General features: G+C 71.9%; 87 protein-coding genes, 2 tRNA genes and 5 pseudogenes. 30 read left to right on the top strand and 64 right to left on the bottom strand.

Annotation, left to right across the window (positions count from 1 at the left end; all coding sequences use genetic code 11):
• The 3 genes and pseudogenes from VIG79_RS10135 to VIG79_RS10130 form a co-directional block, all read right to left on the bottom strand.
• Positions 1 to 588, bottom strand: a pseudogene (locus VIG79_RS10135) (serine hydrolase domain-containing protein); the annotation flags it as partial.
• Positions 589 to 613: 25 nt separating this feature from the next.
• Positions 614 to 808, bottom strand: a pseudogene (locus VIG79_RS19810) (serine hydrolase); the annotation flags it as partial.
• 343 nt (positions 809 to 1,151) lie between these two features.
• A complete protein-coding gene (locus VIG79_RS10130) occupies positions 1,152 to 1,283 on the bottom strand; it encodes a hypothetical protein (protein WP_331885166.1) in 132 nt (43 codons plus the stop codon).
• A gap of 198 nt (positions 1,284 to 1,481) precedes the next feature.
• Here VIG79_RS10130 and VIG79_RS10125 point away from each other — a divergent pair, with 198 nt between their 5' ends.
• A complete protein-coding gene (locus tag VIG79_RS10125; RefSeq protein ID WP_331885164.1) occupies positions 1,482 to 2,315 on the top strand; it encodes a hypothetical protein in 834 nt (277 codons plus the stop codon).
• 18 nt (positions 2,316 to 2,333) lie between these two features.
• Here VIG79_RS10125 and VIG79_RS10120 read toward each other — a convergent pair whose 3' ends face one another.
• Positions 2,334 to 3,674, bottom strand: coding sequence for a LuxR C-terminal-related transcriptional regulator (locus VIG79_RS10120; RefSeq protein ID WP_331885162.1), 1,341 nt, complete (start codon positions 3,672 to 3,674; stop codon positions 2,334 to 2,336).
• 301 nt (positions 3,675 to 3,975) lie between these two features.
• On the opposite strand from VIG79_RS10120, the gene VIG79_RS10115 reads away from it, so the two are divergent.
• Positions 3,976 to 4,503 carry a hypothetical protein gene (locus tag VIG79_RS10115; RefSeq protein ID WP_331885160.1) on the top strand — a complete coding sequence of 176 codons (528 nt, stop codon included), beginning with the start codon at positions 3,976 to 3,978 and terminating at the stop codon, positions 4,501 to 4,503.
• Between the two features lie 40 nt (positions 4,504 to 4,543).
• Here VIG79_RS10115 and VIG79_RS19805 read toward each other — a convergent pair.
• The 6 genes and pseudogenes from VIG79_RS19805 to rpsB all read right to left on the bottom strand — a co-directional run.
• A pseudogene (locus VIG79_RS19805) lies at positions 4,544 to 4,744 on the bottom strand (ATP-binding protein); the annotation flags it as partial.
• 258 nt (positions 4,745 to 5,002) lie between these two features.
• Positions 5,003 to 5,368, bottom strand: coding sequence for a hypothetical protein (locus tag VIG79_RS10110; RefSeq protein ID WP_331885158.1), 366 nt, complete (start codon positions 5,366 to 5,368; stop codon positions 5,003 to 5,005).
• Between the two features lie 284 nt (positions 5,369 to 5,652).
• Complete coding sequence (locus VIG79_RS10105; protein ID WP_331885156.1) at positions 5,653 to 5,937, bottom strand: PadR family transcriptional regulator; 285 nt, start codon at positions 5,935 to 5,937, stop codon at positions 5,653 to 5,655.
• Between the two features lie 115 nt (positions 5,938 to 6,052).
• Positions 6,053 to 6,343: a hypothetical protein gene (locus tag VIG79_RS10100; protein ID WP_331885154.1), complete on the bottom strand. Its 291-nt coding sequence runs from the start codon at positions 6,341 to 6,343 to the stop codon at positions 6,053 to 6,055.
• Between the two features lie 280 nt (positions 6,344 to 6,623).
• The gene (gene tsf, locus VIG79_RS10095) at positions 6,624 to 7,454 is read right to left on the bottom strand and encodes a translation elongation factor Ts (protein WP_331885172.1); all 831 of its coding nucleotides are present in this window, start codon (positions 7,452 to 7,454) and stop codon (positions 6,624 to 6,626) included.
• A gap of 68 nt (positions 7,455 to 7,522) precedes the next feature.
• The gene (rpsB, locus tag VIG79_RS10090; protein ID WP_331885152.1) at positions 7,523 to 8,479 is read right to left on the bottom strand and encodes a 30S ribosomal protein S2; all 957 of its coding nucleotides are present in this window, start codon (positions 8,477 to 8,479) and stop codon (positions 7,523 to 7,525) included.
• 280 nt (positions 8,480 to 8,759) lie between these two features.
• Here rpsB and VIG79_RS10085 point away from each other — a divergent pair, with 280 nt between their 5' ends.
• The 3 genes from VIG79_RS10085 (at position 8,760) to VIG79_RS10075 (ending at position 12,775) form a co-directional block, all read left to right on the top strand.
• Positions 8,760 to 10,769, top strand: a complete 2,010-nt coding sequence (locus VIG79_RS10085) for a DUF6541 family protein (RefSeq protein WP_331885150.1) — start codon at positions 8,760 to 8,762, stop codon at positions 10,767 to 10,769.
• A gap of 35 nt (positions 10,770 to 10,804) precedes the next feature.
• Complete coding sequence (locus VIG79_RS10080; RefSeq protein WP_331885148.1) at positions 10,805 to 12,001, top strand: pyridoxal phosphate-dependent aminotransferase; 1,197 nt, start codon at positions 10,805 to 10,807, stop codon at positions 11,999 to 12,001.
• 111 nt (positions 12,002 to 12,112) lie between these two features.
• On the top strand, positions 12,113 to 12,775 hold the full coding sequence (locus VIG79_RS10075; RefSeq protein ID WP_331885146.1) for a M23 family metallopeptidase: 663 nt from the start codon (positions 12,113 to 12,115) through the stop codon (positions 12,773 to 12,775).
• A 74-nt stretch (positions 12,776 to 12,849) separates the two neighbouring features.
• Here the strand turns inward: VIG79_RS10075 and VIG79_RS10070 are convergent, their stop codons facing one another.
• From VIG79_RS10070 to VIG79_RS09990, 17 genes and pseudogenes are all read right to left on the bottom strand, one after another.
• Positions 12,850 to 13,815 carry a DUF3152 domain-containing protein gene (locus VIG79_RS10070; protein WP_331885144.1) on the bottom strand — a complete coding sequence of 322 codons (966 nt, stop codon included), beginning with the start codon at positions 13,813 to 13,815 and terminating at the stop codon, positions 12,850 to 12,852.
• Positions 13,816 to 14,063: 248 nt separating this feature from the next.
• Positions 14,064 to 15,038 carry a tyrosine recombinase XerC gene (locus VIG79_RS10065; RefSeq protein ID WP_414672614.1) on the bottom strand — a complete coding sequence of 325 codons (975 nt, stop codon included), beginning with the start codon at positions 15,036 to 15,038 and terminating at the stop codon, positions 14,064 to 14,066.
• Positions 15,039 to 15,342: 304 nt separating this feature from the next.
• Positions 15,343 to 16,488 carry a DNA-processing protein DprA gene (dprA, locus tag VIG79_RS10060; RefSeq protein ID WP_331885140.1) on the bottom strand — a complete coding sequence of 382 codons (1,146 nt, stop codon included), beginning with the start codon at positions 16,486 to 16,488 and terminating at the stop codon, positions 15,343 to 15,345.
• Positions 16,485 to 18,026 (bottom strand): YifB family Mg chelatase-like AAA ATPase, encoded by a 1,542-nt coding sequence (locus tag VIG79_RS10055; protein WP_331885138.1) that lies wholly within the window; start codon positions 18,024 to 18,026, stop codon positions 16,485 to 16,487. The genes dprA and VIG79_RS10055 overlap by 4 nt, the downstream gene beginning before the upstream one ends.
• Positions 18,023 to 18,436: a YraN family protein gene (locus tag VIG79_RS10050; RefSeq protein ID WP_331885136.1), complete on the bottom strand. Its 414-nt coding sequence runs from the start codon at positions 18,434 to 18,436 to the stop codon at positions 18,023 to 18,025. Before VIG79_RS10050 ends, VIG79_RS10055 begins: the two co-directional genes overlap by 4 nt.
• Before the next feature lie 271 nt (positions 18,437 to 18,707).
• Positions 18,708 to 19,013 carry a DUF2469 domain-containing protein gene (locus VIG79_RS10045; protein ID WP_331885134.1) on the bottom strand — a complete coding sequence of 102 codons (306 nt, stop codon included), beginning with the start codon at positions 19,011 to 19,013 and terminating at the stop codon, positions 18,708 to 18,710.
• Positions 19,010 to 19,780 carry a ribonuclease HII gene (locus VIG79_RS10040; protein ID WP_331885132.1) on the bottom strand — a complete coding sequence of 257 codons (771 nt, stop codon included), beginning with the start codon at positions 19,778 to 19,780 and terminating at the stop codon, positions 19,010 to 19,012. The genes VIG79_RS10045 and VIG79_RS10040 overlap by 4 nt, the downstream gene beginning before the upstream one ends.
• Complete coding sequence (gene lepB, locus VIG79_RS10035; protein WP_331885130.1) at positions 19,781 to 20,692, bottom strand: signal peptidase I; 912 nt, start codon at positions 20,690 to 20,692, stop codon at positions 19,781 to 19,783.
• 61 nt (positions 20,693 to 20,753) lie between these two features.
• On the bottom strand, positions 20,754 to 21,500 hold the full coding sequence (gene lepB, locus VIG79_RS10030) for a signal peptidase I (protein WP_331885128.1): 747 nt from the start codon (positions 21,498 to 21,500) through the stop codon (positions 20,754 to 20,756).
• 83 nt (positions 21,501 to 21,583) lie between these two features.
• Positions 21,584 to 21,928 (bottom strand): annotated as a pseudogene (gene rplS / locus VIG79_RS10025) (50S ribosomal protein L19); the annotation flags it as partial.
• A gap of 186 nt (positions 21,929 to 22,114) precedes the next feature.
• On the bottom strand, positions 22,115 to 23,305 hold the full coding sequence (gene trmD, locus VIG79_RS10020) for a tRNA (guanosine(37)-N1)-methyltransferase TrmD (protein WP_331885170.1): 1,191 nt from the start codon (positions 23,303 to 23,305) through the stop codon (positions 22,115 to 22,117).
• Between the two features lie 5 nt (positions 23,306 to 23,310).
• Positions 23,311 to 23,856: a ribosome maturation factor RimM gene (gene rimM / locus VIG79_RS10015; RefSeq protein WP_331885126.1), complete on the bottom strand. Its 546-nt coding sequence runs from the start codon at positions 23,854 to 23,856 to the stop codon at positions 23,311 to 23,313.
• 108 nt (positions 23,857 to 23,964) lie between these two features.
• Positions 23,965 to 24,207 carry an RNA-binding protein gene (locus VIG79_RS10010; protein WP_331885124.1) on the bottom strand — a complete coding sequence of 81 codons (243 nt, stop codon included), beginning with the start codon at positions 24,205 to 24,207 and terminating at the stop codon, positions 23,965 to 23,967.
• Between the two features lie 203 nt (positions 24,208 to 24,410).
• Positions 24,411 to 24,902: pseudogene (gene rpsP, locus VIG79_RS10005) on the bottom strand (30S ribosomal protein S16); the annotation flags it as partial.
• A 166-nt stretch (positions 24,903 to 25,068) separates the two neighbouring features.
• Positions 25,069 to 25,557, bottom strand: a complete 489-nt coding sequence (locus tag VIG79_RS10000; RefSeq protein ID WP_331885122.1) for an Rrf2 family transcriptional regulator — start codon at positions 25,555 to 25,557, stop codon at positions 25,069 to 25,071.
• Positions 25,558 to 25,631: 74 nt separating this feature from the next.
• Positions 25,632 to 26,783: a GNAT family N-acetyltransferase gene (locus tag VIG79_RS09995; RefSeq protein WP_331885120.1), complete on the bottom strand. Its 1,152-nt coding sequence runs from the start codon at positions 26,781 to 26,783 to the stop codon at positions 25,632 to 25,634.
• The gene (locus VIG79_RS09990; RefSeq protein WP_331885118.1) at positions 26,780 to 27,856 is read right to left on the bottom strand and encodes an amidohydrolase family protein; all 1,077 of its coding nucleotides are present in this window, start codon (positions 27,854 to 27,856) and stop codon (positions 26,780 to 26,782) included. Before VIG79_RS09990 ends, VIG79_RS09995 begins: the two co-directional genes overlap by 4 nt.
• A 51-nt stretch (positions 27,857 to 27,907) precedes the next feature.
• Here VIG79_RS09990 and VIG79_RS09985 point away from each other — a divergent pair, with 51 nt between their 5' ends.
• Both VIG79_RS09985 and crcB read left to right on the top strand, forming a co-directional pair.
• Positions 27,908 to 28,363, top strand: coding sequence for a CrcB family protein (locus VIG79_RS09985; RefSeq protein WP_331885116.1), 456 nt, complete (start codon positions 27,908 to 27,910; stop codon positions 28,361 to 28,363).
• Positions 28,360 to 28,725 carry a fluoride efflux transporter CrcB gene (gene crcB / locus VIG79_RS09980; RefSeq protein WP_331885114.1) on the top strand — a complete coding sequence of 122 codons (366 nt, stop codon included), beginning with the start codon at positions 28,360 to 28,362 and terminating at the stop codon, positions 28,723 to 28,725. Before VIG79_RS09985 ends, crcB begins: the two co-directional genes overlap by 4 nt.
• Here the strand turns inward: crcB and VIG79_RS09975 are convergent.
• The 6 genes from VIG79_RS09975 to VIG79_RS09955 all read right to left on the bottom strand — a co-directional run bounded on the left by VIG79_RS09975 (position 28,652) and on the right by VIG79_RS09955 (position 36,263).
• A complete protein-coding gene (locus VIG79_RS09975; RefSeq protein WP_331885112.1) occupies positions 28,652 to 29,599 on the bottom strand; it encodes a hypothetical protein in 948 nt (315 codons plus the stop codon). The genes crcB and VIG79_RS09975 overlap by 74 nt on opposite strands.
• The gene (locus tag VIG79_RS19800) at positions 29,523 to 29,969 is read right to left on the bottom strand and encodes a type IV toxin-antitoxin system AbiEi family antitoxin domain-containing protein (RefSeq protein WP_414672613.1); all 447 of its coding nucleotides are present in this window, start codon (positions 29,967 to 29,969) and stop codon (positions 29,523 to 29,525) included. The genes VIG79_RS09975 and VIG79_RS19800 overlap by 77 nt, the downstream gene beginning before the upstream one ends.
• Before the next feature lie 324 nt (positions 29,970 to 30,293).
• Complete coding sequence (gene ffh / locus VIG79_RS09970) at positions 30,294 to 31,925, bottom strand: signal recognition particle protein (RefSeq protein ID WP_331885110.1); 1,632 nt, start codon at positions 31,923 to 31,925, stop codon at positions 30,294 to 30,296.
• Positions 31,926 to 31,985: 60 nt separating this feature from the next.
• The gene (locus VIG79_RS09965; protein ID WP_331885108.1) at positions 31,986 to 34,355 is read right to left on the bottom strand and encodes a [protein-PII] uridylyltransferase; all 2,370 of its coding nucleotides are present in this window, start codon (positions 34,353 to 34,355) and stop codon (positions 31,986 to 31,988) included.
• Between the two features lie 106 nt (positions 34,356 to 34,461).
• Entirely contained in the window at positions 34,462 to 34,800 is a 339-nt protein-coding gene (locus tag VIG79_RS09960; RefSeq protein ID WP_331885106.1) for a P-II family nitrogen regulator, read from the bottom strand.
• Positions 34,797 to 36,263, bottom strand: a complete 1,467-nt coding sequence (locus VIG79_RS09955) for an ammonium transporter (RefSeq protein ID WP_331885104.1) — start codon at positions 36,261 to 36,263, stop codon at positions 34,797 to 34,799. The genes VIG79_RS09960 and VIG79_RS09955 overlap by 4 nt, the downstream gene beginning before the upstream one ends.
• Before the next feature lie 158 nt (positions 36,264 to 36,421).
• On the opposite strand from VIG79_RS09955, the gene VIG79_RS09950 reads away from it, so the two are divergent.
• Positions 36,422 to 37,318, top strand: a complete 897-nt coding sequence (locus tag VIG79_RS09950; RefSeq protein WP_331885102.1) for an oxygenase MpaB family protein — start codon at positions 36,422 to 36,424, stop codon at positions 37,316 to 37,318.
• A 6-nt stretch (positions 37,319 to 37,324) separates the two neighbouring features.
• On the opposite strand, the gene ftsY is transcribed toward VIG79_RS09950, so the two are convergent.
• The 5 genes from ftsY to VIG79_RS09925 all read right to left on the bottom strand — a co-directional run bounded on the left by ftsY (position 37,325) and on the right by VIG79_RS09925 (position 43,293).
• A complete protein-coding gene (ftsY, locus tag VIG79_RS09945) occupies positions 37,325 to 38,554 on the bottom strand; it encodes a signal recognition particle-docking protein FtsY (RefSeq protein WP_331885100.1) in 1,230 nt (409 codons plus the stop codon).
• A gap of 136 nt (positions 38,555 to 38,690) precedes the next feature.
• Complete coding sequence (locus VIG79_RS09940; protein ID WP_331885098.1) at positions 38,691 to 38,840, bottom strand: hypothetical protein; 150 nt, start codon at positions 38,838 to 38,840, stop codon at positions 38,691 to 38,693.
• Between the two features lie 138 nt (positions 38,841 to 38,978).
• Positions 38,979 to 42,563, bottom strand: a complete 3,585-nt coding sequence (smc, locus tag VIG79_RS09935; RefSeq protein ID WP_331885096.1) for a chromosome segregation protein SMC — start codon at positions 42,561 to 42,563, stop codon at positions 38,979 to 38,981.
• Between the two features lie 123 nt (positions 42,564 to 42,686).
• Complete coding sequence (locus tag VIG79_RS09930; RefSeq protein WP_331885094.1) at positions 42,687 to 42,983, bottom strand: chorismate mutase; 297 nt, start codon at positions 42,981 to 42,983, stop codon at positions 42,687 to 42,689.
• Between the two features lie 16 nt (positions 42,984 to 42,999).
• Positions 43,000 to 43,293: an acylphosphatase gene (locus VIG79_RS09925; RefSeq protein WP_331885092.1), complete on the bottom strand. Its 294-nt coding sequence runs from the start codon at positions 43,291 to 43,293 to the stop codon at positions 43,000 to 43,002.
• Between the two features lie 114 nt (positions 43,294 to 43,407).
• Here VIG79_RS09925 and VIG79_RS09920 point away from each other — a divergent pair, with 114 nt between their 5' ends.
• Together VIG79_RS09920 and VIG79_RS09915 are read left to right on the top strand one after the other, a co-directional pair.
• Complete coding sequence (locus VIG79_RS09920) at positions 43,408 to 45,384, top strand: acyltransferase family protein (protein WP_331885090.1); 1,977 nt, start codon at positions 43,408 to 43,410, stop codon at positions 45,382 to 45,384.
• Positions 45,385 to 45,430: 46 nt separating this feature from the next.
• Positions 45,431 to 45,604, top strand: a complete 174-nt coding sequence (locus tag VIG79_RS09915) for a hypothetical protein (RefSeq protein WP_331885088.1) — start codon at positions 45,431 to 45,433, stop codon at positions 45,602 to 45,604.
• Positions 45,605 to 45,623: 19 nt separating this feature from the next.
• Here the strand turns inward: VIG79_RS09915 and VIG79_RS09910 are convergent, their stop codons facing one another.
• Positions 45,624 to 47,549, bottom strand: a complete 1,926-nt coding sequence (locus VIG79_RS09910) for a M3 family metallopeptidase (protein WP_331885086.1) — start codon at positions 47,547 to 47,549, stop codon at positions 45,624 to 45,626.
• A gap of 59 nt (positions 47,550 to 47,608) precedes the next feature.
• On the opposite strand from VIG79_RS09910, the gene VIG79_RS09905 reads away from it, so the two are divergent.
• Both VIG79_RS09905 and VIG79_RS09900 read left to right on the top strand, forming a co-directional pair.
• Positions 47,609 to 48,205, top strand: coding sequence for a dihydrofolate reductase family protein (locus VIG79_RS09905; protein ID WP_331885084.1), 597 nt, complete (start codon positions 47,609 to 47,611; stop codon positions 48,203 to 48,205).
• A complete protein-coding gene (locus VIG79_RS09900) occupies positions 48,205 to 48,582 on the top strand; it encodes a cupin domain-containing protein (protein WP_331885082.1) in 378 nt (125 codons plus the stop codon). The genes VIG79_RS09905 and VIG79_RS09900 overlap by 1 nt, the downstream gene beginning before the upstream one ends.
• A 64-nt stretch (positions 48,583 to 48,646) precedes the next feature.
• Here VIG79_RS09900 and mutM read toward each other — a convergent pair whose 3' ends face one another.
• The 8 genes from mutM to VIG79_RS09860 all read right to left on the bottom strand — a co-directional run bounded on the left by mutM (position 48,647) and on the right by VIG79_RS09860 (position 56,446).
• Positions 48,647 to 49,525, bottom strand: coding sequence for a bifunctional DNA-formamidopyrimidine glycosylase/DNA-(apurinic or apyrimidinic site) lyase (mutM, locus tag VIG79_RS09895; RefSeq protein WP_331885080.1), 879 nt, complete (start codon positions 49,523 to 49,525; stop codon positions 48,647 to 48,649).
• Between the two features lie 42 nt (positions 49,526 to 49,567).
• Positions 49,568 to 50,326, bottom strand: coding sequence for a ribonuclease III (rnc, locus tag VIG79_RS09890; protein WP_331885078.1), 759 nt, complete (start codon positions 50,324 to 50,326; stop codon positions 49,568 to 49,570).
• Positions 50,327 to 50,348: 22 nt separating this feature from the next.
• Positions 50,349 to 50,543, bottom strand: a complete 195-nt coding sequence (gene rpmF, locus VIG79_RS09885) for a 50S ribosomal protein L32 (protein ID WP_331885076.1) — start codon at positions 50,541 to 50,543, stop codon at positions 50,349 to 50,351.
• A 1-nt stretch (position 50,544) separates the two neighbouring features.
• Positions 50,545 to 51,150: a DUF177 domain-containing protein gene (locus VIG79_RS09880; RefSeq protein ID WP_331885074.1), complete on the bottom strand. Its 606-nt coding sequence runs from the start codon at positions 51,148 to 51,150 to the stop codon at positions 50,545 to 50,547.
• 82 nt (positions 51,151 to 51,232) lie between these two features.
• Entirely contained in the window at positions 51,233 to 51,724 is a 492-nt protein-coding gene (coaD, locus tag VIG79_RS09875; protein WP_331885072.1) for a pantetheine-phosphate adenylyltransferase, read from the bottom strand.
• Between the two features lie 160 nt (positions 51,725 to 51,884).
• Positions 51,885 to 52,466 (bottom strand): 16S rRNA (guanine(966)-N(2))-methyltransferase RsmD, encoded by a 582-nt coding sequence (rsmD, locus tag VIG79_RS09870; RefSeq protein ID WP_331885070.1) that lies wholly within the window; start codon positions 52,464 to 52,466, stop codon positions 51,885 to 51,887.
• Between the two features lie 16 nt (positions 52,467 to 52,482).
• The gene (locus tag VIG79_RS09865) at positions 52,483 to 54,747 is read right to left on the bottom strand and encodes an ATP-dependent DNA helicase RecG (protein WP_331885068.1); all 2,265 of its coding nucleotides are present in this window, start codon (positions 54,745 to 54,747) and stop codon (positions 52,483 to 52,485) included.
• Positions 54,748 to 54,754: 7 nt separating this feature from the next.
• Positions 54,755 to 56,446, bottom strand: coding sequence for a DAK2 domain-containing protein (locus VIG79_RS09860; protein WP_331885066.1), 1,692 nt, complete (start codon positions 56,444 to 56,446; stop codon positions 54,755 to 54,757).
• Positions 56,447 to 56,679: 233 nt separating this feature from the next.
• On the opposite strand from VIG79_RS09860, the gene rpmB reads away from it, so the two are divergent.
• A complete protein-coding gene (rpmB, locus tag VIG79_RS09855; protein WP_331885064.1) occupies positions 56,680 to 56,874 on the top strand; it encodes a 50S ribosomal protein L28 in 195 nt (64 codons plus the stop codon).
• A 126-nt stretch (positions 56,875 to 57,000) separates the two neighbouring features.
• Here the strand turns inward: rpmB and thiL are convergent, their stop codons facing one another.
• Entirely contained in the window at positions 57,001 to 57,978 is a 978-nt protein-coding gene (gene thiL, locus VIG79_RS09850; protein ID WP_331885062.1) for a thiamine-phosphate kinase, read from the bottom strand.
• Between the two features lie 71 nt (positions 57,979 to 58,049).
• Between thiL and VIG79_RS09845 the strand changes: the two genes are divergently transcribed.
• Together VIG79_RS09845 and VIG79_RS09840 are read left to right on the top strand one after the other, a co-directional pair.
• A complete protein-coding gene (locus tag VIG79_RS09845) occupies positions 58,050 to 58,283 on the top strand; it encodes an Lrp/AsnC ligand binding domain-containing protein (RefSeq protein ID WP_331885060.1) in 234 nt (77 codons plus the stop codon).
• A gap of 68 nt (positions 58,284 to 58,351) precedes the next feature.
• Positions 58,352 to 58,717: a DUF3515 family protein gene (locus VIG79_RS09840; protein WP_331885058.1), complete on the top strand. Its 366-nt coding sequence runs from the start codon at positions 58,352 to 58,354 to the stop codon at positions 58,715 to 58,717.
• A gap of 82 nt (positions 58,718 to 58,799) precedes the next feature.
• Here the strand turns inward: VIG79_RS09840 and VIG79_RS09835 are convergent, their stop codons facing one another.
• Positions 58,800 to 59,927, bottom strand: a complete 1,128-nt coding sequence (locus tag VIG79_RS09835; protein ID WP_331885056.1) for a D-alanine--D-alanine ligase family protein — start codon at positions 59,925 to 59,927, stop codon at positions 58,800 to 58,802.
• 35 nt (positions 59,928 to 59,962) lie between these two features.
• Here VIG79_RS09835 and VIG79_RS09830 point away from each other — a divergent pair, with 35 nt between their 5' ends.
• On the top strand, positions 59,963 to 61,081 hold the full coding sequence (locus tag VIG79_RS09830; protein WP_331885054.1) for a trans-sulfuration enzyme family protein: 1,119 nt from the start codon (positions 59,963 to 59,965) through the stop codon (positions 61,079 to 61,081).
• 6 nt (positions 61,082 to 61,087) lie between these two features.
• On the opposite strand, the gene VIG79_RS09825 is transcribed toward VIG79_RS09830, so the two are convergent.
• Together VIG79_RS09825 and VIG79_RS09820 are read right to left on the bottom strand one after the other, a co-directional pair.
• Complete coding sequence (locus VIG79_RS09825; protein ID WP_331885052.1) at positions 61,088 to 62,089, bottom strand: NAD(P)H-dependent glycerol-3-phosphate dehydrogenase; 1,002 nt, start codon at positions 62,087 to 62,089, stop codon at positions 61,088 to 61,090.
• Positions 62,086 to 62,841 (bottom strand): lysophospholipid acyltransferase family protein, encoded by a 756-nt coding sequence (locus tag VIG79_RS09820; protein ID WP_331885050.1) that lies wholly within the window; start codon positions 62,839 to 62,841, stop codon positions 62,086 to 62,088. The genes VIG79_RS09825 and VIG79_RS09820 overlap by 4 nt, the downstream gene beginning before the upstream one ends.
• A gap of 122 nt (positions 62,842 to 62,963) precedes the next feature.
• Here VIG79_RS09820 and cofC point away from each other — a divergent pair, with 122 nt between their 5' ends.
• Both cofC and VIG79_RS09810 read left to right on the top strand, forming a co-directional pair.
• Positions 62,964 to 63,632, top strand: coding sequence for a 2-phospho-L-lactate guanylyltransferase (gene cofC / locus VIG79_RS09815; protein ID WP_331885048.1), 669 nt, complete (start codon positions 62,964 to 62,966; stop codon positions 63,630 to 63,632).
• 218 nt (positions 63,633 to 63,850) lie between these two features.
• Entirely contained in the window at positions 63,851 to 64,063 is a 213-nt protein-coding gene (locus VIG79_RS09810; protein WP_331885046.1) for a hypothetical protein, read from the top strand.
• Positions 64,064 to 64,150: 87 nt separating this feature from the next.
• Here the strand turns inward: VIG79_RS09810 and VIG79_RS09805 are convergent, their stop codons facing one another.
• The 3 genes from VIG79_RS09805 to leuC form a co-directional block, all read right to left on the bottom strand.
• Positions 64,151 to 64,786, bottom strand: a complete 636-nt coding sequence (locus VIG79_RS09805; RefSeq protein ID WP_331885044.1) for an HU family DNA-binding protein — start codon at positions 64,784 to 64,786, stop codon at positions 64,151 to 64,153.
• A 357-nt stretch (positions 64,787 to 65,143) separates the two neighbouring features.
• Positions 65,144 to 65,785 (bottom strand): 3-isopropylmalate dehydratase small subunit, encoded by a 642-nt coding sequence (leuD, locus tag VIG79_RS09800; protein ID WP_331885042.1) that lies wholly within the window; start codon positions 65,783 to 65,785, stop codon positions 65,144 to 65,146.
• 1 nt (position 65,786) lies between these two features.
• Positions 65,787 to 67,187: a 3-isopropylmalate dehydratase large subunit gene (gene leuC / locus VIG79_RS09795; RefSeq protein ID WP_331885040.1), complete on the bottom strand. Its 1,401-nt coding sequence runs from the start codon at positions 67,185 to 67,187 to the stop codon at positions 65,787 to 65,789.
• Between the two features lie 96 nt (positions 67,188 to 67,283).
• Here leuC and VIG79_RS09790 point away from each other — a divergent pair, with 96 nt between their 5' ends.
• Together VIG79_RS09790 and VIG79_RS09785 are read left to right on the top strand one after the other, a co-directional pair.
• A complete protein-coding gene (locus VIG79_RS09790) occupies positions 67,284 to 68,015 on the top strand; it encodes an IclR family transcriptional regulator (protein WP_331885037.1) in 732 nt (243 codons plus the stop codon).
• A gap of 229 nt (positions 68,016 to 68,244) precedes the next feature.
• Complete coding sequence (locus VIG79_RS09785; protein ID WP_331885035.1) at positions 68,245 to 69,393, top strand: L,D-transpeptidase family protein; 1,149 nt, start codon at positions 68,245 to 68,247, stop codon at positions 69,391 to 69,393.
• Here VIG79_RS09785 and VIG79_RS09780 read toward each other — a convergent pair.
• Entirely contained in the window at positions 69,387 to 69,911 is a 525-nt protein-coding gene (locus VIG79_RS09780) for a DUF4188 domain-containing protein (protein ID WP_331885033.1), read from the bottom strand. The two genes, VIG79_RS09785 and VIG79_RS09780, sit on opposite strands and share 7 nt — an antisense overlap.
• Before the next feature lie 68 nt (positions 69,912 to 69,979).
• Between VIG79_RS09780 and VIG79_RS09775 the strand changes: the two genes are divergently transcribed.
• Entirely contained in the window at positions 69,980 to 70,597 is a 618-nt protein-coding gene (locus VIG79_RS09775) for a MerR family transcriptional regulator (RefSeq protein WP_331885031.1), read from the top strand.
• A gap of 87 nt (positions 70,598 to 70,684) precedes the next feature.
• Here the strand turns inward: VIG79_RS09775 and VIG79_RS09770 are convergent, their stop codons facing one another.
• Entirely contained in the window at positions 70,685 to 71,917 is a 1,233-nt protein-coding gene (locus VIG79_RS09770; protein WP_331885029.1) for an aspartate aminotransferase family protein, read from the bottom strand.
• 71 nt (positions 71,918 to 71,988) lie between these two features.
• Here VIG79_RS09770 and fgd point away from each other — a divergent pair, with 71 nt between their 5' ends.
• On the top strand, positions 71,989 to 73,014 hold the full coding sequence (gene fgd, locus VIG79_RS09765) for a glucose-6-phosphate dehydrogenase (coenzyme-F420) (protein ID WP_331885027.1): 1,026 nt from the start codon (positions 71,989 to 71,991) through the stop codon (positions 73,012 to 73,014).
• On the opposite strand, the gene VIG79_RS09760 is transcribed toward fgd, so the two are convergent.
• Positions 72,965 to 74,203 (bottom strand): MFS transporter, encoded by a 1,239-nt coding sequence (locus VIG79_RS09760; protein ID WP_331885025.1) that lies wholly within the window; start codon positions 74,201 to 74,203, stop codon positions 72,965 to 72,967. The genes fgd and VIG79_RS09760 overlap by 50 nt on opposite strands.
• Positions 74,204 to 74,240: 37 nt before the next feature.
• Here VIG79_RS09760 and VIG79_RS09755 point away from each other — a divergent pair, with 37 nt between their 5' ends.
• A complete protein-coding gene (locus VIG79_RS09755; protein ID WP_331885023.1) occupies positions 74,241 to 74,789 on the top strand; it encodes a CGNR zinc finger domain-containing protein in 549 nt (182 codons plus the stop codon).
• Positions 74,790 to 74,802: 13 nt separating this feature from the next.
• Here the strand turns inward: VIG79_RS09755 and VIG79_RS09750 are convergent, their stop codons facing one another.
• Positions 74,803 to 76,047 carry an aminoglycoside phosphotransferase family protein gene (locus tag VIG79_RS09750; protein ID WP_331885021.1) on the bottom strand — a complete coding sequence of 415 codons (1,245 nt, stop codon included), beginning with the start codon at positions 76,045 to 76,047 and terminating at the stop codon, positions 74,803 to 74,805.
• A 56-nt stretch (positions 76,048 to 76,103) separates the two neighbouring features.
• Between VIG79_RS09750 and VIG79_RS09745 the strand changes: the two genes are divergently transcribed.
• Positions 76,104 to 76,778 (top strand): helix-turn-helix domain-containing protein, encoded by a 675-nt coding sequence (locus tag VIG79_RS09745; protein WP_331885019.1) that lies wholly within the window; start codon positions 76,104 to 76,106, stop codon positions 76,776 to 76,778.
• On the top strand, positions 76,775 to 77,134 hold the full coding sequence (locus VIG79_RS09740) for a VOC family protein (protein WP_331885017.1): 360 nt from the start codon (positions 76,775 to 76,777) through the stop codon (positions 77,132 to 77,134). The genes VIG79_RS09745 and VIG79_RS09740 overlap by 4 nt, the downstream gene beginning before the upstream one ends.
• A gap of 134 nt (positions 77,135 to 77,268) precedes the next feature.
• Here VIG79_RS09740 and VIG79_RS09735 read toward each other — a convergent pair.
• The 3 genes from VIG79_RS09735 to gltX all read right to left on the bottom strand — a co-directional run bounded on the left by VIG79_RS09735 (position 77,269) and on the right by gltX (position 79,124).
• Positions 77,269 to 77,341, bottom strand: a tRNA-Glu gene (locus tag VIG79_RS09735).
• 78 nt (positions 77,342 to 77,419) lie between these two features.
• Positions 77,420 to 77,491 (bottom strand) — tRNA-Gln (locus VIG79_RS09730).
• Positions 77,492 to 77,579: 88 nt separating this feature from the next.
• Complete coding sequence (gene gltX / locus VIG79_RS09725; protein WP_331885015.1) at positions 77,580 to 79,124, bottom strand: glutamate--tRNA ligase; 1,545 nt, start codon at positions 79,122 to 79,124, stop codon at positions 77,580 to 77,582.
• Between the two features lie 83 nt (positions 79,125 to 79,207).
• Between gltX and VIG79_RS09720 the strand changes: the two genes are divergently transcribed.
• The gene (locus VIG79_RS09720; protein ID WP_331885014.1) at positions 79,208 to 81,547 is read left to right on the top strand and encodes a DUF2156 domain-containing protein; all 2,340 of its coding nucleotides are present in this window, start codon (positions 79,208 to 79,210) and stop codon (positions 81,545 to 81,547) included.
• Positions 81,548 to 81,551: 4 nt separating this feature from the next.
• Positions 81,552 to 81,713, top strand: a complete 162-nt coding sequence (locus VIG79_RS09715; RefSeq protein ID WP_331885013.1) for a hypothetical protein — start codon at positions 81,552 to 81,554, stop codon at positions 81,711 to 81,713.
• Between the two features lie 9 nt (positions 81,714 to 81,722).
• Here VIG79_RS09715 and VIG79_RS09710 read toward each other — a convergent pair whose 3' ends face one another.
• Together VIG79_RS09710 and VIG79_RS09705 are read right to left on the bottom strand one after the other, a co-directional pair.
• Positions 81,723 to 82,499, bottom strand: a complete 777-nt coding sequence (locus tag VIG79_RS09710) for a fumarylacetoacetate hydrolase family protein (protein ID WP_331885012.1) — start codon at positions 82,497 to 82,499, stop codon at positions 81,723 to 81,725.
• A gap of 130 nt (positions 82,500 to 82,629) precedes the next feature.
• Positions 82,630 to 83,517, bottom strand: coding sequence for an SGNH/GDSL hydrolase family protein (locus VIG79_RS09705; RefSeq protein WP_331885011.1), 888 nt, complete (start codon positions 83,515 to 83,517; stop codon positions 82,630 to 82,632).
• A 36-nt stretch (positions 83,518 to 83,553) separates the two neighbouring features.
• On the opposite strand from VIG79_RS09705, the gene VIG79_RS09700 reads away from it, so the two are divergent.
• Positions 83,554 to 84,429, top strand: coding sequence for a 3-methyladenine DNA glycosylase (locus tag VIG79_RS09700; RefSeq protein ID WP_331885010.1), 876 nt, complete (start codon positions 83,554 to 83,556; stop codon positions 84,427 to 84,429).
• On the opposite strand, the gene VIG79_RS09695 is transcribed toward VIG79_RS09700, so the two are convergent.
• Positions 84,418 to 87,159, bottom strand: coding sequence for a helix-turn-helix transcriptional regulator (locus tag VIG79_RS09695; protein ID WP_331885009.1), 2,742 nt, complete (start codon positions 87,157 to 87,159; stop codon positions 84,418 to 84,420). The two genes, VIG79_RS09700 and VIG79_RS09695, sit on opposite strands and share 12 nt — an antisense overlap.
• A gap of 289 nt (positions 87,160 to 87,448) precedes the next feature.
• Here VIG79_RS09695 and VIG79_RS09690 point away from each other — a divergent pair, with 289 nt between their 5' ends.
• Both VIG79_RS09690 and VIG79_RS09685 read left to right on the top strand, forming a co-directional pair.
• The gene (locus tag VIG79_RS09690) at positions 87,449 to 88,528 is read left to right on the top strand and encodes a class I SAM-dependent methyltransferase (protein WP_331885008.1); all 1,080 of its coding nucleotides are present in this window, start codon (positions 87,449 to 87,451) and stop codon (positions 88,526 to 88,528) included.
• Between the two features lie 37 nt (positions 88,529 to 88,565).
• A partial coding sequence (locus tag VIG79_RS09685; protein WP_331885007.1) for an alpha/beta hydrolase occupies positions 88,566 to 89,924 on the top strand: 1,359 nt, incomplete at its 3' end.

Genomic DNA, 89,924 nt, shown 5'->3' with positions numbered 1-89,924 from the left:
GAGGTTGACCGGGGCCCCGTTGAACCGCCGGGCCTTGAGCCGCTCCGCCTGGGTCGCGGGCTGCAGCAGGCGGCCCTCGGCGATCTCCCGGCCCCAGACCTTGAGGTCGTCGAGGGACGAGATGATCGACCCCGCGCCGGCGGCGAGCGCCGGGTTGACGGCATTGACGACCTTCGGCGGAGGCGCTGCGTTGTGGAACGCCTGGTTCGGCTTCGCGGGGTCAAGTCCTTGCGGGACATATCCTTGCGGGACATAGCCGTTCGGGTGCGGGGCAGGGGTCGCGCTGTCGGCGGCCCAGAGAGTATGCGTGAGGCCGAGCTTCGCGGCGATCGAGTCGACGATGACGGCTCGGGCCGGCTTGCCGGTGACCATCTGGAGGATCTCGCCGAGGATCGAGTAGTTCGAGTCGCAGTAGGCGATGTTCGTCCCGGGCGAGAACAACGGCGCGTTGGCCTTGATGATCGCCAGCGTGTCGGCGAAGGACCAGGGCATGTCCGGGTCGGCGTCGAACGTGGCGTTGAACGCGGCGTTGGAGGTGACGTCGTAGTTCCCCGACGTCATGCCGAGCAAGTTGCGCATCGTGATGGTCGGGCCCGTTGGCGGTCCCCGGTACGAAGTTCTCGAGGACGTCGTCGAGCTTCGCCGCTCGGGCGTCGACGAGCTGCAGGACCGCGGTGGCCACGAACGACGTGGTGACGCTGGCGATCCGCACGTTTGTCCGCCGGGTCGTAGGGAGTTTTCTGCTCGAGGTTCGCGTACCCGCCCGCCCGCTTCCACAGCTTGTCGCCCATCCACACCGCTCCGGCATGCCGGCGATGCCGGTGGCCGTCATCACCTGGTCGAACAGCGCGTCGAGCTTCGGCGTGGTCGTGGCGTCGAGGGCGAACGGTGTCGCCGGGACCCCACCCGTGCCGGTCGGGCCCGAGGTCGCAGAGCAAGCGGACGGCGGAGCCGGGGAGGCGCAGGCCGCCAGGAGGCCGCCGACGCCGCCCAGCGCGCCCGCGCCGAGCACGGTGCGCCGGGTGGGCGCCCACCCGGACAGTGGACGATCAGCGGGCGTCCCCTGAGCCGGACTCATCCCCCGACGGTAGCGCCGGGCCGGCGGCGGCCCGGTCACGACTGCGCCACCTCGTGACCGTTCGCCTAGACGATCAGGAGAGCGCAGCGCAGATGTCGACCGACCGTCCGGCCACCGACCTGAGGGTGAAGACGCCGTTCGGATCGACGTCCACGACGACCCGACCGACCTGCAGCGTCGTGGACTTCCAATCCTGCCGTCCCACAGGGGCATTCGCATGTCACGACCCGCCCTGCAGCCTCACCAATCGGTGAATTCAGGGCGAGTTGGCCATTTGAACGAATGGTCGCCAGCGCTATGGCGGCTCCAGTAGTTTCACGGAAGGCGCGCGTTGGAGGACGATCGTGACTCCGACGCTGCGTCTTGGCCCAGGCGGTTTGGGCCATGATCGCGTCGAAATCCGGTGGCGATCGGCGACCTTCGGGGCAGGTCCCGCAATCATCACAATCGCCGCGAACGAAGGGGCGATCGCCACTACCATGTGCGCGTGTGGTGGTGGGGGCGTGCGTGCTCGACGATCGCCGCAGCCTCAGTGCTGATCCTCGCGGCCTGCGGGTCAGGCGGCGAGGATGGCGCCGTCGAGTCCGTGGGCGTTTCGTCCCTCGACGTCGCCGGTGGACGGCTGAACGCCCTGCCAAGCGGGCCGTTGTTCATGAGGATCAACCACTTCACCCAAGCCGCGGCTGCCCAGATTGGTTCTAAGAAGCACCAGCCCGGGTTCGTGTACCAGATCGCCGGTAGTCAGATGATGATCATCGGTGCCGACAGTGCCACGGTGAGCGCCGGCGAGGGGTACTTCGTTCCGGGCATCGAGCACACGCATACCAACTCCGGCTCAACGTCCAACGACTGGCTGTTCGTGGCGCTGTGGCCGACGGACATCCGTACCCAGCCAAATGTCAGTACAGCTCAGGTGGTGTTCGAGAGTGAGGACATCGCGCCGTCGACGCTGCAGGCAGGCGCGTACGCCGAGACGCTGCAGGTGGTGACTATCCAGCCCGGCGGCCATACCAACGTTCGGACACGGTCGGGACTTCAGGTGCTGTTCGTCCTTGATGGTTCGCTGCGTGCCCGAACGGACAACGCCACAACCGTGCTCGGGTCCAACTCCGGCACCTACCTCGCGCCGAATACGCGTTACCAGGAAATTGCTGCCGACCAGAAGCCCGTGAAACTGCTGGACTTCATCGTCACTCCTGTCGGTCAACCGTTCGAACAGGTCGCTCCGGCGTTCTGAGAGCCACCTCGGAGATGATCAGCGGAGGATCCGGACGAGGTTGTTCACCGTGTCCGCGATGTAGACGCGGCCCGAGGCGTCGATCGCCACCCCCAACGGCAGGTTGAGCTCCGATGCCAGCGCCGACGTCCCGCTCCCGGCGTACCCCACGGCACCGGTGCCCGCAACCGTTGAGATCACACCGGACAGGTCGACGACCCGGATTCGATTGTTCAGCCCGTCGACGAGGTAGAGGCGGCCGGCGTCATCGACGGCGATCGCCCCGCCGGTACCCGGGCCGGCCGCCAGGTTCAGGCTGGCGAGGCGAGCGGTCGCCCCGTCTCCCCGGAAGTCACGGTGTCCGTCTCCGGCGATCGTGGTGATGGTCCCGGACGGGTCGACCTGCCGGATCCGGTCGTTGATCGAGTCGGCGATGAACAGGTTGCCCTCGTGGTCGAACGCCAACCCCTGGGGCCCGTTGAGCAGGGCCGCTGTTGCCTTGCTGCCATCGCCGGCGTAGGCCGGATCGCCCACGCCGGCGATCGTCCGGAGGGTGCCATCGGTGTTGAGATAGCGCACGCGGTTGTTGCCGCTGTCGGCGACATAGAGGGTGCGCCCGAAGCCGATCGCGAGTCCGGCAGGCGCGTTGAGGCTCGCGGCCACTGCTGGCCCGTCTTCGCCGGAGAACGCGACGGTTCCGTTCCCGGCTACGGTCGAGATGGTCCCGTCGGGGGTCACCCGACGAACGCGGTTGTTGCCGGTGTCGGCGATGTAGACGTTCCCGAGGTCGTCGACGGCGAGCGCTTGGGGGCCGTTGAGGTGTGCCCGTGTCGCCGCCGCGCCGTCGCCGGCGTAGCCCGCCGTTGCCCCGCCCGCGAACGCGGTGATGGCTCCTGATGGGTCAATGGAGACGACTTGGTTGTGCTCCGCAACGTACACAATGCCACCCGGCCCGATCGCCACCGCGACCGGTCGGTCGAGCGCTCCGCCGGCTGTGGTCAGGTCCGTGATGGTGCGACCGCTTTCACCGCCGCCGCGCAGAATGAGGACCAGCACGGCCACCACTAGGACCGCGGCGACGCCGACGGCGGACGGGATCAGCCACCGCCCACTCCGACCGGCGACACTCTGGGTGCTGGCCGAGGGCTCCTGCTCGGCCGTCAGCGCCCTTGGCCTCTCGTGAAGCGCGACCCACCGCGAGATTTGCACCCGGTTGCTCAGCCCGAGCTTGGTGCGGATCTGTTCGAGGTGGCCCTCGACCGTCCGCTCAGACAGAAACAGGCGGTTGGCGATGTCCTTGTTCGTCAAGCCCTCGCCGACGAGGGCCGCGACCTGAAGCTGCCGGGGAGTCAATCGCTCGGCGGACCCACCGCCCTTCACGTGCCCAGCGTAGCGCCGCGAGAACCCCTGAAATGGGGCCTTCAGGTATTTCTACGTGCCTCGAACTGGCTCGAAAGGGGTACTTTCCTCGTTCTCCCGCTGTCCCGTGGATTACTAGCGTCGGTGTCGGAACAACCAAGGACCGGGTGCCCCACCTGGCGAATCCACAAGGGACTGGAGAACCAATGAACAAGAAGACTGTCCTCGGGCTCATCGCCGTGACCATCGCCGGTCCGGCGCCGCGCGCGGACTTGGACCCGACCCGGTTTGTGCAGGCTGTCACGTCCGGAGAGGCCAACTGATGCGAACGCGAACCGTGCTCCTCGGTGTCGCCCTGGTCGGGATTCTCGGTGCCTCCGTGTACGGCGGATCTGCCGGCGCCACACCGGCGAGCGGCCAGACAACCACGCCAATCGCGACGAAGATCTCCTTCGAGCCCATGGACGTGAAGACGCACGCGAAACCGGCGTCGCTCTGGGGGGTCCAGCTGAAGACCCGTGGGTCGACCGACGCCTTCGTCGTCGACAACAAGTTCGCCGCCATCAACCACGCCACCGGTGCGGTGGCGTCGACGGGATGGCACTACCACCCGGGACCCAGCTTCATCATGGTGATCGCCGGCACGGTCACCGACTACGAAGCCGATGACCCCACCTGCACGGGCCACCCCTACCACGCGGGTCAGGGATTTATAGACTCGGGCGAAGGCGCGCACATCCTGCGTAACGAAGGGGATGTCGCGGCGGAGACGGTCGCCATGCAGCTGGTACCAGAGAACGCTGCCCGCCGGATCGATCTGCCGGAGGCGCCCGGCAACTGCCCCTTCTGAGCTCAGACTCAGTACCCGCCGGGCCCAGCACCACAGCCCCATCTGCCAGTGCACACACGTCCTGCAACAGCACGGACTTCCCTACCCCAGCGGGACCGACCAAGACCACCGCCCCGCTCCGCCCCCCGTTGGCCCCCGCAACCAGCGTTCGCAATGCAGCCCGCTCCTGTTCCCGTCCCCAGAGCACCCGCCGAGCGTACGTCCAGGCACCCCCGCTCGCACTAATCGCACCACCGGCCATCAACGACCGAGCGTCGACGTTGCCCCAGCACCTAACCAACACCGCAAGGAGTGGGGACTTTCAGCTGGCCACCAGTGGGGACATCCACTTGGCCATTGACAGTCCCAGCGAACGAAAGCCCCCCCGACAACTTGAGTCTTTCCGCCGCCAGTGGGTCGCATTGGCGTTTAGCGGTTTGCCGGAGCAGTAGAGAGCGAGGCTGCTGGAGACACCGCGAGGGACCATGAGTCGCTTCGGTCGTCTGGTCACGGGTCAGGGTCAGCGACGGATCGTGCGGATGGTCGCAGCCGGGTGCGCAAGGGTGCCACCGATCAGACCGCAGAATGCCCCCACCAGGGCAACAAGCAAGGCGAAGCCCACGCCGAAGCCCAGCCAGGTCATCGAGTTCACGGCAGACTCGGTCGCAGCCAGATAGAGCGCCGCGGATGTCACGAAGGTCTCGTACCCGACCAGCGCCGTGACCGCGCCGACCAGCACGGCGATCTCGATGCTCGAGCGGCGAGCCCACCACAGCCCGACCACCACGTAGTACGGCGACAGCGCCATGGCGGCGAGCACCGGGACGGGAGCATCGGCGTCGCGGTACCCGTAGCTCCCCACCGCCATCAGCATGCCGACCACCAAGGCGGGAAGGTAGACGCGCAATCCTCCGAGTCCGCCGGCCGAGCCGACCCACCGCAGCCGAGTCGCCCACCTGCGTCCCGTGGTCATCAGCCGCTGGCGGGTGAGCAGTCCCACTCCGCCAAGCGCCCACACCAGCCGCGACCGTCCCGATCCGATCTGGCCCATCTCCGCGGTCAACGCATCGATCCACGGCAGCGATGAGGAGTCTCCTCGGGCGGTCAGCAACCGAAGTACCCAGTCGGCCGCCGATCCGGCTGCACGGTCCACGACATCGCGTACCCGCCTCACGACGGGGCCACCTGGAGGCGCGGCCGCCGGGCCCTGGACTCGTCGGCGCGCCGGGCTTCGGCCACGACCACGGCCGCGGACCTCCCCTCCGCCGTGAGCCGATACAGGTGCCGCGGCGGCCTTCCGGCTCGCTCCGGTTCCGCCCAACGCGCCTCAAGCCATCCCCGCTCAGTCAGCCGGATCAGGATCGGGTACAACGTGCCTGATCTCAGACCGGTGTTTCGGCTCAGGTCGTAGCCGTAGCTCCATTCCTCCGACCCCTGCAACAGCTGCTCCAGCACCGCGAGGGTCTGCCGAGAGACGGCCGGTGGACGTGGCACCTGCTAACTCTACATATGTCGAATCGATGCGGACAGCATTCCGACCGCTTCCCATGACGAGGCAGTCCGAGAGGCGTCACCGTGACCAAGCCCCCAATGACCATCTGTCCTCCGGATTCGGCCAGGGCTCACCTCTTACCAGGGTGGCGAACCGGTCGAGGGTGTTGCGGTAGAACAGATCCCACGCGTCCACCCCGTCGGCGCGGCTGGAACGCACCACGCCGACGGGGATCCGCTCGAACTGCTCGGAACCGCGAACCCAGCCGGGCACGGACAACTCAGCGGAGAGGACGCCGACGAGGTCGTCGCTGATCTCTCGGGACGGGAGGTCGTAGGTCACCAGGAGGCGGCCCTCGGACCGCGCCACGGGGCAGTGCCGCCTGCGGACCTCGCCGAAAACTCGGGAGGACAGGTGGGAGATCCCGTTCCGGGCGCGGGGCGTGACGACGACGAGGTCGTCCTCGTAGCGCCCGTCGACGAGGTCGCTCAGGGGATCGTGGGGACGCGACTTCCGTCCTCAAGGTCCCCCTCAGCTCACCCCGACGGGTCCAGGATCCGAGCCCCGAACGGGCCCCGACGCCAGGAGCGCAGCACCCGGACGTCCGAGTGCTGCGCTCCAGCAGAGTGGAACCAGGTCCGCGGGGTCGTCAGGACCCGACGCGGAACCGGGCGAACGCCTGGGCCTCGGCCTTGGCGTCCTTGAGGACCTGACCGACGGTCTTCTTCTGGTCCCTGGCGAACGCCTGCTCGATGAGCACGTTGTCCTTGAAGAACCCGTTGACCCGGCCCTCGACGATGCGCGACAGCGCGGCCTCGGGCTTGCCCTCCTCCCGGGCGGTCGCCTCGGCGACCCGGCGCTCGTTCTCGACCGTCTCTGCCGGGATGTCGTCCCGGGTCAGGGCAGTCGGCGGGAGCGCCGCGGCGTGCATGGCGATGTCGCGGGCGACTTGGTCGTCGCCGCCGGCGATGGCCACGAGGACACCGATCTGCGCCGGCAGGTCGGGGCTGGTCTTGTGCAGGTAGGCGGCGACGCGCTCACCCTCCACGCGGGCCACCCGCTTCACCTCGATCTTCTCGCCGATCACGGCGTTGGACTGGTCGACCAGCTCCTGGACGGTACGCCCGTCGCCGAGCGTGCTCTTCAGCAGCTCGTCGGCGTCGGCGGCGCCGACCGCGATGGCCTGGTCGAGGATCTGCTCGGCCAGCGCGATGAACACCTCGCTCTTGGCGACGAAGTCGGTCTCGCAGAGAACCTCGACGAGGGTGCCGACGCCGTCCTCGGCCTTGGCGGCAACGAGCCCGTTCGAGGTGGTGCGCCCCTCGCGCTTGGTCACACCCTTCTGGCCCTTGACGCGCAGGATCTCAGCAGCCTTGCCGTGGTCGCCGTCGGCCTCGTCGAGGGCCTTCTTGACGTCGAGCATGCCGGCGCCGGTCTGCTCGCGCAGGATCTTGATGTCAGCGGCGGTGAAGTTCGCCATGGTGGTACTCACTCTTTTCCTCGGGGTTGAGAGGGGGGAGAGAAGGTGGTCCGTCGGGGATGGGCCGGTCAGGCCGTCGCGTCGGTGGTCTCCACCTCAGGGTCGACCGGCTGGTTGTCGTCGTCGGCCTGCGGAACCGTCATCGGCTCGGCGCCGGTCGCCCCCTCGGGCGCCGGGTCCGCGGCGGCCTCGGCCACCTCGGGCTCGGGCGTCACGGCGGGGGCAGCCTGGTCGGTCGCCTCGGCGGCGGCGGCCTCCCGGTAGAGCTCGCGCTCCCACTCGGCCAGCGGCTCCTCGGCGGCAACCTGCTCGTCACCGGCGGCGCGACCGCCACCGGCCCGCGCCACGATGCCCTCGGCGACCGCATCGGCGATGACCCGGGTGAGCAGGGTGACCGAGCGGATCGCGTCGTCGTTGCCCGGGATCTTGTAGTCGACCTCGTCCGGGTCGCAGTTGGTGTCGAGGATGGCGATGACCGGAAGCCCGAGCTTGCGGGCCTCGTCGACGGCGAGGTGCTCCTTCTTCGTGTCAACGATCCAGACCGCCGACGGGACGCGCTGCATCGAGCGGATACCGCCCAGCGTCTTCTCCAGCTTGATCTTCTCGCGCTGGAGGATGAGGAGCTCCTTCTTCGTGCGGCCCGAGCCGGCCACGTCGTCGAAGTCGATCTCCTCGAGCTCCTTCAGGCGGGTGAGCCGCTTGGAGATCGTGTTGAAGTTGGTGAGCATGCCGCCCAGCCAGCGGTGGTTGACGTAGGGCATGCCGACGCGCGTCGCCTGGTCGGCGATCGGCTCCTGGGCCTGCTTCTTGGTCCCCACGAAGAGGACCGAGCCGCCGTGGGCGACCGTCTCCCGCACGAACTCGTAGGCGTCGTTGATGTACGTCAGCGACTGCTGCAGGTCGATGATGTAGATCCCGTTGCGCTCCGTCATGATGAAGCGCTTCATCTTGGGGTTCCAGCGTCGGGTCTGGTGCCCGAAGTGGACGCCGCTCTCGAGGAGCTGGCGCATGGTGACAACGGCCATGCCGTGTCCTCCTGGGGTGTCGTTGGTCGGTTCCGTCGGCGGCGCACGGGTGTGGCCACCTGCCTGGCGCCTGACCCGCACCCCACCGGACGCCGTGCAGCGGAGGCCGCTGCGTGGCATACCGGACCAAACCGGGTGCGCGTCCCCGTTTCGCTGGACAACAGGTCAACGGGCGAAGGCGCGCGAATTCGGCCATCGCGGACGACGGCCGTACCTCCATGGTATGCCGCAACCAGTTGGGGAGGAAATCGGCCCGGATCGACCCCGTAGGGTGCCACCCGTGAGCGAGTGGCTGCCGGTGCTGCCACCGCTCGTCCTCTGCGTGGCGATCGTGCTCGTCCCCGGGGCGGGGATCGCGTATGCGGTCGGGCTCCGCGGGATCGCCGCGTGGGGCGTGGCCCCGAGCCTCGGGACGACCCTGCTCGCCGGGGCCGCGGTGCTGGCCCCGTTCATGCACCTGCCGTGGCAGCCGTGGCTTCTCGCCGCCGCCGCCGCGCTGGCCGTGCTGCTGGCGTACCTCGTCGGGTTCGCCGTCCGGCCGCGCGGGAAGGTGCCGACGGGGTATGCGGCCCGCGACCTCGAGCGCACCTCGTGGTTCGCGCTGGCCGGGGTCGGCCTCGGGGTCCTGCTGGTCCTCGCCGCGGTCCTGCCGGGGATCCAGCGGCCCGGCGAGATGGTCCAGAGCACGGACGCGGTGGCGCACCTCAACCGGCTCCGGCAGTTCCTCGAGACCGACGTGTTCTCCTCGCTGGGCTCACCCGGGCACCCCGCCTACCCGAGCGCGTTCCACGACGTCGCCGGCACGCTCGCGCAGGTCGTGCCGGCGCTCGCCGACGGCACCGGCATCCTCGTCGCGGCGAACCTCACCGCGGTCGCGGCGGCGGCGGTGTTCTGGCCGCTGGGGATGGTCGCGCTCGTGCGGGTCACTCTCGGGCGGTCGGCGGTCCTGCTCCTTGCGGCTGGGTTGGTGGCGGCGGCGTTCACGGCGTTCCCCTACATCCTCATGGGCTGGGGGGTGCTGTGGCCCAACCTGCTCGGGACCGCTCTCCTGCCCGGGCTGCTCGGTCCGGCGCTGGTCGCCTTCGGGTGCGTGGCGCCGGTCCCCGGTCTGCCGCGGCGGCTGGCGGTGGTCGCCACCGCCGGTGCCGTCCCCGGACTGGCCCTGGCGCATCCCAACGCCCTGGTCTCGCTGGTGCTGTTCGTGGTTCTCGCAGTCGGGACCCGGTTCGCCCTGCAGTGGCGGCGCGTCGGCGGGGAGGAGGGCCGCCGGGCGGCGGTCAAGCTCCTCGTGCTCGCCCTGGTCGTCGTCCTCGGCCTGCTCGTGGTTCCCCAGGTGTCCAGACAGGTGGCGGACACGGCGAGCTACGACTGGGGCGCCGAGGGGAAGCTGGGACCCACGCTGCGGGACAGTGCGCTCCTCGGCCTCCAGATCGGACCGTTGCCGTGGGGGCTGCTCGCCGTGATGGCGATCGGGCTGGTCGTCTGCGTGCGGCGCGTACGCCTGCGGTGGGTGGTCGTGACGTGGGCGGCGTGCATCCTGCTGTTCGTCATCGCGTCGACCGGGCGCCCCGGCTGGGGGTCGCTGCTGACCGGGTACTGGTACAACGACAAGGTCCGGATCGGGGCCCTGGTCACCGTGCCGGCGGTGCTCATGGCGGTCGTCGGCACGCATACGGTGGCCCGGTGGCTGTCGCGGCTGCTGGCGGCGTTCACCCCGCCCATGACCGACCGGACACGGCGGCCGTGGGCCCTCGCCGCCGTCTCCGGAGGCGGTGCGCTCGCGCTCGTCGCGATGGTCACCGGCGGCGCGTCGCACCAGCAGGCCGGTGACATCGTCGACCGCTACTACCACCCGGGCCAGCCCTACCAGGTGCTCCTCTCCCCCGCGGACAACCAGGCGCTCGCCCAGCTCGCGCGACGGATCCCCCCGGGCGTGGTGACGGCCAACGTGCCGGCCAACGGGTCGGCCTTCCTTTATGCCTTCCACAACCGGCCGGTCCTCTTCGAGTCGCTGCTGCTCGACCCCGACCCCGACCACGCGCTGATCGGCGAGCACCTGCGCGAGGCCGCGACGCGGGCCGACGTGTGCGACGCGTTGCGGCGGGAGGGCGTCGAGTACGCGATCACCGGGCCGGAGCGGTACTGGCTGAACCTCTACACGCGGACCGCCGGGATCACGAAGCTCGAGGAGGCGCCCGGATTCCAGCAGATCGGGACCGCCGGTCGCTACAAGCTGTTCCGGATCCAGGCCTGCGGGTTCGACCCGGGGTGGCTGCCGCCCGACGCGTAGGCCCGGGCGGGGCGGCGCGGCATACGCTGCTGGTCATGCCTGTCGGTCTTTCTCCGGCCACCCCGCTGGTCGAGCGTATGCGGGGCTTCGGGACGACCATCTTCGCCGAGATGTCGGCGCTCGCCTCTCAGACGGGCGCCATCAACCTGGGCCAGGGCTTTCCCGACACCGACGGGCCGTCGTCGATGTTGTCGGCTGCGGTGGCGGCGATCGAGGGTGGGCGGAACCAGTACCCGCCAGGGCCGGGGGTGCCGGAGCTGCTGTCGGCGGTCGCGGACCACCAGCGGCGGTTCTACGGGCTGCCGGTCGACCCTGCCTCCCAGGTGCTCGTCACCGCGGGCGCCACCGAGGGGATCGCGTCGGTGGTGCTCGCGCTGTGCGAGCCCGGCGACGAGGTGGTGACCTTCGAGCCCTACTACGACTCGTATGCGGCGACGATCGCTCTCGCGGGGGCCGTGCGGCGGACGTCGGTGCTGCGGTTCCCGTCGTTCGAGGTGGACGAGGCCTCGCTGCGGGCGGCGTTCTCCGCGCGAACTCGGTTGGTACTGCTCAACTCGCCGCACAACCCGACCGGGAAGGTGTTCTCTCGGGCCGAGCTGGAGCTGGTGTGCGCGCTGGCGCGGGAGTACGACGCGTGGGTGGTCACGGACGAGGTCTACGAGCACCTGACCTTCGACGGGGTCGAGCACGTCCCCGTGGCGACGCTGCCCGGAATGTGGGAGCGGACGATCTCGATCTCGTCGTCGGGAAAGACGTTCTCGGCCACCGGGTGGAAGGTCGGATGGGTGACCGGTCCGGCCCCGGCGGTGGCGGCGGCGCGGACGGTGAAGCAGTTCCTCACCTACGTCGCGTCCGGACCGTTCCAGCCGGCCGTGGCGCTGGCGCTCGGGCTCGACGACTCGGTCTACACCGGGCTGGCCCGCTCACTGGAGCGCAAGCGGGACCTGCTGTGTGCCGGCTTGGCGGAGGCGGGAATGGCGGTGTCGCGGCCGTCCGGGACGTATTTCGTCGTGGCCGACGCGGCCGCGCTGGGCGCGTCGGACGGGCTGGCGTTCTGTCGCGAGCTGCCGGCGCTGTGCGGAGTGGTCGGGGTACCGGTCTCGGTGTTCCACGACGACGTGCAGGCGGCTCGAACGTTGGTCCGGTTCGCGTTCTGCAAGAAGGACGAGGTGCTGACCGAGGCCGCGTCCCGGCTGGCGACGTTGAAGGGCCGCGAGGTCGGGGCGGTCTGACTCCTCGCAGTCCGTTCCTCCCCGGGCTGAGCCGGATCGGGTCGGTCGTCGTCCAGTCCGGTCAGGTCGGCGTCCACAGGGCCTGACCGGTTCGTCCCATGGTCCACAGGCGTGCGGCGGCTCCTCGACGGGCGGTGGCCCGGCCTCGACGCTGTGGGGATGACGTGGTCGGCGAGGTTCGGGCGGCGAGTGGCAGCCGTGGCGCTCCTCGTCGCGCTCACCGTCGTCGTCACCGGAACCGACTCGGCGGCGGTCGTGGCTCCGGACTGGACGTCGGGCGCAGCGGCCCCTCAGGTCGTGCCGGCGCTGATGGCCCGTTCGAGCGACGCGGACAGCCCGGAGGCGATGGCGCCCCGAGGTCGTTGGACGTGGCCACTCCTCCCGCGCCCTCCGGTGCTCGCGCGGTTCGACCCGCCGGACGTGCGCTGGGGTTCGGGCCACCGTGGTGTCGACCTGGGTGCCGCCGTCAGCCATGAGGTGCTGGCTCCGACCGACGGCGTCGTGGCGTTCCGCGGGGTGGTCGTAGACCGCGGCGTCCTCGTCATCGAGACCGCCGGCGGCCTGCGGACGACCTTCGAGCCGGTGGAGTCGTCAATGACCGTCGGGACCGCCGTCGCCCAGGGCCAGGCCGTGGCCACGGTGGCGGCCACTCCCGGTCACTGCGCTCCGGCGACCTGCCTGCACTGGGGCGTCCTGCACGATGAGACCTATCTCGACCCTCTGGTTCTGGTCGGCGCCGTGCGGGTGATCCTCCTCCCGCTCCGCCCTCCGTGACCGGTTCACGCCATGAAGCCGATCGACGCCGCCGCCCAGCCGACGCCGCCCCACACCTGTGCCGAGTGATGCGGTCAGGGGCTCGTGGGCCAGGGCCATGCGGTGCAGCCCTCGAGGTCCTTGGTCTGCTGAACCATCACCGGCGACGGTTGACCGGGGCCTGGACAGTTGACGTGCCCATGGCCGAGCCCGTGGCCCACCTCGTGGCTGACGAGGTAGTCACGGTATGACGCGAGGTCGTCGCCGTAGGTGCTGGCCCCGCGGACCCACCGCGTCAGGTTGAGCACCGCCCGCATGCCGTTCCAGCACGACACCTGCTCGGTCGAGGTGTTGAGCGGCGCGCAGAGCGACGCCGTCAGCGTGGGGCTGGCCAGGGTGACGCGGATGTCGACGTGCGCACCGGCTGCTCGTTCCGCGGGGCTCACGGGAACGAACCGGACGGCATCCTTGGTCTGCCAGCCGCGGTCGTCGACGAGCACCGTGTGGACGACCGCCGCGAAGTCGGCAGCCGAGACGGGGAGGCCGTCCTCGATGTCGATGCCGTAAGCGACAGTTCGGCCGGTCGCCTTGACGGCACCACCCGGGATCTCGACAGCGCTGATGCTCCCCGCGCCGGAGCTCGGAACCGGCTGCTGCGAAGCCACCGGCGCCGGCTCGGCGGGGGCGTCCTCCTCCGCGTGCGCCGCGGCCGACGAGTCCGGGGCGCCGGACGCGGAGCCATCCGCGGCGGTGGCTGGTCCCGCCGGCGCGTCGGGTACGCCGGCTCCGGCGGCCGCGTCCCCGGCGGGCGAGGCAATGACTGCGCCCACCGGGCGCAGGCCACTGGCCAGCACCGTTCCGGGATCTTCGCGCCACCGGGCGAACACGGCGCCGGCGACGAGGACCACTAGGGCGAGGAGGACGGTCCGGCGGAGGCGAGCCTCTCGGCGGCGCTGTCGCCGGAGCCAGTCCGGAACCTCCTTGACGACGGTGCTCTCGTCCGGGGCATCGTCAACCGTTCCGCGCCGAGCGCGGGAGCCTGGCTGCTCCACCGTGGTCATGGTCTCCGGTCGTCGTAGGTCCCCGTCGGCCTCCGGGTCGAGTATCTCTCGTCGCGAGGTCTCGTGGGCGCCAGGCGGATCCCGTGCGTGTCACGTGGCTGCCGAGAGGCTGCACGACGGGGCTGGTCGACGGGGCTGGTCGACGGGGCTGGTCGACGGGGCTGCACGACTACGCGAGACCTGTCGCCAGGGGTGCCCGACGTCGTCCAGGAAGGGTCCGATCGCTCGGCAGGGTCATCGTGCCGCCGTCATGCGCGAGGGTGGGCCTGTTCGTAGGACCGGCGCAAACGCTCCACGGACACGTGGGTGTAGAGCTGCGTCGTCGCGAGGCTCGCGTGTCCTAACAGCTCTTGGACGACGCGCAGGTCGGCACCCCCTTCGAGGAGGTGGGTCGCCGCGCTGTGCCGCAGTCCGTGCGGCCCGAGATCCGGAGCGTCCGGGAGATGGGCCAGCAACGTGTGCACGACCTCACGAACCTGGCGCGGGTCCATTCGTTTGCCGCGTCGTCCGAGGAACAGGGCCGAGCCCGTCTGGGGAATGGCGATCCGCGGGCGGGCCGTCAGCCACGACTCCATGGCCCGTCGGGCCGGGATGCCGAACGGCACCACCCGCTCCTTCGCCCCCTTGCCGGTGACCCGAACGACGTCAGTGCCGAGGTCCAGGTCGTCGACGTCGATGGCGACCAGCTCACCCACGCGAATCCCGCTCGCGTACAACAGCTCGAGAATGGCTCGGTTGCGGATGTGGATCGGGTCCTCGTCGTCGGCAGCCACTGCGGCGATGTCGAGAAGCGTGGTCGCCTCCGCCTGACGCAGGACCGCCGGCAGACGCCCTCCTCGACGTGGGGCCACCAGCCGCAGCGACGGGTCGGCGGCGACACGTCCGGTCCGCGCCGCCCAGCGATAGAACGTCCGGGCGGCCGCCGCGCGGCGGGCGATGGTCGCTCGCGCCGCGCCCGCCTGCGACTGCCCGGACAGCCAGGACCGAAGGTCGGCCAGCGTCGCAGTCGCCAGCGCGTCGTCCAGCCCCTCCCTGCCCGAAGCCTCGGCTCGCAGAGACTCGGCTCCCGAGGACTCGGCTCCCGAGACGGGCCTCTCCGAGAGGTCGCCCTCCGAGCACGCGACCAGGTGACGGCCCAAGTGGGCGACGTCCGACGCGTACGCGCGGATCGTATGCTCCGACCGGCTGCGTTCGGACCGCAGGTACCGGACGAATTCGCCCACGAGTCCGAACCCACGATCGGCCGCAGGCGGGCGGGCGTCGGTCGCGGCGGACTCGGCCGGGCAGGCGTCGGTCCCGTCGGACTCGGCGGCAGGCGGGCGGGCGTCGGTCGCGTCGGTCTCGGCCGCGTCGTACTCCGTCGAGCGCTGCGCGTCGTCCTCGGTCACGTCGGTCCCGGTCGCGGAAGCGCGTCTCGCCGCTGCTGCCGAAACCATCACCTGGTCACGGTGACAAACCGAAGGGGTGCGCACAACGACCGCGTCCGCGCGCCGCGGAATCCCTCGCCGTCGGTCGCGCCCGCCGGAGTCAGCCGGCCCTCACCACCGCCTTGCGCCAGCCGTCGCCATCACGGCGCACGAAGCCCTGCAGTTCGAGTCGTCCCAGCGCGGCGCCGGCCACAGCGACCGGAACCGCGGCCGTCAGCGCGATGTCCAACGCGCTCTCGGCCCGCCGCACCGGTACCGACGCGAGGACGCGGGCGTCGGACGGGTCGAGAAGGTCGGCGAGGAGCGGCTCCGCGCTGCGACGCGGGGCGGCGTCGACACCGAAGTCGCCGACAAGGTCGATGACCTCGTCCACGTCGGTGACGATCTCCGCCAACCCGTCCCGCCGCGCCTGATGGCACCCGGACGACATCATCGACGTCACCGGCCCCGGCACCACGCCGACCGGACGACCGATCTCAGCGGCCGTGCGAGCCGTGTTCAGGGAACCTGATCGAAGCGCGGCCTCGACCACGACGACGCCGCGCGACACGGCCGCGATGATCCGGTTGCGCAGCAGAAACCGGGGCCTGGTCGGTGCCATCCCGGGCGCCACCTCGGCGACCACCGCTCCCACCTCCGCGATCCGGGCGAGGAGCGCGGTGTGCGCCAACGGGTAGGGCCGGTCGACACCGCCGGCCACGATGGCGACCGTGGCCCCGTCGACCGACAGGGCGCCCCGATGCGCGGCCGCGTCGATTCCGAACGCCGCACCCGACACCACGGTCCATCCGCGTTCCGCCAGCCCCGAACCCAGACCGCTGGCGACGGTGTCTCCGTAGCTGGTGCTGCTGCGCGCGCCCACGACCGACACCGACCGCTCGGCCAGCCTCGCGAGGTCGGAGCTACCGAGCACCCAGAGGCACAACGGCGGCACCGGGTGGTCGTCCAGCCGGAGCGGCCACTCCGGGTCGCCCGGGCAGAGGACGGTCGCGCCGAGCGTCCGGGCGGCGGCGAGCTGCGAGCCCGGGTCCGAGTCGACTCGGTACCGGTCGGCCCGCATACGGAACACCTCGGGTACCCCGTCGTCGGCCGACAGCACCAGCCGGAGAGCGTCGACCGCTCCGTGCTCGGCGACCAAGGCCAGGGCGCGCTCGTCCGCGGGTTCGGCGATCCGCGACCAGACGGCCCGGGCTCCGCGCTCGGCCCGCGGGACGCCGGCAGGCTCGGAGAACGCCGAGGCGGTCATGCGGCGACCTGCTCGTCCGGGAGGCGCAGGGCGAGCGCCCGACCGACGTCGTCCGCGTCGGGGCGGTCCGCGCCGCGAAGGTCGCAGAGCGTCCAGGCCAACCGGAGACACCGGTCATAGCCGCGCATCGTCAGCAGGCTTCGGTCGAGCGCGGTGTCGACCGCCGAGGTGACCGGATAGGGCAGCCGGAACCGGCCGCCGCGGAGCATCGGCCCGGGCACGTGGCCGTTGAGCCGCCACGACGTACCGGCCCACCGGTCGCCCTGACGCCGCCGCGCCGCGACGACCCGCGCAGCGACCTCGGCACTCGACTCCCCGACCGCGCCCAGGAGCGCCGCCTTGGATGGCGCCGGGACGAAGACCTGGATGTCGACGCGATCGAGCACCGGCCCTCTGAGCCGGTTCTGGTAGCGGGACAGCCGAATCGACGAGCATCGACACCGGACCCCCTTGCCGTAGCCGAACCCGCAGGGACACGGGTTGGCCGCCAGGACCAGCTGGAACCGGCAGGGAAACCGGTGCCGCCCGGCCGCGCGAGACACGACCACCTCCCCCGACTCGATCGGCTGACGCAGTGCCTGGATGACCGACGTGTGGAACTCTGGCGCCTCGTCGAGGAACAGCACGCCGTGGTGCGCCTGAGTGACCGCCCCGGGCAGCACGCGGCTCGAACCGCCACCGATCACCGCGACCGGTGACGCTCCGTGGTGGGGTGCGACGAACGGGGGCCGTCGCTCGAGCGCCGCCTGCGAGCCTATCCGTCCGAGGACCGACGCGACGGCGGTGACCTCCATGGCCTGGGCGTCGTCCAGCTCGGGCAGCAGTCCGGGCAGCCGCTCCGCAAGCATCGTCTTCCCGCCGCCCGGTGGCCCGACGAGGTAGAGGTGATGGCCGCCCGCGGCCGCGACCTCGAGGGCGCGCCGGGCCTCGTGCTGGCCGACGACCTCGGCGAGGTCCGGCGACGGTGCCGCCACGACGGGTGCGGGAGGCGGTTCCGGTACCGGCGAGGGGATGAGTCCTTGGTGCAGCGCGGCATACCGGGTGACGAGCTCGTCGAGGGTGGCGACCGCGTGGACCTGGACGCCGGGGACGAGCCGGGCCTCGGCCGCGTTGGCGACCGGGACGACGACGTGGCGTACTCCCTTCCGGGCGGCGGCGAGGACGAGTGGAAGAACGCCGGGGATCGGTCGCACGGTCCCGTCGAGCCCGAGCTCGCCGATGTGGACGACCTCTCGGACGACCTGCGCAGGGATCGCCTCACTCGCGACGAGTGCCGCGACGCAGATGGCGAGGTCGAAGCCGGAGCCGACCTTCGGGATCGACGCCGGCGAGAGGTTGACGATGACGCGGCGCAGGGGAATCGGATGACCGGAGTTCGCCGCTGCCGCCTTGACCCGGTCGGGAGCCTGGGCGCAGGCGCCGTCGGGGCAGCCGCCCACGCTGAACAGCGGCAGGCCGGAGGCGACGTCCACCTCGACGTCGACGAGGAAGCCGACGATCCCACGCAGCCCCACCGCGCGCGTACGGCCGAGAGTCACGAGACCGCTCCGACGACGTGCTCGATCCGGCACGGTCCGCGGCGGGGCCGCAGGACGCCGACGACGTCCACCCGGATTCCGGCGACGCCTGTGAGCGCTGCTCCAGTCGCCCGGCGGTCGGCGATCCAGGCGGCCGAGAGCCGTCGGAGCCGGGCGAGCTTGCGGTGGTCGACCGCCTCGATGGGCTGGCCGAAGGTCGTGCTCCGCCGCGTCTTGACCTCGCAGACGACCAGACAGGCGCCGTCACGGGCGACGATGTCGATCTCGCCGAGGTCACAGCGCCAGTTGCGGTCGAGGACCTCGAGGCCCCTGTCGGTGAGGTAGCGCACCGCCATCCGCTCGCCGTAGCTGCCGAGCCCACGCGCGGTGTGCCACGGCATCCCCGTGGCGACGGCCCCCGATGTGTCCATGCGACAACGGTGCCCGCGGGTATGCGCCCTCGCACCACCCCGCCTGCCGGCTGTGGACCGTGGGACGAAACGCACAGAGCATGTGGACGAGCGGACGTCCCCCCACTATGACCGGGGGACGCTAGCAGCGGCTACCGACACGGGTCGCCGACCGCCAGGCTTGCGGGGAGCGGTGGCCCCAGCCCGGTGCGGCCGACGCTCCCGACCAGCGGTGAGCCGCCGGCAGCAAACGCGCCCCGGGGGGCCACGGCTCCTGGCAACCAGCACCCTCCTACGAGGGCAGCTCCAGGTCGGACTTGGGGAGCTCCTCGATGTTGACGTCCTTGAACGTCACCACGCGCACGGTCTTGACGAACCGGGCCGGCCGGTAGATGTCCCACACCCACGCGTCGTGCATCGTCACGTCGAAGAACACCTCGCCGCCGTCGCCGCGGACCTTCATGTCGACCTGGTTGCACAGGTAGAAGCGGCGTTCGGTCTCCACGACGTGCGTGAAGAGGGAGACGACGTCCCGGTACTCCCGATAGAGCTGGAGCTCCATCTCGGTCTCGTACTTCTCGAGATCCTCAGAACTCATCCCGTCGACTCCTCGGACCCATGTTCACGAACGTCCAGCGCGCTCAGTTCTACCACCCCGTCCTCCAGCAGCTCCTCGAGGCTGGGCATGCCGGGCAGCCGCCACGACCGGCGGTGCTGAACGCAAGGACCGTGGGCCTCGAGAGCGAGCATGTGCTCGGGGGCGGCGTACCCCTTGTTGACCGCCCAGCCGTACACCGGGTGGTCGGTGTCCATCGCCACCATGAGCCCGTCCCGCTCGACCTTGGCGATCACCGAGGCCGCGGCCACCGACGAGCACTTCATGTCGGCCTTGATCATCGTCGTCACCGGCGGCACCGACGGCGCTCCCTCGTGGGCGAAGGCCAACAGTCCCAGCTCGTCCGGTGGCGTGAGCCAGTCGTGGTTCCCGTCGAGGATGACGAGGTCAGGAACCACCCCCGCTGCCGCGATGGAGGCGAGCGCGCGCATACCGGCCAGCCGCAGGCCGCCCATGATCCCGATCTCGTCGATCTCCGCGGGCGAGGAGTGGCCGACGGCGTAGGACCGCGCCCACCGCTGGATCGGACGAACCATCCGCCTCCGCGCCAGCGGCGTGAGGAGCTTGGAGTCCTTCACCCCGACCGGAGCCGACCGGCAGGTCTCGTCGATGACGACGACCCCGACCGACACCGGACCGGCGAGCGCGCCGCGGCCCACCTCGTCCATCCCGGCCAGCACCCGATGCCCGTCCCGCTGCAACGCGCGCTCGACGCGCAGCGAGGGCTTCCTGCTGCGGGTGACGACCACTCAGCCGGTGGCGCCCGTGGACGCCGGGGTCGGGGCCGGTTGGCCGGAGGCAGGAGGCACGTCGGAGTAGACCCGTTCGGGTACTGAGAGCCACGTCACGTGGTCGATGGGCCAGACGATCATCACCGACCGACCGGTGATGTCCTCGATGGGGACGGACCCGGTCGCCCCGGTGCCGTCGTCGTGGAACCGGGAGTCGCTGGAGTCGCTGCGGTGGTCGCCCATGACCCACACCTTCCCCGGCGGGACCGTGATGTCGAAAGGGGCCTTGCCGCCCCCGGGGGTGTCCCCGGGCTTGATGTACGGCTCGGCGACCGAGACGCCGTTGATCGTCAGCTGGCCGTTCTTGTCGCAACAGACCACGTGGTCGCCGGGCAGGCCGATCACTCGCTTGATGAGGTGGTCGTCCGAGTCGTCCGGGACCAGGCCGACGAACTGGAGCACGCGGCGGACCGACTCGCGGGTGCCGCCCTCGCTGGTCGTGGGGACCGTGCCGAGCCAGTTCCCGGGGTCCTTGAAGACGACGATGTCGCCGCGGTTGAGGTCGAACGGACCGGGCGTCAGCTTGCTGACGATGACGCGGTCGTCGCGGACCAGGGTGTTCTCCATGGATCCGGACGGGATGTAGAACGCCTGAATCAGCCAGGTCTTGACGATGAATGACAGCACCAGCGCCATGACGGCGATGATGAGGATCTCCTTGATGCCGCCCCAGACGTTCTGCAGGAACGACCCGGAGTCGTCGTAGTCCTCGTCGTCGTCGTCATCGACGTAGCCGGCCGCCCGGTCGGGGTCGACGTCCTCGACGGGGCCCCCGTTACGTGGGTCCGCGGGCTGGCGAGCCTGCGCGGTCTCGGTGCCCCCCGTTGTGGCGATGCGACGGAGCCGTTGTTCGGCGGTCTCGTCGGTCATGCCTGGCCCAACGGATCGGCGGGAGCGTGGGCGGTGAGCGCCACGGGCGTTGTGGGTGAGGTCACTGACCAGCTCCGGCAGGCGATGGGACGGTGGACAGCGGACCGGGACCCCCGAGAGAGCCAAGTCGGCCGGGCGGCCAGTATCGCACCGTCGCCTGACCGATCACCTCACCGACCGGGACCATGCCCCCGCCGGGGCGTCCGAGGTAGGAGCGGGAGTCGCCGCTGGCGCTGCGATGGTCGCCCATGACCCACAGGTGACCCGCCGGGACGAGCACGTCGAAGGTCAGGTCGCTCGGCGTGTCGCCGGGCATGAGGTACGGCTCGTCGACGCCGACCCCGTTGACCTGGAGGTGCCCGGAGGCGTCGCAGCAGGTCACCCGGTCGCCGGGCAGGCCGATGACTCGTTTGACGTAGTCGGTGCCGGTGTCGAGGGTGAGCGCTCCGGCCAGTCTCCGACCCAGGGTCGCGAGCGCCCCCGACGAGGGTTCGTCGCCGCTCACCGGGAAGGCGCGGGTGCCGTCGAAGACGACGATGTCGCCGCGGTGCACGTCGTCACCGCGCACCATCCGGTTCGCGAGGATCCGGTCACCCGGCTCGATGGTCGGCTCCATGGAACCGCTGGGGACCGAGAACGACTGCACGACGAACGCGCGCAGCAGGACCACGAGGACCACCGCGAGGACGGCGTAGGGCCACCACCTGGCGCGGGACCGGTCGTCGGTATGCGGATCCCGACGGTCCTCGGGGGCCGTGGGGACCGAGGAGCCCGGCACCGGGTCGGTGCCGGGCTCGCTGGACGTCACTCCGACGTCGAGGCGGAGGTCGCTCCGGCCGGCGTGGCCTGCGGGGCTGCGGCGTGGGCCCTGCCCTTGCCCTTGACGGGAACCGTGTCCCGCTTCTCCTTGATCTTGGCCGCCTTGCCGCGCAGGTCGCGCAGGTAGTACAGCTTCGCGCGGCGCACGTCACCACGGGTGACGACCTCGATCTTGTCGATGATCGGGGTGTGCAGCGGGAAGGTCCGCTCGACACCCACACCGAAGGAGACCTTGCGGACGGTGAACGTCTCGCCGACTCCGCCGCCGTGGCGGCGGATCACGACGCCCTGGAAGACCTGGATACGGGAGCGGGTTCCCTCCACGACCTTGACGTGCACCTTGACGTTGTCGCCGGCGCGGAACGCCGGGATGTCGGAGCGGAGGGAGGCCTGGTCGAGCGCGTCGAGCTTGTGCATGGCGGTGTCGCTTTCTCGGGTGCCACAGGTCACCGCGGGTAGTTCAGTGTCGTCGGACGACGAACGAAGGGTATGCGTACCGGCCGGCCTCGTCACCCGCATACGTGCTCGCGGGCGACTCCCCCTGTGGCAGGGGCGCGTCTGGTGCCGGACGCAACCACTGATTCTGCCAGAGCCGGAGTCGACTCACGAAATCGCGTCGGCCCCCGGAACGTCCTTGACGAGGTCGACGGTCCCGGCGAACCGTCCCTCGCCCGGCCGCGTCCGGTACCCGGCCCGGCGGTAGCGGCGCAGGTTCGCCGCGCTGCGGGATCCGGTGTTGATCCAGAGCCGGCGCGTCCCGGCCGGGGCGGCGGCTTCCGCATACGCCAGCAGTGCCCGCCCGATGCCGCGGCCCTGGAGGTCCGGGGCCACCATCAGCCGGCCGATCTCCCACTGTCCGGGGGTCTCCGTCGACGAGCGGGCGCGCACGGAGCCGACCAGCCGGCCCCCGCTCCGGACCACCCAGGTCTGCCACTGCGCGAACCCGGTGCGGACCTCGTCGGCGTCCTCGCTGAGGGCCGGGATGTCGAGCGTCGAGTTCGCGACGGCCTCGGACAGCCAGCAGGCCCGCTGGAGCACGGCCACCTCCTCGGCATCCGCCGGCTGGGCGGGGCGTACGTCCAGGCGGCCGGCGTCGAGAGCGGCCGCGAGGTGCCGCAGATCCGGGCGTCGCTCGGCGGTACGAGCCAGGCGCTGCGCGTGCCGCCACGCCGCGATGGCGCCGTGGTCGCCGGAGAGCAGCACCGGCGGTACCGGGCGGTCCCGCCAGACCGGCGGCTTCGTGTAGACGGGGTACTCGAGCAGGCCGTCCTCGTGCGACTCCTCGACGAGTGACTCGGCGTTGCCGATGACCCCGGGAAGCAGCCGGGCGACGGCCTCGACGATCGCCAACACGGCGACCTCTCCCCCGTTGAGGACGTAGTCGCCGAGCGAGACGACGGACACCGGCATCCGGGCCGCGGCGTCCTCGACCACGCGCTCGTCGATGCCCTCGTAGCGGCCGCAGGCGAACGCCAGCCACCTCTTGGCGGCCAGGTCCCGGGCCATCTGCTGCGTGAACGGCTTCCCGGCCGGCCCGGGGACGACCAGGTGCGGGACGCCCTCTCCGGACGCGGCGACCGCGTCGAGCGCCTCGCCCCACGGCTCGGGTCGCATGACCATCCCGGCGCCGCCGCCGTAGGGGCTGTCGTCCACCGTGCGGTGCCGGTCGTGCGTGAAGTCGCGCAGGTCGTGGACCCGCACGTCGAGCAGGCCCTCGCGGCGAGCCTTGCCGATGAGGGACAGGTCCAGGGGCGCCAGGTAGTCCGGGAAGATCGACACGACGTCGACCCGCATACCGGTCACGCGTTGAGCTCCAGCAGGCCCTCCGGCGGGTCCACGACCACCCGGCCGCCCGCGACGTCGACCTCGGGGACGATCGCCTCGACGAACGGCAGGTACGCGTCGCCGCCGGCGTCGAGGGCGACCACCAGCAGGTCCTGGGCCGGGCCCATCTCCAGTCGGGTGACCTCACCGATCCGGGCTCCGTCGGAGGTGTGGACGGCGAGACCGCGCAGCTCGTCCTCGTACCAGCCGTCATCGCCGCCGGGCTGGAGGTCCGCGGCGTCGATGACCAGCCGAGCGCCCCGCAGCGACTCGGCGCCGGTGCGGTCGGGGATCTGCTCGAAGCCGAGCAGCCAGACGCCCTGGTGGACACGGGTCGACCGGATGGTCAGCGTCCGGGGCACGCCGGTGCCGGCGTCCGCCTGGGTCGCGATGGTGGATCCGACGGCGAACCGCGCCTCGGGGTCGTCGGTGTGGAGCTGGACGGTCACCTCGCCGCGCAGCCCGTGCGGCTTGCCGATGCGGGCGACGACGACCTCGTCACCGTCTCCAGGGTCGCTCACGGCATCGATCCTCTCAGCCGGCGTCGCGCTTCCAAACCGTCGTTGTTGCCGGTTCCGGCGGTCTCAGCCGCCGGAAACCGGCAACAACGGACGTCTGGAAGCGGGGAGTCAGCGGTCGCGGTCGGTGTCGACGATGTCGATCCGGACCTGGCCGCCGCCGGCGAGAGCGCCCACCACCGTACGCAGGGCGCTCGCCGTGCGACCGGAACGGCCGATGACACGGCCGAGGTCGTCGGGGTGCACCCGGACCTCGAGCAGCTCGCCGCGACGCAGCTCCTTGCGCCGGACGACGACGTCGTCGGAGTGGTCGACGATGCCCTTGACCAGGTGTTCGAGGGCTTCCTCGAGCACGATCAGGACTCGGACTTATCGGCGTCGGCCGTGGTCGCCGCCGGGTCGTCGCTGGAGTCGGTGCTCTCGGCCGCCGCGGCACCGGAGTCGGTGTCGGCGGCGACCGGGGCCGGCTCGGCCGGGGTCTCGGCCGGGGTCCCGCCCGCCGTCTCGGCCGCGGTCTCGGCCGGGGTCTCGGGAGCGGGAGCCTCCGCAGCCGGAGCCTCCGCAGCCGGAGCCTGGGCAGCCGGAGCCTCCACAGCCGGAGCCGGAGCCTCAGCAGCCGGAGCCTCGGCCGTCTTGGCCGGAGCGGCGGCTTTGGCGGGAGCGGCCTTCTTGCGGGCCGGGGTGTCCTTGACGTCCAGGCTGGAGCCACCGGCGGCGGCGACCGCCGACTCGTAGAGCTCCTTCTTGCTCTTCTTCGGCTCGGCCACCCGCAGGGTGCCCTCGGTACCGGGGAGGCCCTTGAACTTCTGCCAGTCGCCGGTGACCTTCAGCAGCGCCGCGACGGCCTCGGTCGGCTGGGCGCCGGAGCTCAGCCAGTGCTGCGCGCGGTCGGAGTCGATCTCGATGACCGACGGCTCGGCGGTGGGGTGGTACTTGCCGATCTCCTCGATCGCCCGGCCATCGCGCTTGGTGCGCGAGTCCATGACGACGACACGGTAGAACGGAGCGCGGATCTTGCCCATGCGCTTCAGACGGATCTTGACGGCCACGTCGGTGGTCTCTTTCTCTCACGTGAACGCGGCGAGACCGCACAGGATCGCGCGGGGAGCCGACGCTCGAGGGGTAGGCGTCCCAGGCGCGGCTTGTCGCCAGACAGGCCCACCCGGACGGGTACAGCCGACCATTCTGCCAGAACCGCGGGCCGGCCCCGACCACTCAGCGGCTGCGCCAGGCGTCCGGGGCGGCGGCGAGCTCGACGACGTGCTCGGGGAGCCTCCCGTCGAGGACGTCGGCGAGCGAGCACTCGTCGAGGACCCGCCGCAGGCTGGCGCGCACCGCGACCCACACCACGGGGAGGTGCTCCGCCGCCCCCGTGTACGCGGTCTCGTGCGGCCGCAGCCCGCGTACCTCCGCGAGCGGCCCGTCGACGGTCCGGAACACGTCGCCGAGGAAGATCCGGTCGGCCGACCGGGCCAGGGCGTACCCACCACCCGGGCCGCGGCGGCTGGTCACGAGCCCGCCGCGGCGAAGGTCGGCGAGGATCGCCTCGAGGAACTTACGCGGCAGCCCCTGCTCGCGGACCAGGACGTCCACGGAGACGGCAGCGGTATGCGGGGTGTCGGTCGACAGCTCGCGCTCCCGCTGCGCAGCGGCCAGGGTCAGCAGGGCGCGGACCGCGTAGTCCGTCCGTGCCGAGATGTCCACAGGGTCATTCTGACCGCTGGCGTGACCCGCGCCGCCCGCGTCGGGTCGGGTGGACGGTCAGGTGGGCCAACGCCTCAGGCGAAGGCCGCCCGGACCGCCAGTGCGAGCCGCCCTACGTCCTGGTCGCGGAGGGACCGGGTCGTGTCGACGGTGAACAGCGGTCCCATCTGCTGAGGCCGCGCGGAGCGAGCCAGCTCGGCCCACATCGCCTCGAGTCCTACCTGCTCGCCGTGCACCGCGTGCCGCTCCCCGCGCTCGGCCCGCGCCTCGAACCGTTCACGTGCGAGTGACAGCGGCACCTCGCACCACACCTCAGGAACCCGTTCCGCTTCCATGCCGGCTCGGGCCAGACCGCGGCGCACGTACTGACCGTCGTCGGGATAGAACCAGCTGTCGACCACGCCCCCGACCGCGCTCTCGCCCAGCTGATTCCACAGCGACTCCGTGGCTGCGGCCCCCAGCCGGGACCGCCCCGCACCGTGCTGCTTCACGAACTCCGGTGGGAGGAGGTCGGCCATCGCCTCCTTGACGGTGTCCTTGGCGAAGAGCGGCACCCCGAGCTCCGCTGCCAGCCGGCGCGCCAACGTCGTCTTCCCCGAACCCGGAATGCCGTTGACCAGCACCACGGTTCGGGGTGCCGCGGACGGCGGCCACCGGTCTGCGGGCCACTCGGCGCGCGTCACCGCATACCGGTCGTGGTCCCGCCACTCGTCCGAGCCGCGGCTGGTGGGCATGAGCAGGTAGGACGGCGAGAACCCCTCTCGCCGGAACCCAATCCCCCGCAGCACACCGGCGGAGCGCACGTTGGCCGGCTGGACGTTGGCCTCGAGCCGGTGCAGGCCCATCCCACGCGGCTCCTGGGTGAACGCGACGTCGACGACCAGGCGCAGCCCTTCGGCGAACAGCCCGCGACCGGCATACGGGTCGAAGGCGTCGTAACCGAGCGTCCCACTGAGTGCCCGGCCGCGAACGACGTTGGTGACGTTGACCTTTCCGACCAGGTCGTGATCGCCCTCCGAATGCCGGGCGTGGATGAGCAGGGTGCGGTGGTAGCCGGAGGCCACGCGGAGCAGGGACGGCAGTCCGTAGGGGTCCACCGGGTTCCACTCCCGGAGCCGGCGGGACGACTGCAGCGTGGCGCGGATGTAGGGGTCGACGTCCGCCTCGGTCGCGCTGGCCACCCACACGCGCTCCCCGTCGGCGCGCAGCGGCCGCGGTTCGGTCACACCGTCTGCCCTCGCAGGACGACGGCCAGCGGCGCGGCGAGAACTCGGATGTCGGCTCGCGGATCGGTTTCGTACACCACGAGATCCGCCGAGGCGCCCTCCTCGATTCCGGGCCGACCGAGCCACTCGCGCGCCGCCCACGTCCCGGCGGACAGGGCTTCGACGGTCGACAGCCCGGCGGCCACGAGATCGGCGGCCTCGTCGGCGACCAGCCCGTGCGGGAGGCTGCTGCCCGCGTCGGTGCCGAGGTAGATGGGCACGCCCGCGTCGTGGGCCGCGGCCACCGTGGCGTGGCGCCGGCGGTGGAGGTCCATCATGTGTGCGAAGTACGCCGGGAACTTGTCCCTGCCCGGCGCGGCCATCTCCGGCAGCCTCGCGATGTTGATGAGGGTAGGGACGATGGCGATCCCCTGTGCCGCGAACTGCTCGATCGACTCCGGCTCGAGGCCGCAGGCGTGCTCGATGCAGTCGGTCCCGGCCGCGGCGAAGTCGTAGAGCGACTCCTCGCCGAAACAGTGCGCCGTCGTCCGGGCGCCCTCCTCGTGGGCCGCGGCCACGGCGGCGACGACGGTCTCGCGCGGGAACGACGGGGACAGGTCGCCGGTGTCGCGGTCGATCCAGTCGCCGACCAGCTTGACCCAGCCGTCGCCGCGCCGGGCCTCCTGGCGCACGTAGGCGACGACGTCGTCCGGCTCGACCTCGTGGGCGAACCCGCGCAGGTAGCGGCGGCTCCGGGCGATGTGCCTGCCGGCCCGGATGATGCGCGGCAGGTCGTCGCGCCCGTCGACCCAGTGCGTGTCCACCGGGGTGCCGGCGTCGCGGATGAGCAGCGTTCCGGCGTCGCGGTCGGCGAGCGCCTGCTCCTCGGAGGTCGCCTCGTCGACGGCTCCGTCCGGGCCGAGACCGACGTGACAGTGCGCGTCGACAAGACCGGGCAGCACCCATCCGGCCACGGTCTGTGCGGCGGCCGCTGGTCGGGTGAAGGTGACCCGGCCGTCGACGACCCAGACCTCGGGTCGGACGTCGTCGGGCCCGACGAGGACCGGCCCGGTGAGGTGGAGGACGTCGGCCATGGAGGCAACCTACGGGACCGGGTTCGGGCTGGCATACGCTCGCTGACCGCCATGGCTGACGCGCATCCCGAGCTGCCTCTCGACCCCGACCGGCCGTCGCCGCACCTGACGGTAGCGGGGGTGGGGATGGTCTTCGTCGGGGGCGTGCTCGGAACGGCGGCCCGCTACGGCGCCGGCGAGGCGGTCGGGCCGTGGGGGCCGTGGCCGGCGGTGACGTTTGGCGTCAACGTCGTCGGGGCGTTCCTTCTCGGGGTGCTGTTGGAGGCCCTGGCGCGTCGCGGGCCGGATGTCGGTGTGCGGCAACGACTTCGGCTGCTGGTGGGGACCGGGTTCCTCGGTGCGTTCACGACGTACAGCACGCTCGCGGTCGACACCGGTCTCCTGCTGCGGGACGAGTATGCGTCGGCGGCGGTCGGGTACGCCGTGGGCACCGTCGTGGTCGGCTTCATCGCCACGTGGCTCGGGATCTGGGCGGCGGCGGGGCGCCACAAGGGGGTGTCGCGGTGATCGTGCTCTGGGTGGCGCTCGCCGGTGGCGTCGGCGCGGTGGCGCGGTTCGTGCTGGACGGGTCGGTTCGGTCCCGGGTGGCGTCCTTCCCGGTCGGGACGATGGTCGTCAACGTGACGGGGTCGTTTGTGCTGGGCGTCGTCACCGGGCTGACCCTGGCCCACGTGGTGCCCGAGGAGCTGCGGCTCGTGGTGGGAACCGGGTTCTGCGGCGGGTACACGACGTTCAGCACGGCCTCGTTCGAGACGGTCCGGCTGGTCGAGCAGCGGCGCGTGGGCGCGGCCCTGCTCAACGGCATCGGAACGCTCGTCGTGACGGTATGCGTGGCCGGCCTCGGCCTGTGGCTCGGCCTCCGCGTCTGACCGGTTCGACGGAGCGCAAGCCATACGCGGTGAGGCAGCCACGGGTCAGGTCACGGGTCAGGTCACGGGTCAGGTCACGGGTCAGGTCACGGCTCGGGTTCACGGGGCACATGTCACCGGTCATGTCGCGCGTCATGTCGCAGTACCCGTCGTGATCACGACACCTCGCGCGACATGACCCGCGATGTGATCCCCGCAGCACCCGGACCGTCGCCCAGCGTCCCCGTAGTGTCCCGGCCGTTCCCAGGCCCCCCTTGGCTCCCGGAGGCTCTCGCGCTGAGCAGCCGGCCGATCGAGACAACCCGTGGCGTGGCCACCACGTCGGCGCGGCGACCGGCCGCAGCGCCGTGGCGTAGGCCCGTTCGATGCGGTCGAGCACCCTGGCCGGATCTCGGGCGATGGCGCCGGGCGTGACACCGACGACGACGACCCCACAGGCCGACAGGTCCGAGTCGCGTTCGACCGTGGACTCCCAGTCGATGACCCCACTGTGGAACTCCCGGCTGTGCACCATCACCGCCATCGCGACATCGTCCAACCAGAGATCCGGCGTGGTCAGCCGGCCGCCGTCGGCGTCTCGAAGCTCCGGGTTGAGCCACGGCTCCGGCACCACCGATGACCTCGACAACAGCCGGGCGAGGTCCGCTTCGGGAAGGGACCACGCCCCGGCCGCCGCCTCCGCCAGCGCCCGACGAAGGACGACCCGACCGTTGGGTCGCCGGGCGTCGATCCAGTGGCTGAGGTCGTCGAGGCGGGCCAGCCGTCGCTGGACGACGTCGATGATCAACGCCCGCGCCTCATCGGGCGGCATCCCGGCCGCACGGTCGACGACCGCTCTCGGCAGGCACGAGTAGCGGAGTGCTCCGTTGGTCACGACTCGTTTGGCCACGACGTGCGTGCGCCGGATAGACAGCCACCCGACGTCCCTCGGGCGGGCCAGGGGCGGCCACCAGCACGTGCGCCTGAGCCCGCGGCGTCGGCGCCAGCACCCGGTGCAACACCCCAGCACTGGGTCCGGAGAGCCAGGACCGTGGTCCGGCGTAGAGGAGAGCAGCGATGCCGCGCTGCAGGTCACTCGGCAATGCCCAGTCGCGGAGGACCACGCCGGGCAACACCAAGCGCCAGGAGCGACCGAGGCGCCACCGGACCTGCGCAGGGGAGATCCCGAGCTGGGTCAGCTGTCGTCTGGTGAGGACGCCCCGCTGACGCCGGGCGAGGTCAAGAACGGGTGGTGGCAGGTCCATCACTGCAGCATCGCCAGGCCGGATTAACGACCGCGAGTGCGACCGGTGACCCTGTGCACGACGTGACGTGGTGAGCAAGCCGTGTGGACAGCCGTCATGTCGCCCGTCATGTCGCCCGTCATGTCGCCCGTCATGTCGCCCGTCATGTCGCGGATCTGGTCGTGATCACAGTTTCCGGCGCGACATGACCTGCGACCTGACGGGACGATGAGGCGGTGTGCCCGCGACAGCTGACGCACCGCATTCCGCTCTCAGATCCATCGACGGGTGCGTCGACGGGGCACCGGGCGGCTTCCGCGGTCTGGCGCGAGGGGCGCCGTGATGTCAGCGGCCGCCCAGGAACTTCTCGAAGCCGGCCGGCAGGTTGGCGGGGTCCAGCGGGGAACCGCTGTCGCGGGCGCCCTCCGCACCGCCCGGGATCCCGAACGCCGAACCGGCCGCCGCCGAGCGCGCCGCCGCGGACTTCTCGGCCGCCTCGCGCTCCTCGGCGGCCCGCCTGGCCGGGTTGCCGCTCTTGGACTTGCGGCGCTGCGGAGGCGGAGCGCCCCGCCCGCCGCCCTTCCGGGCGCCACCCGGGATCCCCGGCATACCCGGGAGGCCGCCGCCACCACCGCGGGCCAGCGACTTCATCATCTTCTGGGCCTCACGGAACCGCTCCAGCAGCTGGTTCACCTCGGACACGGTCACGCCAGAGCCCCGGGCGATCCGGGCCCGGCGCGAGCCGTCGATCTGCTTGGGGTGGGTGCGCTCGAACGGGGTCATCGACCGGACCATCGCCTCGACGCGGTCGAACTCGCGCTCGTCGAGGGAGTCCAGCTGGTCCCGCATCCCCTGCATACCCGGCATCATCTTGAGCATCGCCTTGAGCGAGCCCATCTTCTTGATGGCCGACATCTGCTGCAGGAAGTCGTCGAAGGTGAAGTCCTCCTCGGCGAGGAACTTCCGCGCCATCTCGTCGGCCTGGCTGCGGTCGAACGCCTTCTCGGCCTGCTCGATGAGCGTCAGGACGTCGCCCATGTCGAGGATCCGCCCGGCCATCCGGTCGGGGTGGAACACCTCGAAGTCCTTCACCCCCTCGCCGATCGACGAGTACATGACCGGGCGGCCCGTCACGGACGCGACCGACAGGGCCGCGCCACCGCGGGCGTCGCCGTCGAGCTTGGACAGGACGACGCCGGTGAAGTCGACGCCCTCCTGGAACGCCAGCGCCGTCTCGACCGCCGCCTGCCCGATCATCGCGTCGATGACGAACAGGACCTCGTCCGGCTGGATGGCGGCACGGATGTCCGCCGCCTCGGCCATCAGCGCCTCGTCGACGGCCAACCGACCGGCGGTGTCGACGATCACCACGTCGTACTGACGGTTGCGCGCCTCCGCGATCCCAGCGCGCGCCACCGAGATGGGGTTACCGAACGACCGCGTGCCCTCACCGGACCCGAGCACGGCGTCGTGGCCGCCGACGTTGCCCTGCTCCGGGGCATACACGGGGACTCCGGCCCGCTCGCCGACGACGACCAGCTGCGTGACCGCGTTGGGTCGCTGGAGGTCCGCGGCGACGAGCAGCGGGGTATGCCCCTGGCCCTTCAGCCAGTAGCCCAGCTTCCCGGCCAGCGTCGTCTTGCCGGAGCCCTGGAGGCCGGCCAGCATGATCACGGTCGGCGGCGTCTTGGCGAACCGCAGCGTCCGCGTCTCACCGCCCAGGATCCCGACGAGCTCCTCGTTGACGATCTTGACGACCTGCTGGGCCGGGTTCAGCGCCTGGCTGACCTCCTCGCCCAGCGCCCGCTCGCGAACCGACGAGACGAACTGCTTGACGACCGGCAGCGCGACGTCGGCGTCGAGGAGGGCCATGCGGATGTCGCGCAGCGCCACGTTGACGTCGTGCTCGGAGAGCCGACCCTTGCCGCGCAGGCCCTTGAAGGTCGCGGTCAGCCGGTCGGACAGGGAGTTGAACACCAGGAAAGCCTAACCGCGCGAGTATGCGGGTGCCGCCACGTCGCCGACGCCTACAAACGCCTACTCGCCGTCGCAGGTGTCGATGATCATCGAGACCGCCTGGGCCACCCGGGCGGGCGGCAGCGGACGTCCGCCGAACTCGGTGACGTAGAAGGTGTCCAGCGCCTGGCCGGCGTACGTCGCGATGTGCGCGCTCCGGACGCTGAGTGAGGCTCGCGACAGGGTGATGCCGATGTCGTGGAGCAGCCCGGGCCGGTCGGTCGCCCGCACCTCGATGACCGTCGCCGAGTCGGACGCGTGCGAGATCACCATCGCGCGGGTCTGTCCGGGCGAACCGGAGGTCGCCCGCGACGAGTCCGACGCCGTGGCGCGGCGGCGGCGGGACAGCATGGCCAGTGGCTCGCGGTCCCCGCCGGCCAACCGGGTCAGCCCCCGGACCAGAGGGCCCTCCTCGGGCGCCCCGCCGCCCGGGGTCTCGACGTGCCACTCGTTCGCGGCGATGCCGTCGAGGGTCCGGACCACGGCGGACCGGACGATGTGGCCCTGGGCGGCGAGGAGCCCCGCCGTGTCGGCGAACAGGCCCAGCCGGTCGCGGTCGTAGACGTCGACGCGGTGCGCCCCGCCGAGGGGAGTGATGACCACCACCGGCTGACCGACGGCGATGCGCGACAGGACGTCGGGCGAGACCGGGTCGGCCTCGCGGAACGAGTCCGGCGCCGGCGCGCCCTCGGCGAGGGCGGCGCGCGCCGTGGTGACGAGCTTGTCGAGCAGCGACGCCCGCCAGTCGGTCCACGCTGCCGGCCCGGCCGCGCTGGCGTCGGCCTCGGTGAGGGCGCGCAGCAGGTCGAGGTTGTCCAGGCTGCCGCCCACGGCGCGCGACACCATCGCGATGGTCTGCGGGTCGTCACCGTCACGCCGGGTGGCCAGGTCGATGAGGGTGAGGTGCTCGCGGACCAGCTGGACGACCAGCGCACGGTCCTCGTCGCCCACCCCCAACCGCTGGAGCACGCGGTCGGCGATCGGTGCACCGGTCTCCGAGTGGTCGCGAGAGCCCGGCACCTTGCCGATGTCGTGCAGCAGCGCGGCCAGCAGCAGCAGGTCGGGACGGTTGACCTCGCGCAGCAACCCGCTGGCGCGGACCACGGTCTCGATGAGGTGGCGGTCGACGGTGTGGCGGTGGACGGCGTTGCGCTGCGGGCGGCTCCGGACCGCCGCCCACTCCGGGATCCACTTCTCTACCACCCCGGCGAGGTCGAGTCCCTCCCAGACCGAGACCAGTCCGGGCCCGGTCGCCAGCAGGTCGCCGAACACCGCGAGCGCCGCCGGCGGCCACGGCGTCGGAATCGGCGGGCAGTTCTTCGCGAGGTTCTGCAGGGTCGTCGGCGCGATGCTGACGTTGTTGCGGGCGGCGACCAGTGCGGCCCGCAGGATGAGCAGCGGGTTGCCGGCCGGCTCGACGCCCGGGCCGAGGACCGCCTCGCCGTCCGAGAGGAACAGGCCGTAGCCCAGCGGCGTCATCCGCGGGCGCCGCGGGCCGACGCGCAGGGTCCGGGCCCGTTGGGCCTGGGCCGCTCGGCGCAAGGTCCCGTCCAGCGAGTAGGCGATGAGCCGGGCCGAGGTCGACACGTCGGTCAGCAGCTGGTCGGCGTCGTGGTAGCCGAGCAGCGCGGCCGCGGCGTCGTGGTCCTCGCGCGCCAGCCGGTCGCGGCCGCGGCCGGTGACGACGTGGACGGCGTCGCGGACGTCGAGCAGCTTCTCGTACGCGGCGTCGACCGCTCCGTGGGGTCGGTCGGCCAGCCAGGCGGCGGCGAGGGCGCGCAGCACCGTCATGTCGCGCAGGCCACCGCGGGCCTCCTTGAGGTCCGGCTCGAGCAGGTGGGCCAGGTCGCCCTGACGGGAGTGCCGTTGAGCGATCTGCTCCTGCAGCTGCGGCAGCCGGGTGCGCGCGTTGCCGCGCCAGTCGTGGGCGACCGTGGACTTCGCCGCGTTGACGACGTCCTCCTCGCCCGCGACGAAGGTGATGTCGAGGAGGCCGACGGCGGCCGACAGGTCCGCCCCGGCCACCGTCCGGCACTGGTTGACGGTCCGGACGCTGTGGTCCAGCTTCACGCCCTGGTCCCAGATCGGGTACCAGAGCCGGTCGGCCAGGGCGGTGAGGTCGGCCGCGCCGAGGGCCCGGGTCTGGTGCAGCAGGACGAGGTCGAAGTCGCTGAGCGGACCCCCGTCACGGCGGGCCAGGCTGCCCACGGCGGCCAGGGCCACTCCGGGAAGCCGGCGCCCCGCGGAGGCCTCCTCCCAGAGCTCGGTGAGCCACTGCATACCGAACTGGGCGAGAGCGGCCCGTCTCGCGGGACCGGCACCGGGAGCCGAGAAGCTCCGGGTGCCGGCCAGGTCGAGGCGCCGCGAGGTGACGTCGGTCGGGCTGGTCACAGGATCGGGCCCTTCCACTCGTGCACGAGGCGGGTCGGATGGGATGCGCTACGGACCGGCCGAGGCGGGGGTCGCCGGTCGACCGGTCCGTAGCGTCATGAGGTGCTCAGAGCGCGTCGTGGCCGCGCTCACCGGTGCGGACCCGCACCACGTCGTCGACGGGGATCGACCAGATCTTCCCATCGCCGATGCGGCCGGTCTGCGCGGCCTTGAGGACGACGTCGATGACGCTCCCGGCGTCGAGGTCGTCGATGAGGACCTCGACACGGACCTTCGGGACGAAGTCCACGGTGTACTCCGCGCCGCGGTAGACCTCGCTGTGTCCCCGCTGCCGGCCGTAGCCGCTCGCCTCGCTGATGGTCATGCCCGAGATGCCGTAGGCCTCGAGGGCCTCCTTCACCTCGTCGAGCTGGTGCGGCTTGATGATCGCCGTGATGAGCTTCATGCCGAGGCTCCTTCCTTGGTGGCGGGCTCCGAGTCACCCGACTCCAGCGGGGCGGTGCGGGCCGCGATGACGCTGCGGGCGCTCCCCCCACCGAAGCTGGTGAGCTCGTAGGCCGACTCCGCGTGCTCGAGGAGGTCGATGCCCTCGACCTCGTCCTCGGGCTTGATCGTGAAGCCGATCGTGCGGTCGAGGGCGAAGCCGATGATCGAGGTGACGATGAACGAGTAGATCAGGACCGCTGCCGCACCCTCGGCCTGGGCGCCGAGCTGGCCGAACCCGCCGCCAAGGAACAGACCGTCGTTCTGGGTGAGACCGGCGGCCGCGGTGGGGCTGTTCGTGGCGTCCGCGAGGAAGCCGATGAGCAGCGTGCCGATGAGTCCGCCCACGAGGTGGACGCCGACGACGTCGAGGCTGTCGTCGAAGCCCAGCTTGAACTTCAGGCCCACGGCCAGTGCACAGCCCACCCCGGCGATGACACCGACGACCAGGGCGCCCGGGGCCGAGACCGTCGCACAGGCGGGGGTGATGGCGACCAGGCCCGCGACGACACCGGAGGCGGCGCCGAGGGACGTCGGGTGGCCGTCGCGGATCTTCTCCACGATGAGCCAGCCGAGCATGGCCGTGCAGGTGGCGCCGAGGGTGTTGACCCAGACGCCGGCCGCCTGGGGCCCGGCTCCGAGCGCCGACCCCGCGTTGAATCCGAACCAGCCGAACCAGAGGATGCCGGCGCCGATCATGACGAGGGTGAGGTTGTGGGGGCGCATGGGCTCCTTGCCCCAGCCCACGCGGTTACGGATGAGGATCGCCAGCGCGAGTCCCGCGACGCCGGCGTTGATGTGGATGGCGGTACCGCCGGCGAAGTCGTAGGCGCCGACGCCGCCGAGGAAGAGGCCCTCGGCCTTGTTGGCGATCCAGCCGCCGGTCTCGGCCGCGTACCCGCTGAAGGCGAACACCCAGTGGGCAATGGGGAAGTAGACGAGGGTCGCCCAGATAAGGGTGAAGGCCGTCCAGGCGCCGAACTTGACGCGGTCGGCGACCGCGCCGGAGACCAGGGCCACCGCGATGATCGCGAAGACGACCTGGAAGGCGACGAAGGCGGCGGCGGGGATTCCACCGCTGGCCGCGGCGCCGGTGTCGGCGTTCGCCGGGACGTACCCGACGATCTCCGAGAAGACCCCGGTCAGTCCGAACTTGTCGAAGGGGTTCCCCACGAGCCCCAGACCGGCGTCGGCGCCGAATGCCTCGCTGTACCCCCACAGGATCCATGCGGTGCCGACGGTCCCCATCGTGATGAACGACATCATCATCATGTTGAGGACGCTCTTGGTGCGGACCATGCCGCCGTAGAAGAAGGCCAGACCGGGCGTCATGAAGAGGACGAGGGCCGCGGCCGCGAGGACCCAGGCTGTGTTCCCGCTGTCGATGAACGGCCCGTCAGCCGTCACGATTGAAAGTGCGCTCATGGACCGAAACTGTGAGGGAACCGCGTTTCGCGGCGTCGCGACGACTGTTACGGACGTGTAAGCAATCCGCGCCACGTGTTATCGCTGTGTTTCGTGGGCGGCCGCGCTCCGCCTGACCCCGCCTCGCGGCTATGGCGGTCTCCGGGTGAGGATGAGGGGTGAGCATTCCCTCCACCCGCCGCTGGCTGGCGAACTCGTTGCGCGACAAGGTGGTCGGTGAGGGGGCCGAGGACAAGGCCCGCGCGATCTGGCTGGCCGAGGGTCCGCGGTCGTTCAGCGAGACCGACGCCGTCTGGCGGGTCCACGACGACGCCTCGATGTTCGTCGGCGGGATCCGCGCGCTGCTGCTGCAGTCGCTGCATCCGCTGGCCATGGCCGGGGTGGCCGGGCACTCGGGTTACCGGTCGGATCCGTGGGGCCGGCTGCAGCGGACCTCGGCATTCCTGGCGCGGACCACGTTCGGCACCGCTGAGGACGCCGAGGCAGCGGTCGAGATGGTGCGCGGCATCCACGAGCGGGTACGCGGGCGGGCGCCGGACGGACGCGGGTATGCGGCGTCGGACCCTCACCTGCTCGGCTGGGTCCACGCGGCCGAGGCGGACAGCTTCCTCGCCGCATACCGGCGGTTCGGCTCGTCCGTGCTGTCGGCGGCCGACGAGGACGAGTACGTCGCGCAGTCCGGGTCCATCGCGGCCCGCCTCGGCGTCGTCGACCCGCCGCGGACGGTCGCCGAGCTCGAGACGACGCTGGACGTCTACCGGCCGGAGCTGGCGGGTACGCCGGCAGCGCACGACGCGGCACGGTTCCTGCTCCTCCACCCGCCGCTCCGCTGGGTGGAACGACCCGGGTATGCGTGTCTGGCGGCCGGCGCGGTGGCGCTGCTGCCGGTGTGGGTCAAGGAGATGCTGCGGCTGCCCGTCCTGCCGGTCACCGAGCGGACGGTCACGCTGCCGGCCGGCGCGCTGGCCGTGAACACCGTGCGGTGGGCGCTGACCGACCCGCGCCACCCGCGCGAGGACCTGCGCAAGGAATGGCGCCGACTGAACCCGATCTAGGGTCTCTCAGCCGACGATCGCGTCGACGAACGCCTCGGCGTCGAACGGCGCCAGGTCGTCGGGGCCCTCGCCCAGGCCGACCAGCTTGACCGGCACGCCGAGCTGACGCTGCACGGCGACGACGATGCCGCCCTTGGCGGTGCCGTCCAGCTTGGTCAGGACGATCCCGGTGACCTTGACCGCCTCGGAGAACACCTCGGCCTGTCGCAGCCCGTTCTGGCCGGTGGTGGCGTCGAGCACGAGGAGGACCTCGTCGATCGGGCTCTGCTTCTCGATGACCCGCTTCACCTTGCCCAGCTCGTCCATGAGGCCCACCTTGTTGTGCAGGCGGCCGGCGGTGTCGATGATGACGACGTCCGCCTCGATCTCGCCGGCGGCCTTGACCGCGTCGAACGCGACCGCGGCCGGGTCGGCGCCCTCCTTCTCCGAGCGGATCGTGGGTACCCCCACCCGCGCGCCCCACGTCTCGAGCTGGTCGGCTGCGGCGGCGCGGAACGTGTCGGCCGCCCCGAGGATGACGTCGCGGTCCTCCGAGACGAGGACTCGCGCGAGCTTGCCGACGGTGGTCGTCTTGCCGGTCCCGTTGACGCCGACGACGAGGATGACGGCGGGACGGCCGTCGATGCGCGACGAGGCGATCCGACGGTCCATGTCCGGGTCGACGAGGGCCAGCAGGTCGGCCTTGAGCCAGGCCTTGACCTCGGCCTCGCTGGTCGCGCCGGAGCCGTCGACCTTGACCTTGGTGCGCAGCTTGTCGACGAGCTCGGTAGTGGCGTCGACACCGAGGTCGGCCCGGATCAGGGTGTCCTCGACCTCCTCCCACGCCTCCTCGTCGAGGCCGCCGCGGGAAAGCAGGACGAGCAGCGCGTTGCCGATGGCCGAGTTGCTGCGGGCCAGGCGGGCGCGGAGGCGAGCCAGGCGGCCACGGGCCGAGGCCGGCCGCTCGAGGGTCGGCAGCTCCTCGACGAGGACGACGTCGTCGTCCACCTCGGGCTCGGCCGGGCGGGTCGGCGTGGGCGCCGGAAGGGTGTCGACACCCCTACCGTCGGCGTCGCTGTCGAGGTCGGTCGGCGGGGCGGTCGGCGTCGAGGGCTTGGGCGGTGGTGGCGGCGGCGTCAGCTCCTTCTGGCGCGACGACCGCCCGCGAACCAGCCCGACGACGCCCGCCACGAGGACGATGGCGACGATGGCGCAGACGGCAACGATCTCCCAGACCTGGTCGAGCACGGCGCCCATCCTTGCACGGTCCGCGGGACCGACCGGACGCCCGTTCGGGCTCTGAACCCCCGCGAAATCCGGACGTCAGCCGCAGACTCGCCGCACGACTCGACGCACGCCTCGACGCAGTGGCGAGCCGCGTCGCGGCCGGGCGTCAGCGTTTGGTGTGCACCCGCCCGACGACCTCTTCGCCACGGGCCGTCAGCAGCTCGCGACCGTCCTTTCGGGCCTGTGCCGCCACGACACCGACGACCACCATGCCTCCGACGAGGCAGACCAACATGCCGAAGACCAGGGCGAACATGTGACCAGTGTGACGGATGTGACCACGCCGCGAGGCCGCGCCACGCATACCGGACCGGCTGTGACCGAACTGTCACCCACCACCTCAAACCCCACCGGGTCTCAGGTCGGCAACGGGCCGCCGTCGTGCGGTGTTCCCTCAGGCGGAGCGCGCCCCGGCGACCTCGGACATCCGCTGGGACACCACCGTGGTGACACCGTCGCCGCGCATTGTCACGCCGTAGAGCGCGTCGGCGATCTCCATCGTGCGCTTCTGGTGGGTGATGACGATCAGCTGGCTGGAGTCGCGCAGCTCCTCCAGGAGCAGGATCAGCCGGCCGAGGTTGGCGTCGTCCAGCGCGGCCTCCACCTCGTCGAGGATGTAGAACGGCGACGGCCGGGCCGTGAAGATCGAGACCAGCAGGGCCACGGCCACCAGGGACCGCTCGCCACCGGAGAGCAACGAGAGCCGCTTGATCTTCTTGCCCGGCGGCCGCGCCTCGACGTCGAGCCCGGTGGTGAGCATGTTGTCCGGGTCGGTGAGGATCAACCGACCCTCCCCGCCCGGGAACAGCCGGCTGAACACGCGCTCGAACTGCACCGCGACATCGTGGTAGGCCTCGGTGAACACCCGCTCGATCCGCTCGTCGACCTCGCGGATGATGTCGAGCAGGTCGCGCTTGGACCGCTTGAGGTCCTCCAGCTGCGTGGTGAGGAACGTGTGGCGCTCCTCCAGCGCGGTGAACTCCTCCAGCGCGAGGGGGTTGACCCGCCCCAGCGCCGCGAGCCGCCGCTCGCCGCTGCGTAGCCGTTTCTCCTGGGTCTCGCGCACGTAGGCCTGTGGCTCGCCGGGTTCGTCGCTCCCCTCGGCGGGGGCCATGGGCACCAGCTGGTGGGGACCGAACTCCTCGACGAGGGTGGCCGGGTCGACCCCCAGCTCCTCCACGGCCCGCGTCTCCAGCTGCTCGATGCGCAGCCGCTGCTGGGTCCGCGCCACCTCGTCGCGGTGGACGGAGTCGGTCAGCTCGCGCAGCTCGTCCTGGAGCGTGGCGACGTCGCGGCGCAGCACGCCGAGCTCGGCGTCACGCGCGGTGCGGGCCTCCTCGGCGCGGCGGCGGAGGGCATCGGCCCGCTCCGCGGCGCGGGTGACGACTCCGGCGGCGTAGGCGGCGCCCACGCGGACCGCCTCGGCCACCTCCGCCTCCCGCAGGCGGCGCTGCCGCCGGGCCTGGTGCCGGGCCCGGGCCTCGATCTCGGCCACGGCCGCCGCCTCGAGGGCAGTCGCGCGGTCGTGCAGGGCACGGCCGCGCTCCTCGCGGGTGCGCAGTGCGAGACGCAGCTCGGTCTCGTGCGCGCGAGCGGCGGTCGCGGCGGCGTCGAGCCGGTCGCGCTCGTCGGTGCCCACGTCCGCATCGGTGGTGTCCGGCGGCACGCCGGCGGCCTCGTAGCGTTCCGCGAGCGCCGCGTGCTCGGTCCGGTCGCTGTCGAGCGCCGCCTCGGCGGCAGCGATGGCCCGCTCCGTGCGCTCGGCCTCGGACCGCGCGCTGCGTACCGCCACGCCGAGGGCCCCGAGCTTCTCGGCGACCGCCGACATCTTCGCGTCGGAGTCGTGCAGCTGGTCCAGGGCGCCCTCGACGGCGTCGGACGCCTCGGCCACCCGGGTCCGCAGCGAGGCCATGGCGAACCGGGCGCGCTCGCCCCGGCCGGCCGCCTCGGTGACCCGGTCGCGGGCCTCGTCGACGGCGGCCTGGATCTCGATGAGGCTCGGGGCGGCAGCGCTCCCGCCGCGAACCCAGCCGGGCCCGAACACGTCGCCGTCGGGCGTCACCGCGGTCGCCCCGTCGCGAACCAGCCCCGCGACGGCGTCGGCGCTGTCGACGAGGGCCACCCGCTCGAGGAGCCGGTCGACCGCCGGGCGGAGCCGGTCGGAGCACGACACGACGTCGACCGCCCACCGCGCCCCGCGCGGGAGCGACGACCACCCGGACCGCTCCACCGAGCCGGCGGTCTCGGCGACGAGCAGCCCGGCGCGCCCGGCGTCGTCGGAGCGCAGCCGGTCCACCGCCGCGGCGGCGCCGGCCAGCGTGTCGACGGCGAGCGCGTCGCCGGCCCAGCCCAGGGCGGCGGCGACCGCGACCTCGTGGCCGGCCTCGACCTGCACGAGCGAGGCGACCGAACCGGCGATCGTATGCGTGTCGTCCCCGGCCGCCAGCAACGCGGCCGCCCCGTCCTTGCGACGCAGGCTCATGTCGAGCGCGTCCACGCGGGCCGTGAAGGACTGACGGTCGCGTTCCGCGGACCGCTCGGCCTCCTGGAGCTCCTCGAGCTCGGCCTGGAGCCGGTCGAGGTGGGCGGCGGCGTGCTCGTAGCCCGCGTCGAGGTCCTCCTCGCCGGCCTCCTCGGCGGCGATCGACGACTCCAGCGCGGCGAACTCGCGCTCGGCCTGGGCGGCCCGGGCTCGCGCGGCGGCGACCGTCTCGCGCATCCGGCCGATCTCCCCCTCCGCGGCCTCGATGCGGGAGGCCTTGGCGGCGACCTGGCCGGCGAGCCGGGCCAGGCCCTCGCGACGGTCGGCGACGGCGCGGGCGACGAGGGCGAGGCGCTGCTGCTCCGCCGCGTAGGCCTGCTCGACGTCCGCGCGCTCGGCGACGGCGGCCTCGAGCGCGGCGGTCGCGTCGGCGATCTCGACCACCAGCGCCTCGTGCTGGTGCAGCAGCTCCGCCGCCTGGCGACGCAGCTCCTCGGGGTCGCGGCTGGACGCGCCGGACCCGGCGTCGCGGGCCTCGTCGGCGAGGTCCTGGCGCAGCAGGCGAACCCGCTCGGTGGCCAGCGACCCCGTGGCGGTGAGCCGCTCGGTGAGGCGGGCGAGCGCATACCAGCGGTCCTGGGCCTGGGAGATCTCGGGGCGGGCGGCCTCGGCTGCCGACTCGAGCTCGGCGACCCGTGACCCGAGCCCGGTGAGGCCGTCCTCGACCTCGGTGCGCCGCGCGATGAGGGCGGTCTCGTCGGCGACCTCCTGCTCGAGCGTGGAGGTGAGCTGGACCAGGTCGTCGGCGAGGACCCGCAGGCGGGCGTCGCGGACCTCGGCCTGGATGACGGCGGCTTTGCGAGCCGTCTCGGCCTGGCGCCCGAGCGGGCCGAGCTGGCGGCGGATCTCGCCGGTGAGGTCGGTGATCCGGGTGAGGTTGGCCTCCATCGACTCCAGCTTGCGCAGCGCGCGTTCCTTGCGCTTGCGGTGCTTGAGCACGCCGGCGGCCTCCTCGATGAAGCCGCGGCGCTCCTCGGGCGTCGCGCGGAGCACCGCGTCGAGCTGGCCCTGGCCGACGATGACGTGCATCTCGCGGCCGATCCCACTGTCGGAGAGCAGCTCCTGGATGTCGAGCAGGCGGCACGAGGTGCCGTTGATGGCGTACTCCGAGCCACCGCTGCGGAACATCGTCCGCGAGATGGTCACCTCGGTGTAGTCGATCGGCAGGGCGCCGTCGGTGTTGTCGATGGTGAGGGCGACCTCGGCCCGGCCCAGTGGCGGCCGTCCGGCGGTGCCCGCGAAGATGACGTCCTCCATCGAGCCGCCCCGGAGCGACTTGGCACCCTGCTCCCCCATGACCCAGGCGAGCGCGTCGACGACGTTGGACTTGCCGGACCCGTTGGGGCCGACGATGCACGTGATGCCGGGTTCGAGGCGCAGGTGCGTGGCGGACGCGAAGGACTTGAAGCCCTTCATCGTCAGGCTCTTGACGTACACGGGTGCGGGCTCTCCTCGGGTCATGCTCGGGGTCCCGTCACCCTACAAGCGGGGACGCGGAGGCCCGCGGACGTCGCGGGCTCGGTGGTTCGAGGGGCTGATGGGGCAGGTGTGACTGCCTGGTCAGTCCTGACCGGCCTCGGCGATCTGTTCGTGGTGGTGGATGACCTCGGCGATGACGAAGGCGAGGAACTTCTCGGCAAACACCGGGTCCAGCCCGGACTCCTCGGCGAGGGTCCGCAGGCGCGCGACCTGCCGCTCCTCACGGCCGGGGTCGGCGGGCGGCATCCGGAGCCGGGCCTTGAGCTCGCCCACCGTCTGGGTGGCCTTGAACCGCTCGGCCAGCAGGTGGATCAGCGCCGCGTCGATGTTGTCGATGCTGCGACGCAGCTCGACCAGCTCCGGCGGGACCTCGCTCACGCAGGCAGGCTATCGACTACCGCGCGTCGAACGACCCGACGCCCGGCAGGGCGCGCCCCCACTGGGTGACGACCCCGGTCACGGCGCCGGGACGTCCGGACGCCGACGGCTCCTCCTGGAGCAGCGCCATGAGGCGGTCCAGGGCGTCCCCGTCCCCCTGCGCGACCACCTCCACCCGGCCGTCGGGGAGGTTCTTCGCATGGCCCACCAGGCCGAGCTCCCGGGCGCGGGCCCGGGTCCAGAACCGGAACCCCACGCCCTGCACGTCGCCCCGGACGTAGACGGTCACCCGCTCCGTACCCTCCGCCACCGGACCACCCTACGAGGCCGTCCGTAGTGGCGACCGCGTGGCGCCACCGTCCTCCGTCCGGCCCGTCCTACGCTCGCGCGCAGGGGGTCGGACGGGTGAGGAGGCGGTCGCACGGTGTCGACGCTGGAGCGCCCCGCCCGGAGCACGACCACCCCCACGTATGGCGGCACGCCCCCCGCGGCGACGACCCATCTCGACGGCCTCGACGGGCTCCGCGCCCTGGCCATCGGTGCGGTGCTCGTCTACCACCTCGACCCCTCGTGGCTGCCCGGCGGCTTCCTCGGCGTGGACGTCTTCTTCGTCGTCTCCGGGTTCCTCATCACCACCCTGCTCCAGCGCGAGGCTCTCGCTCACGGCCGGATCGCGTTCGGCCGGTTCTGGACCCGGCGAGCCCGGCGCCTGATCCCCGCTCTCGTCGTCTGCGTCGTGCTCAGCACCCTCGCCGCGAGGGTGGCGCACCACGACCTGGTCGTGCACATCGGGCGGCAGATCCTCGGCGCCCTGACCTTCTCGACCAACTGGGTCGAGACGGCAGCCGGGTCGAGCTACTTCGACCAGACCGCGCCGCAGCTGTTCATGAACTTCTGGTCGCTGGCCGTGGAGGAGCAGTTCTACCTCCTCTGGCCCCTGGTCGTGGCGGCGGTCATGACGGCGACGCTGCTACGCGGTCGGCGCGTGGCGGTCGGCCTGGGCGTGTCGCTCGGCGTCGCCCTGCTGTCCACCGCGCTGATGGCCCTCCTGTACGTCCCCGGCGAGGACGCCACCCGGGTCTACTACGGCACCGACACGCACGTCATGGGGCTGATGCTCGGTGCGGCGCTCGCGTTCGTCTGGTCCTCCTCCTGGCGGACCCGGTATGCGTCGGTCTGGCTCGCGGTGCGCCGGCCGGTCCTCGGGGTGGCACTGGTCACGCTGGCCGCGCTGCTGTGGCTGCTCCGCGAGGACTCGCCACTGACCTACCGCGGCGGCCTGGTGCTCGGCTGCGTCGCCACGGTCGTGCTCGTCGCGGCGCTGCTGCCCGTCCGGGCCGCGACCGGAGCCTCCTCGCCGAGCGACCCGCATACCGAGTCCTCCGATTCGTCCGAGCCGGAGTCTCGGTGGCGCACCCTGATGAGCGCCGAGCCCGTGACGTGGATCGGACGTCGGTCCTACGGCATCTACCTCTGGCACTGGCCGGTCATCGTCATCATCGGGCAGGAGATGCGGACGGAGCCCGGCACGTTCCAGTACGTCGTCAGCGCGATCTGGTGCGTCATCGTCACGATCGCGCTCGCCGATCTGTCGTACCGGTTCGTCGAGGCACCGATCCGGGTGTGGGGCTTCCGGGACTGTGGGCGGATGGTCTGGAGCGCGGTGCGGTTCGACACGTCATGGGTGCCGCGGGTCGCGGTCGGAGCGGCGGTCGCGCTCGTCGTGACGAGTCTGGTCGTCGTCGCGACGGCTCCCACCCGCAGCGACACGGAGCAGCTCATCGCCGACAACGCCGCGGGTCCGGCCGCCGCTCCGGCCCCCGCCCCCGCAGCGTCGGCGGCCCCCGCGCCCGCCGGACCCGCGCAGGACTGGTCCATGCCCGCCGGCGACCAGATCGACGTCTTCGGCGACTCCCTCATCGCGACGACCCGTGGCGCCATCGACTACTACTTTCCCGGTGTCCGGCAGGACGCGAAGTCCAACCGGCGGTGGAGCGACGGGCTCGCGGCGGTCACGGCCCGCGGCGTCGACACCCGGCGCGCGGTGGTGCTCGCGTTCGGGACCAACGCCGGCGTCACCGAGGCCACCGTGGTGCAGACCCTCGACGCCCTCGGTCCGGACCGGATGGTCGTCCTGGTCAACCTCTACGACCCGCACTCGACGTTCATCGACGAGTCCAACGCCACCCTCGGCCGGGTCGCCTCGACCCGGCCGAACGTCATCGTCGCCGACTGGAACACCGCGATCCGGGCGAACCTCGGTCTGCTGCAGGCCGACAAGGTCCACCCCGGCATCCCCGGCGCACACCTGTTCGCCAAGACGGTCCGCGCCGCACTGGCCGAGCTGAGCACGCGCCACACCGGCCAACCCGTCGTCCTCAAGGAGCTGAAGGGCCCGTGACGGCCCGCCCGTGTATCGGCACCGACCGCTTCGGGCTCCTCCCCGCATGAACCTCGACGTGATCCAGGACCTGCCGGCTGCCCGGCCCGAGGCATACCGCGAGCACGTGCAGTGGCTCACCTGCACGTCGTGCGCCGTCGCGTGGATCGGGATGTGGTCGCAGGAGGCGTGCTGGTGCTGCGAGCGCGCCGACGACGTGCGGCTGCGCTGGGCGGCCTAGTCTCCCCGACCGGGGCCGGCTACTCCGCCAACCAGGCCGCGTACGCGTCGAACGTGTAGGGCCGGCCGAGGAAGTCGGCGACGAGGTCGGCGGCGTCGCGCTGCCCACCCTGGGCGAGCAGTCGGTCGCGGTAGCGGCCGGCGACCTCGGGGTCGAACATGTTGTCGCGGTCGAACGCGCTGAACATGTCCTTGGCGATGACCAGCGACCACATGTACGTGTAGTAGCCCGAGCCGTAGCCCTCGAGGTGGCCGAACGAGGCCGGCATGTGGGTCCCCTCGATGTAGGGGAACAGGCTGTAGCGGCTCTGCAGCTCCCGCGTCCGCTCGGTGAGGTCGTCCGGGATGTCGACGTGGAACCAGTACGACATCGACGCGTAGAACATCTGGGTGCGCGCGTTGTAGCCCTTGCCGAAGTCGTCGGCCCGACGCATCCGGGCGACGAGGGCGTCGGGGATCTCCTCGCCGGCCGCGTTGCGCGCGAAGGTGCGGAGCACGTCGGCGTCCCACGCCCACTCCTCGAGCATCTGGCTCGGCGCCTCGACGAAGTCCCACTCGGTCGCGACGCCGGAGAAGCGCACCCACTCGCCGCGACCGGCGAGCACGTGGTGGACCAGGTGGCCGAACTCGTGGAACAGCGTCGTGACGTCCGAGTGCTCCATCAGGCCGCGCGGGAAGTTGCAGACGAGGGTGCCCTCGGCGAGCTGCCGACCGGCCAGTCCCCGCACCAGGTCGAACTGCGCCGCGTGCTTGAACTTTCCCTCGCGGGGGTGGAGGTCGAGGTAGATCCGGCCGAGGTGCTCGTTGGTGTCGGTGAGGAACACGTCGTACGCGGCGACCGCCTCGTCCCAGACCACGGCGTCCTCGGCGGGACGGTAGGTCAGCCCGAACAGCCGGCCCGTGACGTCGAGGAGGCCGCGGCGTACCGCCGTGAAGTCGAAGTAGGTGCGCACCTGCTGGGCGTCGACGTCGAGCTGCTCTCGCCGGACCGCCTCGGCGTAGAACGCCAGGTCCGACGCGTCGATCGTCTCGGCGTCGGGGTAGTCCTGCCGCATCCGGTCGAGGACCACGTTCCGGTCGCGCTCCCCGGACTCGAGCGCGGCGACGGCGATCCGGTCGATGAACTCCGGGATCGCCGCGCCCTCCTTGATCATCTTGACCTCGGCGTCGTAGTCCGCCCAGTCGCGGTAGCCGAGGAGGTGCGCGTGCTCGCGGCGGATCTCGAAGAGCTCCGTGAGCAGTGCGTCGTTGGCCGGCCACGCACGGTTCAGGAACTCCATCCGCAGCGCCCGCCGGGTGTCGCGGTCGCGCCCGTAGGTCGAGAACGGGACGACGTCGGGGTAGTCGGTGGTCAGGGTGACGAAGCCGTCCTCGTCGACGACGTGCGCGTCGATCCAGTCCTGCGGCATCCCGTCGAGCTTGTCGGGCGTGACCTTGATGCTGCGGACGTCGTCGCGGATGTTCTTGCTGAACTCCTGGCCGACGAGGATCGCCCGCTCCGACAGCTCCTTGACCCGGGTGCGGGTGGCGTCGTCCTTGTCGACGCCACCACGGTGGAAGTCGAGCAGCGTCTTGTCGAGCAGCCGCTGCGCCGTCGCGTCCAGACCGGAACCGTCGACCGCCGCGAACACCTCGTAGAGGTCGCGGTCCAGGCTCAGGTCGGTGTCGAGCTTCTGGACCTCCTGCATCGCCGACTCGCCCCGCGATCGGACGGTCTCGAGGGGGTGGACCTCGCTGAACAGGGACGCCACGGACGCGACATTGCCGATCGCGACGCTGACGTCGTTCCACCGGTTGAGCAGGTCGGTCGCGTCGGCGGGCCGATCGGCCTTGATGCCGGCGACCAGCTCCCGGGCGCGGTCGAGGTCGGCGCGAGCCCGAGAGTCCAGCCACTCCTCGGCGTCGGCGGGGGCGGGCAGGGTCAGGGGGTTCAGCGGCTCCGTCACGCAGAGGATGCTAACCGCCGGGTACGCCCTGGGGTTCCGGTCGCTCCTAGGCTGGCGGTATGCGGACGATCACGGTCGTGGAGAACCTCTCGTTGGACGGGGTCATGCAGGCCCCCGGCCGAGAGGACGAGGACGAGCGCGGCGGGTTCACCTACGGAGGCTGGGCGTCCCGGATGCTGGCCGACCACCCCGAGGTGGTCCAGGCGAGCCTGGGCGACAGCGCGTCCGGCACGGAGATGCTCTTCGGCCGGCGCACCTACCTCGATCTGGTCGGCCACTGGCTGTCGACGCCGGACCCCAACCCGTTCACCGAGATCCTGCGCAGCACCAGGAAGTACGTCGCCTCGCGCTCGCTGACCGAGCCGCTCCCGCATCCCACGTCGACGCTGCTGGCCGGCGACGCCGTCGCCGCAGTACGGACGCTTCGCGCCGACGGCGAGGGGCAGCTGGTGGTCCTGGGCAGTGGCGACCTGGTGCGCCAGCTGGCCGCGGCGGGACTCGTGGACGAGTACCAGCTGACCATCCTTCCCGTTGTCCTCGGCGTCGGTACGCGGCTGTTCGGCGACACGCACACCGAGCTCGAACCCATCCGCACCCAGGCCTTCGAGAGCGGCGCGGTCGTCGCCCGCTACCGCGTCGCCGGACGGGGCCGTTGATGACGGGCGTCGTCGACCTGCACGAGCGGCTGTCGCTGTTCTCGGAGCACTGGAGCCCCAAGGTGGTGGCCCGCCTCAACGACTACGCCGTCAAGGTGGTCAAGCTCAAGGGGGAGTTCGTCTGGCACTGCCATCCGGAGACCGACGAGCTGTTCCTGGTCGTCGAGGGGACACTGGTCATCCAGCTGCGCGACGGCAGTGGAGAGCGGCACGTCACGCTCGGCCCCGGACAGCTCTACGTCGTCCCCCAGGGCGTGGAGCACCGTCCGGTCGCCGACGGCGATGTGAGCGTCGTGCTGGTGGAGCCGGAGAACACCGTGAACACCGGAGACGCCGGCGGGCCGCTCACCGCCGTGCCGGAGGACCTGACGAGGTGAGCGCCGTTTTCGACAGTGGTGCCCTGGCGCCCAGGGAAGGGGGCGCTGTACCGCCCGTGCTGAGTCAGAGCCGGCCCGTCCGTGGGCGCGGCTGACATCGGGGGCAGGAGTAGGACGAGCGGTTCATGAACGCCTCGCGCCGGATCGGCGTCCCGCAGCGGCGGCACGGCCGGCCCTCCTGACCATAGGCGTCGAGCGACCGGTCGAAGTAGCCCGAGGACCCGTTGACGTTGACGTAGAGCGCGTCGAAGCTGGTCCCCCCCTGGCCGAGGGCCTCGACCATGACCTCGCGGGCGTGGCCCAGCAGCCGGTGGAGCGCGGGCTTGGTGAGCCGGTCGGCGGGGCGCTCACCGTGGATCGCGGCCCGCCACAGGGCCTCGTCGGCGTAGATGTTGCCGATGCCGCTGACCAGCGACTGGTCGAGGAGACAGCGCTTGACCCCGCTGCTGCGGGCCTTCATCCGGGCCACGACCGCGGGCTCGTCCCACGCGGCCTCGAGCGGGTCGGGGGCGATGTGGGCGATCGGCTCCGGGATGCCGTCACCCGTCGACCAGTCGAGCTCCGCGAGGGCCACGCCGCCGAAGGTCCGCTGGTCGACGAACCGCAGCTCGGTCTCCCGGTCCTCGAACCGGAACCGGGCGTGGAGGTGCTTCTCGTCGGGGGCGTCCGGCGGCTGTACGAGCAGCTGGCCACTCATGCCCAGGTGCATCAGCAGACCCATGTCGTGTTCGTCCGGGGCCTCGAGGACCAGCCAGAGGTACTTGCCGCGCCGACGGGCCTGGACAACGAGCGACCCCTCGACCCGAGCGGCGAGATCGGCGGCTCCGGGCAGGTGCCGTCGCACCACGCGGGCCCCCTGGAACTCCGCTGACGTGATCCGTCGCCCGACGACGTAGGCGTCGAGGCCGCGACGGACCGTCTCGACCTCGGGGAGCTCAGGCATACCGGAGCTCGGCGGGACCGGGCATCCGCACCGGTCGGTACGTCACGTGACCTTGGGCTCGAGGGCCGGGATGGGGCGGCGGCGCTCGTCGAGGGCGGCCCAGGCCTGCTCGGCGGCGCGCTGCTCGGCCTCCTTCTTGCTCCGGCCGGTGCCGCGTCCCAGGACCTCGGCGCCGACGACCGCGCTGGCCACGAACTCCTTCTCGTGGTCCGGTCCGGACTCGTCGACGCGGTACTCGGGCGTGCCGAGGGCGGCCTGTGCCGCCAGCTCCTGGAGGCTGGTCTTCCAGTCGAGGCCGGCCCCGAGGGACGCCGACTGGGTCATCAGCGGGTCGAAGAGGTGGTGGACGAACACGCCCGCCGCGGTGATCCCGCCCGAGAGGTGGATCGTCCCGATCAGCGCCTCCATCGTGTCCGCAAGGATCGAGGCCTTGTTGCGGCCGCCCGTCGCCTCCTCGCCGCGTCCGAGGAAGACGTACTCACCGAGCCCGATGGTGCGGGCGACCTCCGCGAGGGCGCGCATGTTGACCACGGCCGCGCGCAGCTTGGCCAGCTGGCCCTCGGGAAGGTCCGGGTGCGTCCGGTACAGCGTGTCGGTGACGACGAGGCCGAGCACCGAGTCGCCGAGGAACTCGAGGCGCTCGTTGTTGGGCAGACCGCCGTGCTCGTACGCGTACGAGCGGTGCGTGAGGGCGCGCACGAGCAGCGCCTCGTCGACCTGCTCACCGACCACCTCGGCGAGGTAGTCGACCAGCGCGCCGACGGGGCGCGGGAACGTGCTGCTCGGAGCCGGCGACGTCACGAGGTCACCTGAGTGACGCCAGTCAGCCCTGGTGCTCGGTGCGCTCGGCGGTGGCGTAGTGACGACCCTGGTACGTGCCGCACGACGGGCACGCCACGTGCGGCTGCGTCGGGTTGCCGCACTGGGGGCAGGTCGTCAGGGCGACCGGAGCCGCCTTCCAGTTCGCTCGACGCGAACGGGTGTTGGAACGCGAGGTCTTCCGCTTCGGGACGGCCACGTCATGTCCTCTTCTCTGGGTTCATCTCTGGTGTCGTACCGGGCTGCTCGGTGAACACGCCGGTCAGGGCGGCCCACCGCGGGTCGATCGTGTCGTGGTGATGGTCGGGGTCCTCCGCGAGCAGGGCTCCACACTCGGAGCACAGCCCGGGGCAGTCGTCCCGGCACACCGGTTGGAACGGCAGTGATGGCACCACTGCATCCCGGATCACGGGCTCGAGGTCGATCAGATCTCCCTCGAGCACGCGCACGACGTCCTCGTCGGCCCCGTTCGCGTCGGCACCCACCTCGTGGTGGTGTGCCGCCCGATCGGCGTAAGCGAACAGCTCCTGGAAGGACGCGTCCACCGGGTAGGTGGCCGGCTCCAGGCACCGCACGCAAGCCCCGGTCGCCGTGGCTCGGACCGAACCGCTCACGAGGATCCCTTCGACCACCGACTCCAGACGGATCTCCAGGTCCAGCGGGTCTCCCGCGGGGATGGCGATGACGTCGGTCCCGATGGTCTCGGGAGCCTCCACTCTCCGGGTGAGCTCCTGCATGGTGCCCGGCCGCCGATTGAGCTCCCGAGTGTCGAGGACCATCGGGTTCTGGGCGTTGAGGCGCGGCATGAGTTTTCTCGGAGAGGTCGAAGGTTCGGTCGTCGTCCACGCACGGACGAAGACCGACTGACCAGATTACCGGAGCCGCAGGTCAGGGCCCAAATTGGCGGGTCATCGCGGCGAGGACGGCGTCCGGGACGAGGCCCGTGACGTCGCCGCCGTACCTCGCGACCTCCTTGACCAGTGAGCTCGACACGTGGTCGAACCGGGGGTCGCCGGGCAGGAACACCGTCTCGATGCCGGTCAGGTGCTTGTTCATCCGGGCCATCGGCAGCTCGTAGGCGAAGTCGGTGCCGCCCCTGAGGCCCTTGACGACGGCCGACGCGCCGAGCTCGCGGCAGACGTCGACGAGCAGCCGGTCCGCGAAGGCCTCGACGCGCAGGTTCGGGACGTCGGTGAGCGACTCCTCCAGGAGGCTCAGGCGTTCCTCGATCGCGAACGTCCCCCGCTTGGCCGGGTTGTAGAGCACGGCGACGACGATCTCGTCGAAGAGCGTGGCGGCGCGGGCGACGACGTCGACGTGCCCGTTGGTCACGGGGTCGTACGACCCGGGGCAGACCGCCCGACGCACCTCGCTGGCCACCCGCGAACGGTACCAACGGCGCCACACCTGGTGCCGCCCCGCCGTCCACCCCACTCCCGCCGAGAGGTCGACTTCGGCCGCTCAGAAGGCGCCGATAACCGCCGAAGCTGGCCTCTCGGCGGGACCGGAGCACGGGAAAGTCGCAGCGGTATGCGCCGGGTCAGGCCACCGCGTCGGGGCCGGCGGCGTCGGCGAACCACATCCGGGTCTCGCCGTAGCGACGCTCCCCGGCCGGTGCGAGACCCTCGGACCACCGGGGCTCCGGACTGCGCGAGGACCGCTCGACGACGACCAGCGCCTCGCTCGCGAGCCACCCGTGGCCGACCAGCAGCGCCAGCACATCGCCGAGGGCGTCCTCGGACAGGTCGTAGGGCGGGTCCAGGAGGACGAGGTCCACCCGGCCCCCGCCGCCGGGGCCGGCCAGGAGGACCCGCTCCACGGTGTCCTCGCGCACGACGACGCCGGGCAGTCCCACGACCGCCGCGTTCCCCCGAGCGACCTTGGCCGCGTTCCGGTCGGCGTCCACGAGGAGCACCGACCGGGCGCCCCGGCTGGCCGCCTCGAGACCGAGAGCCCCCGAACCCGCGTACAGGTCGAGCACCCGCGCGCCCGACAGGACATCCAAGTGCTCGAGCCGCGAGAACAGGGCCTCACGGACACGGTCGGAGGTGGGCCGGGTCCGCGGGCCGGCCGGCGTCTGCAGGCGACGGCCGCCCGCCACTCCGCTGATGATCCGGGTCACCGTGGGGTCACCGCCGTCAGCCCCGCTCCAGGTAGGCCGCCTGCTCCTCGTCCAGCCGGGCCGCCACGCGAGCCGCCAGGTCGGGGTGGCCGGCCAGGGTCGGGTCGAGGTCCACGACCGCCGTGGCGTCCTCGCGGGCGTCGGCGATGATCTGCGCGTCGTGCGGGTTCCCCATCCGCAGGAACCGCACCGACGAGGCCCGCCCGCTCTGCCGCGCGCCGAGCACGTCTCCCTCCCGGCGCAGCTCGAGGTCGCGTCGGGCCAGCTCAAACCCGTCCGTCGTCCCCGCCACCGCGTCGAGCCGCTCCCGCGCCGGCGTCCCCTCGGGGGCCTCGGTGAGCAGCAGACAGAGCCCGGGGACCCCACCACGGCCGACCCGCCCGCGCAGCTGGTGCAGCTGGGAGATCCCGAACCGGTCCGCGTCCATGACCACCATGACCGAGGCGTTCGCGACGTCGACGCCGACCTCGATCACCGTGGTCGAGACGAGGACGTCGATCTCCCCCGCCGCGAAGGCCCGCATGGTCCGGTCCTTGACATCGGGGTCGAGCCGGCCGTGCAGCACCTCGATCCGCAGTCCCGTGAGCGACGGGACCGCGCGCAGCCGCTCGGCCATGTCGTACACCCCGGTCAGCTCGCGGGACGCGACCTCTCCGGCCGCGCCGGAGGCCCCGTCGTCGTCGGGCGGCGGTTCGACCTCGACGTCATCCGCGGCCGAGGGATCGGCCGGATCGCCGATCTTGGGGCACACGACGTAGGCCTGGTGCCCCTTGCCGACCTCCTCGGCGATCCGCTGCCAGGTCCGCTCCACCCACGCGGGCTTCGACGTCTCCACGACGTGCGTCTGGATCGGCGAGCGCCCCGCCGGAAGCTCACGCAGCGTCGACGTCTCCATGTCGCCGAACACCGTCATCGCCACCGTCCGCGGGATCGGCGTGGCGGTCATGACCAGCAGGTGCGGAGGGGTGCGGCCCTTCTCCCGCAGCGCATCCCGCTGCTCCACCCCGAACCGGTGCTGCTCGTCGACCACCACCAGAGCGAGGTCGTGGAACGCCACGTGCTCCTGGATCAGCGCGTGCGTCCCGACCACGATGCCCGCATCACCGGTCACGGCGTCGTTGAGCGCCGACCGCCGCACCGCCGTCGGCTGAGAGCCGGTCAGCAGCACGACGCGGGTTCCGATGTCGGCGCCGCCGAGCTGACCACCCATCGCCAGGTCGCCGAGCATCGCCGAGATCGAGCGCTGGTGCTGCATGGCGAGCACCTCGGTCGGCGCGAGCAGGGCCGCCTGGCCGCCCGCGTCGATGACCGCCAGCATCGCCCGCAGCGCCACGACAGTCTTGCCCGAACCGACCTCGCCCTGAAGGAGGCGGTGCATCGGTCGGCTGCGGGCCAGCTCCTCGGTCAACGTCTCGCCGATGGCCCGCTGCCCCGCGGTCAGCTCGAACGGCAGCCGAGCGTCGAACGACGCGAGCAGGCCGCCGGCACGAGGCATACGCGCCGTGGCCTCCATCGCCTCGATGCTCTTGCGCCGCTGGGCGAGGATCGCCTGGAGCACGAACGCCTCGTCGTAGCGCAGCCGCTCCACCCCCACCTCGGTGTCGTCCTCCAGCCGCGGCCGGTGCACGAGCTCCAGTGCCGCGCGCCGCCCGAGCAGCCCCCGGCGCTCGCGGACGTCGTCCGGCAGCGGTTCGCGGACGGTCTCCACCGAGTCGAAGGCCAGCTCGACCATGGTCCGGATCTTCAGCGAGCTGACGTTCCCGGTCTCGGAGTAGACCGGGATGCGGTGTTCGCGGTAGTGGTCGAGCCGGCTGACCGTGTCGAGGCGGCCCTCCGGGCCGACGTCCCACCCGTCCAGGTCGGAGCCGAGGATCTCGTACTCCGGATGCGTGAGCTGCCAGCGGCCGTTGAACCGGGACACCGCCCCGACGAAGATCCCGACCACGCCGGGCACGAGCTTCGCCTGGTGGCCCCACGCCTTGAAGAAGGTGAGGTCGATCTGGTTCTGCCCGTCCGTCAGCGTGGCGACGAGCATCTTCTGGCGAGGGCTGCGGCGCAGCGGCTTGGTGACCGCCTTGGCCACCTGCGCCACCACGAGGACGGTCTGGCCCTCGCGCAGCGTCGACATGTCGGTCAGCGTGTTGGTCGCGACGTAGGAGCGCGGCAGGTACTCGAAGAGGTCCCCGACCGTCCGGATCCCCTTGTTCTTCTCCAGGAGCACGGCCGCCTTGGGGCCCGCGACCTTGGCGACCGCCGAGTCCTCGGTGAGCAGCACGGTCACGTCACCGTCACTCGACACCGAGCAGCAGCGGGTAGACCGGCTGCCCGCCGTAGATCTGGGTGACCTCGAGGTCCCGGCGGTGGCGGCGTACGGCAGCGGCGACGTCCTCGCCCAGGGCCGGGGTCGCCTCCTCCCCGGACACGACGGTCAGCAGCTCGCCGCCGCTGGACAGCAGCCGCTCGACGACCTCCGCGCCGACGCGCGTCAGGTCGTCACCGACGATGACGATGTCGCCGTCGACGACGCCGAGGACGTCACCCGGCCGGCACGGACCGCCGGAGGTCAGCGCCTCCTTGGTGGCCACGGTGACGGCGCCGTTGCGGGTGGCGGCCGCCGCGCTGCTCATCGCGAGGACGTTGTCGGCGAACGGTTGCGCCGGGTCGTAGACCGCGAGCGCCGCGATGCCCTGGACCGCGGTCCGGGCGGCCACCACGCGCAGGTCGACGCCCTCCTCGGCGGCCACCTTGGCTGCGGCGTTCGCGGCGAGGAGGGTGTCGCCGTCGTTGGGCAGCAGGATCACGCGACCGGCTCCGGTCGAGCGCACCGCCTCGAGGAACTGGGCCGCGTTGGCCCGCCGCCGGGGCCCGCTCGGGACCACCACCGCCCCGGCCGACCGGAACGTCCCGGCCAGACCCTCGCCGGCCGCGCAGCTCACCACGGCCTGCGCGTCGGAGTCCGGCTGGCGGGTCAGCTGGTCGCGGAAGTGGGTCACCTTGATCCGGTGCGGCCGACCCGCGGCGATGCCGGCCTCGATGGCGGCACCGACGTCGTCGACGTGCACGTGCACGTTGTGCAGGTCGCCGGTCCCGACGACGAGGAGCGAGTCGCCGAGCCCGTCCAGCCGTTCCGTGAGGACCTCGACGGCGTCATCGGTCGTGTCGGAGAGCAGGTACATCACCTCGTATGCCGGTCCGCCGGGATCGAGATCGGTCCCCTGCCGCACGGGGGTCACCGGCTGGGTCCAGCCGGCGCGACGGCGCAACGGGTCGTCGCCCGCGAACGACTCGGCGCCCACGTCGCCGGTCACCACCCGCTCGAGGGACTCCAGCAGCAGCACGTAGCCGGCGCCGCCGGCGTCGACCACACCCGCCTGCGCGAGCCGCGGCAGCTGGTTCGGGGTCTCGGCCAGCGCCGACCGGGCCGCCTCGAGCGCAGCGGAGGAGACCGCGTACAGGTCCTCGCCGTGCTCCTGGACCGCCTGCGTCGCTGCACCGGCGGCCGCCCGCGAGACGCTGAGGATGGTGCCCTCGACGGGGTGGGCGACGCTCGACCAGGCCAGCTCGTCGGCCCGGGTCATCGCGCCGGCGAGTCCGAGGGCGCCGATGCCGGACACCCCCGTGGCCGCCGCCTCGTCGGCGAAGCCGCGGAAGATCTGGCTGAGGATGACGCCGGAGTTGCCTCGCGCGGTGAGCAGCAGGGCGCGGGCGAAGACGTCGGCCTCGGTGGCGAGGTCCTCGTCGTCCATCGGGTGACCCCGTCGGGCACGGTCCTCGTACTCGACGCGAGCGCTGTCGAGGGCCGCGTCGAAGGTGAGGTAGAGGTTCGTGCCGGTGTCGCCGTCCGGGACGGGGAAGACGTTGAGGGCGTCGATCTCGGCGCGGCGGGCGGCGAACGCGGCCCGGGTGACGACCGCCCAGCGGCGCGCTGCGGCGGTGTCGAGGAGCGTGAGGACGTCGCCTCGCACGTCACTGCCCGTCACCGCAGCCCTCGTCTCCTCGCCCCTCGGCCCTCCCGAGCTGGACCGCACGACCCTGGGACGGCAGGCTACTCGTCGGCACCCACCGGGGAGGTCCCAAACCTTCAGCCGGACGGCGGGGCTGTGCGCCGTTTTGGTCGCTCGTGCGCGCTCGGCTACTCTTGACAGGTTGCCCAGCGGCCACGTGCGTCGCGGGCCCCTTTCACTTCGTCTTTCGAGTTACCAGGAGATCCACCGTGGCTGCCAACTGCGATGTCTGCGGCAAGGGACCGTCCTTCGGTCACAACATCTCGCACTCGCACCGTCGTACCAAGCGTCGCTGGAACCCCAACATCCAGCGCGTCCGTACGCTGGTCAACGGCGTGACCCCGAAGCGGCTCAACGTCTGCACCTCGTGCCTCAAGGCCGGCAAGGTCGCGCGCAACGCCTGACCTGCCCTCACGGCATACCGAAGGCCGGCACCCTCACGGGGTGGCCGGCCTTCGTCGCGTCTCTCCCCCGGTTCGTGCTCTCAACCGTCGCGAATTCCGTACCCCAGGCGCACGAACCGCGATCGCTCAGCCGGCGAAGTGGTCCCAGCCGCGCGGCTGCTGCGGTATGCCGTCGAGCGCGACCCCGCTGCCGGCCCGTACGGCGCCGATGACCCGGAAGCCCTCCGGCACCGCCGAGCCGCTGGGGAACGTCGCCAGCAGCGAGTGCTCCTCACCACCGGAGAGCACGCACTCGCGGGCCAGCTCGGCTCCCACCGCAGGCTCGAGACGGGCGACGTCGGCGGCGAGCGAAGCCGAGGCCAGGTCGAGGCGTACCCCGCTCGCCGCCGCCACCCGGGCGGTGTCCCGCAACAGGCCGTCGGAGAGGTCGATCATCGACGTCGCTGCGGCATCGGCCGCAACCGTCCCGAGGCCGATCGGGGGGACCGGTCGGCGGTGCACCGCCACCGCCTGGGGGTCGGCGTCCGGGCGGCCGGTCTGGAGGAGGTGCAGCCCCGCCCCGGACAGCCCGAGCGAACCGGCGACCGTGACCACGTCGCCGATCTGAGCTCCGGAACGGAGCACCGGCCGTCGGCCGTCGAGGGAGCCGAGCGCCGTCACCGAGACGGTCAGCACACCCTCCGGCGCGGAGGACAGGTCGCCGCCCACGACGGGGCAGCCCGCCGGGCCGGTCACGGACGCGAGCCCACGGGCCAGGTCCAGCACCCACTCCACCGCGGTCGACGGGGCCATGACCAGCGTGACGAGCAGGGCGACCGGCCGGGCGCCCATGGCCGCGACGTCGGCGACGTTCTGCGCAGCAACCTTGGCGCCCACGTCCGCGCCCGTCGACCACTCGTCGCGCCAGTCGCGGCCGTGCACGACCGCGTCGGTCGTGGCGACCAGCCCGCCCGCCCCGAGCGCCAGCACCGCCGCGTCGTCGCCGGGCCCGACGGTGACGTCGACGGACCCACCCGCGGCGGCGAGGATCGGGAAGACCATGGCGAGCAGCTCGTCTTCGCCGACCTCGGCCACCGTCCGGCGTGCGTGTTGTCCTGGGCCCATTGAGCGCACGGTAGCGTCCTCCCTGGGCGCACCGCCGCGCCCCCATCGAGCAGCGGAAGAAGGTGTGTCAGGTGGTCCAGGCATACATCCTGATCCAGACCGAGGTCGGCAAGGCCGCGTCCGTCGCCGAGTCGATCGCCGGCATCTCCGGCGTCGCCCTCGCGGAGGACGTCACCGGTCCCTACGACGTCATCGCCCGCGTCGAGGCCAAGACCGTGGACGAGCTGGGCAAGCTCGTCATCGCCAAGATTCAAGACGTGCCGGGGATCACCCGGACCCTCACCTGCACGGTGGTGCACGTCTGAGGGCTGCGCTACTCCTCCTCGCCGGGATCGCGTTGCTCGGAGGCTGCTCCAGGGGCGTCCCGGTCACCGTGCCGGCCAAGGGCGCCGATCCGGTATGCGTCAAGTCCGCCGCCGCGTGGCCGGCCTCGGTGTCCGGCCGCGCGAGCGTCGCCACCGACCCGTCCGATCCCGCGGTCCACGCGTGGGGCGACCCGGCGATCGTCGCGCGGTGCGGCGTCGCGACGCCCGGACCGACCACCGACGACTGCCTGACCGTCAACGGTGTCGACTGGGTGGCGACTCCACTCAGTGATGGGACCCGGTTCGTGACCTACGGGAGGGACCCGGCGCTGGAGGTGCTTATCCCGAAGGGCGACGTCCCCGAGGGCTCACTGCTGCCGGCGTTCACCTCGGCCGCCCAGGCCCTGCCCGAGACCGGCCACCACTGCAGCTGACCATCCCGGCTGGCCCAGTTCGGGCCGCCGACGCACTCACCCCCTCTCGCGGAGCGGCCGGGGGCTTGGGCCAGGCTGGGCGTCAGCGGAGGCCGAGGGGGCGTTCGAGGGCCAGCTGGAGCAGCTCGTCGATGAGCTCGGGGTAGCTGAGGCCGCTGTGCTGCCACGCATACGGGTACATCGACGACGGCGTGAACCCCGGCATGGTGTTGATCTCGTTGAGAATCACCCGGCCGTCGTCGGCGTAGAAGAAGTCCACGCGGGCCAGGCCCTCGCACCCCGCCGCCTCGAACGCCCGAACCGCCAGGTCGGTCATCTCCGCTGCCACCTCGTCCGGCACGTCCGCCGGGCACACCAGCGACACGTCCTCCGCAAGGTACTTCGCCTCGAAGTCGTAGAACGCATGGCTCTGCTCGACGACGACAGCCTCCCCCAGCCGGCTCGGCCGGGGCGGACCGCCGTCGCGCCCACCGAGCACCGCGCACTCGATCTCACGACCGTGGACGCCGGCTTCGACGATCACCTTGGGATCGTGGGCCCGGGCCGCCTCGACCGCCTCCGCCAGCTCCCCGGCCGACGCCACCCGGGAGATTCCGATGCTCGACCCCGACCGCGCCGGCTTGACGAACACCGGGAACCCGAGTGCCGCCACGGCCACCTCGACCTCCACGCGCTCGCACCGCCACTGCCGGTCGGTCACGACCACGTGGTCGACGATCGGCAGCCCCGCCGCCGAGAACACCAGCTTCATGAACGCCTTGTCCATCATCACCGCCGACGACGTGACCCCGGACCCCACGTAGCGCACGTCGGCCAGCTCCAGCAGCCCCTGGATCGTCCCGTCCTCGCCGAATGGCCCGTGCAGCAACGGGAAGACGACGTCCACCTCGCCGAGCTCGCGCGGCGGCCGGCCCGGGTCGAGCACCGTCAACGAGCGCTGGGCCGACCCCAGGGGTACCAGCACGTCGCTGGTCCCGCTCACCTCCGGGACGTGGCCGGGGGCGAGCCGCAACGGCTCCGGGTCGTCGGCCACCAGCACCCACCGACCGTCGGGGGCGATCCCGATCGGCACTATGTCGTACGTGTCCCGGTCGATCGCGGCCAGGACGCTCGCCGCAGTCGAGCAGGACACGGCGTGTTCAGCGGAGCGCCCGCCGAAGACGATGGCGACACGAGTCTTCCGGGAGGAGCCGTCGGACTGGTCACTCACCGGCCAGACCCTATCCCGCCGGTAGCGTGTCGCCGGTGACCGGTAGCACCCCTGAACCCGAGGACGAGACGGCCCACCCCGCAGACCATCTCGCGGGCCTGGCCCCGGCGAGCCTCGTCGTCGCGGCCGGCCGGCCCCCACGCATACCCGGGGCGCCGGTCAACACCCCGGTCGAGCTCTCCGCGACGTATGCCGCGCCGCTCACCGGAACGGGGTACGGCCGCAACGGCAACGCCACCTGGACCGCGCTCGAGGAGGCGGTCGGTGTCCTGGAGCACGGCGACGCCCTCGTGTTCGCCTCAGGGATGGCCGCCGTCGCGGCGGCCATGGCGTTCGTCCCCGCCGGGGGCACGGTCGTGGCACCGCGCAACGCGTACAACATCACCACGGCCCTGCTCGCCGACTACGCGGCCGAGGGTCACACCGTCCGGCACGTCGAGATCGCCGACACCCCAGCGGTCCTCGCCGCCCTCGACGGGGCCGACGTGCTCTGGCTCGAGTCCCCCACCAACCCGACGCTCGAGGTGGCCGACCTCCCCGCTCTGGCCGCGGCGGCCCGTGAGCGCGGGGTTCTCTCCGTCTGCGACAACACCTTCGCGACGCCCCTGCTGCAGCAGCCGCTCGACCTGGGCGTCGACGTCGTCGTCCACTCGGTCACGAAGTACCTCTCCGGCCACTCCGACGTGCTCCTCGGCGTCGCCGTCACGCAGCGCGCGGACCTCTACACGGCGCTCCAGCGCCGCCGCCTGGTCCACGGTGGGATCGCTGGGCCGATGGAGGCATGGCTCGCGCTGCGCGGACTGCGCACCCTCCACGTGCGGTTCGAGCGCCAGTGCGCGAACGCCGTCGAGATCGCCCGCCGCGCCGCGGACCACCCGGCGGTCGACCGGGTTCGCTACCCGGGGTTCGGCGCGATGGTGTCGATCGAGGTTCGCGGTGGTGCGGCCGCCGCGGACGCCGCCGCCGCCGGCTGCCGCCTCTGGCTCGACGCGACCAGCCTCGGTGGTGTGGAGTCGCTGATCGAACGACGCCGCAAGTATGCGGCGGAGTCGCCGACGGTCCCGGAGGGCCTGCTGCGGATGTCGGTCGGCATCGAGGACGTCGACGACCTGTGGCGGGACCTCAGCCAGGCCCTCGACGCCGCATCGGCCTGAGCCGGGTCAGTCCCCCTCGGACTTCAGAGACCGCGTCATCAGCTCCTTGACCATCTGGCGCGGCGTCACCTCGCCCCGGACGACGCCCACGACCGCGCCGACGATCGGCATGTCCACGCCGTGGTCGATGCCGAGCTGGTGGATGGACTCGCAGGACTTCACGCCCTCGGCGGTCTGGCTCGTATGCGCCGCGACCTCGGCCACGCTCATGCCCTGGCCGAGCATCTCGCCGAAGGTCCGGTTGCGCGACAGGTGGGACATGCACGTGGCGATGAGGTCGCCGACGCCGGCCAGGCCCATGAACGTCGCCGGGTCGGCCCCCAGCGCAGACCCCAGGCGCGCCGTCTCGGCCAGCCCGCGGGTGATGAGCGACGCCTTGGAGTTGTCCCCCATCCCCATCCCGGCGGCCATGCCGACGGCCAGCGCCACGACGTTCTTCACCGCCCCGCCGAGCTCGATCCCGATGACGTCGGCGTTGGTGTAGGGCCGGAACCACGGGGTGACGCACGACGTGGCGACGCGTTCCGCGGTCGCCTCGTCCAGACAGGCGACGACGCTGGCCGCCGGCTGGTGCTCGGCGATCTCGCGGGCGAGGTTCGGTCCGGACACGACGACGATCCGATGAGCGTCGACCCGGCCAACCTCCGCGATGACCTCGCTCATCCGCTTCGTCGTGCCGAGCTCGATGCCCTTCATCAGCGAGACGACCGCAGCGTCGGGCGGGAGGAGCGGTGCCCAGCCCTCGAGGTTGCCCCGAAGAGTCTGCGACGGCACCGCGAGGACGACGACCTCGGCCCCGTCGAGCGCCTCCTCGGGGTCGACTGTTGCGCGAATCCCCTGTGGCAGCTCGATTCCCGGCAGGTAGGAGGCGTTGCTCCCGGCGTTGACCTGGTCGACGACCTCCTGGCGGCGGCCCCACATGTGCACCGTCGACCCGGAGTCGGCCATCGTGGCGGCGAAGGCGGTCCCCCAGCTGCCGGTCCCGAGTACCGCGGCTCGCGCGCTCATCGCTTGCCCTTCTTGAAGTTGCCGATGTCGGGCTCGCCCGCTTGTCGGGGGTCATGGCGGATCGCCGGCGCGTGCCCGCCACGGATCCCCTCGAGCAGGTCGGTGATCTCCACCATGATCCGTTCCGTGGCGACCTTGAGCGTGGCCGAGTCGATCGGGCGGTCGTAGAGGTCGCTGAGGTCGACGGCGGGACCGGCGGTCACCCGCATCGTGTGTCTCGGGACGAGGTGGATCCCCTTGCCGTAGGTGGGGATCACCTCCTGCGCGCCCCAGTGAGCGAGGGGGACGACCGGCCTGCGAGTCTGCAGCGCGATGCGGGCGGCGCCGGTCTTGCCGACCATCGGCCAGAGGTCGGGGTCGCGGGTCAGGGTGCCCTCGGGGAAGACGACGATGCACTTGCCCTGCTCGACACCCTCCACGGCGGCCCGGTATGCGTCCGCCGCCCGGCCCGTCTTGCGGTAGACCGGCACCTGGCCCGAGGCGAGGAGCAGCCGTCCGAACACGGGGATCCGGAACACCTCCTCCTTGCCGAGGAAGTACGGCTCACAGCCACTCGCATACAGGAAGTGAGAGACCGAGAAGGGGTCGAAGTAGGAGATGTGGTTCGGAGCGGCGACGAAGCCGCCTTCCGGGGGGAGGTTCTCCCACCCGCTCCACTCTTGCCTGGTCGTGGCCTTGACGAACGGGAGCACCATCGCGGCGGCCGTCCGGTAGGCCGGGTTCAGCCGGCCACGGTGTCGCGCTGGTTCCACAGGACCAGGGGCCTCTCTCTGTCGTGCGCCACGGCGTTCGAGCCGCGCGGGTGCGGTCATCCTCGCTGTCCATCCTCCCCCGTGTCGAGCAGCCTGCCGCGTGGCTGCAAAACTCGACGGCGATGAGCGACTGGATCAACGACCGTACGTCCCGCCTGCGGCCCCCGGCCCCACCGGGCACGTGGCACGTCGTCATCCCCGTCAAGGGCGGCCCTGATGCCAAGAGCCGGTTGCGGGCCCCTGACGGTGTCGACCGGCTGGTTCTGGCCCGCGCTCTGGCCATCGACACGGTCACCGCCGCAGCGGAGGCCGTCGGTCCGCACCACGTCGTCGTCGTGACCTCGGACGCCGAGGTGCTCGCGGCGGTCGCTCCCGTGGGCGTCGGCACCCTCGACGATCCGGGTCGCGGTCTCAACGAGGCCGTCCATGCCGCGCTGGGAGGCCTGCCGTCCGAGCAGCCGGCCGCCGTGCTGCTGGGCGACGTGCCGGCCCTGCGTGCGCCCGACCTCCGAGCGGCCCTGGTGGCGGGTGACGCCTGCGACCGCTGGTTCGTCCCCGATGCGGAGGGCACCGGCACCGTGTTGCTGGGGGCGCGGATGGCGGCCGCGATACGGCCGGTCTTCGGGTCCGGCTCGGCCACTCGGCACGAGTCCGGGGGGAGCACTCGTCTCGCGCTCGACCTCGAACGCCTGCGTCGGGACGTCGACGACGAAGCCTCTCTCGGCGAGGCGCTCCGGCTGGGTGTCGGCCCGAACACCGCCGCACTGCTCGCCCATCTCATCGGGCTCTGAGCCGCAACCGGACCGCTGCAGCCGACGACCCAGTGCAGCGGATCGTGGGAAGAAGTAGACCCTCTGAGGTCACCTTCTTCCCACGATCACACGAGGGCGACGGGCGCGGTACGCGCGGCGCCCGACGGGCCGGCCAGACGACGGTGACCCGGTTGACCGTCGGGGAGCTGCGGATCGCCACGCCCGCGTGAGCCGGTCCTCCGGCTAGGGTGGCCGGCGTGCAGGCGAGCGTCCACGGCTTCGACGAGCAGACGGGGTTCGGCAGCGTGCTGCTGGACGACGGCGTCGAGCGCTGGTTCGACAGCGAGGTGTTCTTCCGCAGCGGCCTACGGCACCTGCGAGTGGGCCAGCGCGTCAGCGTCGAGCTGGGCGGCGAGACGGTGACCCGCCTCTGGATCGTGGGGATCGGCGAGGGCCAGCCGATCCGCTGACGGCCCCGTCGCCCCTCGCGCACCACCTAGACACACGAACCGGGCGGACCCTGATGGGATCCGCCCGGTCGTCGCCGTCGTTGCGGGTCAGGCCTTCCTGGCCGCCCGGCGGGTCGTCGTCTTGGCCGGAGTGGCCTTTGTCGTCGCGGCCTTCCTGGCCGGAGCGGCCTTGGTGGCCGCGGCCTTCGTCGCGGTCGCCTTCTTCGCCGGAGCCGCCTTGGCCGTCTTGGTCGCAGCGGTCCTGGTCGCGGCCGCCTTCGTCGTCGTGGCCCGCTTGGCCGGCGTCGCCTTGGCCGGAGCGGCCTTGGCGGTCTTGGTCGCGGCCGCCTTCGTCGTCGACGTCGCCCGCTTGGCCGCGGTCTTGGTGGCACCCGCCGCGGCGGTGGTGGCCTTGACGGCCGCTCCCGCCGATGCGCGCCCACCGGCGGCCGCAGCCTTCGGGAGCTGGCGCGGGTCGGCGACGACCTTCTTGAACGCGGTGCCGGCGTTGAACTTCGGCACCGTCGTCTTCTTGATCTTCACCGTCTCGCCGGTGCGCGGGTTGCGGCCGGTGCGGGCCCCTCGCGCGACCTTCTGGAAGGTGCCGAACCCGGTGATGCCGACCTTCCCACCCTTGGCGACCTCGCGGATGATGACGTCGAGGACGGCCTCGAGCGCGTCGCTGGCGGCCTTCTTGCTGCCGAGCTTGGACTCGAGAGCACCGATGAGCTCTGCCTTGTTCACGTTTATCCTCCGAAAGCCTGCGGGTCGGGCAGCCGCCCGACGTTGACGCGGCCGGACCGATTCCGGCTCCCTGCAGACGTTAGGCGGTGTCAGCGCGTGAGTCCATCACCGAACGTCGTCATTCCGTTGTCTCGCAACAGATTCGGAGTCGAACGACAGGGTCGTCGCATCTCATGTGCCCCAGGAGTCACAAGCGATGGCCCCGACCCATCCACGTCCGCGGACGTGGCGATGCCGCCGGAAACCTCGAACCGGGTTGCGGCACAACGACTTCAGGCCTCAGTACCCGGCCGTCGAGAGGCTTCGCCCCCACCACGTGGCGGATTCCGATTCCTGGTGCGCCGATTGGCGACCCGGTCAGGACGAGGCGAAGGTACTCTCCGCCGCGACACGCCCATTCGGCGTGTCGACCGGCTCGGTCGTGGGTTTCCATACCGGCCGGCTCTGCTCGAACGTCGTGATGTCGGCCTCGTGACGCAGCGTCAGACCGATGTCGTCGAGTCCCTCGAGGAGTCGCCAGCGCGTGTAGTCGTCGATCTGGAACGGCGCGACGATCTCCCCGGCGGTCACCGTCCGTGACACCAGGTCGACGGTGACCTGCGCGCCCGGCTCGTTGTCGAGGTACTTCCAGATCAGCTCGACGTCGTCCTGGGCGACCTGGCCCGTGAGCAGCCCCGCCTTGCCGCTGTTGCCCCGGAAGATGTCGGCGAACCGCGACGAGATCACGACGCGGAAGCCGTAGTTCATCAACGCCCACACCGCGTGCTCGCGGCTGGACCCGGTGCCGAAGTCCGGCCCGGCGACGAGGACCGAGCCGTGCGCGTACCGAGGGTTGTTGAGGACGAACGACGGGTCGTTGCGCCAGGCACTGAACAAGCCGTCCTCGAACCCGGTGCGGGTCACCCGCTTGAGATAGACCGCCGGGATGATCTGGTCGGTGTCGACGTTGGTGCGCCGCAACGGAACCCCGATGCCGGTATGCGTCGTGAACTGCTCCATCTCAGGCCTCCACCAGGTCGGCCGGCGACGAAAGGGTGCCACGGACCGCCGTGGCGGCCGCGACCAGGGGGCTGACGAGGTGCGTCCGCCCGCCCTTGCCCTGCCGGCCCTCGAAGTTGCGGTTGGAGGTGGAGGCGCTCCGCTCCCCCGGCGCGAGCTGGTCGGGGTTCATGCCCAGGCACATCGAGCAGCCGGCGAGCCGCCATTCCGCCCCGGCCGCGGAGAAGACGTCGTCGAGGCCCTCGGCCTCGGCCTGCAGCCGGACCCGCGTCGAGCCGGGGACGACGAGCATCCGAACGCCGTCCGCGACCTGATGACCCCTGATGACGTCGGCGGCGGCGCGCAGGTCCTCGATCCGGCCGTTGGTGCAGGAACCCAGGAAGACGGTGTCGACGCGGATGTCGCGCAGCTTCGTCCCCGGCTCGAGGCCCATGTACGCGAGGGCGCGCTCGGCGGTCTGCCGGTCACCCTCGTCGGCGAACGACTCCGGGTCCGGCACGCTCTCCGACAGCGGCAGGCCCTGACCCGGGTTCGTCCCCCACGTGACGAACGGGGTGAGGGCGGACCCGTCGAGGTGGACCACGGTGTCGAACTCGGCGTCGTCGTCGCTGCGCAGCCGTCGCCACGACTCGACGGCGCGATCCCAGTCGTCGCCCTGCGGGGCGTGCTGACGGCCCTTCAGGTAGGCGAACGTGGTCTCGTCCGGAGCGATCATCCCGGCCCGGGCGCCGGCCTCGATCGACATGTTGCACACCGTCATCCGGGCCTCCATCGACAGCGTCTCGATGGCACTCCCGCGGAACTCGATGACGTGGCCCGAACCGCCGCCGGTGCCGATCTTGGCGATGACCGCCAGGACGATGTCCTTGGCGGTGACTCCGGGAGCCAGCTCGCCGTCGACGACGACGGCCATGGTGCGGAACGGCTTCAGCGGCAGGGTCTGGGTCGCGAGCACGTGCTCGACCTCGGACGTCCCGATCCCGAACGCCAGCGCCCCGAAGGCACCGTGGGTCGAGGTGTGGCTGTCGCCGCAGACCATGGTCAGCCCGGGCTGGGTGAGCCCGAGCTGCGGGCCGATGATGTGGACGATGCCCTGGTCGATGTCGCCCATGGGGAACAGCGGGACGCCGAACTCCGCGCAGTTGCGCCGGAGCGTCTCCACCTGGGTCTTGCTCACCGGGTCGAGGATGGGTCCGGGCGTCGTCGGGACGTTGTGGTCCTCGGTCGCGACCGTGAGGTCGGTCCGCCGGACCGTGCGACCGGCGAGCCGGAGGCCGTCGAAAGCCTGCGGACTGGTGACCTCGTGGAGGAGGTGCAGGTCGATGTACAACAGGTCGGGTTCACCTTCGGCCCGGCGCACCACGTGCGCCTCCCAGACCTTCTCGGCCAGCGTTCCCGCCATTGTCGAACCTCCACGAGTCTTCAGGCCTTCTCAGCGTGGCCCAACTCCGGCGCGCCGGAACTTGCGTCTCAGGCACTGAGACGGCAGTATCAGTACATGGACAACTCCAGTGGGGTCGGCGTCCTCGACAAGGCGGCCACCGTGTTGAGCGCCCTCGAGGCCGGTCCGGCCACTCTCGCCCAGCTCGTCGGCTCCACGGGACTCGCCCGCCCGACCGCGCACCGCCTGGCCGTCGCCCTCGAGCACCACCGCCTCGTGACCCGCGACATGCAGGGCCGCTTCGTCCTCGGCCCCCGGCTCGCCGAGCTCGCGTCCGCGGCGGGTGAGGACCGCCTGCTCGCCGCCGCCGGCCCGGTGCTCGGTGCGCTCCGCGACCACACCAACGAGAGCGCCCAGCTCTTCCGCCGCCAGGGCGACCAGCGCATCTGCGTGGCTGCCGCCGAGCGCCCGGTCGGCCTGCGCGACTCGATCCCGGTGGGGTCGAGCCTCACCATGCTGGCCGGCTCCGCCGCGCAGATTCTCCTGGCCTGGGAGGAGCCGGACCGGCTCCACCGCGGGCTGCAGGGCGCCAAGTTCAACGCGACAGCCCTCTCCGCGGTCCGCCGCCGCGGCTGGGCCCAGAGTGTCGGTGAGCGCGAGCCGGGAGTCGCCTCGGTCTCGGCGCCGGTCCGCGGGCCGTCCGGCCGCGTGGTCGCGGCGGTGTCGATCTCCGGGCCGATCGAGCGGCTCTCCCGCCAGCCCGGCCGCCTGCACGCGGCAACGGTCGTCGCCGGAGCCAACAAGCTCACCGAGGTGCTCCGCCGCGCGCAGAACACGCACCACGCCTGAGCCGTCACAGGGGCCGTCACAGGGGCCGTCACAGGGGCCGTCACACGGGTAGGTCACGATTTGTTCAAGGCGCGAGTCGAGGCATACCGCCGTTCGCGGCCGCAGCGTACGGTGAGGAGCCCTCACGCGTGCCTCTCGCGACTCGGACGGGGCAACCCCAAGCAGTGGGTATCTCGTAAACACCCGTAGGCCGGCACACCGGCACGGCCAGGCAGATCAGGGGAATGGCATGAGGGCAGGCGCAGGCCTGGTGACGGCTCTTGCGGCGGGAGCGCTGCTGTTGAGCGCGTGCGGTCCGACCGTCGGAGGGGCCGGAGCGATCGACACCCCGACGACGACGGCCACGACCGCCGCCTCGCCGACCACGGCGACACCGTCCACGACGACCGCGACGACCGCGACGACCGCGACGCCGACCACGACGGAGTCGGCTCCGAGCCTGACCTCCACCGCCACGGCGGCGCCGTCCCCGACGGCAGCCGCACCGGCATACCTCATGACCGGCGGCACCAAGGGCGACCAGGTCCGCGAGCTGCAGGCGCGCCTGAAGCAGCTGGAGTGGTACGACGGCAATGTCAGCGGCAGCTACGACGCCGTGACCACTGCCGGGGTTCGCGGCTTCCAGAGCAAGCGCGGTATGGCGGAGTCCGGCTCGGTCGACCAGGCCACCTGGGCCTCGCTCACCTCGATGACCCGGCAGCCGACCAAGGACGAGCTGAGCAACACCCTCACCCCCGGACCGGCGATCCTCAAGCAGGGGTCGACCGGTGCCAAGGTCCGCGACCTCCAGTCCCGCCTGAAGCAGATCGGCTGGTGGAGCGGTGACGTCGTCGACGCCTACGCAGCGACGACCGCCGCGGCCGTGAAGTCGTTCCAGGACAAGCGCCAGATCCCCGTCACCGGCGAGGTCGACCAGCGCACCCTCGACAAGCTCAGCGCGATGACCCGCAAGCCCACCGACGACGAGCTGAACAACGTCAAGCCGACGGCGGCTCCGGTCTCCGCGGCCGGCCTCGACCCGCGGTGCATGAGCGGGCGGGTCATCTGCATCAGCAAGTCGAGCCGGACGCTGACCTGGGTCATCGACGGGGCGCCGCAGATGAAGCTCGCGGTGCGTTTCGGGTCGGAGTACACCCCGACCCGGGAGGGCGTGTTCAGCGTCTTCCAGAAGAGCCAGGACTGGACCTCGACGCTCTACGGCTCGAAGATGCCGTACTCGATGTTCTTCAGTGGCGGCCAGGCCGTGCACTACTCGTCGGACTTCGCGGCCCGCGGGTATGCGGGTGCCTCCCACGGGTGCGTGAACGTGCGTGACCTCGCCGGGATCGCCTCGCTGTTCGGCCAGGTCAACCTCGGCGACAAGGTCGTCGTCTACTGATCCTCGGCGGAGGTCGCGGCCGCTTCCCGGAGGCGGGCGTAGCGCTTCCGGCTGGGCACCGGCACCGAGGACGTCGCCGCGGCCAGCCCTATGACCGGGGTCCCGTCATAGATGCTCTCGTGCGCGCCGGCCGGGACCGCGTAGGTCTCGTGCCAGATGCCCACGACGCCCTGGGCCTTGCGGGCGCGGACGTTGAACGCGGTCCAGGCCGGCCGGTGCTCGTGGTCCGGCGCGGACGCGTACCGGTAGAGGTCCTCCACGCTGCGCCAGTACTGCACCACCGTCACCCCCTTGCCGCCCAGGAGGGTGCGGGCGCCGAGGAACCCGAGGTCCTCGGCCTCACCGCGCGCCGCGGCCGCCCGGTTGCCGTAGAGCTCGGCCAGCATCCTCGGCATCGCCATGAAGACCGGCCCCCACTGGTCTGGTCGGTGCAGCCGGTTGAAGCGCATCCCGATGAGGAACACCCCGATGGCGCCGTCGTGCTCATGGGTCGTCTGGCCGGTCTGGATCTTCGCCACGTCGAGCTCCTTCGAGGGGAAGCGTCCAGTATGGATAGTGTTACTCTCCAATGTCAAGAGGAGGGTGTATGCGGTTCGCAGAGCTCTGCGCCGCGACCGACGTGCCGTCGGCGACGGTGAAGTACTACCTGCGGGAGGGCCTGCTCCCCGCAGGAGAGCGGGTGTCGGCGACGCGGGCACAGTACGGGCCGGAGCACGTCGAGCGGCTGCGGCTCATCCGCGCGCTGGTCGACGGGGCGCAGCTGAGCATCGACGGGGTACGCCGGATCGTCGAGGCCATCGAGCAGCCGCCGCCGTCGCAGCACGACATCTTCGGGGTCGCGCAACAGGCGATCAACGGTCCCCCGCCGGACGTCGAGATCGCCGAGGAGACGCACGCGGCGCTGCGGCGGCTGGGGTGGGGCGAGTGCGAGCCGCGGGCGCTGGCCCACCTCCAGGCCGCGTTGGACACCGCGGAGCGGGCCGGGTTCGCCGTGACCGGAGAGCGGCTGGTGGCCTACGGACAGGCGCTGGGCGAGGTCGCGCGGTACGACGTGGACGCGCTGTTGGCTGATCCCTCCGTACAGACGCCGAGCGGCGCGTTGCGGCACGTCGCGGTCGGGACCGTCGTCACTGACCCCGTTCTCGTGGCGCTGCGGCGACTGGCCCACGAGCAGGAGAGCGAGCGCCGCTTCCGCAACAGCTGACGAGACCGTCAGTAGTGGAGGCCGAACGCCCCGGATCGCCGCAACGACTGACGACGCCGTCAGTCGTTGCGTCGGCGGGATCGCGCGTCAGGCGGCGAGGGCGGCCGTGATGGCGTCGGCCAGGTCGCCGACCTGGTCGTCGGTCATGACGAACGCCGGCGACACCTGGATCCCGCCGGCGCCGACCGCGCGGGTCACCACCCCGAACGAGCGCAGCCGCTTGGCCAGCGCCATGGCCGTCGGCGGGTCGGCCAGCTGGACCGCGGCCAACGCTCCCGTCCCGCACCGAACCTCGACGACGCCCTCGAGCTCGGCCAGCGGGCCGAGCCGCGCAGCGAGCGTCGTCTCCAGCCGGGCCGCCTCGTCGAGCAGGCCCTCCCGCTCGATGACGTCGAGGTTGGCCAGCGCGACGGCCGAGGACGCCGCGTGGCCCGAGTAGGTGTACCCGTGGCGCCACCACACCCCCGGCTGCGGTCCGAAGAACGGCTCCCACACCCGCGGCGCCACGAGCACGGCGCCCATCGGCGCATACCCGGACGTCAGCCCCTTCGCGCAGGTGACGAGGTCCGGCTCCAGCCCGAACTTCGACGACGCGAACCACGCCCCGCCGATCCGCCCGAACCCGGTGATCACCTCGTCAGCCACGAACAGCACGTCCATCTCGGTGCACAGCTTGCGCACCCCCGCGAGGTAGTCCGGGGGCGGCGGGTACACGCCGCCGGCGCCGACCACCGGCTCGCAGAAGAAGGCCGCCACCCGCTCGGGACCGACCCGCTCGACGGTCGCGCGCAGGTCGTCGACGGAGTCCCACTCGACGGTCGCGGTGTCGGGCACCAGGACGCCGTACCCCTCGACGTTGCCCGGGATGCCGCCGAGCGCCGTTCCCGCGTAGTGCATCCCGTGGTACGCCTTCTGGCGACCAATGATCACCGTCTTCTCGGGATGTCCCGCCTCGACCCAGTAGCGGCGGGCCAGCTTGGCCGCGGTGTCGATCGAGTCGGAACCGCCGGACGTCAGGAACACCTTGCTACCGGGTACCGGCGCGATCCCCGCCAGCCGCTCGGCCAGCTCGACGGTCGGCGCCGTCACGTAGTCGCCGAACGTGCTGTAGGCGGCCACCTTCCGCATCTGCGCCGCCGCCGCGTCGGCCAGCTCCGAACGCCCGTGGCCGATGTTCGCGAACCACAGGCCGGCGGTCGCGTCGAGGTAACGGTTCCCGTCGGCGTCCCAGACGTAGGCCCCCTCACCGCGGTCGATGACCAGCTCACCGTCCCGCTCGACGACGGCCATGTCCGAGAACGGGTGCCACAGCGATCCCATGGCCCGGACGCTATCGCGAGCGCACATGGCCCCCAGGAGCAGGTCCAGACCCCCGGGCATACGCTCGCCGTATGGCGCTGAAGATCGGCTACAAAGCCTCCGCGGAGCAGTTCGGACCGCGCGAGCTGCTCGACTACTCGGTGCTCGCCGAGGAGGTCGGCCTCGACTCCGTGATGATCAGCGACCACTTCCAGCCGTGGCGTCACCACGGCGGGCACGCGCCGTTCTCGCTGTCCTGGCTGACCGCCGTGGGCGAGCGGACCAGCCGGGTCCAGCTGGGCACCTCGGTGATGACACCGACGTTCCGCTACAACCCCGCGGTGGTCGCGCAGGCGTTCGGAACGCTCGGTGCGCTCTACCCCGGCCGCGTGATGCTCGGCGTCGGCACCGGCGAGGCGCTGAACGAGGTCGTCGTGGGTTCCGTCGGCGCGCACGGCGAGGCCAAGGAGTGGCCGGAGTTCAAGGAGCGGTTCGCCCGGCTGCGCGAGTCGGTCACCCTGATGCGCAAGCTGTGGACCGAGGACCGCGTCACTTTCGAGGGCGACTACTACGAGACCCAGGACGCCACGGTCTACGACAAGCCGGAGACGCCGATCCCGGTCTACGTCGCCGCCGGCGGACCGCTCGTCGCCCGGTATGCGGGTCGCTCCGGCGACGGGTTCATCTGCACCTCGGGCAAGGGCGAGGATCTCTACGTCGACAAGCTGCTGCCCGCCGTCGACGAGGGTCTGGAGAAGTCCGGCCGGACCCGAGACGACATCGACCGGATGATCGAGATCAAGCTCTCCTGGGACCCCGACCACGACCAGGCCGTGGCCAACACCCGGTTCTGGGCGGCGCTCGCCCTCACCGCCGAGCAGAAGCACGGCACCAGCGACCCGCTCGAGATGGAGAAGCTCGGCGACGAGCTGTCCGACGAGCAGGTCGCGTCCCGCTGGATCGTCTCGGCCGACCCGGACGAGGTCGTCGCGAAGGTCAAGCAGTACGTCGACTGGGGGTTCGACCACCTGGTCTTCCACGGCCCGGGTCACGACCAGTCACGGTTCCTCACAACGTTCGCCGGGCAGGTGCTTCCGGGCCTGCGTGCCCTCGGCTGACCACGGCGCGGTCCGCCACCCGCAGCGCTACCGCGCCGCCCAGGCCGGCCACGACCGGGGCGCTGCCACAGGCGAGTAGCAGGACCCACAAGTCCAGGTCCGCCACCAGTCCGGCGAGCGCCGCTCCCAGCGCGCCGGCGGCCAACTTGAGGCCGGCGCCCAGGCTGAACACCTGAGCCAGCTGGTGCGGCGGCGACCGGCGTTGGCGGGTCAGCAACAACGCCCCGGTCGCGGGTCCGAGCGCCAACCCGGAGAGGGCGAGCAGCGCGGCGACCGCGACCAGGCCCGGCACCGCGGCGGCCGCGGCGATGGGCAGGCCGACGGCGAGCTGACCCCACGCGACCACTGCCGGCGAACGCCGCGCGCTCGCCGGTCGGAGGGTCCAGGCCAGCGACCCCACCAGCGCGCCGACCGGCAGCGCCGCGAGGACCAGCGCAGCGCTCTGGACCGAACCGGACCGGGCCGCCACCACGGCCACCACGACACCCAGGGCTCCGAGCCCCACCTGACCGACACAGCTGACAGCGGTCACCGCGCCCAGCACCGGGTCCCGCATCATCAGCGACCCGGCCCACCGCGGTCGGCCGGCCCTCCTCGCCTCGTCGCCCCGCCGCCGTGGACCCAGGGGCAGCCGGCCGACGACCAGCGCGCCGATGACGCCCCCGACCGCGAGCAGGAGCACCGGCGGCCCCGAGCCGCCGGGGGCGAGCAGGCCGACCAGGGCCGGCCCAGCGACACCGCAGACGTTGTAGACGATGGAGTCGACGCCGAACGCCCGCGGTGCCCGCGACGGGGTGACCAGCTCCCCGAGCCGGCTGCTGAGGCCACCGGTGACCGCCGGAGCCATCGACCCTGCCGCGACGAGCAGCACGAGGACCAGGCCGGGAGGAACGCGGCCCACAGCCGCGGCGGTGAGCCCCAGGCATACCGCGAAGCCGCCGAGGAGCAGCCCGAGCGTCCGGGCCGGGCGTGCGGCGCCGTCGACCGCCCGGCCGACCAGCGGGGCCGCCGCGACCTGGGGCACGAGCAGGGCGGCGACGAGGGCGCCTCCGAGGGAGGCGGAACCGGTCCGTTCGACCGCCAGCAGGACAAGACCCACGCGGGCACCCTCGTCGGCCGTGCGCGCCAACCCGGCGCCGACGACGTACCGCCACACCTGGATCACCTCCTCGACCGGTGACGCGTCCACCGTTGCCGATCGTTGCGTCACCTGTCAAGATGGTGACGTGGATTTCGAGTTCATCGCGGACCGGCCCGTGCTCGACTTCGTCGCCACGGTGGCCGAGCGCGGCACGTCCGACGTCGAGCACCTTCGCGTGCCCGCCGACCTCGCCGACTGGCTCGAGCAGTCCGGGCTCGTCGGCTCGCGGTCGACGGTCACGGCGTCCGACCTGGAGCGCGGCCGCGACGCCCGCGACGCGATGTTCCGGCTCCTGGCCGCCCGCATCGACGGAACCCGACCGGCAGCCCGGGACCGGGCGCTGGTCAACGAGCTCGCGACGCAGCCCGGCCGGCAGGTCTGCCTCGGCCGCGACGCGGCGGTCCGGTGGCGGGGAGACGTGCCGGCGGTGCTGGCGGACCTGGCCCGCGACTGTCTCGCGCTCTACGCGGATCGGGACGGCGAGTCCCTCACGTGGTGCGCAGACCCGCGCTGCACCCGGCCGTTCGTGGACCGCTCCCGCGGACACCGACGCCGGTGGTGCGGGATGCGGGGGTGCGGCGACCGGGCGAAGGCGGCCGCCTACCGGGCCCGCCGCCGCCGCTCGTCGACCTGAGCGCGAGACGCGGTCACGAGCTCGCGGCGATGGCCGCCCGCAACCGGTCCGCCGGGTCGAGCGCGTGGTAGACCCGCTCGGTCACCTCGATGTGGTCGAGGAACCGCTGGTACGTCGCGGCCGCCGTCAGCTGGGCCACCGGACCGAGCAGGTATGCGGCTCGCGCCGGGTCGCTGTCGGGTGCCTGCTCCGCCCACAGCTGGGTCCACAGGGCCGAGATGCGTTCCCGCAGCTCGGGATCGGCCAGTCGCTCGACAAAGGCGCGCTGGTCGACCATCGGGTTACCGACACCGACGTCGCCCCAGTCGAGCAGGGTCAACCGGTCACCGTCGCGCCGCCAGTTGCCGGGGTGCATATCGCCGTGCAGCACGGTGTCCGGTAACCCGCACGCGGCGATGTCGTCCAGGCGGCGCGGCAGCCCGTCGACCAGGGTCTCCACGGCCGCGAGGTCCCCCGCGCTGAGGGCCGTCCGCACCTCCCGCCGGCCCAGCAGCGCCTTCGCCTCCGCCACCAGGGCTCCGGAGCGACGGTCCCGGGCACCGACCGCCAGGACGTGCTCGATGTCGCCGAGGAGGGCACCCTGGACGGCCACCCATCGCCGCACCATGGCCTCCGCCACAGCGCCGTCGCTGAGCCCGAACTCGTCCTGCCCGGGGACGTGCTCCATGAGGATCGCCCGCCGTCCGGGGTCGTGCGCGAGGACCACCGGCACGAGCTCCGGGTCGACGGCCGCCACCCGCCGGATCACGCTCCCCTCGTCGGCGAGGAACGGCGGCGTCGCCTTGAACCACACCTCCCCCGCGTCGGTCGGCGCGGTGACGACGACCGAGAGGTTCCACGTCTTGCGCTGTCGGAGCACCCCGGTCCGGCGCCGGCCGTGGGCCCGCAACGCCGCGTCGACCCATGCGGGCAGGTGGTCGAGGCCTCCGGGCTCGGCCCACCACAGCCGGTTCGTGGCGTCGCTCTCGAGGGCGGCGGCGACCGGTCCGGCCGCCGGTGTCGTCGGGGTCGACGGCCCGGACCGGATCTGGGCGAGGTAGGTGACCTCGCCACCGGCATGGTCGGCGTCGGTCGTGAGCAGCCGCAGCACGGTGACGACGAGGCCGTAGCGCGCCTCCACCGCGGCCACCACGGCGTCCACCTCGGGCCACCACCGCGGGGTGACGACGACCGGTGACGGGAGCTGGCCGACGACCTGACCGTCGTCGGTGCACAGCACGACGGTGACCGACCGCTCGTCGGCGAGCGCGGGAGGCATACGCGGAGGCTAGCGAGCCCCTTTCGCTAAGGGTGGTCCATAGCTAACCTGGGTGGATGCCCACGGCGACCGCGGATCGCGGGGCCGCCCGGCCCTACCGCTCACGCATCAGGGCCGAGCAGGCCATGCGGACGCGATCCCGGATCCTCGGGGCCGCCCACCGGCTCTTCGTCGAGCACGGTTACCCGGCGACGACCATTCGCTCGATCGCCGACGGGGCGAGCGTCGCGGTGCCGACCGTCGAGCTGCTCTTCGGGACGAAGTCGCGACTCCTCACCGCGGTCATCGACGTGGCCATCGCCGGCGACGACGAGCCGGTCGCCGTCCTCGACCGGGACTGGGCGACCGTTGCGCGCCGGCAGACGAGCGCACGCGGACTGCTCCGCGTCACCGCCACCGTCCTGCGCGCCGCCCAGGAACGCTCGGCCGGCGTGATCCTGGCCGCGTACGAGGCGGCCGCGAGCGACCCGGTGGTGGCTCGGCTCGTCGACGACCAGGAACAGCGCCGCGCGATCACGGCGCGATGGATGGTCGACGGCGTCGCCGCGCTGTCGCCGCTGCGGCCCGGCCTCACGGCCGGCGACGCCACCGAGTCGGTCTGGCTGCTGATGGACCCGGCGGTGTTCGTCCGGCTGACCCGCCGGCGCGGCTGGCCGCCGGAGCGTTACGAGACCTGGTGGGCCGAAAGCGTGCTCCACCTGTTGACCGACAACACCACGGAGGAACGATGACCATCGTCCACGGCCAGGTCTGCTATCTGCAGGTCCCCACCACGGACCTCGCGGCGTCCGCCCGGTTCTACGCGGCCGTTCTGGGCTGGCAGACCGATGCCGGCGAGGCGGGGTTCGAGGCGCCGGGGGTGATCGGCCAGTTCGTCACCGACCGGCCGCCCGCACCGGACGCCGGCGTGGTCCTGTGGGTCGCGGTCGAGGACGTCGACGCGGCCCTCGGCGCGGCCGACGCCAACGGTGGCCGGGTGCTCGACGCCCCCTCGCCCGACGGCCCGACCCGCGTCCTCACGACGGTGGCCGACCCGTCCGGGAACCCCGTGGGCCTGGTCAGCCACGCGGGAGGCGTCCAGCAGTAGAAGCCGCCACCGAACTCAGAAGTTTGTCGGTCTGGAGCGGCTTCAGGCCGAAACCCGACAGACATCTGAGTTCAGTCGCCCGACAACGGAGCGGGCCCGGACCAGACGGTCCGGGCCTGCGGTCACCACGTGGGTAGCCCCGACGGGATTCGAACCCGCGCTACCGCCTTGAGAGGGCGGCGTGCTAGGCCGCTACACAACGGGGCCCTAGCTGGAACGAGACCCTACCCGGACAGCGTGGTCACGACCGAATCGGTCGGGCTTCCGAGAGAGCTCATCCACTCGCTGGGGTACCAGGACTCGAACCTAGAACAACTGAACCAGAATCAGCCGTGTTGCCAATTACACCATACCCCATGGGGGTATCGCCTTCGACGCGTCACAGGTGACGGCCACCGACGAGACCGAGGAGCGATGTTACCGGTCCTGCGCGCCCGCCCCCAAATCAGAGCGTGGCGCGCAGTGCGTGGATCCGTGCCAGGGTCGACGTCTTGCCCAGAATCTCCATCGACTCGAACAGCGGCGGAGACACCCGCTGGCCGGACACGGCGGTCCGCAGCGGCCCGAACGCGAACTTCGGCTTGATCCCCAGCTCGTCCACGACCGCCTCGCGCAGAACGCCCTCGATCGCCGCGGCCGACCACCCGCTCTCCGACCCGAGCAGCCCCCGCGGCTGGTCGTCGATGTCGCCCAGGACCCGCAGGGCGGCGTCGAGGACGGCCGCCGAGTCGCCGTTCAGCTGTGCGCGGGCGTCGTCCGCGATCTCGATCTGGTCGTCGCCGACGAAGAACGGCCGGACCAGTGGCGTGGCCTCGGACAGCTTCCCGATCCGGGTCTGGATGAGCTCGGCGACCGCCATCAGCCGGCCCAGCTCGCCCAGTGACGGCGAACCCGTCAGCACGCCGTCGGCCTCGAGGTAGGGCAGCAGCCGCGAGGTGAAGTCGCGCCCGTCGAGACCCCGGATGTAGACGCCGTTGAGCCAGTCGAGCTTGTCGAGGTTGAAGATCGCCCCGGCGCGGTTGACGTCCTCCCAGCGGAACCGCTCGGTGAACTCCGCGAACGAGAACACCTCGCGCTCCGTCCCGTCGGCCTCGACGATCGGCGGGTACCCCTGCAGCGCAAGGAAGTTGACCAGCGCTTCGGGCAGGTAGCCCTGTTCCTTGAACCAGGTCAGCCGGGCCCACGGGTTCTTCCGCTTCGAGATCTTGGCCTTCTTCTCGTCGCGCAGCAGCGGCATGTGCGCGAACTCCGGCGGCGTCAGCCCGAGCCACCGGTAGAGCAGGAGGTGCTTCGGGGTGGACGAGATCCACTCCTGGCCGCGGACGACGTGGGTGATCCCCATCTCGTGGTCGTCGACGACGACGGCGAGGTGGTAGGTCGGGAACCCGTCCGCCTTGAGGATCACCTGGTCGTCGGGGCGCGGGGCCCGGGTGCGCCCCATGATGAGGTCGTCGAACTCCAGCTCGACGTCATCGGGGACGAGCATCCGGACCACCGGCTCGGGGGAAAACCCCGGCATACCGGCGCGTTCCTCCCGGGTCAGCCCGAGACACAGCCGGTCGTACCCCGTCGGCAGCTTCGCGCGTTGCTGCTCCTCGCGCATCTGCGCGAGCCGCTCCGGTGAGCACCAGCAGTGGTAGGCCTTCCCCTGCTCGAGGAGACGGTCCGCATACGGCCGGTAGGTGTCGAGCCGCTCGGACTGACGGTAGGGGGCGTCCGGGCCGCCGAGGTCAGGGCCCTCGTCCCAGGTGAGCCCCAGCCAGTGCAGCGTGTCGTAGAGCTGCTGCTCGCTGGTCGGCGAGAACCGGGCCCGGTCGGTGTCCTCGATCCGCAGGATGAACCTTCCGCCCTGCTGGCGCGCGTACGCGAGGTCGAACATCGCCATGTAGGCGGTGCCGACGTGCGGGTCACCGGTCGGCGACGGCGCGACGCGGAGGCGGACGGGACGGGTCGACGTGGTGTGCGCGAACGGTGCGGCGGACTTGCTCATGGTTCTGCCAGCCTACGAGACGGACCGGTGCGCTCGGCTACTGTGGAAATCGTCCGGAGCCGCGTCGCTGTCCGAGGAGTGGGGTGTCCCAGGTCAGCACGTCGTCCGGGAGTAGCGAGAGGGAGTCGACCTCGTTCCTCCAGTCGCTGCGCCCCCTCCTCGACATCGCCAAGCGCGTTCCCTACACCGTGTCGATCGTGGTCGTCATGGTGGTCCTCGGCTTCGTGAGCCAGGCCTTCTGGAGACCGATCAGCGAGTCCGGCTGGTGGCCGCACGTCGCCTACGGGCTGCCGGCCCTGGAGGAAGGTCGCTGGTGGACCCCGATCTCCGGCGCCTTCTTCGCCCGGATCCCCGCGCAGTACATCCCGGTGCTCGGCGGCTACATCCTCATGGCCGGCTTCGCGGAGTGGCGGCTGGGCACCCGGTGGACGGTCATCACGACCGTGGCCGGTCAGCTGTTCGGCACCCTCGGCGCCGCCGCGCTGCTGGCCATCTTCCGCAACGGCGACTGGACCTGGGCCGTCGACACCGGACGCGCGCTCGACGTCGGGTTCTCCACGGGTGCGATCTGTGCCTTGGTCGTGGCGGCCATGACCCTGCGAGCACCGTGGCGGGCCCGCATCGTCGTCGCCGTCTTCGGCTACTGCCTGGTCAGCCTGGTCTGGGTGGGCCTGGTGTGGGACATCGAGCACATGCTCGCCGCGACCCTCGGCCTCGCGATCGGATGGCCTCGGGCGCGCAGCCTCTTCGAGGGTGACGGCCACCTGTCCCGCCACGAGGCCCGGGTCATCGCGACGGCGCTGATCGTCCTCATCGCGTTCGCGCAGATCCTCGCGATGGTCTTCCCGGAGGACGGGCCGCTCGGCCCCGAGGAGACCGTCGTCGGCCGCCCGCTCATCGTCCTCTTCGTCGTCGCGGAGCTGCTCGTGGCCGCCGGCCTGCACCGAGGCAGCCGCCTCGCGTGGAGTGCGGCCACGGCCTTGGCGATCACCGGGCTGCTCACCTCGACTGCGCTCCGCCCGGTGCCTCGCGGCGTCGCGGCGGCCGTCGTCTTCCTCCCGCTGCTGATCGTCCTGGTCCGGACCCGGCGGGCCTACACGGCCAAGGTCATCCCGCCGTCGTCGACCCGGATGACCCGCGACCTGGCCCTGCTCGGCATCGGGTTCATGCTCTACGTCGTCCTCGGGTTCATCGTCATCGAGGACTTCACCCCGCCGCCGGACTTCGTCATGGAGGCCCGCGAGCTCCTCGCCCGGCTGTTCTTCTCCAGCAGCGGGACGTTCCAGGCGACCGGCCGTCCTGGGAGGGTCTTCCTCGTGTCCCTGTCGCTGATCCCCATCATCGTCTTCTTCAGCGTGCTCCTGCTGCTGCTGATCCGGACCCGGAAGCCGGTCGCGACGGTCAACCGTGAGCGGACCATCGAGCTGTTGCACACCTACGGCGGCGGCAACCTCTCCTGGATGACCACCTGGCCGGACAACGCGCACTTCATCACGGCCGACGGCCAGGCGGCCATCGCCTACCAGGTCAAGAGCGGCACCGCGATCGCGCTCGGCGACCCCATCGGCGACTCGTCGTCGGTGTCCCACGCGGTCATCGAGTTCGTCCACTACTGCGAGACCCACGGCTGGATGCCGTCCTTCTTCTCGTCGACCCGCGTGGTGCTGCCCCAGGCCCAGAGCCTCGCCTACCGCTACGTCCAGGTGGCCGAGGACACGGTGATCGACCTGCCCGACCTGCAGTTCAAGGGCAAGGCCTGGCAGGACGTTCGCACCGCTCTGAACCGCGCGGCCAAGTCCAACATCCAGTTCCGGGTCGTCCGACTGGTCGACGAGTCGTTCCAGATGGTCCAACAGGCCCGCGGCATCTCCGAGCAGTGGGTCTCGGACAAGGGCCTGCCCGAGATGGGGTTCACCCTCGGCGGTATCGACGAGGCCCTCGACCCCGAGGTCCGGGTCGGGCTGGCCGTCGACGACCACGGCGTCCTCCAGGGGATCACCTCGTGGCTGCCGGTCTACGGTCCGGACGGCGTCGTCACCGGCTGGACCCTCGACGTTATGCGTCGGCTGCCCGACGGGTTCCGGCCGGTGATGGAGTTCATGATCGCCTCGGCCTGCTTGGCCTTCAAGGAGCAGGGCGCCCTCACCGTCTCGCTGTCCGGCGCACCACTCGCCCGCTCCGAGGACGACGTGGACAGCATCGGTGCGGTCGACACCCTGCTCAACCAGCTCGGCGAGATGCTCGAACCGGTCTACGGGTTCCGGTCGCTGCACCAGTTCAAGACCAAGTTCAAGCCGCGCTACGAGCCGATGTACATGGTCTTCCCCGACGAGGCCGCGCTCCCCCGCGTCGGGGTGGCCCTGACCCAGGCGTTCCTCCCGGACGCCCGGCTGCGCGACTACGCGTCGGTGCTCCGGAGCTGACCGGGTGAGCCTGGGTCCTCCCGGCGCCGCCCCGGCAACGGAGATCCGCGAGCCCGGGATCCGCCGCACGGTATGGCGTCGGTGGCAGCGCCGTACCGAGAACCCCGCCGACCTGCGGACGGTGCACGCCGCCTACGCGCGACTGGACCTCGCCCTGGCGTCGTGACCGCCGGCGTCAGCGCCGGACGAAGGGGTTGTCGAGCGTCCCGATGCCCTCGATCTCGACGCTGACCCGCTGCCCGGCCGTCACCGGCCCGACACCGCTCGGCGTCCCGGTGAGGATGACGTCACCGGGCAGGAGGGTGAAGGCGGCCGAGGCGTACGCGATGAGGTCGGCGACCTGGTGGACCATGTCGGCCGTGGTCCCGTCCTGGACCACCTCGCCGTCGAGCCGGGTGACGAGGCGCAGGTCCGAGACATCGAGCTCGGTCTCCACCCACGGCCCCAACGGGCAGAACGTGTCGAACCCCTTGGCGCGCGCCCACTGGCCGTCGGTCTTCTGCAGGTCGCGCGCCGTGACGTCGTCGGCGACCGTGTAGCCCCAGATGCAGTCGAGCGCGTCCTCGACGCGGACGTCCTTGGCGATCTTGCCGATGACCACGGCCAGCTCGCCCTCGTAGTGGACGTTCGTGCTCTGGCGCGGGATGACGACCGGGTCACCCGGTCCGACGACGGCGGTGTTGGGGATGAGGAACATCAGCGGCTCGGCCGGCACCTCGTTGCCCATCTCCCGGGCGTGGTCGGCGTAGTTGCGGCCGATCCCGATCACCTTGCTGCGCGGGATGACCGGCGCGAGCAGCCGGACCTCCTCCAGGGGGATCTCGCCGTCGCCGGGCACCACGCCGATGTAGAGCGGGTCGCCCTGGAGAGCGAGCACCACCTCGTGCCCCGGTTCACCCTCGACGACTCCGTATGCCGGGTCCTCCCCGGTCGTGTACCTCGCGATCCGCACGTCCCCCACCCTAGGACCGAGGCGGGAGGGGCGGCCGCGCAGGCTCCGCGCACCGTCCGTCGCTCAGCGCACCGTATTCCGAGTCCTGAGCGACGCGCGATGTGCTGAGCCGGACCAGCGCCAGCCTGGCTCAGCGGGCCGTGAGCACCGCCGCCGCCATCGCCGCATACCCGGCGTCGTTGGCGTGGATGTCGTTCCGAGAGCACATCCAGGTCCAGTCGCAGATGCGCTTGACGTTCGTCGGCTGCGGGGAGCCGGACCCGTCCGTGGTGGCGAACGCTCCCGCGACGTCGGCGACCTTCGCCGTGACCGCCGTGGCTGCCTTGGTGATCTCGGCGTTGAGGCCGCCGAGCAGGGCCTGCGACTGCGTAGCGGTCGCCTGGCCCTCAGGACCGGTGAGCCAACCGGCGAGCAGCGGGTTGTAGTAGGTCAGCACCACGATCGGTACCGAGGGCGCGGCCGCCCGGATCTGACCCAGGATGGTCGCCAGCTCCTTCGCCACCGTCGTGGTGGTGCTCGTCGCGCAGGCCTGGTCGAGAGCCGGGCGAGCGCAGCGCAGGACATTGTTGGCCCCCATGTCGAGCGTGATGAGGCGGGTGGTCGCCGCGTTGCCCTTGAGGAACGCGACCGCTGCGGCGATCTGGCTGCCCTCCGGGTAGCGGCACAGACCGCCGCGCAGCATCGACGTCGTCGTCTCGCCGGAGCAGCCGAGGTTCGTCAGCTGCGTGCCCGGCTGGGTCTTGCGGACGCCCTCCAGCACCGGACCCGCATACCCGCGGGTCTTCTGGTCGCCGCCGGGCGGCTGGTAGCCGGCGGCGAGCGAGTCGCCCAGAGCGAGGTACCAGCCGGTCGCGGCCGCGGTCGGGCTGCTCGACGTCGGCGCGGTGGTCGGCGACGGGGGCGGAGTCGTGATCGTCGCCACGATGCCCTGCGGCACGCTCGGTTCCGGCGCGGCGCTCGAGCAGGCGGCCAGCAGTCCCAGCGCGACCGCCGACAGCACGGCGAGGAGACGGCTCATCGGCCAAGGCTGCCAGACGGCCTAGAGTTCTTCGCCGTGGACGTCCTTCGCGAGCCGGAGTGGAGAGCACGCGAGCGCGCCCACGCCGACCGGGTCGACGCGGCCACCGCCGGACACCGGGCGCGTCGCGTGGACGGGGCCAAGCACCCGGTCGAGGACTTCCTGTTCACCTACTACGCCAACTCGGTGACCGCTCTCCGGCGCTGGCACCCCGGCGCCGGCGTCGGGCTGGACGAGGCGGCGGGGACCGAGCGGGCGTCCTGGCGGTACCACCGCGCCGACCGTCGCGTCGTCACCGTCGACCTCGACGCGTACCTCGCCGAGCGCGGGACCCGGGTCGCCACCATCCGCCGTCTCCTCGCTGCGACCCTCGACCGGCCGGGCCAGTTCGGCTGTTTCGGGCTGCACGAGTGGGCCATGGTGCACCGCCTGGACCAGGGCGGTGTGCGGCACCCGGACTGGCCGCTGCGGCTTGGAGCCGCCGCCACCGACCGGGTCGTCGAGACGCACCAGCTCGCCTGCTCACACGTCGACGCGTTCCGGTTCTTCACCCCGACGTCCCGGCCGCTCAACGCGCTGCAACCGACGCGGGACCAGCAGGTCGCCCTGGAGCAACCGGGCTGCCTGCACGCGGGGATGGACTGCTACAAGTGGGCGTACCAGCTGGTGCCGTTCGTTCCGAGCGAGCTGGTCATGGACGGCTTCGACCTGGCCCGCGACATCCGGGTCCTCGACATGCGCGCCTCGCCGTACGAGCTGAGCGCCCTGGGGTACCCGGCGATCCCGATCGAGACCCGCGAGGGCAAAGCGGAGTACGTCGAGGCCCAACGAGCGTTCAGCGTCCGCTCGCAGGACCTCCGGCGCCGGCTTCTCGACGCGACCGCCGCCGCACTGGCCGCGTCAGCCGTCTGACGCCACGAGGTCGGCCAGCTCGCGGCGGTTGGTGACGCCGAGCTTCGTGTAGACGTGCCGCAGGTGGTACTCGACGGTCTTCGGGCTGAGGAACAGTGCCCCCGCCGTCTCCCGCGTGGTGCGGCCGTCGACCAGGAGCTGGACGATCTGCCGCTCGCGGGGCGTGAGCAGGTCCAGTCCGGTCGCGCCGTGGGGGGCGACGGTCACGCCGGTCGCCGCCAGCTCGTCCGCGGCGGCAGCGGCCCACGGCCGCGCCCCGAGCCGCTCGAACGCCTGGTATGCGTCCTGCAGCCGGCCCCGCGCGTCGACCCGCCGCCGGGCCCGCCGCAACCGTGACCCGTACGCCAGGGTGGTTCGCGCGGTCTCGTAGACGTCGGGCGTAGCGGCATGGAGGGTCAGCGCCGTCCCGAACGTCGCGTCGATCTCGTCGTCGGCCGCCAGCAGCCCCGTCGTGCGCCAGGCCCGGGCCAGCGACCACGGCTGGCCCTTGCGCTCCGCATCCCGACGATGCCCGGCCGCCACCGCGGCCGCCCCCTCGAGATCCCCCATGCGGAGCAGCACCTCGGCCAGCTCGGGAGCGGGCGAGAGGTCGACGTCTCGGATCCGCGAGGCGTCGAGGAGCGCGACCAGGGACGCATACCGGGCCCGCGCCTCGTCCATGTGCCCCGCGCCGAGCTCCAGGTCGCCCAGCGCGAACCCGGCCCAGATGCGCGCAATCATCACCCGGCGCGGAGCGGCGAGGGCGACGGCGCGCTGGGCATGCTGGCGCACGGCGACGTCGTTGCCCCGCCGAGCCTCCAGCCACGCCAGGCCGGCCAACGACGTCGCCAGCTCGGTGGTCTGACCGAGCTCCTCGGCCAGGGCCGCCGCCTCCGCGTAGTCGGTCACGGCGGCCGCCCAGCGGTCGGTCGTGGCCTCGTCCCGGGCCAGGTGGAACAACAGGTGCGGCAGACGACCCACAGAAGTGTCCGCCCGCGCCGCCTCGACCGCCCGGAGGAGGCGGCGCGTCGAACCCTCCTCCCGAAGGAACAGGGCGCTGACCATCAGCCAGGTCGCGTCGAACTCGTCGGTCGGCCGCGCGTCCTCGCCGCCGAGCAGCGCAAAGCCCTCACGGAGCGAGACCGAGCCGTCCTGGCCGTCGAGCACCTGCGCCATCCCCACCGCGAGGCGGCCGATCGCGGCCGCACTGCCGCCCACGCCGCGGTCGAGCAGGGACTCGGCCAGCCGTTGGGACTCCCGCGCCACGTCGCCGTCGGCGAGGTAGAAGGCCACGTCGACGGCCTCGGCCACGAGGTGCAGCGCCCGGCTCGGGTCGGCCTCCGCGACCTCCCGGGCGGCCGCCACGAGGATGGCCCAGGCCTCGTCGAGCGCACCGCTGCGTGTCGTGATGGCGCCCCGCAGCGCACCGGCCCGGCTTCGCGTTCCTGCCGGTACCGCGCCTGCCGTCGCCTCGTCGAGCAGCCGCAGCGCCCAGGCAGTGTCCCCCGCGTCGAACGCCGCGGCGGCCGCCGCAACGCCCCGGTCGGCCCGTCGCACCGCGTCGTCGGTCAGCTGGGCTGAACGCTCCAACGCCGAGGCGGCGACGGCGTACGCCCCGCGACCACGGGCCTCGGAGCCGACGATCTCGAGCGCGTCGGCCGCCGAGGCGTCCGGCCCCAGGGCCGCCGCCGCGCCGTGCCACGCCCGCCGAGCCGTCTCGTGCCGGGGCAGCGCGGCGACGACCGCGCCGTGGACCGCCCGGCGCCGGTCCGGCGTCAGGCTGGCGTACGCCGACGAACCGACCAGCGGGTGTGTGAAGACGACCCGGTCGGCCGTGGTCCGGACCAGTCCGGCCGACTCGGTCAGCGGCAGGGTACCGGGATCGAGGTGGAGGACCAGCGCCCCGCCGAGGACCACGCGCAGGTCCCCGGCCGCCGCCTCGACCAACGCGAGCAGGGTGGTCGCCTCCGACCCGACCGCCCTCGCGCGCCGGACGAACCCCTCCGCGAGCGCCGCCGGCACCGGGAGGGGTGCGACCGCGTTCTCCCCCGGCGACCCGGTCTCCGACTCGGCGGCCGTCCGGGCGAGCTCGACGATGGCCAGCGGGTTTCCGCCGGTCGCCCGATGGACCCACGCCACCCGGTCGGGGGCACCAGAGGCGGTGTCGGCCGACCGCAACAGGTCGGCGGTGCCCGCCTGGTCCAGCCCGGTGATCGCCAGGACCGGGAGGTCGGCGGCCCGCAGAGGGCTCGGCTCGCCCTCGCGAAGAGCGGCCACCACGAGGATCGGGTCGGCGACCAGTCGGCGGGCGGCGAACACCAGGGCTTCCGCAGAGGGACGGTCGAGGTGGTGCGCGTCGTCGAGCAGGATGGCCATCGGCTGGCGCTCGGCGCGGCGGGTCATCACCCCGAGCGTGGCCGCGCCCACCGCGAACCGGTCCGGCGGCGGTCCGGTGTCGAGGGCCAACGCGGTCCGCAGCGCAGCGGCCTGCGGGGGTGGCAGGTCGTCCAGGTCGGCTATCGCGCCGCCCATAGCGAGCGCGAGCGCACCGAACGGCAGGTCGCGCTCGGCCTCCGCACCGGCGACACGGATGACGTACATCCCTTCGGCCCGGCTCGCGACGTAGTCGAGCAGCGTGGTCTTCCCGATCCCCGGCTCGCCGACGAGCAGGAGCACACCGCTGCGGCCCAGCCGGGCCCCCGCGACGAGCGCGTCGAGGGCCCGTCGTTCGGCCTCCCGCCCCACGAGCACCTGCCGAGTCTAGGAACCGGAGCGCCCTCCTGGCGCAGCCGGCAGACCTAGCGGTCGACGGTCCATGCATGAGCGGCTGCTCCATAGGATCCCGTCGAGCAGCCGCTCATCCGTGGAGTCGTGATGACCGAGGGACGCATGGTGCGCGAGGCTCGTTGCGGGTTGCGATGGCCCACGACTAGGGAGGTACCCGGATGCGGCGGATACCCCCGGGGCTGGACCGTGGGCGTACCGACAACAACGTCTCCGCTGCCGGCACGAACCGGCCCACCTACGAAGGACCACCACCATGACCGCAGTCACCTCTCCTCCCGCCGTCGACGGCGACGTCCTCATGGGCTTCGTCTTCCGCGCCATCGACGAGGTGGGCGCCTCGCTCAACACCGCCCTCGTCGTCATGGGCGACCGGCTCGGCTACTACCGCGCCCTCGCGGAGCAGGGCCCCCTCACGCCGAACAGCCTGGCCCACCTCACCAACACCGCCGAGCCGTATGCGCGGGAGTGGCTCGCCGCCCAGGCCGCCGGCGGGTACCTCGGCTACGACCCCGAGACCCGTACCTTCTCGATCTCGCCCGAGGTCGCGATGGCGATGACCGACGAGACCAGCCCCGCCTACCTGCCGGGCTTCTTCCAGATCGCCTACGGCACCATCCGCGACGCGAACCGCATCTTCGAGGCGGCCGCCACGGGCGACGGCCTCGGCTGGCACGACCACAACTCCGATGTCCACGTCGGCTGCGAGCGGTTCTTCCGACCGGGCTACCTCGCCAACCTCACCGCCTCCTGGCTGCCGGCGCTCGACGGCGTCGTGGCCAAGCTCGAGGGCGGCGCGAAGGTCGCCGACATGGCTTGCGGTCACGGCTCGTCCAGCGTGCTGATGGCCCAGGCGTACCCCGCCTCGCGGGTCCACGGCTCGGACTACCACGGCGCCTCGATCGACGTCGCCCGCGAGCGGGCACAGGAGGCCGGCGTGGCCGACCGCACCGAGTTCGAGGTGTCCGGTGCCGACGGGTTCTCCGGGACCGGGTTCGACCTCGTCACGACCTTCGACGCCCTGCACGACATGGGCGACCCGGTCGGTGCCGCCCGGCACGTCTACGACGCGCTCGCCGACGACGGCACCTGGATGGTCGTCGAGCCGGCGGCCGGCGACCACGTGGAGGACAACTTCACGCCGGTCGGTCGCGCCTACTACGGGTTCTCGACGTTGCTCTGCACCCCGGCGTCGCTGTCCCAGGAGGTCGGGCTGGCGCTCGGCACCCAGGCCGGCCCGGCCAAGATCCGCGACGTCGTGACGGCCGCCGGGTTCACCCGGTTCCGGATCGCGGCGCAGACCCCGCTCAACACCATCTTTGAGATCCGTAAGTAGGTCGAGAAACCCCGACCGGCGCGAGGAGACTGAGCGGATGAGCGAGTTCGCGCTCCCGGAGGGGATCGCCTCGACGACCGGTGTCGTGGACCGGGACGGCGTACGCCTGTCGTACGCCGTCTCGGGCAGCGGCCCGGTCACGATCCTGCTGCTCCCGAGCTGGTCGATCATCCCGGCGCGGTTCTGGAAGGCGCAGGTTCCGTACCTGTCCCGTCACTACCGCGTCGTGACGTTCGACGGACGCGGCAGCGGCGACTCCGGTCGTCCCGAGGGAGCCGCCGCGTACACCGACGCGGAGTATGCGGCGGACGCGCTCGCGGTCCTCGACGCCACGGACACCGACCGGGCCGTGGTGGTCGGGCTCTCCTGCGCCGCCGCGTGGGGCGTCCACCTCGCCGCGGACCACCCCGACCGGGTCAGCGGTCTCCTGGCGCTCGGTCCGGCCTGCGGGTTCGACATCCCCGCACCCCGCGACGCCTACTGGTGGGGCGACCGCGTCGACACCACCCGGGGGTGGGCCAAGTACAACAAGTACTACTGGCTCGAGGGCGACTACGACGACTTCGCGCGGTTCTTCTTTTCCGAGCTGTTCACCGAACCCCACTCCACCAAGCAGATCGAGGACTGCGTCGCCTGGGCGCACGAGATCGCCCCGTCGACGTTGGCCGACACGACCGCCGGACGGCTCGGGGTGGACGGAGCGGTGTGCGAGCGGATCGAGCCGTTCTGCGAGCGGGTCCAGTGCCCGGTGCTCGTCATCCACGGCACCGACGACCACATCCGCCCGCACGCCTACGGGGAGCGGCTCGCCGAGCTGACCGGCGGCGAGCTGCTCCTCGTGCAGGGCGCCGGCCACGGGATCATGTCGCGCGACCCGGTGCTGTTCAACGAGGAGCTGCGCCGGTTCGTCGACCGGATCCATCCCCCAACCGTCCCGCCGCGCACGCGGTCGCGGGTCCGCGCCCCGTCCCGTCCGCGGCGGGCGCTCTACCTCTCCTCCCCGATCGGGCTCGGCCACGCCCGACGCGACGTGGCCATCGCCGGCGAGCTGCGCCGGCTGCACCCGGACTTGCAGATCGACTGGCTGGCGCAGCATCCCGTCACTCGCGTGTTGTCCGCGGCCGGCGAGACCCTGCATCCTGCGTCCCGCTGGCTGGTCAACGAGTCCACCCACATCGAGAGCGAGTGCGGCGAGCACGACCTCAACGCGTTCCAGGCGATCCGCCGGATGGACTCCATCCTCGTCAACAACTTCGGCGTGTTCCGCGACGTCCTCGACGAGGAGCCCTACGACCTCGTCGTCGCCGACGAAGCGTGGGACGTCGACTACTTCCTGCACGAGAACCCTCAGGTCAAGCGGGCACCGCTGGCGTGGATGACCGACTTCGTCGGATGG

The organism is Lapillicoccus sp., from assembly GCF_036559105.1.
Classification (GTDB): Bacteria; Actinomycetota; Actinomycetes; order Actinomycetales; family Dermatophilaceae; genus Lapillicoccus.
The sequence above is the reverse complement of the archived record's forward strand: the minus strand, read 5'-3'. Positions and strand labels throughout refer to the sequence as shown.

Coding starts and splice junctions, on each gene's coding strand:
- VIG79_RS10115 (WP_331885160.1), top strand. CDS start 3,976: ATGCGAACGCGAACCGTGCTCCTCGGTGTCGCCCTGGTCGGGATTCTC.
- tsf (WP_331885172.1), bottom strand. CDS start 7,454: ATGGCGAACTTCACCGCCGCTGACATCAAGATCCTGCGCGAGCAGACC.
- rpsB (WP_331885152.1), bottom strand. CDS start 8,479: ATGGCCGTTGTCACCATGCGCCAGCTCCTCGAGAGCGGCGTCCACTTC.
- VIG79_RS10080 (WP_331885148.1), top strand. CDS start 10,805: ATGCCTGTCGGTCTTTCTCCGGCCACCCCGCTGGTCGAGCGTATGCGG.
- VIG79_RS10070 (WP_331885144.1), bottom strand. CDS start 13,815: ATGACCACGGTGGAGCAGCCAGGCTCCCGCGCTCGGCGCGGAACGGTT.
- dprA (WP_331885140.1), bottom strand. CDS start 16,488: ATGACCGCCTCGGCGTTCTCCGAGCCTGCCGGCGTCCCGCGGGCCGAG.
- VIG79_RS10050 (WP_331885136.1), bottom strand. CDS start 18,436: ATGGACACATCGGGGGCCGTCGCCACGGGGATGCCGTGGCACACCGCG.
- VIG79_RS10045 (WP_331885134.1), bottom strand. CDS start 19,013: ATGAGTTCTGAGGATCTCGAGAAGTACGAGACCGAGATGGAGCTCCAG.
- lepB (WP_331885130.1), bottom strand. CDS start 20,692: ATGACCGACGAGACCGCCGAACAACGGCTCCGTCGCATCGCCACAACG.
- trmD (WP_331885170.1), bottom strand. CDS start 23,305: ATGCGGGTCGACGTCGTGTCGATCTTCCCGGACTACCTGGCGCCCCTG.
- VIG79_RS09990 (WP_331885118.1), bottom strand. CDS start 27,856: ATGGCCGACGTCCTCCACCTCACCGGGCCGGTCCTCGTCGGGCCCGAC.
- VIG79_RS09985 (WP_331885116.1), top strand. CDS start 27,908: ATGGCTGACGCGCATCCCGAGCTGCCTCTCGACCCCGACCGGCCGTCG.
- VIG79_RS19800 (WP_414672613.1), bottom strand. CDS start 29,969: ATGGACCTGCCACCACCCGTTCTTGACCTCGCCCGGCGTCAGCGGGGC.
- VIG79_RS09960 (WP_331885106.1), bottom strand. CDS start 34,800: ATGAAGCTCATCACGGCGATCATCAAGCCGCACCAGCTCGACGAGGTG.
- VIG79_RS09955 (WP_331885104.1), bottom strand. CDS start 36,263: ATGAGCGCACTTTCAATCGTGACGGCTGACGGGCCGTTCATCGACAGC.
- ftsY (WP_331885100.1), bottom strand. CDS start 38,554: ATGGGCGCCGTGCTCGACCAGGTCTGGGAGATCGTTGCCGTCTGCGCC.
- VIG79_RS09940 (WP_331885098.1), bottom strand. CDS start 38,840: ATGTTCGCCCTGGTCTTCGGCATGTTGGTCTGCCTCGTCGGAGGCATG.
- VIG79_RS09915 (WP_331885088.1), top strand. CDS start 45,431: ATGAACCTCGACGTGATCCAGGACCTGCCGGCTGCCCGGCCCGAGGCA.
- VIG79_RS09905 (WP_331885084.1), top strand. CDS start 47,609: ATGCGGACGATCACGGTCGTGGAGAACCTCTCGTTGGACGGGGTCATG.
- VIG79_RS09900 (WP_331885082.1), top strand. CDS start 48,205: ATGACGGGCGTCGTCGACCTGCACGAGCGGCTGTCGCTGTTCTCGGAG.
- mutM (WP_331885080.1), bottom strand. CDS start 49,525: ATGCCTGAGCTCCCCGAGGTCGAGACGGTCCGTCGCGGCCTCGACGCC.
- VIG79_RS09880 (WP_331885074.1), bottom strand. CDS start 51,150: ATGCCGCGCCTCAACGCCCAGAACCCGATGGTCCTCGACACTCGGGAG.
- thiL (WP_331885062.1), bottom strand. CDS start 57,978: ATGGGCCCAGGACAACACGCACGCCGGACGGTGGCCGAGGTCGGCGAA.
- VIG79_RS09825 (WP_331885052.1), bottom strand. CDS start 62,089: ATGAGCGCGCGAGCCGCGGTACTCGGGACCGGCAGCTGGGGGACCGCC.
- cofC (WP_331885048.1), top strand. CDS start 62,964: ATGAGCGACTGGATCAACGACCGTACGTCCCGCCTGCGGCCCCCGGCC.
- leuD (WP_331885042.1), bottom strand. CDS start 65,785: ATGGAGCAGTTCACGACGCATACCGGCATCGGGGTTCCGTTGCGGCGC.
- leuC (WP_331885040.1), bottom strand. CDS start 67,187: ATGGCGGGAACGCTGGCCGAGAAGGTCTGGGAGGCGCACGTGGTGCGC.
- VIG79_RS09790 (WP_331885037.1), top strand. CDS start 67,284: ATGGACAACTCCAGTGGGGTCGGCGTCCTCGACAAGGCGGCCACCGTG.
- VIG79_RS09785 (WP_331885035.1), top strand. CDS start 68,245: ATGAGGGCAGGCGCAGGCCTGGTGACGGCTCTTGCGGCGGGAGCGCTG.
- VIG79_RS09775 (WP_331885031.1), top strand. CDS start 69,980: ATGCGGTTCGCAGAGCTCTGCGCCGCGACCGACGTGCCGTCGGCGACG.
- VIG79_RS09770 (WP_331885029.1), bottom strand. CDS start 71,917: ATGGGATCGCTGTGGCACCCGTTCTCGGACATGGCCGTCGTCGAGCGG.
- fgd (WP_331885027.1), top strand. CDS start 71,989: ATGGCGCTGAAGATCGGCTACAAAGCCTCCGCGGAGCAGTTCGGACCG.
- VIG79_RS09750 (WP_331885021.1), bottom strand. CDS start 76,047: ATGCCTCCCGCGCTCGCCGACGAGCGGTCGGTCACCGTCGTGCTGTGC.
- VIG79_RS09745 (WP_331885019.1), top strand. CDS start 76,104: ATGCCCACGGCGACCGCGGATCGCGGGGCCGCCCGGCCCTACCGCTCA.
- VIG79_RS09740 (WP_331885017.1), top strand. CDS start 76,775: ATGACCATCGTCCACGGCCAGGTCTGCTATCTGCAGGTCCCCACCACG.
- gltX (WP_331885015.1), bottom strand. CDS start 79,124: ATGAGCAAGTCCGCCGCACCGTTCGCGCACACCACGTCGACCCGTCCC.
- VIG79_RS09705 (WP_331885011.1), bottom strand. CDS start 83,517: ATGAGCCGTCTCCTCGCCGTGCTGTCGGCGGTCGCGCTGGGACTGCTG.
- VIG79_RS09690 (WP_331885008.1), top strand. CDS start 87,449: ATGACCGCAGTCACCTCTCCTCCCGCCGTCGACGGCGACGTCCTCATG.